The sequence below is a fragment of the Natrinema hispanicum genome (assembly GCF_900111485.1).
Lineage (GTDB): Archaea > Halobacteriota > Halobacteria > Halobacteriales > Natrialbaceae > Natrinema > Natrinema hispanicum_A.
The window spans coordinates 166,953-278,796 of sequence record NZ_FOIC01000003.1; the positions used below are offsets into that span (position 1 = coordinate 166,953).

118 protein-coding genes (2 of these 118 only partly in view) are annotated in these 111,844 nt (G+C 62.6%); 59 read left to right on the top strand and 59 right to left on the bottom strand.

Annotation, left to right across the window (positions count from 1 at the left end):
• From BSG09_RS04290 to BSG09_RS04310, 5 genes are all read left to right on the top strand, one after another.
• A protein-coding gene (locus BSG09_RS04290; RefSeq protein ID WP_092930527.1) for a V-type ATP synthase subunit C crosses the window boundary here: on the top strand, positions 1-150 show its 3' portion. The gene continues 918 nt to the left of window position 1, outside the view; 150 of the gene's 1,068 nt are visible here — the last part of the coding sequence; the start codon falls outside the window, past its left edge; its stop codon occupies positions 148-150.
• A complete protein-coding gene (locus BSG09_RS04295) occupies positions 147-479 on the top strand; it encodes a V-type ATP synthase subunit F (protein WP_092930529.1) in 333 nt (110 codons plus the stop codon). The genes BSG09_RS04290 and BSG09_RS04295 overlap by 4 nt, the downstream gene beginning before the upstream one ends.
• Before the next feature lie 3 nt (positions 480-482).
• Positions 483-2,246, top strand: a complete 1,764-nt coding sequence (locus BSG09_RS04300) for an ATP synthase subunit A (protein ID WP_092930531.1) — start codon at positions 483-485, stop codon at positions 2,244-2,246.
• Positions 2,247-2,248: 2 nt separating this feature from the next.
• Entirely contained in the window at positions 2,249-3,661 is a 1,413-nt protein-coding gene (locus BSG09_RS04305) for an ATP synthase subunit B (RefSeq protein ID WP_092930533.1), read from the top strand.
• 182 nt (positions 3,662-3,843) lie between these two features.
• The gene (locus BSG09_RS04310) at positions 3,844-5,457 is read left to right on the top strand and encodes a long-chain-fatty-acid--CoA ligase (protein ID WP_092930535.1); all 1,614 of its coding nucleotides are present in this window, start codon (positions 3,844-3,846) and stop codon (positions 5,455-5,457) included.
• 39 nt (positions 5,458-5,496) lie between these two features.
• Here BSG09_RS04310 and BSG09_RS04315 read toward each other — a convergent pair whose 3' ends face one another.
• A complete protein-coding gene (locus BSG09_RS04315) occupies positions 5,497-5,703 on the bottom strand; it encodes a hypothetical protein (RefSeq protein WP_092930537.1) in 207 nt (68 codons plus the stop codon).
• A 64-nt stretch (positions 5,704-5,767) separates the two neighbouring features.
• Between BSG09_RS04315 and BSG09_RS04320 the strand changes: the two genes are divergently transcribed.
• From BSG09_RS04320 to BSG09_RS04330, 3 genes are all read left to right on the top strand, one after another.
• Positions 5,768-5,971, top strand: a complete 204-nt coding sequence (locus BSG09_RS04320) for a zinc ribbon domain-containing protein (protein WP_092930539.1) — start codon at positions 5,768-5,770, stop codon at positions 5,969-5,971.
• A gap of 117 nt (positions 5,972-6,088) precedes the next feature.
• A complete protein-coding gene (locus tag BSG09_RS04325) occupies positions 6,089-6,835 on the top strand; it encodes a V-type ATP synthase subunit D (RefSeq protein WP_092930541.1) in 747 nt (248 codons plus the stop codon).
• Between the two features lie 43 nt (positions 6,836-6,878).
• The gene (locus BSG09_RS04330; RefSeq protein WP_092930543.1) at positions 6,879-7,283 is read left to right on the top strand and encodes a DUF6276 family protein; all 405 of its coding nucleotides are present in this window, start codon (positions 6,879-6,881) and stop codon (positions 7,281-7,283) included.
• 1 nt (position 7,284) lies between these two features.
• Here BSG09_RS04330 and BSG09_RS04335 read toward each other — a convergent pair whose 3' ends face one another.
• The 8 genes from BSG09_RS04335 to BSG09_RS04370 form a co-directional block, all read right to left on the bottom strand.
• A complete protein-coding gene (locus tag BSG09_RS04335) occupies positions 7,285-7,683 on the bottom strand; it encodes a DUF5811 family protein (protein ID WP_092930545.1) in 399 nt (132 codons plus the stop codon).
• Between the two features lie 59 nt (positions 7,684-7,742).
• Positions 7,743-8,222: a pyruvoyl-dependent arginine decarboxylase gene (locus BSG09_RS04340; RefSeq protein WP_092930547.1), complete on the bottom strand. Its 480-nt coding sequence runs from the start codon at positions 8,220-8,222 to the stop codon at positions 7,743-7,745.
• 123 nt (positions 8,223-8,345) lie between these two features.
• Entirely contained in the window at positions 8,346-9,578 is a 1,233-nt protein-coding gene (gene pan2, locus BSG09_RS04345; protein ID WP_092930549.1) for a proteasome-activating nucleotidase Pan2, read from the bottom strand.
• 122 nt (positions 9,579-9,700) lie between these two features.
• Complete coding sequence (pepF, locus tag BSG09_RS04350; RefSeq protein ID WP_092930551.1) at positions 9,701-11,494, bottom strand: oligoendopeptidase F; 1,794 nt, start codon at positions 11,492-11,494, stop codon at positions 9,701-9,703.
• Positions 11,495-11,656: 162 nt separating this feature from the next.
• Complete coding sequence (truA, locus tag BSG09_RS04355; RefSeq protein ID WP_092930553.1) at positions 11,657-12,496, bottom strand: tRNA pseudouridine(38-40) synthase TruA; 840 nt, start codon at positions 12,494-12,496, stop codon at positions 11,657-11,659.
• Between the two features lie 138 nt (positions 12,497-12,634).
• Positions 12,635-13,120, bottom strand: coding sequence for a hypothetical protein (locus tag BSG09_RS04360; protein WP_092930555.1), 486 nt, complete (start codon positions 13,118-13,120; stop codon positions 12,635-12,637).
• Positions 13,121-13,177: 57 nt separating this feature from the next.
• The gene (locus BSG09_RS04365) at positions 13,178-13,921 is read right to left on the bottom strand and encodes an SDR family oxidoreductase (RefSeq protein WP_092930557.1); all 744 of its coding nucleotides are present in this window, start codon (positions 13,919-13,921) and stop codon (positions 13,178-13,180) included.
• A 79-nt stretch (positions 13,922-14,000) separates the two neighbouring features.
• The gene (locus tag BSG09_RS04370; protein ID WP_092930559.1) at positions 14,001-15,584 is read right to left on the bottom strand and encodes a carboxypeptidase M32; all 1,584 of its coding nucleotides are present in this window, start codon (positions 15,582-15,584) and stop codon (positions 14,001-14,003) included.
• A 163-nt stretch (positions 15,585-15,747) separates the two neighbouring features.
• Between BSG09_RS04370 and BSG09_RS04375 the strand changes: the two genes are divergently transcribed.
• Positions 15,748-16,116 (top strand): hypothetical protein, encoded by a 369-nt coding sequence (locus BSG09_RS04375; protein ID WP_092930561.1) that lies wholly within the window; start codon positions 15,748-15,750, stop codon positions 16,114-16,116.
• A 28-nt stretch (positions 16,117-16,144) separates the two neighbouring features.
• Here the strand turns inward: BSG09_RS04375 and BSG09_RS04380 are convergent, their stop codons facing one another.
• Positions 16,145-17,230, bottom strand: coding sequence for a M20 family metallopeptidase (locus BSG09_RS04380; protein WP_092930563.1), 1,086 nt, complete (start codon positions 17,228-17,230; stop codon positions 16,145-16,147).
• 92 nt (positions 17,231-17,322) lie between these two features.
• Positions 17,323-18,966: a globin-coupled sensor protein gene (locus BSG09_RS04385; RefSeq protein ID WP_092930565.1), complete on the bottom strand. Its 1,644-nt coding sequence runs from the start codon at positions 18,964-18,966 to the stop codon at positions 17,323-17,325.
• 226 nt (positions 18,967-19,192) lie between these two features.
• Here BSG09_RS04385 and BSG09_RS04390 point away from each other — a divergent pair, with 226 nt between their 5' ends.
• Entirely contained in the window at positions 19,193-21,073 is a 1,881-nt protein-coding gene (locus BSG09_RS04390) for a PINc/VapC family ATPase (RefSeq protein ID WP_092930567.1), read from the top strand.
• Positions 21,074-21,222: 149 nt separating this feature from the next.
• Here BSG09_RS04390 and BSG09_RS04395 read toward each other — a convergent pair whose 3' ends face one another.
• The 4 genes from BSG09_RS04395 to BSG09_RS04410 all read right to left on the bottom strand — a co-directional run bounded on the left by BSG09_RS04395 (position 21,223) and on the right by BSG09_RS04410 (position 25,131).
• Complete coding sequence (locus BSG09_RS04395; protein ID WP_092930569.1) at positions 21,223-22,287, bottom strand: Brp/Blh family beta-carotene 15,15'-dioxygenase; 1,065 nt, start codon at positions 22,285-22,287, stop codon at positions 21,223-21,225.
• Positions 22,277-23,059, bottom strand: coding sequence for a lycopene cyclase domain-containing protein (locus BSG09_RS04400; RefSeq protein WP_092930571.1), 783 nt, complete (start codon positions 23,057-23,059; stop codon positions 22,277-22,279). Before BSG09_RS04400 ends, BSG09_RS04395 begins: the two co-directional genes overlap by 11 nt.
• A 166-nt stretch (positions 23,060-23,225) precedes the next feature.
• A complete protein-coding gene (locus tag BSG09_RS04405; protein WP_092930573.1) occupies positions 23,226-24,101 on the bottom strand; it encodes a bacteriorhodopsin in 876 nt (291 codons plus the stop codon).
• A 289-nt stretch (positions 24,102-24,390) separates the two neighbouring features.
• The gene (locus tag BSG09_RS04410; protein ID WP_394328099.1) at positions 24,391-25,131 is read right to left on the bottom strand and encodes a bacteriorhodopsin; all 741 of its coding nucleotides are present in this window, start codon (positions 25,129-25,131) and stop codon (positions 24,391-24,393) included.
• Positions 25,132-25,281: 150 nt separating this feature from the next.
• Here BSG09_RS04410 and BSG09_RS04415 point away from each other — a divergent pair, with 150 nt between their 5' ends.
• Together BSG09_RS04415 and BSG09_RS04420 are read left to right on the top strand one after the other, a co-directional pair.
• A complete protein-coding gene (locus BSG09_RS04415; RefSeq protein ID WP_092930577.1) occupies positions 25,282-25,890 on the top strand; it encodes a hypothetical protein in 609 nt (202 codons plus the stop codon).
• 187 nt (positions 25,891-26,077) lie between these two features.
• Positions 26,078-26,989 (top strand): NAD+ synthase, encoded by a 912-nt coding sequence (locus BSG09_RS04420; protein ID WP_175542136.1) that lies wholly within the window; start codon positions 26,078-26,080, stop codon positions 26,987-26,989.
• 33 nt (positions 26,990-27,022) lie between these two features.
• Here the strand turns inward: BSG09_RS04420 and BSG09_RS04425 are convergent, their stop codons facing one another.
• Both BSG09_RS04425 and BSG09_RS04430 read right to left on the bottom strand, forming a co-directional pair.
• Complete coding sequence (locus BSG09_RS04425) at positions 27,023-27,436, bottom strand: hypothetical protein (RefSeq protein ID WP_092930579.1); 414 nt, start codon at positions 27,434-27,436, stop codon at positions 27,023-27,025.
• Positions 27,437-27,481: 45 nt separating this feature from the next.
• On the bottom strand, positions 27,482-27,775 hold the full coding sequence (locus tag BSG09_RS04430) for a MarR family transcriptional regulator (RefSeq protein WP_008010686.1): 294 nt from the start codon (positions 27,773-27,775) through the stop codon (positions 27,482-27,484).
• Positions 27,776-28,155: 380 nt separating this feature from the next.
• Here BSG09_RS04430 and BSG09_RS04435 point away from each other — a divergent pair, with 380 nt between their 5' ends.
• Positions 28,156-29,580, top strand: a complete 1,425-nt coding sequence (locus tag BSG09_RS04435; protein ID WP_092930581.1) for an IS4 family transposase — start codon at positions 28,156-28,158, stop codon at positions 29,578-29,580.
• A gap of 205 nt (positions 29,581-29,785) precedes the next feature.
• Here the strand turns inward: BSG09_RS04435 and BSG09_RS04440 are convergent, their stop codons facing one another.
• The 4 genes from BSG09_RS04440 to BSG09_RS04455 form a co-directional block, all read right to left on the bottom strand.
• Positions 29,786-30,970, bottom strand: coding sequence for a DUF5305 domain-containing protein (locus BSG09_RS04440; protein WP_092930583.1), 1,185 nt, complete (start codon positions 30,968-30,970; stop codon positions 29,786-29,788).
• A 151-nt stretch (positions 30,971-31,121) separates the two neighbouring features.
• Positions 31,122-32,300, bottom strand: coding sequence for a signal peptidase I (locus BSG09_RS04445; RefSeq protein ID WP_092930585.1), 1,179 nt, complete (start codon positions 32,298-32,300; stop codon positions 31,122-31,124).
• Between the two features lie 162 nt (positions 32,301-32,462).
• Positions 32,463-33,641, bottom strand: a complete 1,179-nt coding sequence (locus tag BSG09_RS04450; protein ID WP_092930588.1) for a CARDB domain-containing protein — start codon at positions 33,639-33,641, stop codon at positions 32,463-32,465.
• Positions 33,642-33,732: 91 nt separating this feature from the next.
• Positions 33,733-34,299, bottom strand: coding sequence for a hypothetical protein (locus BSG09_RS04455; protein WP_217650116.1), 567 nt, complete (start codon positions 34,297-34,299; stop codon positions 33,733-33,735).
• Positions 34,300-34,756: 457 nt separating this feature from the next.
• Here BSG09_RS04455 and BSG09_RS04460 point away from each other — a divergent pair, with 457 nt between their 5' ends.
• The 6 genes from BSG09_RS04460 to BSG09_RS04485 all read left to right on the top strand — a co-directional run bounded on the left by BSG09_RS04460 (position 34,757) and on the right by BSG09_RS04485 (position 40,321).
• Positions 34,757-35,587: a polymer-forming cytoskeletal protein gene (locus BSG09_RS04460; RefSeq protein WP_175542137.1), complete on the top strand. Its 831-nt coding sequence runs from the start codon at positions 34,757-34,759 to the stop codon at positions 35,585-35,587.
• Positions 35,588-35,717: 130 nt separating this feature from the next.
• Positions 35,718-36,260 (top strand): DUF7344 domain-containing protein, encoded by a 543-nt coding sequence (locus BSG09_RS04465; protein ID WP_092930590.1) that lies wholly within the window; start codon positions 35,718-35,720, stop codon positions 36,258-36,260.
• 3 nt (positions 36,261-36,263) lie between these two features.
• Positions 36,264-36,887 carry a hypothetical protein gene (locus BSG09_RS04470; RefSeq protein WP_092930592.1) on the top strand — a complete coding sequence of 208 codons (624 nt, stop codon included), beginning with the start codon at positions 36,264-36,266 and terminating at the stop codon, positions 36,885-36,887.
• A gap of 49 nt (positions 36,888-36,936) precedes the next feature.
• On the top strand, positions 36,937-37,251 hold the full coding sequence (locus BSG09_RS04475; RefSeq protein WP_092930594.1) for an EMC6-like membrane protein: 315 nt from the start codon (positions 36,937-36,939) through the stop codon (positions 37,249-37,251).
• 1 nt (position 37,252) lies between these two features.
• On the top strand, positions 37,253-39,067 hold the full coding sequence (locus BSG09_RS04480) for a ribosome biogenesis/translation initiation ATPase RLI (RefSeq protein ID WP_092930596.1): 1,815 nt from the start codon (positions 37,253-37,255) through the stop codon (positions 39,065-39,067).
• Between the two features lie 81 nt (positions 39,068-39,148).
• Entirely contained in the window at positions 39,149-40,321 is a 1,173-nt protein-coding gene (locus BSG09_RS04485) for an extracellular catalytic domain type 1 short-chain-length polyhydroxyalkanoate depolymerase (protein ID WP_092930598.1), read from the top strand.
• A gap of 73 nt (positions 40,322-40,394) precedes the next feature.
• Here the strand turns inward: BSG09_RS04485 and BSG09_RS04490 are convergent, their stop codons facing one another.
• A complete protein-coding gene (locus BSG09_RS04490) occupies positions 40,395-40,916 on the bottom strand; it encodes an archaemetzincin family Zn-dependent metalloprotease (RefSeq protein ID WP_008010665.1) in 522 nt (173 codons plus the stop codon).
• A 39-nt stretch (positions 40,917-40,955) separates the two neighbouring features.
• Here BSG09_RS04490 and BSG09_RS04495 point away from each other — a divergent pair, with 39 nt between their 5' ends.
• From BSG09_RS04495 to BSG09_RS04505, 3 genes are all read left to right on the top strand, one after another.
• Positions 40,956-41,357, top strand: coding sequence for a UPF0146 family protein (locus BSG09_RS04495; RefSeq protein WP_092930600.1), 402 nt, complete (start codon positions 40,956-40,958; stop codon positions 41,355-41,357).
• 106 nt (positions 41,358-41,463) lie between these two features.
• Positions 41,464-41,673 (top strand): TOBE domain-containing protein, encoded by a 210-nt coding sequence (locus BSG09_RS04500; RefSeq protein ID WP_092930602.1) that lies wholly within the window; start codon positions 41,464-41,466, stop codon positions 41,671-41,673.
• A 98-nt stretch (positions 41,674-41,771) separates the two neighbouring features.
• On the top strand, positions 41,772-42,653 hold the full coding sequence (locus tag BSG09_RS04505; protein ID WP_092930604.1) for a TIGR01548 family HAD-type hydrolase: 882 nt from the start codon (positions 41,772-41,774) through the stop codon (positions 42,651-42,653).
• A 48-nt stretch (positions 42,654-42,701) separates the two neighbouring features.
• Here BSG09_RS04505 and BSG09_RS04510 read toward each other — a convergent pair whose 3' ends face one another.
• Positions 42,702-43,259: a Rieske (2Fe-2S) protein gene (locus tag BSG09_RS04510; RefSeq protein ID WP_092930606.1), complete on the bottom strand. Its 558-nt coding sequence runs from the start codon at positions 43,257-43,259 to the stop codon at positions 42,702-42,704.
• Positions 43,260-43,382: 123 nt separating this feature from the next.
• Here BSG09_RS04510 and BSG09_RS04515 point away from each other — a divergent pair, with 123 nt between their 5' ends.
• The 5 genes from BSG09_RS04515 to BSG09_RS04535 all read left to right on the top strand — a co-directional run bounded on the left by BSG09_RS04515 (position 43,383) and on the right by BSG09_RS04535 (position 47,478).
• Positions 43,383-43,634 (top strand): hypothetical protein, encoded by a 252-nt coding sequence (locus BSG09_RS04515; RefSeq protein ID WP_092930608.1) that lies wholly within the window; start codon positions 43,383-43,385, stop codon positions 43,632-43,634.
• 102 nt (positions 43,635-43,736) lie between these two features.
• Entirely contained in the window at positions 43,737-45,392 is a 1,656-nt protein-coding gene (locus tag BSG09_RS04520) for an acyl-CoA synthetase (RefSeq protein WP_092930610.1), read from the top strand.
• A 59-nt stretch (positions 45,393-45,451) separates the two neighbouring features.
• Positions 45,452-45,862, top strand: coding sequence for a universal stress protein (locus BSG09_RS04525; protein ID WP_092930612.1), 411 nt, complete (start codon positions 45,452-45,454; stop codon positions 45,860-45,862).
• Positions 45,863-46,087: 225 nt separating this feature from the next.
• The gene (locus tag BSG09_RS04530) at positions 46,088-46,903 is read left to right on the top strand and encodes a GNAT family N-acetyltransferase (protein ID WP_092930614.1); all 816 of its coding nucleotides are present in this window, start codon (positions 46,088-46,090) and stop codon (positions 46,901-46,903) included.
• A 116-nt stretch (positions 46,904-47,019) separates the two neighbouring features.
• Entirely contained in the window at positions 47,020-47,478 is a 459-nt protein-coding gene (locus tag BSG09_RS04535) for a pyridoxamine 5'-phosphate oxidase family protein (protein WP_092930616.1), read from the top strand.
• Positions 47,479-47,494: 16 nt separating this feature from the next.
• On the opposite strand, the gene BSG09_RS04540 is transcribed toward BSG09_RS04535, so the two are convergent.
• The 5 genes from BSG09_RS04540 to BSG09_RS04560 all read right to left on the bottom strand — a co-directional run bounded on the left by BSG09_RS04540 (position 47,495) and on the right by BSG09_RS04560 (position 52,428).
• Positions 47,495-48,754 (bottom strand): MgtC/SapB family protein, encoded by a 1,260-nt coding sequence (locus BSG09_RS04540; RefSeq protein WP_092930618.1) that lies wholly within the window; start codon positions 48,752-48,754, stop codon positions 47,495-47,497.
• Positions 48,755-48,927: 173 nt separating this feature from the next.
• Complete coding sequence (locus BSG09_RS04545; protein ID WP_092930620.1) at positions 48,928-49,371, bottom strand: DUF2391 family protein; 444 nt, start codon at positions 49,369-49,371, stop codon at positions 48,928-48,930.
• Between the two features lie 96 nt (positions 49,372-49,467).
• Positions 49,468-50,205, bottom strand: a complete 738-nt coding sequence (locus tag BSG09_RS04550) for a hypothetical protein (protein ID WP_092930622.1) — start codon at positions 50,203-50,205, stop codon at positions 49,468-49,470.
• A gap of 130 nt (positions 50,206-50,335) precedes the next feature.
• Positions 50,336-51,694, bottom strand: a complete 1,359-nt coding sequence (locus BSG09_RS04555; RefSeq protein WP_092930624.1) for a sodium:calcium antiporter — start codon at positions 51,692-51,694, stop codon at positions 50,336-50,338.
• A 68-nt stretch (positions 51,695-51,762) separates the two neighbouring features.
• A complete protein-coding gene (locus BSG09_RS04560; RefSeq protein ID WP_092930626.1) occupies positions 51,763-52,428 on the bottom strand; it encodes an AIM24 family protein in 666 nt (221 codons plus the stop codon).
• A gap of 235 nt (positions 52,429-52,663) precedes the next feature.
• Here BSG09_RS04560 and BSG09_RS04565 point away from each other — a divergent pair, with 235 nt between their 5' ends.
• Positions 52,664-53,713 (top strand): LEA/WHy family protein, encoded by a 1,050-nt coding sequence (locus BSG09_RS04565; protein ID WP_092930628.1) that lies wholly within the window; start codon positions 52,664-52,666, stop codon positions 53,711-53,713.
• Between the two features lie 72 nt (positions 53,714-53,785).
• Here the strand turns inward: BSG09_RS04565 and BSG09_RS04570 are convergent, their stop codons facing one another.
• The gene (locus tag BSG09_RS04570; RefSeq protein WP_223174678.1) at positions 53,786-55,693 is read right to left on the bottom strand and encodes an MASE3 domain-containing protein; all 1,908 of its coding nucleotides are present in this window, start codon (positions 55,691-55,693) and stop codon (positions 53,786-53,788) included.
• A gap of 199 nt (positions 55,694-55,892) precedes the next feature.
• On the opposite strand from BSG09_RS04570, the gene BSG09_RS21080 reads away from it, so the two are divergent.
• Both BSG09_RS21080 and BSG09_RS04580 read left to right on the top strand, forming a co-directional pair.
• Complete coding sequence (locus BSG09_RS21080) at positions 55,893-57,548, top strand: sensor histidine kinase (RefSeq protein ID WP_217650114.1); 1,656 nt, start codon at positions 55,893-55,895, stop codon at positions 57,546-57,548.
• Between the two features lie 62 nt (positions 57,549-57,610).
• The gene (locus BSG09_RS04580; protein WP_092930764.1) at positions 57,611-58,072 is read left to right on the top strand and encodes a pyridoxamine 5'-phosphate oxidase family protein; all 462 of its coding nucleotides are present in this window, start codon (positions 57,611-57,613) and stop codon (positions 58,070-58,072) included.
• A 78-nt stretch (positions 58,073-58,150) separates the two neighbouring features.
• On the opposite strand, the gene BSG09_RS04585 is transcribed toward BSG09_RS04580, so the two are convergent.
• Positions 58,151-59,545, bottom strand: a complete 1,395-nt coding sequence (locus BSG09_RS04585) for an FAD-dependent oxidoreductase (protein WP_092930630.1) — start codon at positions 59,543-59,545, stop codon at positions 58,151-58,153.
• 326 nt (positions 59,546-59,871) lie between these two features.
• A complete protein-coding gene (locus tag BSG09_RS04590; protein ID WP_092930631.1) occupies positions 59,872-60,708 on the bottom strand; it encodes an ion transporter in 837 nt (278 codons plus the stop codon).
• 242 nt (positions 60,709-60,950) lie between these two features.
• Between BSG09_RS04590 and BSG09_RS04595 the strand changes: the two genes are divergently transcribed.
• Entirely contained in the window at positions 60,951-62,204 is a 1,254-nt protein-coding gene (locus BSG09_RS04595) for a cation:proton antiporter (RefSeq protein WP_092930633.1), read from the top strand.
• Positions 62,205-62,306: 102 nt separating this feature from the next.
• The gene (locus tag BSG09_RS04600; RefSeq protein WP_092930635.1) at positions 62,307-62,930 is read left to right on the top strand and encodes a class I SAM-dependent methyltransferase; all 624 of its coding nucleotides are present in this window, start codon (positions 62,307-62,309) and stop codon (positions 62,928-62,930) included.
• An 84-nt stretch (positions 62,931-63,014) separates the two neighbouring features.
• Here BSG09_RS04600 and BSG09_RS21085 read toward each other — a convergent pair whose 3' ends face one another.
• Both BSG09_RS21085 and BSG09_RS04615 read right to left on the bottom strand, forming a co-directional pair.
• The gene (locus BSG09_RS21085) at positions 63,015-64,379 is read right to left on the bottom strand and encodes an SRPBCC family protein (protein WP_223174677.1); all 1,365 of its coding nucleotides are present in this window, start codon (positions 64,377-64,379) and stop codon (positions 63,015-63,017) included.
• Between the two features lie 158 nt (positions 64,380-64,537).
• Positions 64,538-64,708, bottom strand: a complete 171-nt coding sequence (locus BSG09_RS04615; RefSeq protein ID WP_092930637.1) for a DUF1059 domain-containing protein — start codon at positions 64,706-64,708, stop codon at positions 64,538-64,540.
• Positions 64,709-64,812: 104 nt separating this feature from the next.
• Between BSG09_RS04615 and BSG09_RS04620 the strand changes: the two genes are divergently transcribed.
• Positions 64,813-65,568 (top strand): hypothetical protein, encoded by a 756-nt coding sequence (locus BSG09_RS04620; RefSeq protein ID WP_092930639.1) that lies wholly within the window; start codon positions 64,813-64,815, stop codon positions 65,566-65,568.
• 51 nt (positions 65,569-65,619) lie between these two features.
• Here the strand turns inward: BSG09_RS04620 and BSG09_RS20095 are convergent, their stop codons facing one another.
• Positions 65,620-65,877 carry a hypothetical protein gene (locus BSG09_RS20095; protein ID WP_139246183.1) on the bottom strand — a complete coding sequence of 86 codons (258 nt, stop codon included), beginning with the start codon at positions 65,875-65,877 and terminating at the stop codon, positions 65,620-65,622.
• Positions 65,878-66,365: 488 nt separating this feature from the next.
• Positions 66,366-66,596, bottom strand: coding sequence for a hypothetical protein (locus BSG09_RS04625; RefSeq protein WP_092930641.1), 231 nt, complete (start codon positions 66,594-66,596; stop codon positions 66,366-66,368).
• A 392-nt stretch (positions 66,597-66,988) separates the two neighbouring features.
• Here BSG09_RS04625 and BSG09_RS04630 point away from each other — a divergent pair, with 392 nt between their 5' ends.
• Entirely contained in the window at positions 66,989-67,390 is a 402-nt protein-coding gene (locus BSG09_RS04630; protein ID WP_092930768.1) for a pyridoxamine 5'-phosphate oxidase family protein, read from the top strand.
• 22 nt (positions 67,391-67,412) lie between these two features.
• Here the strand turns inward: BSG09_RS04630 and BSG09_RS04635 are convergent, their stop codons facing one another.
• From BSG09_RS04635 to BSG09_RS04650, 4 genes are all read right to left on the bottom strand, one after another.
• Positions 67,413-68,468, bottom strand: coding sequence for a deoxyhypusine synthase (locus BSG09_RS04635; protein ID WP_092930644.1), 1,056 nt, complete (start codon positions 68,466-68,468; stop codon positions 67,413-67,415).
• 95 nt (positions 68,469-68,563) lie between these two features.
• The gene (locus tag BSG09_RS04640) at positions 68,564-69,331 is read right to left on the bottom strand and encodes a Nif3-like dinuclear metal center hexameric protein (RefSeq protein ID WP_092930646.1); all 768 of its coding nucleotides are present in this window, start codon (positions 69,329-69,331) and stop codon (positions 68,564-68,566) included.
• 114 nt (positions 69,332-69,445) lie between these two features.
• Positions 69,446-71,920, bottom strand: a complete 2,475-nt coding sequence (locus BSG09_RS04645; protein ID WP_092930648.1) for a cbb3-type cytochrome c oxidase subunit I — start codon at positions 71,918-71,920, stop codon at positions 69,446-69,448.
• A 275-nt stretch (positions 71,921-72,195) separates the two neighbouring features.
• Entirely contained in the window at positions 72,196-73,023 is an 828-nt protein-coding gene (locus BSG09_RS04650) for a glycerophosphodiester phosphodiesterase (protein WP_092930650.1), read from the bottom strand.
• Positions 73,024-73,198: 175 nt separating this feature from the next.
• Here BSG09_RS04650 and BSG09_RS04655 point away from each other — a divergent pair, with 175 nt between their 5' ends.
• Both BSG09_RS04655 and npdG read left to right on the top strand, forming a co-directional pair.
• On the top strand, positions 73,199-73,456 hold the full coding sequence (locus BSG09_RS04655; RefSeq protein ID WP_092930652.1) for a hypothetical protein: 258 nt from the start codon (positions 73,199-73,201) through the stop codon (positions 73,454-73,456).
• A gap of 89 nt (positions 73,457-73,545) precedes the next feature.
• The gene (gene npdG / locus BSG09_RS04660; protein WP_092930654.1) at positions 73,546-74,214 is read left to right on the top strand and encodes an NADPH-dependent F420 reductase; all 669 of its coding nucleotides are present in this window, start codon (positions 73,546-73,548) and stop codon (positions 74,212-74,214) included.
• A 101-nt stretch (positions 74,215-74,315) separates the two neighbouring features.
• Here npdG and BSG09_RS04665 read toward each other — a convergent pair whose 3' ends face one another.
• Positions 74,316-74,585: a thioredoxin family protein gene (locus tag BSG09_RS04665; protein WP_008010616.1), complete on the bottom strand. Its 270-nt coding sequence runs from the start codon at positions 74,583-74,585 to the stop codon at positions 74,316-74,318.
• Positions 74,586-74,702: 117 nt separating this feature from the next.
• On the opposite strand from BSG09_RS04665, the gene BSG09_RS04670 reads away from it, so the two are divergent.
• Positions 74,703-74,864 (top strand): preprotein translocase subunit Sec61beta, encoded by a 162-nt coding sequence (locus BSG09_RS04670; protein ID WP_008010615.1) that lies wholly within the window; start codon positions 74,703-74,705, stop codon positions 74,862-74,864.
• A gap of 70 nt (positions 74,865-74,934) precedes the next feature.
• Here BSG09_RS04670 and BSG09_RS04675 read toward each other — a convergent pair whose 3' ends face one another.
• The gene (locus BSG09_RS04675; RefSeq protein ID WP_175542141.1) at positions 74,935-75,915 is read right to left on the bottom strand and encodes a hypothetical protein; all 981 of its coding nucleotides are present in this window, start codon (positions 75,913-75,915) and stop codon (positions 74,935-74,937) included.
• Positions 75,916-75,969: 54 nt separating this feature from the next.
• Positions 75,970-76,185, bottom strand: coding sequence for a DUF4177 domain-containing protein (locus BSG09_RS04680; protein WP_092930658.1), 216 nt, complete (start codon positions 76,183-76,185; stop codon positions 75,970-75,972).
• Between the two features lie 177 nt (positions 76,186-76,362).
• Between BSG09_RS04680 and pdxT the strand changes: the two genes are divergently transcribed.
• Complete coding sequence (gene pdxT, locus BSG09_RS04685; RefSeq protein WP_092930660.1) at positions 76,363-76,980, top strand: pyridoxal 5'-phosphate synthase glutaminase subunit PdxT; 618 nt, start codon at positions 76,363-76,365, stop codon at positions 76,978-76,980.
• Between the two features lie 118 nt (positions 76,981-77,098).
• Here the strand turns inward: pdxT and BSG09_RS04690 are convergent, their stop codons facing one another.
• From BSG09_RS04690 to BSG09_RS04705, 4 genes are all read right to left on the bottom strand, one after another.
• Positions 77,099-77,854, bottom strand: a complete 756-nt coding sequence (locus BSG09_RS04690) for a hypothetical protein (RefSeq protein WP_092930662.1) — start codon at positions 77,852-77,854, stop codon at positions 77,099-77,101.
• Positions 77,855-77,936: 82 nt separating this feature from the next.
• Positions 77,937-79,121 (bottom strand): eCIS core domain-containing protein, encoded by a 1,185-nt coding sequence (locus tag BSG09_RS04695; protein ID WP_092930664.1) that lies wholly within the window; start codon positions 79,119-79,121, stop codon positions 77,937-77,939.
• A gap of 505 nt (positions 79,122-79,626) precedes the next feature.
• Positions 79,627-80,583 (bottom strand): hypothetical protein, encoded by a 957-nt coding sequence (locus tag BSG09_RS04700; protein ID WP_223174676.1) that lies wholly within the window; start codon positions 80,581-80,583, stop codon positions 79,627-79,629.
• A gap of 5 nt (positions 80,584-80,588) precedes the next feature.
• Complete coding sequence (locus BSG09_RS04705; protein ID WP_463508177.1) at positions 80,589-81,815, bottom strand: eCIS core domain-containing protein; 1,227 nt, start codon at positions 81,813-81,815, stop codon at positions 80,589-80,591.
• A gap of 103 nt (positions 81,816-81,918) precedes the next feature.
• Here BSG09_RS04705 and BSG09_RS04710 point away from each other — a divergent pair, with 103 nt between their 5' ends.
• The 4 genes from BSG09_RS04710 to BSG09_RS04725 all read left to right on the top strand — a co-directional run bounded on the left by BSG09_RS04710 (position 81,919) and on the right by BSG09_RS04725 (position 85,720).
• Positions 81,919-84,387 (top strand): ATP-binding protein, encoded by a 2,469-nt coding sequence (locus BSG09_RS04710; protein WP_092930666.1) that lies wholly within the window; start codon positions 81,919-81,921, stop codon positions 84,385-84,387.
• 106 nt (positions 84,388-84,493) lie between these two features.
• Entirely contained in the window at positions 84,494-84,961 is a 468-nt protein-coding gene (locus tag BSG09_RS04715; RefSeq protein ID WP_092930668.1) for a bifunctional nuclease family protein, read from the top strand.
• Entirely contained in the window at positions 84,962-85,246 is a 285-nt protein-coding gene (gene hisE / locus BSG09_RS04720) for a phosphoribosyl-ATP diphosphatase (protein WP_092930670.1), read from the top strand.
• Positions 85,247-85,366: 120 nt separating this feature from the next.
• Positions 85,367-85,720, top strand: a complete 354-nt coding sequence (locus BSG09_RS04725) for a four-helix bundle copper-binding protein (protein ID WP_092930672.1) — start codon at positions 85,367-85,369, stop codon at positions 85,718-85,720.
• A 37-nt stretch (positions 85,721-85,757) separates the two neighbouring features.
• Here the strand turns inward: BSG09_RS04725 and BSG09_RS04730 are convergent, their stop codons facing one another.
• Complete coding sequence (locus BSG09_RS04730; protein ID WP_092930674.1) at positions 85,758-86,129, bottom strand: DUF5518 domain-containing protein; 372 nt, start codon at positions 86,127-86,129, stop codon at positions 85,758-85,760.
• 82 nt (positions 86,130-86,211) lie between these two features.
• On the opposite strand from BSG09_RS04730, the gene BSG09_RS04735 reads away from it, so the two are divergent.
• Positions 86,212-87,195, top strand: a complete 984-nt coding sequence (locus tag BSG09_RS04735) for an NOG1 family protein (protein WP_092930676.1) — start codon at positions 86,212-86,214, stop codon at positions 87,193-87,195.
• 51 nt (positions 87,196-87,246) lie between these two features.
• Here BSG09_RS04735 and BSG09_RS04740 read toward each other — a convergent pair whose 3' ends face one another.
• Positions 87,247-88,539, bottom strand: a complete 1,293-nt coding sequence (locus BSG09_RS04740; protein WP_092930678.1) for a TIGR00341 family protein — start codon at positions 88,537-88,539, stop codon at positions 87,247-87,249.
• Between the two features lie 372 nt (positions 88,540-88,911).
• Between BSG09_RS04740 and engB the strand changes: the two genes are divergently transcribed.
• Entirely contained in the window at positions 88,912-89,535 is a 624-nt protein-coding gene (engB, locus tag BSG09_RS04750; RefSeq protein WP_092930680.1) for a GTP-binding protein EngB, read from the top strand.
• A 327-nt stretch (positions 89,536-89,862) separates the two neighbouring features.
• Here the strand turns inward: engB and ddh are convergent, their stop codons facing one another.
• Complete coding sequence (ddh, locus tag BSG09_RS04755; RefSeq protein ID WP_092930682.1) at positions 89,863-90,792, bottom strand: D-2-hydroxyacid dehydrogenase; 930 nt, start codon at positions 90,790-90,792, stop codon at positions 89,863-89,865.
• Between the two features lie 238 nt (positions 90,793-91,030).
• Here ddh and BSG09_RS04760 point away from each other — a divergent pair, with 238 nt between their 5' ends.
• Entirely contained in the window at positions 91,031-91,219 is a 189-nt protein-coding gene (locus BSG09_RS04760) for a hypothetical protein (protein ID WP_092930684.1), read from the top strand.
• A 152-nt stretch (positions 91,220-91,371) separates the two neighbouring features.
• On the opposite strand, the gene BSG09_RS04765 is transcribed toward BSG09_RS04760, so the two are convergent.
• Positions 91,372-92,763, bottom strand: coding sequence for an eIF2B alpha/beta/delta subunit family protein (locus BSG09_RS04765; RefSeq protein ID WP_092930686.1), 1,392 nt, complete (start codon positions 92,761-92,763; stop codon positions 91,372-91,374).
• 61 nt (positions 92,764-92,824) lie between these two features.
• Here BSG09_RS04765 and BSG09_RS04770 point away from each other — a divergent pair, with 61 nt between their 5' ends.
• Together BSG09_RS04770 and BSG09_RS04775 are read left to right on the top strand one after the other, a co-directional pair.
• Positions 92,825-93,325 carry a metallophosphoesterase family protein gene (locus BSG09_RS04770; protein ID WP_092930688.1) on the top strand — a complete coding sequence of 167 codons (501 nt, stop codon included), beginning with the start codon at positions 92,825-92,827 and terminating at the stop codon, positions 93,323-93,325.
• Between the two features lie 71 nt (positions 93,326-93,396).
• Positions 93,397-93,948 (top strand): ribbon-helix-helix protein, CopG family, encoded by a 552-nt coding sequence (locus tag BSG09_RS04775; protein WP_092930690.1) that lies wholly within the window; start codon positions 93,397-93,399, stop codon positions 93,946-93,948.
• 77 nt (positions 93,949-94,025) lie between these two features.
• Here BSG09_RS04775 and BSG09_RS04780 read toward each other — a convergent pair whose 3' ends face one another.
• Genes BSG09_RS04780 through BSG09_RS04795 form a run of 4 tightly spaced genes read right to left on the bottom strand, consistent with a single transcriptional unit; the run spans position 94,026 to position 96,420 of the window.
• Positions 94,026-94,751 (bottom strand): energy-coupling factor ABC transporter ATP-binding protein, encoded by a 726-nt coding sequence (locus BSG09_RS04780; protein ID WP_092930692.1) that lies wholly within the window; start codon positions 94,749-94,751, stop codon positions 94,026-94,028.
• Positions 94,748-95,476 (bottom strand): cobalt ECF transporter T component CbiQ, encoded by a 729-nt coding sequence (cbiQ, locus tag BSG09_RS04785; RefSeq protein WP_092930694.1) that lies wholly within the window; start codon positions 95,474-95,476, stop codon positions 94,748-94,750. Before cbiQ ends, BSG09_RS04780 begins: the two co-directional genes overlap by 4 nt.
• Before the next feature lie 6 nt (positions 95,477-95,482).
• The gene (locus BSG09_RS04790; RefSeq protein ID WP_008010557.1) at positions 95,483-95,761 is read right to left on the bottom strand and encodes an energy-coupling factor ABC transporter substrate-binding protein; all 279 of its coding nucleotides are present in this window, start codon (positions 95,759-95,761) and stop codon (positions 95,483-95,485) included.
• Positions 95,758-96,420, bottom strand: coding sequence for an energy-coupling factor ABC transporter permease (locus tag BSG09_RS04795; protein ID WP_092930696.1), 663 nt, complete (start codon positions 96,418-96,420; stop codon positions 95,758-95,760). Before BSG09_RS04795 ends, BSG09_RS04790 begins: the two co-directional genes overlap by 4 nt.
• Before the next feature lie 519 nt (positions 96,421-96,939).
• Here BSG09_RS04795 and BSG09_RS04800 point away from each other — a divergent pair.
• The 6 genes from BSG09_RS04800 to BSG09_RS04825 all read left to right on the top strand — a co-directional run bounded on the left by BSG09_RS04800 (position 96,940) and on the right by BSG09_RS04825 (position 104,447).
• Positions 96,940-98,145, top strand: coding sequence for an Nramp family divalent metal transporter (locus tag BSG09_RS04800; protein ID WP_092930698.1), 1,206 nt, complete (start codon positions 96,940-96,942; stop codon positions 98,143-98,145).
• 8 nt (positions 98,146-98,153) lie between these two features.
• Positions 98,154-100,226: a hydantoinase/oxoprolinase family protein gene (locus BSG09_RS04805; protein ID WP_092930700.1), complete on the top strand. Its 2,073-nt coding sequence runs from the start codon at positions 98,154-98,156 to the stop codon at positions 100,224-100,226.
• Entirely contained in the window at positions 100,223-101,812 is a 1,590-nt protein-coding gene (locus BSG09_RS04810) for a hydantoinase B/oxoprolinase family protein (protein ID WP_175542138.1), read from the top strand. The genes BSG09_RS04805 and BSG09_RS04810 overlap by 4 nt, the downstream gene beginning before the upstream one ends.
• Positions 101,805-102,527 carry a maleate cis-trans isomerase family protein gene (locus BSG09_RS04815; RefSeq protein ID WP_092930776.1) on the top strand — a complete coding sequence of 241 codons (723 nt, stop codon included), beginning with the start codon at positions 101,805-101,807 and terminating at the stop codon, positions 102,525-102,527. The genes BSG09_RS04810 and BSG09_RS04815 overlap by 8 nt, the downstream gene beginning before the upstream one ends.
• Before the next feature lie 112 nt (positions 102,528-102,639).
• The gene (locus tag BSG09_RS04820; protein WP_092930702.1) at positions 102,640-103,413 is read left to right on the top strand and encodes a coenzyme F420-0:L-glutamate ligase; all 774 of its coding nucleotides are present in this window, start codon (positions 102,640-102,642) and stop codon (positions 103,411-103,413) included.
• Positions 103,410-104,447, top strand: a complete 1,038-nt coding sequence (locus tag BSG09_RS04825) for a 5,10-methylenetetrahydromethanopterin reductase (protein ID WP_092930704.1) — start codon at positions 103,410-103,412, stop codon at positions 104,445-104,447. The genes BSG09_RS04820 and BSG09_RS04825 overlap by 4 nt, the downstream gene beginning before the upstream one ends.
• Positions 104,448-104,468: 21 nt before the next feature.
• Here BSG09_RS04825 and BSG09_RS04830 read toward each other — a convergent pair whose 3' ends face one another.
• Positions 104,469-104,663 carry a hypothetical protein gene (locus BSG09_RS04830; RefSeq protein ID WP_092930706.1) on the bottom strand — a complete coding sequence of 65 codons (195 nt, stop codon included), beginning with the start codon at positions 104,661-104,663 and terminating at the stop codon, positions 104,469-104,471.
• A gap of 86 nt (positions 104,664-104,749) precedes the next feature.
• On the opposite strand from BSG09_RS04830, the gene BSG09_RS04835 reads away from it, so the two are divergent.
• The 6 genes from BSG09_RS04835 to yciH all read left to right on the top strand — a co-directional run bounded on the left by BSG09_RS04835 (position 104,750) and on the right by yciH (position 110,137).
• Complete coding sequence (locus BSG09_RS04835; protein WP_092930708.1) at positions 104,750-104,959, top strand: DUF7573 domain-containing protein; 210 nt, start codon at positions 104,750-104,752, stop codon at positions 104,957-104,959.
• Between the two features lie 96 nt (positions 104,960-105,055).
• Positions 105,056-105,250 (top strand): cold-shock protein, encoded by a 195-nt coding sequence (locus tag BSG09_RS04840; RefSeq protein WP_008010533.1) that lies wholly within the window; start codon positions 105,056-105,058, stop codon positions 105,248-105,250.
• Positions 105,251-105,447: 197 nt separating this feature from the next.
• Positions 105,448-106,428, top strand: a complete 981-nt coding sequence (locus tag BSG09_RS04845; protein WP_092930710.1) for an AAA family ATPase — start codon at positions 105,448-105,450, stop codon at positions 106,426-106,428.
• A complete protein-coding gene (locus tag BSG09_RS04850) occupies positions 106,425-107,426 on the top strand; it encodes a DUF58 domain-containing protein (RefSeq protein WP_092930712.1) in 1,002 nt (333 codons plus the stop codon). The genes BSG09_RS04845 and BSG09_RS04850 overlap by 4 nt, the downstream gene beginning before the upstream one ends.
• The gene (locus BSG09_RS04855) at positions 107,423-109,717 is read left to right on the top strand and encodes a transglutaminase TgpA family protein (protein ID WP_092930714.1); all 2,295 of its coding nucleotides are present in this window, start codon (positions 107,423-107,425) and stop codon (positions 109,715-109,717) included. Before BSG09_RS04850 ends, BSG09_RS04855 begins: the two co-directional genes overlap by 4 nt.
• Before the next feature lie 126 nt (positions 109,718-109,843).
• On the top strand, positions 109,844-110,137 hold the full coding sequence (gene yciH / locus BSG09_RS04860) for a stress response translation initiation inhibitor YciH (RefSeq protein ID WP_092930716.1): 294 nt from the start codon (positions 109,844-109,846) through the stop codon (positions 110,135-110,137).
• A 125-nt stretch (positions 110,138-110,262) separates the two neighbouring features.
• On the opposite strand, the gene BSG09_RS04865 is transcribed toward yciH, so the two are convergent.
• The 4 genes from BSG09_RS04865 to BSG09_RS04880 form a co-directional block, all read right to left on the bottom strand.
• Positions 110,263-110,628, bottom strand: coding sequence for a rhodanese-like domain-containing protein (locus BSG09_RS04865; RefSeq protein WP_092930718.1), 366 nt, complete (start codon positions 110,626-110,628; stop codon positions 110,263-110,265).
• 94 nt (positions 110,629-110,722) lie between these two features.
• A complete protein-coding gene (locus tag BSG09_RS04870; protein ID WP_092930720.1) occupies positions 110,723-111,310 on the bottom strand; it encodes an NUDIX hydrolase in 588 nt (195 codons plus the stop codon).
• An 86-nt stretch (positions 111,311-111,396) separates the two neighbouring features.
• Positions 111,397-111,807, bottom strand: coding sequence for a DUF5809 family protein (locus BSG09_RS04875; protein ID WP_092930722.1), 411 nt, complete (start codon positions 111,805-111,807; stop codon positions 111,397-111,399).
• Positions 111,808-111,832: 25 nt separating this feature from the next.
• Positions 111,833-111,844 carry the 3' end of a DUF5810 domain-containing protein gene (locus tag BSG09_RS04880; protein ID WP_092930724.1) on the bottom strand. Its footprint extends 375 nt past the window's final position, so the window shows 12 of its 387 coding nt (coding positions 376-387); the start codon falls outside the window, past its right edge — the gene reads right to left on this strand; its stop codon occupies positions 111,833-111,835.

Consider the following 111,844-nt stretch of genomic DNA (forward strand, 5'->3'; position numbering starts at 1 on the left):
CTCTCGAGCATCTACCCGACCTCGGTTTCGGCCGTGTTGTCGTACATCCTCGCGAAAGAGCGCGAGGTCGAGAACATCCGTGCCATCGCACGGGGCCGTGAGGTCGGACTCGATGAAAACGAGATCGAAGAGGAATTGGTGGTGCTATGAGCCAGGAAATCGCAGTCGTCGGCAGCCCGGAGTTTACGACCGGCTTCCGCCTTGCGGGAGTCAGTCGATTCGAGAACGTGCCGGACGACGAGAAAGACGAACAGCTAGACGACGCCGCGACAGCCGCTCTCGAAGACGAGGGCGTTGGGATCGTCGTTATGCACGACGACGACCTCGAGCACCTGTCGCGTAACGTTCGCCAGGAGGTCGAAACGAGCGTCGAGCCAGTTGTCGTCACGATCGGGAGCGGCACCGGTGGCGGCGGCCTGCGCGAGCAGATCAAACGCGCGATCGGTATCGACCTGATGGAAGAGGACGAAGACAGCTAAACTATGAGCCAGGCAGAAGACATCGAATCCGTCGACGAAGACGGTGTAATCGAAAGCGTGAGTGGTCCTGTCGTGACCGCCACGGACCTCGACGCCCGGATGAACGACGTCGTCTACGTCGGCGACGAAGGACTGATGGGTGAGGTCATCGAGATCGAAGGAAACCTGACCACGATTCAGGTCTACGAGGAAACCTCCGGCGTCGGCCCAGGTGAGCCCGTCCAGAACACGGGCGAGCCCCTGAGTGTCGACCTCGGACCCGGTATGCTGGACTCCATCTACGACGGTGTCCAGCGCCCGCTCGACGTCCTCGAGGAGAAGATGGGGACGGCGTTCCTCGACCGCGGGGTCGACGCCCCCGGGATCGACCTCGAGAAGAAGTGGGAGTTCAATCCTGAAGTCACGGAAGGCGACACGGTCGAACCCGGCGACGTCGTCGGGGTTGTCGAAGAGACCATCACCATCGACCACAAGGTCATGGTGCCGCCGGACTACGAGGGTGGCGAAGTCACGAACGTCGAGAGTGGCGAGTACACGGTCGAGGAGACCATCGTCGAACTCGACAACGGCGAAGAGATCCAGATGCACCAGGAGTGGCCGGTTCGTGAAGCCCGGCCCGCCGGTGAGAAGGAGACGCCGACCGAGCCCCTCGTGACCGGACAGCGCATTCAGGACGGGCTGTTCCCGCTTGCGAAGGGTGGGACGGCAGCGATTCCTGGGCCCTTTGGCTCCGGGAAGACCGTCACTCAGCAGCAACTCGCCAAGTGGTCCGACGCGGACATCGTCGTCTACATCGGCTGTGGCGAGCGTGGCAACGAGATGACCGAGGTCATCGAGGACTTCCCGGAACTGCCTGACCCGCAGACCGGGAACCCGCTGATGGCCCGGACCTGCCTCATCGCCAACACGTCGAACATGCCCGTCGCAGCCCGTGAGTCCTGTATCTACACGGGGATCACGATTGCGGAGTACTACCGCGACATGGGCTACGACGTCGCACTGATGGCCGACTCCACCTCGCGGTGGGCAGAGGCCATGCGGGAGATCTCGAGCCGACTCGAGGAGATGCCCGGCGAAGAGGGCTACCCCGCATACCTGGCGGCTGCACTCTCCGAGTTCTACGAGCGCGCGGGCAAGTTCCAGCTGATCAACGGCGGCGAAGGGTCGATTTCGGTCGTCGGTGCAGTCTCGCCGCCTGGCGGCGACTTCTCCGAGCCGGTCACCCAGAACACCCTGCGTATCGTCAAGACGTTCTGGGCGCTGGACGCCGACCTTGCAGAACGGCGACACTTCCCGGCGATTAACTGGAACGAGTCCTACTCGCTGTACAAAGACCAGCTCGACCCGTGGTGGGAATCGAACGTCGAAAGCGACTGGCCCGAGGTTCGCCAGTGGGCCGTCGACGTGCTCGACGAGGAGGACGAACTCCAAGAGATCGTTCAGCTCGTCGGTAAGGACGCGCTGCCGGAAGACCAGCAGCTGACCCTCGAGGTCGCACGCTACCTGCGTGAGGCGTGGCTCCAGCAGAACGCGCTCCACGACGTCGACACCTACTGCGAACCGGATAAGACCTACCGGATGCTCCAGGCGATCAAGACGTTCAGCGACGAGGCCTTCGAGGCACTCGAGGCTGGCGTCCCGGTCGAGGAGATCCAGAGCGTCGATGCTGCGCCGCGGCTCAACCGGATGGGCACGGCCGAAGAGTGGAACGAGTTCATCGACGAGATCGAGAACGACCTCCAAGAACAACTCCGCGCACTGTACTAACAATGAAAGAGTACCAGACAATCACGGAAATCAGCGGTCCGCTGGTGTTCGCCGAGGTCGACGAGCCGGTCGGGTACGACGAAATCGTCGAAATCGAGACCCCACAGGGCGACACCCTTCGCGGACAGGTACTGGAATCGAGCGAGGGTATCGTCTCGATCCAGGTGTTCGAAGGCACGGGCGGAATCGACCGCAACGCCTCCGTTCGCTTCCTGGGCGAGACGATGAAGATGCCCGTCACCGAGGATCTGCTCGGGCGGGTGCTCGACGGCTCCGGGAACCCGATCGACGGCGGCCCGGAGATCGTCCCCGACAAACGACAGGACATCGTCGGCGAAGCGATTAACCCCTTCTCCCGGGAGTATCCCGAGGAGTTTATCCAGACCGGTGTGTCGGCCATCGACGGCATGAACACGCTGGTTCGGGGCCAGAAGCTGCCGATCTTCTCCGCATCGGGGCTGCCCCACAACGAACTCGCACTCCAGATCGCCCGTCAGGCAACGGTGCCTGAAGAAGAGGAAGGCGACGGCGAAGGCTCCGAATTCGCTGTCGTCTTCGGTGCGATGGGGATCACCGCCGAAGAGGCAAACGAGTTCATGGACGACTTCGAGCGCACGGGCGCACTCGAGCGCTCCGTCGTCTTCATGAACCTCGCGGACGACCCCGCAGTCGAGCGGCAGGTCACGCCGCGACTCGCGCTCACCACGGCCGAGTACCTCGCCTTCGAGGAGGACTACCACGTGCTGGTCATCCTGACGGACATGACCAACTACTGTGAGGCACTGCGCGAGATCGGTGCCGCACGTGAGGAGGTTCCGGGTCGACGTGGCTACCCCGGATACATGTACACAGACCTGGCACAGCTCTACGAGCGTGCCGGTCGGATCGAGGGTAAGGAAGGATCGGTCACGCAGATCCCGATCCTGACGATGCCCGGCGACGACGACACCCACCCGATTCCGGACCTGACTGGCTACATTACCGAAGGCCAGATTATGATGGATCGGGACTTAAACAGCCAGGGTATCGAGCCGCCGGTCAACGTCCTGCCAAGCCTCTCGCGGCTGATGGACGACGGGATCGGCGAGGGCCTCACGCGTGAGGACCACGGCGACGTCTCCGACCAGATGTACGCCGCCTACGCAGAGGGTGAAGACCTGCGCGACCTCGTGAACATTGTCGGTCGCGAAGCACTCTCCGAGCGGGACAACAAGTTCCTTGACTTCGCCGACCGCTTCGAGGAAGAGTTCGTCCAGCAGGGGTACGACACCAACCGCTCGATCGACGAAACGCTCGAGCTCGGCTGGGATCTGCTCTCGGACCTGCCGAAGACGGAACTCAACCGGATCGACGAGGAACTCATCGAAGAGCACTACCGCGAAGACGAGACGGCCGAAGCCGTACAGGCTGACTGAGCCGCCGCTCGCTTCGTTCATCGCTTCGATTCTTTCTTTCAGGTGTCGTCACCGCGGCGCGTCGTGGCTCGCGAGATCACCAGTAGTGACAGACGTCTCACCGAGTGGCAGTCACGGCGGTCATCATCAGCAATCTGTCTAATCGAAACTATCGTATATCGTGCTGACAACCTGTGGTATGTATGCACAAACCACTACTCGTGCCGGAGTTCTTAGACCGGACGCGAACGCACTACGGCGACGACGAGGCAGTCGTCGCCACCACGGGGGAACGGTTTACGTACGCCGAACTCGGCGAGCGGGCCGATCGGTTCTCCGCAGCGCTTCAGGAACGGGGTATCGAGAAAGGCGACCGCGTCGCGGTGTTGGACCCGAACACCCACTATCATCTCGAGGCGGCCTACGGAATCATGCAACTTGGGGCGATCCACACACCGCTGAACTACCGGCTCACACCCGACGACTTCGAATATATCCTATCGGATGCAGGCGTCGACGCGATTTACGCCGACTACGACTACGCGGAGAAAATCGAGGCAATCCGCGACGAGGTGCCGACGGAGACATTCATCACGAACGACACCGAGGCAGTCGAGGGTGACTGGGAGTCGTTCGACGACGTGCTCGAGGAGGCTGGTACCGACTACGACCGCCCCGAGATGGCCGAAGACGAGCTCATCACGATCAATTACACTTCGGGGACGACAGGCGATCCACAGGGCGTCTGTCGCACCCATCGCTGTGAGACGATCCACGCGTACCTGACGGTTGGTCATCAAAGCCTGACCGACGACGATGTCTACCTGTGGACGCTGCCGATGTTCCACGCGAACGGCTGGGGACACATCTTCGCGGTGACGGGAATCGGCGCGAAACACATCTGTACGCGCGGGATCGACGCCGGGGAGATTTTCGAGACCGTCCGCTCGGAAGACGTCTCCTACATGTGTGGCGCGCCGACGGTGCTGAATATGTTGATCGATTACTATGAGCAGAACGAACCAGAAACGACCGGCGACGCCGACGTACGGCTCGCAACTGCCGGCAGCGCGCCGCCGGAGGCGACCATCCGAACCGTCGAAGACGAGTTCGGCTGGTACATGAAACACGTCTACGGCGCGACCGAGACCGGACCGCTGATCACCACCTCCGACGCTCGACGGCACTTCTCCGACGACAGTGACGACCGCTTCCGAATCAAGAAACGGCAGGGGCTTGCCTACCTCGGCACCGAAATCCGAGTCGTCGACGAGGACGGCAACGACGTTCCACGCGACGACGAGACACTCGGCGAGGTCGTCGTCCGCGGCAGCCAGATCATGGAGAAATACTGGGGCAAGCCCGAGGCGACCGAGGAGGCGTTTAGCGATCGGATCGAGGGCTACTACCACATGGGCGACCTCGCCACCATCGACGAAAACGGGATGCTCTCGATCCAGGACCGCAAGAAAGACATCATCATCTCCGGCGGCGAGAACATCTCGAGTATCGAACTCGAGGACACGCTGTTCGACCATCCCGAGGTGGCTGACGTGGCGGTGATCCCGGCACCCAGCGACGAATGGGGCGAGACGCCGAAGGCGTTCGTCGTTCCCGCAAGCGGCGATCCGACCGAGCCGGGCGTGACCGAAGCAGAACTCGAGGAGTTTACCCGCGAGAACCTCGCGGGCTACAAGACCGTCCACCGCGTCGCGTTCGTCAAGCAGCTGCCGACGACGGCGACGGGCAAAGTCCAGAAGTACGAACTCCGGCAGGAAGAGTGGGAAGACGAAGACCGAATGGTTGGACAGGGATAATGCGGCCATCCCGGTTCGGTCCACCCAGTGGCCGTCGGCTCAAAACGACCGAGACGAATCTCGGTCGTCGTCATCGTCGGATGTCCTGTCGGTCGATGACTGTCGGCCGCCGCGTTCCTTCGCGATCCGTTCTGCGTCCGCGCGGTCGACAATGGTCGGGTTCGACGTTTCCTGGTCGATCAATAGCCAGAGAAGGAACGGAACGACGAGCGCCATCACGACGACGAGGCCCAAAACGACTGCCATAGCTTGGTGAGTTCTCGGCGGTCTGAGCACAAAGATTTTATGGCGTTGACAGGAAGGGACGTCTATGAGAGACGACGAGCGCGGCTGTCCGAAATGTGGCAACACGGAGACAGAAATCGACGAAATCTCGACGACCGGAGGCGGGTTATCGAAGATGCTCGACATCCAGAATCGACGGTTTCACGTCGTAAGTTGTACGAACTGTGGCTATTCGGAGCTTTACAAGGGACAGTCGTCAGGCGACATGATCGATCTCTTCCTCGGATAGCTGTCCGCTCGAGTGGGTTCGACGACATCGCATCGACATCGATTTCCCTTACACGGGCGCGAGCACGCGCGGAAACTGTAAACAGTTATCCGACTGGGACTGCTATCCCCCCACAAGATGGCCAACGATGTCAAGCCCACCCGCAAGAACTTGATGGCGATCGAGGATCGCATCGAGCTCTCCGAGCGGGGACACGGCACGCTCGAGAAGAAACGCGACGGGCTGATCATGGAGTTCATGGACATTCTGGACAAAGCCCAGGACGTCCGCGGTGACCTCGCCGACGACTACGAGGAGGCCCAGCAAAAGATCAATATGGCTCGCGCGATGGAGGGTGACGTCGCGGTCCGCGGTGCTGCCGCGGCACTGCAGGAAAACCCCGAGATCACGACCGAGTCCAAGAACATCATGGGCGTCGTCGTCCCGCAGATCGAGTCCTCGCGCGTCTCGAAGAGCTTAGACCAGCGTGGCTACGGGATCATGGGCACGTCCGCCCGCATCGACGAGGCTGCTGAGGCCTACGAGGATCTCCTCGAGAGCATCATTCTCGCCGCCGAAGTCGAGACGGCGATGAAGAAGATGCTCCGTGAGATCGAGACGACCAAGCGGCGCGTCAACGCCCTCGAGTTCAAGCTCCTCCCGGAACTCTACGAGAACCAGGAGTACATCGAACAGAAACTCGAAGAGCAAGAACGCGAAGAGACGTTCCGCCTGAAGAAGATCAAGGAGAAAAAGGAGCAAGAAGAGAAGGAGGCCCGCGAGGAAGAAGCCGAGGAAGTCGACGAGGAGACCGAAGAGACGGAAGAAGACCTCGAGGACATCCAGCCGGATACCGCGGCACAATCCCCGGCAGCCAACCAGTAAGGCACGCTGAGTGTCACGGCCGGCATCTACGAATTCGATTCCGATGGCCTGTTCCAACTGCGGTACGGCCACGATTTCGTTTGCCGTTCCGGACGACTACCAGACGGACGCGCCGTCGGAAGCCAGCGTCGTTACGTTTTGTCCCCACTGTCTGAACCTTGAACCAGCGTCGGAGAGAGCGGCGGCCGCGAGCAGCGACCCCGAGTTCGCACGCATCAGCGATTCGTTTCCGACTCAGCCCGAGCGTGCGATTCCGCTTGCGCTCGCAATAGGCCTATGTTCGTCACTCGCGACGAACCGCACCGCGATCGAACTGTTGCTCAGAGAAGTCGAACGAGTCGGCACGGATCCGTTGCTGGTGCTCGATCGGCTGATTGCCGATCAATCGATCGACCCGGCGATCGACCTCGAGCGCCGACGCCACCAACTCGAGCAACTGCTCTACTAGGTTACTTTCCGGTCGGACGGACGCTATCGTTGACGGCCTGTTTCACCTGCAGGGCGGCACTGGCTGCCAGCCCGCGGGCGACCTCGTCACGTTCGTCGGCGGTGATAACCTCCTCGGCAGCAACGGCATCCTCGAGGTCGGGCGTGAAGCCGGCGCTGACGGCGTGACCGACCGGCGGCCGAACGGCGACGGTGACCTGTGGGCCGGTCATCCCGCTCGAGACATCGGCGTCGACGACGTATTCATTCGGCAGGAACTCGCGCGTGCGCGAAGCGATCCGCGAGACGTCGCGGTGAAGCAGTCGTTTCTGCGCACTCGAGAGGTCCGGAACGTCCGCCGCGGCACGCTGCCCAGCCCCAGTCTCGCCCGGTAGCCCTGCATACGGCGTATTTCCGTTCATGAGAAGTGTGTACCCGTAGCAACGAACTGCCGGATGAAAAGGGTTCGCCTTCGAGCAGTCTACAAGATCGGGTCGCTTTCGCCATAGACCGCAAGGACGACTGCGGTCGTGTATCGGCCCGACTCGGCCTGGTGGCTCTCGATGGCGACGCGAGGCTCGGTAAACTCCCAGTCGCGAAGCTCCTGGCCCGCGGCGAGCCCTTCGCGAACCCGGCGTTCGACGTCCTCGCGGTCCATCTCACCGGACGTTTCGTAGAACAGGCCGGGGCCGTCGTCGACGGACTGCGACCATGCAAGCGCGGCACTCGCGCGACCGGGGCCGGCGGTAGTCGCCCGTGCTTCGACGACGGTCAGGCGCTCGCCGGCGGGGCCGAGGTCGGGGGCGGTACCGACGGCCTCGACGTACGTCTCGGCAGGGATCACCGACGAGACTGAAACGAGGTTGTAGTTCTCGACACCGGCGTCGGCAAGCGCGGCGTCGTAGGACGACATCGCCGTGGGACCCGATGCGGTTCCCCAGACGACTCGAATCGTGCTCATATCCGAACTGGGGGCCGAGCGGCGTAAGGCGTTGCGATCCGAGCGGCACTGCTACATGGCGGTGTGCCAAGGTGGTGGCGATTGCGTGTCTCCGAATCGAAAAAGCGGCGAGGAGCGACAGCGCTACTGGTAGAAGTAGCCAGCTGAGGAGACCACGTCGCTCGAGTCGTCCTCTTCGATCTTCTCTAAGGCGTCGACGAAGTCAGCGTGGGTAACTTCGTCACGGTCGTTACGGATGGCGAACATGCCGGCTTCGGTCGCGAGACTTTCGATGTCGGCACCGGAGTAGCCGTCGGTGTTGGCGGCCAGCTCGGCGAAGTCGACGTCGTCGGCGACGTTCATGTCGCGGGTGTGGATCTCGAGGATCTGCTCGCGCCCGGATTCGTCGGGTTCGGGCACTTCGATGAGGCGGTCGAACCGGCCGGGTCGCAAGATAGCCCGGTCAAGCATATCGAAGCGGTTGGTCGCGGCGATGATACGGATCTCGCCGCGGGCCTCGAAGCCGTCCATTTCGCTCAAGAGTTGCATCATCGTCCGCTGGACCTCGGCGTCGCCGGAGGTCTTGGACTCGGTGCGGCGGGTCGCAATCGCGTCGATCTCGTCGATGAAGATGATGGCGGGTTCGCGTTCGCGGGCCATCTCGAAGAGGTCGCGAACGAGTCGCGAGCCCTCGCCGATGAACTTGCGGACGAGTTCCGAGCCGGCCATCTTGATGAAGGTGGCGTCGGTCTCGTGTGCGACGGCTTTCGCGAGCATCGTCTTCCCGGTGCCCGGCGGACCATACAGGAGGACGCCGCTTGGCGGATCGATGCCGACCTCGTCGAACAGTTCGGGTTCGGACAGCGGCTGCTCGACAGCCTCGCGGACCTCGCGGACCTGCTCGTCGATGCCGCCGATGTCGTCGTAGGTAACATCGGGTTTTTCGGTGATCTCCATCGACTGGGCACGCGCGTCGGTCTCGGCGTTCAGGATGGTCTGGATCGCAAAGGAGTCGTTGACTGCAACGCGGTCGCCGGCCTCGACGCGGTCGACCATCCGCGAGGAAACGTCGGTGAGCACCTCTTGGTTGTTGCCATGTTGTTTGACGATGACCTGCTCGTCGTCGAGGACGTCTTCAACGGTGGCGATGTACAGCGACGAGCTCTTGAGCATCTCGTTTTCGCGTTCGATCCGATCGACTTTTCCCTGCAAACGCTCGCGGCGGTCCTCGGCGTCGTCGAGCTGCTCCGATAGCTGCTCGTTGACATCAACGAGGTCCTCGTAGTGCCCGCGAAGCGCCTCGAGCCGCTCGTCGTCGGGAAGATCGGAATCGATATCGCGGTGAGGTCGGTCGGGAATAGACGGGCTTCGAGACATCCTGATATACGCCGATAAGATATGGACAGTAAATGTGCCTTTGGGTCGCGGAGGCAGGGGTGTCGGATATTGTTACTGTCTACCCAGCACTTGCAAGCGACCGGTACTGAAAGGCCCTCGGATTAGTCGAGGAGTGACTCGAACTCGTCTAAGCGCTCGCCGTAGGTCTCGAGTGCGCGGTCGATCGGGGCCGAACTGCTCATGTCGACGCCAGCGATCCGCAGCAGCTCGAGGGGGTACTCACGGGAGCCCCGCTTGAGGAACTCGAGGTAGTCCTCGGCGGCGGGCTGGCCACGTGCCAAGACGTCGTCGACGATCGCGAGCGCGGCGGAGATACCGGTTGCGTACTGGTAGACGTAGAAGGCCCGGTAGAAATGCGGGATACGCATCCACTCGCGGGCGATCCGGTCGTCGATGACGGCGGGCTCGTAGTAGTCGTCTTTGAGTCCGCGATAGAGGTCATCCAGCCGATCGGCGGTCAGCGGTTCGCCCTCTTCCTCGAGGCGGTGGGTCTCGTGTTCGAATTCTGCGAACAACGTCTGGCGATAGAGCGTCGAGCGCACACGCTCGAGGAACTCATTGAGAACGTGTTTCCGGAACTCGGGGTCGTCGACGGTCTCGAGTAAGTGGTTGGTCAGCAGGGCCTCGTTGACCGTGCTGGCGACCTCGGCGACGAAGATCTCGTAACTCGAGTAGACGTAGGGCTGTTCCTCTTTGGTGAGCTCGGAGTGCATCGAGTGACCGAGTTCGTGGGCCAGCGTGTACATCGAGGCGATGTCCTGCTGGTAGTTCAGCAGGATAAACGGCTGAGTGTCGTAGGTGCCACCCGAGTACGCGCCGGACTGTTTGCCCTCGTTCTCGTAGACGTCGACCCACCGGGAGTCGAGCCCCTCGGCGACGCGGGATTGATACTCATCGCCCAGCGGCGCGAGCGCGTCGACGACGTACTCGGTGGCCTGCTCGTACTCGAGATCGGGGCCTTCGTCGCCGGTCAGCGGCATATAGAGGTCCCACATCTGTAGGTCGTCGACGTCGAGTGCCTGCCGCTTGAGTTCGGCGTGGTGGTGGAGCTTGTCGATGTTGTCGTGGACAGTGTCGACGAGCGTGTCGTAGACGTCGACCGGAACGTTCGGGCCGTCGAGGGCGGCTTCGCGTGCCGTGTCGTAGTTGCGCGCCTGTGCAGTCTTGACGTCGGCTTTGACGCTGTTCTTGTAGCTGGCTGCGACCGTGTTCCGGACCGACTCCCACTCGTCGAAGTAGTTCTCGTAGACGCGCTTGCGGAACTCACGGTCGGGCCGCTTGAGCAGATTGGTGAAGTTGCTCTGGGTAATCTCGACGGCCTCGCCCTCGGGATCCTCGACGGTCGGGAACGCCATGTCGGCGTTCGAGAGCATGGTGTAAACCTCGCCGGTCGCGCCGGTCACTTCGCTTAAATCGGCCAGCAGCGCCTCGACTTCCGCCGAGCGCGTATGCGGTTTCATCCGGAGGACGTCGTCGACGTAGTGGTCGTAGGTCTCGAGGTCGGATTCAACCGCCATCATCTCATCGAACTCCGCGCGAGTTATCTCCTGAATTTCAGGGTCGATAAACGACGCGGCGGACTGGGCGTCGGCCGCCAGCGACTGTGCGCGCGCGGTCAGCGCCTGATAGTGCTGGTCGGTCGTGTCCTCGTCGCGGCGCATGCGGGCGTAGGCCGCGACGGTCGACACCTCGCGCATGAGCTCGTCGCGTAACTCGAGGACCGCAAGCAGGGTCTCGGCGTCGTCGGTCGTCTGTCCCTCGTAGGATGCGAGGTCCTCAACGCGCTCGGCGACTGCCTCGTAGGCGGTCTCCCAGTCGTCATCGGTCGCGTAGATGCTCTCGAGGTCCCAGGTATATTCCTCGTCGACCTCGGAGCGGTCGGGAACGGAACTCATAGCCCCGATTTCGGAGCCCCAGCGGTAAAGCGTGTCGGACCCTTTCACGGTATGTCTCAGTGATGAGTCCGCGATGAGAGCACAGAAGTCGTGACTGCGCTCGAGCGAGGGAGCGAAGACACGACGATGGGTCGGCGTCTGATGCGGTCCATCTGCCAGACTCTACCGCATCCCGTCGGCGATCTGGCCGGCGACTCGTGCCCCTGTTCGTCGCTCGAGACGGCGGCGGTCGAACACGGCACGAGCACTCGCAGCGGCATCGGCGTCGATCTCGAACGAGAGGGCGGGATAGTCCACGTCGGTCAAGACGAGCGGCTCCGGCGGTGCCGGCGCGATTCCCTCGGGACCGGGCAGCGGCTCAGGGTCGAATACCCGCTCGAGTTTCGCAAGCGGCGACTCGCCGGTGGCGATCTCACAGGCCAGTGAGACAAGTCGCCGGACGAGCTCTCGAGCGAAGCCACCCGCGCTGGCGGTAACAATGAGGTAGTCGCCGTCTCTGGTCGCTGTAAGCGTCAGGGTGCGCTCGGTGTTGTGGTCGTCCGGCGTCAGGTTGTGCACGTCGTGTGTGCCGGACAGTGCCTCGCAGGCAGTCAGAAAGCGCTCGTCGTCGATAGGCGGCGTGTCGGGAACAGCCGACGTGTCGGTCGGTGCATACAGCTGGTAGGTGTATTTCCGGCGACGCGCGTGATGGGTCGCATGAAAGTCAGCCGGCGCATCGGCGCTCGCCCATGCGCGTACGTCGGCTGGCAGTTCAGCGTTCAGCGCCCGCGGCGTGAGCCAGTCGGGGGCCTCGAGCGCGATCGTCTGGGCGAGCGCGGAGACCCCTGCGTCAGTGCGGCCGGCGGCAGCGTAGCCGTCTGGCTTGTCAGTGTCAGACTCGAGGACCCCGAGTGCCCGGAGCGCATCGAAAATCGAATCCTCGACGGTCGGAACGTCGGGCTGGCGCTGGTAGCCGTAGTAGTCCGTACCGTCGTAGGCGATCCGAAACGCGCGGCGTCCCATTTGGTCTCGAGTCGATCCAGCGGGGCCAGCGAGTTATACTGTTCGCTGTGGCGGCGGACAGACGCAAGCGATGCGGAGACAGCGCGAGAATTAGGTCGTCGGCCTTGAGACCGATCCGATGACGACCTCGATCGATTCTTACAGCCCGTCGCCGGTGTCGAACTCGTCGGCGTCGTCGATCCCGGTATCATCGATGTCGAATTCGTCGGTCTCGAGCGACGAGCCACCGGCAGTGATAGCCCCGTCTTGAATCTCGATGGTGACGCCGTCGTCGTCGGACGATCCCCCCAACAGCTGGCTGGTCGCCGACTCGACTTCCTGGTTGACCGACCAGGCGAATCGGAGCACCGACTCGAGTTCCGTGCCGACCTCGCGGACGCCACGCTGGTCTGTGAGCGTCCCCAGACTCCGTGCGCCCTCCGGATGGAGGTACTGAATCGGATGCTCCGTCGGGACCTCACGCAGGTCGAGGTCGAACGACCAGAGATACGGCAGGAACTGGAGGGCATAGCCCTGCGGTTTCGGTGCTCGACGGCCGGCAGCGGTCAGTGCGACGGTTTTCGCCGTCGACTCGCCGTCGGTGTCGAAGTAGACGCCTGGCATGCCCGGAATGGAGAGTCGCATACTCGAGGGAGAGAGCCACGTACGGGTGAGTCTACACCCGGCACACCCACCCTCGTTTTATTCGAAGGTATCGGCGAACTTGTCCCGCCGGTAGAGGTCGAGTTCGGTCACGCTCGAGCCATTTCGGCTTGCAGCAAAGCGGATCGCCTCGGCGATTTCCCCGGGTTCGGTCGCCTCCCCCTCGTCGAAGCGCTCGACGAAGGGATCGCCACCGGCCGCCCCGAACTGGGATCGGACTTCGGAGGGGTTGACGATCGTGACGCCGACGCCGTCATCGCCGACTTGAGCCGCGACGCTCTTGGCGAAGCCCCGGACCCACCACTTCGAGGCGGCGTAAACGGGGTTGAACGGCCGCGGGTACTGGCCGGCGAAACTGCCGACGAAGATCAGGTGGCCGTCGCGCTCGCGGACGTGGGGGATCGCCGCCCGCGTCGCATAGAAGACGCCGTCGACGTTAGTCTCCTGCATCGTCTCGTATTCGTCGGTGGTCAGCGACTCGACGTCGCTCCCGCGAGCCAGCCCCGCGTTATTGACCAGCACGTCGATCCCGCCAAAGCGGTCGACGGCCGCCTCGATGAGCACGTCGACATCGTCCTCTTCGCGGACGTCCGTCGGGACGACCAGCGTCTCGACATCGTGGTCGGCCTCGAGGTCGTCGGCGACTGCTTCCAGTTGCTCCTCGCTTCGCGCCGCGAGGACAACGTTGGCACCTGCTGCAGCGAGTTCGTGGCAGGTCGCCGCGCCGATCCCGGAACTCGCACCCGTGACGATCACCGTGTCCTGCTCGAGTGACTCGGACATGCTGTCACAAATCGGCCGACACCGACCTAAAGCCGAGGGTCGCGAAGTACGACCCCAAAGAGCGACGGCTCGGCGGCGCTTAGTAGTCCTCGAGGTCGTACAGGTCGCCGTATTTCGCGGTGGCGTACTCGAGGAAGTAATCGGCGGTCAACTCCTCGCCGGTGGCCCGTTCGATCAACTCGGGCGTGACGAAGTGCTTGCCGTGCTGGTGGATGTGCTCGCGGAGCCAGCCGTTGAGGGCGTCAAACTCGCCCTCGCTGATGGCCTCGTCGAACGGGCCTCGCGGCTCATCGCCGCTCGGTGTTTCCGAGGCGTGTGACGCCTCGCTCCCGCGATCGTCCTCGGCGGCGGCGTACAACTGCGCGGCGAGAACGGAGCCCAGCGAGTACGTCGGGAAGTAGCCGAAATCGCCGTGAGACCAGTGGATGTCCTGGAGACAACCCTCCGCATCCGTTTCCGGACGCACACCGAGATACTCCTCGTACTTGTCGTTCCAGACCTGTGGGACCTCCGAGACCTCGAGGTCGCCCCGGATCAGGTCGCGTTCGATCTCGAAACGGATCACGATGTGGAGGTGGTAGGTGAGTTCGTCCGCTTCGACCCGGATGAGATTGTCGTCGTAGACCTGGTTGGCGGCCTCGTAGGCCTCCTCGGGCGTGACGTCCTCGAGGCTCGGGAACCGCTCGCGGGCGACCGGCAGGAAGTGTTCCCAGAAGGGCCGAGAGCGGCCGACGTGGTTCTCCCAGAGACGGGACTGGGACTCGTGGACCGACAGGTCACGGGCTTCGCCAAGCGGGGTGCCGTAGCCCTCGTCGGGAAGCCCGAGCGTATAGTTTGCGTGCCCGAACTCGTGGATCGTCGACGTGATCGAACCCAGAAGGTCCTCCTCGTCGAAGCGAGTCGTCACACGCGCGTCGAACTGCGTCCCCGAGGAGAACGGGTGTGGTGCGGTATCGAGACGGCCGCGGTCCCAGTCGTAGCCGAGCGACTCGAGCACGTCGCGGGCGAGCGCTTCCTGATCGTCGTCGTCGAACTCGCCCGCGAAGGCGTCCGTGGCGAGGTCGGCATCGCTGTCCTGGATCGCGTCGATCAGCGACACGACCTCCTCGCGCAGGCGCTCTAGGACCTGTTCGGCGGTCTCGAGGTCGATGTAGGGCTCGTAGTCCGCAAAGAGCACCGCGTAGGGATCGGCGTCAGGGTCGATGTGGGCGGCGTACTCGCGTCTGAGGTCGACCAGTTTCTCGAGCGTCGGTGCGAACGCCTCGAAATCGTCCTCCTTGCGGGCCTGCTTCCACGTGGGGTGGGCGTTCGACGCCGTCGCTGAGATCTCCTCGACGAGTTCTTGGGGAACGCTCGTCTCGCGGTCGTACTGGCGTCGGATCTCGCGGACGACCGCGGCCTGTTCGTCTCCGAGGGCGGTGTCCTCGAGGTCGTCGAGCAACTGCCCCGTCTCGTCGGCGGTCAGGAGTTCGTGACTGAGCGAGGACAGCGTCGAGAGTTGCTGGGCACGCGCTGGCGTCCCCTCGTCGGGCATCACGACCTCCTGATCCCACCGCAGGATGCCGGCGGCGTTGCCAACGTTCGAGATCCGCCGGACTCGGTTTTCGAACTGCTCGTAGGCGTCACCTTCGCTCGCGTCGCTTCCGGCCTGATCGGTCGCCATAGCCGTACTATTCGCTCGGATACGGTATCAACGTCGTGGTTCCGGGTGTCTCGAGGGACGCACGGACAGTCGCAGTCGAGAGTTGCCTCTCGGTTGGAAATCCGTGAGAGCGGGCAGAACGTGCAAGCAACGGTCTGTTCCGCCGAGGTACGTAGCTATCAGTATGGCAATCGCATCACCACTCGCGTCAGTCATCGTCTTTCTCGTAAGCCTTCTGATCGGTGCACTCGGTATCTACGCTGGCGCACGCGTCATCGTCGGACGGACAAGCTACGATCACGCCATCGTCACTGCGCTGATCGGCGCGATCGTCTGGGCGATCGTCGGCTTTCTGGTCGGGTGGATTCCGCTCGTCGGCCCGCTGCTCGTCTTAGTCGCCTACGTCGCGGTCATCAATTGGCGGTATCCCGGGGACTGGACCGCCGCGGCGATGATCGGCCTCGTCGCCTGGGTGACTGTCCTGATCGTCCTCTACGTGCTCGCGGTCGTCGGCATCACGAGTTTCGGTGCAGTCGGCGTCCCGGGTCTCTGACCGACCGAGGGCAGTGCCGTCGCCTGTGTTATCGCGATGGCGGCCACGTCTCCGCGGCCCGCCGGTAGGTCTCGCGACAGCGCTCGAGGACACCGATCGAGACGCTTTCGTCGTCAGTATGGGCCTCCCCGGGTTCGGAAGGGCCGTAGATCACACACTCCGTGCCGGCGTCTGAGAGCCAGCCCGCGTCGGTCGCGTGGGGCTTCGTCACGTGTTCGGGCTCGGCCGTCTGTGACGCCGTGGCGGCCTCGAGCACTGCGTCAGCAAAGGCCGCGTCCCCACACTGCATCGGCGGCCAGTCCTGATCGACGGTCCACTCGATGCCCGCGCGATCCGCGACGCGCTCGAGGGGCGCGCGCTCGCCGGGCACCGTTCGCTCGTCGACGGTGAACGAACAGCGGGCCGGGACGACGTTCCACGCGGAGCCGCCTTCGATTTCGGTGACGGTGAGGCGTCCCTCGAGCGTCTCGCCCGCGACGTCGACCGACGGGGACTCGAGTTCGCGAACGTGGTCGATGGCGTCCGTCGCGCGGTAGATGGCGTTCTCGCCGGCGTCGGTCTCGCTGGCGTGGGCCGCGGTTCCGTGTGCGGTGATCGTACTTCCGCGTCGGCCCTTGTGTGCGACGGCCACGTCGGTGACGTCCGGCCCCGAGTAGTTGGTCGAGCCCTCGCCGACGATGGCGTACTCTGGGATGAATCCCTGATCGATCGCATGCCGTGCGCCGACGCCGCCGACTTCTTCGCCGACGAAACTCGCGAACACGAGTTCACCGGCAGGGGAAGCATCGCGAAACGCAAGCAAGGCGGCCGCGAGCGCGCCTTTCATATCTGCGGTTCCGCGACCGTAAAGGCGGCCGTCGCGTTCCTCGACGGTGTACTCGTCGCCCGTCTCGGCAACCTGCGAATCGGCCGGCTCGACGACGTCGTGATGGCCAACGAGTGCGAGCGTCTCGTCGCCACTGCCTTTCCGCGCGATCACGTTCCCGGCTTCGTCTCGTCGCACGTCGGCGTCGGTCTCCTGGCGGAGCCATGACTCGAGGAACTCACCGGCAGCAGTCTCGTCGCCGTGGCTTGGAATCGAAACGAGTTCGCGCGTCAACTCGACGAGAGTCATGCGGAGACGATCGCTGGCTGTCGTGTTCAGTACACCGGAAACGAGTGGCGGCTGCTGGCTCGCGGGTGAAAGCGATGAAAACCGTTCGGTGGTCAGTCCAGTTGTTCGTAGACTGGCGGTTCCTGTTCCTGTTCCTCGTCGGTGAGCCGCGCGACCGAGTCGCGTACCTCGCGGAGACTGGCCGTCTGTTCTTGGCTCGCCGCAGCGACCGATTCCGCCGCACTCGCGACCTTGTCGGCCGACTGTGACAGGTCTGCAAGCGTCTCGGCCGTTGCTTCGACACCACGGGCCTGCTGGTCGGCGGCCGCTGTCACGTCTTCCATTCCCGTTGCCGTCTGCTGTGCCGACTCGTGAATCGCTTCGAGCGAGGTGACGGTCTCTCTAACCCGATCGGTACCGGCATCGACGCGGGCAACCGTCTCCTCGGTCGTCGCGACCGTCGCGCTGGCGTCCTCACGGACGGCTTCGACGGCACTTTCGATCTCCGCGAGGTCCGATTTCGTCTGCTCGGCGAACGAGCGCACTTCGTTTGCGATCACACCCATCGTGTCGCCGTCTCCACCACCCCCACGGGACGACTCGATCTTCGCGTTCGCTGCCAGCACCGTCGTTCGCTCGGCGAGATCGTCGAGCCGGTCGACGACTTCGTCGATCTCTTGGGTCCGCTCTGCGAGCGAGTCGACGGCGTCGGCGACGCGGTCGGTCGCGTTCTCGATCGCCTCGAGTTCGTCCAAGGCGTCGTCGGCCGCTTCGACCCCTTCAGCGGCGAGTTGCTCGGTTCGGGCGCTCTCGTCGCTGACTTCGTCGGCGACGCTTGCGACTTCTTCGACCGCGGCACTCACTTCGTCGAGTTCGCGTGCCGCTCGCGTGACGCCGGTAGCCTGCGACTCGGTGTGCTGACTGATCGCCTCGGCGCGCTTCGAGACCACCTCACTCGACTCGTGAAGTTCGGATAGCGGGGCCTGCACGTCGGTTTCGACCTCGTTGGCGAGGCGTTTCCGACGCTCGATCGACTCCTCGAGTCGCTTGGCGTAGGAGTCGACGTAGGTTTCGGTCGCGATCTGCATATCGAGGTTGATGATCCGTAGCAGCGAGAGGATGTCCATCATGCCGTCGTCGATAGCATCCCTGACAGCCGCCTCGAACGACTCCTCGAGGCCGTCGTCGACCTCCTCGTCGCCGCCAAATCCCAGTGCGCCAACGACTCTCCCGAGTCCACCCTCGCCGCTGTCGGCGTCGCGTTCAGCGGCCCACGTTTCGATCGCATCGACGACCTGATCTTGGACCCGCTCGTTCATCCGCGAGAGAAGTAGATTGTAGTAGACGCCATACTGCCCCACGTAGTGTTTCAGGGGCATATCGAGCAGTTCGTGGAGTTTGCCGATCCGGGTCCGGTTTTCGAAATACGACAGATCGTAGTCTCCCGTCGCCAGCGAGACGAGATACGCCTGCTGGGTCTGTTTGAGTCCCTCGACACCCTTCGGCGACCGGTTGATGACCTTCCGCGTGCCCTCGTACTGCAGGATGTTCTCGTAGAAGTCGTCGGAAATCTCCTGGCGATTGTCCCGCAACAGTGGCTCGAGGTCCGAGAGCCGCTCTTCATCGATTTCATCGAATCCGATGAAGTGCTTTCGCCACTCGACTTCGTCTTCGTCGAGTCCGATCCGATCGACGAGTTCGTCGACGTCAAGAAAACCATTGAGACCCCCCTTACCAAACGTCTGCTCCGGTTGCATACGAAACTGCTAGTGAGTGGGTCAGTTAAGGTTCCATTGATGTTCCCGCTGAATAAGAAGACATACCATAACAATTGAAACGATGTTCATACCGATCGCAGGCTGGGGGATCGGGTGTGCAGTGTGTTTCAGTATCTCAATAGACCCCCACGTTACGGCCGGTTCGTCGCATCGGTCCCGTAGTGTTCTGTGAAACCCTTATAGGCGTACGTGAACCAGTTTACGTATGAACGTCGTGCCGGATACGAGCGTGGTCATCGACGGCCGCGTTTCGGCGACAATCGAAGACGGGCAGTTCGAGGGAGCGACGATCTGTGTCCCCGAAGCAGTCGTCGCGGAACTCGAGGCGCAGGCCAACGACGGACTCGATAGCGGCTGGGACGGCTTAGAGGAGCTCCAGCAGCTGGCAGAACTGGCCGACGAGGGCGTCGTTGACCTCGAGTACGTCGGCGAGCGCCCGAGTGCGATCGAACGAGGCCACGCCTCTGAAGGCGAAATCGACGCCCTGATCCGCGATCTCGCGGAGGAACTCGACGCGACGTTCGTCACCAGCGACGTCGTCCAGGCGGAGGTCGCACAGGCGAAGGGACTCGACGTCGAACACGTCTCCCCCGAGGTTCGGCGGGTCGGCACGCTGGCCGTCGAGGAGTATTTCGACGACGAGACGATGAGCGTCCATCTGAAAACCGATGCCATCCCGCGGGCCAAACGCGGCGAACTCGGCGCGATGCACTACGAAGAAATCGCCGACGAGCCACTCGACGAGGCGACGATGGACGAGTACGCCCGCGAGGTCATCGACGGTGCCAAAGAGGCCCACGACGGCTTCATCGAGCTGTCAGAGCCGGGCATGAAGATCGTCCAGTTCCGGGATTACCGGATCGCGATCGGCCGCCCGCCGTTTTCCGACGGCATCGAGATCACCGCCGTCCGCCCGATTGCCCAGACAGACATCGACGACTACGAGCATGCCGACGAACTCAAAGAACGCCTGCTCGAGCGCCAGCGCGGTGTCCTCATCTCGGGTGCACCCGGGGCCGGGAAGTCGACGTTCGCACAAGCGGTCGCCCGCTACATCTCCGATCACGACTACTCCGTCAAGACGATGGAGAAACCACGGGACCTGCAGGTCGGCCCCGACATCACCCAGTACACCGAACTGGGCGGGGAGATGGCAAAGACAGCCGACGCCCTGTTGATGGTCCGACCGGACTACACCATCTACGACGAGGTCCGCAAGACCGACGACTTCGAGGTCTTCGCCGACATGCGGCTTGCGGGTGTGGGCATGATCGGTGTCGTCCACGCAACGCGTCCGATCGACTCGCTGCAGCGACTCGTCGGCCGGGTCGAACTCGGGATGATTCCCCAGGTCGCCGACACGGTCGTCTACATCGAAGCCGGGAAAGTCGAGACGGTCTACGACGTCAAAACGACGGTCAAAGTGCCCGCCGGGCTCACCGAGGAGGACCTCGCCCGGCCGGTCATCCAGGTGACGAACTTCCAGACCGGCGAACCCGAATACGAGATCTATACCTTCAACCGCCAGGTCGTCACCGTCCCGCTGAAAGAAGAGGAGGGCGGCCCCGGTAGCGAATCCGGCGTTGACCGCATCGCCAAACAGGAGATTGAACGTGAGATCCGCTCGGTCGCCCGCGGCTACGTCGACGTCCAACTCAAAAGCCAGGACAGAGCCGTCGTCTACGTCGAAGAGGACGATATCTCGAGTGTCATCGGCAAAGGCGGCGGCCGGATCACCGACATCGAAAACCGGCTGGGGATCGATATCGACGTTCGCACCCACGACGAGAATCCCCACTACGGTGCCGGCGCTGGTGGTGGCGGCGGCGGTGGCGCAAACACGAGTGGTGCTGGCGGGTCACAAGCCGGTCAGATGGTCCAACCCGAGATCACCTCCCGGCACATCGTTATCCCCGTCGACGGCAACCACGGCGAAACCGTCGAGGTCCAGGCCGCCGGCGACTACCTCTTTACGGCGACGGTGAGCCGCGGGGGCGAAATTCAGGTGTCGCGCGGAAGTGCGATCGCGGAGGAGCTCGAGCGAGCGATCGACCGGAAAGCGCCGATCACGGTCGTCCCGTCATAGAGGAGACCGCGAGCGAACGCCGTGAGTGAGTGACTTTTTGCTGCGTTTTTTACCGGACCGCTCCGCGAACGGAGTGACTGAATCTTGAAATCGGTGTGCATGCGAGCGTCCGCGGGCCGGCCGAGTGATCGATCGCTTCGGGCCGGGGCCTACGGCGACCAGAGGCGCTGTTCTCGATCGAGCAGTGTGACGACGACCACGTGCGGGAGCGTCAGGACGGCGATCGTCACCAGATAGAGCGCGAGCACGTCGGGGACGGTCGCAGGCGTGCGCGGGACCAAGAGCCCGATCCCGACGAGGACGAGCAGGCCGCCTGCGGTCAGTGGCGCTGCATCGCGGGCGAAACGACGAGATGCGGCACTGAGTGCCCCGCGTTCGAGCGCCGCGCCGGCGGCGGGATCGACGAGCATCGTTCTGAGAATATGCCGGAGAGAGTGCCAGAAACAGAAGTAGAGCCCGATCGCGAGAATCGGCGGGACGATCGCGAAGTAGGCGACGAGTCCGATCGTCTCCGCGGTGTCGACGATCCACGGGCCGCGATCGCCGCTGCTCGTCCGGACGAAGCCGAAACCCGTCGCGAGCACGATGAGGGAACCGAAGCCGATCGCGACGGCCGCCCGGACCGGCTGGGAGAACGCTGGCTCGAGTGCGGCCGCTGCGTCAGGATCGAACAGTCCGACGAGCGTCTCGGCGACGAACGCGTACTGGGCCGGAAACGCGATCAGCGGAACGAGCATCGGAAGCCCACCCCGGACGATGAGGGCGAGAAGGCGACTGGCTCGCGTCTCGAGGTGGTCGGCGCGGACGAGCGCGAGCAGGGCGTAGACATCGCCTTGCCCCCAGTGGATGAGCGTGACGAGGATGAACAGGACGAACGCGACGGCGGGGGCGAGAAACCAAACGGCGGCGTACGCGGAGCCGACCAGCAGGTAGAGGCCGCCGACGAACGCGAGCGACCGCGGGGTGACGGGATCGCCTCGAGCCCGTGACAACACGAGGTGGTCGACGGCTCCGTGAGGAAGCCCGAGGACGACGACGCTGAGCGCCAGCGGAACGTACTGGTATGCAAGCGGCGGCGAGCCCATGATGATCGTGATCGAGACGACGGCGACGATGAGTACCAGCCCGACGCCGAGGCTCAGGCGGGCCGCCAGTCGACGGGCCGCGGCATCCGTGTGGGGGATACCGCCACTCGAGGCTGTGTCACCGCTCATCGGAGCGTGCGGCGAGTCGGGTCGCCAGCCTGGTGAGAGACGGGAGTTCGTGGATGCGCTCGAGCAGCCAAACGTACATGACGAGTCCCTGAACGAGGAAGACGTTGGTCACGAGAAAGAACAGCGCCTCCTCGACTGGGAGTCCCAGGGGCGCAAAGCCGATCGTGTGGGCGTCCGAGATGACCCAGATGCCGAGTTCGATCGCGACGCGATCGACGATCCAGAGGTAGAGCGTCGGAACAGCGATCGCGGCCACCAGCGGTCGACGGACGGCCCAGAGGTACGTGAGGCCGAACCCCCACTGGATAGCGAGGATCGGCCCAGCCCAGAGCAACACCCATCCGAGATAGTACGTCGGGGTGTTAGCGGTCAACAACAAGCCGATGCCGGCGATCGACAGGCCGCTCCCGACGCCGATCAGCCGGTGTGTGAGGGGGATCGCCAGCGATCGATCGGCGGTTGCCGGCAGCTGGAACAACCAGAACGCGGTCAGCATCGGCTGAAGGATGAAGAAGGTATATTCCTCGATCGGCGTGTGCCAAATCGTCGCGATAACCGCACCCTCACCGTACCACCAGACACCCGCAGGGATCAGGTGATTCGTCAACGGCGTCGTGTAGACGACTGCGAGGCCGATCATGATGGCGAGTCCGGAGAGCGGCCGCACGCCCCACCAGGCCCGATCGCGTCGATGCGCGAGCCAGCCCAGAATCAAAAGCGGCGGGAGGATGAACATCAGGTGAACGCCGAAGTACGTGAGTGGAACGGTCATGAGCGTGGCAGCGTGTATCGCCGGTTCTTCGCAGAGAGCGGGCCCTGTAGCCGTGCTAGGGACGGTACCGACAAAGCCCCAAATCCGAACTGGTTAGGCCAGGTGAGGGCGCGAGACGGCGCGCCGGTGCCGACATGGCTCCCGAACCGACCGAGGACCGGGACAATCAGTCGTCCGACACCCCGGACCCGGGGATGGTAGCACCGTAGTCCGAGCCGCCGGTGATCGACTCCGGTTCGTCGACGATATAGAACAGAGCGAGGAACGTCACAATGTACTTCGTGATGATGTCGAGGATGCTGTAGCCCCACGAGGTGATCGCGACGTCCAAGATCGCGATCCCTTCGACGCCGAGCATCCAGAGGATCGGATAGCCAAACCAGCCGACGACGGTGAGGAGTTTGAGCGTTCGGAACAGCTCCGACGTTCCCGTCCGTTCGGCTTCGGCGGTCCAGTCGACGAGGATAACGTACACGATCACGAGGAAGAAGATCGACCCCAGCACGAACCACCACCAGCGCAGCACCAGCGAGGACGTCGTTAGGGCAGCCGCCAGGCCGGTGACACACATCGCGATCGTAAACGCACAGGTCGTGAGGATCTTCGTCCAGTTCGACCCGGCGATCAGCCCAAGCGCGATCAGAATGAACGGTGTGGAAAAGGTCCACGTGAGGTACCGACCCCACATCACCAGCACGCCGCTCTCGCCTGCTGTCGTCGCACCCGCGGCCGGGTGGCCCGCCGGCATCTCGATGACACTCAGCGTCAGCCCCGACGTGAGGCCGGTGTAACTCGAGATCGAGACGACCGAGATCAGCAACAGCGCGGTCGCGATCGTCTTCGAGCGCGGATCGGTAAGCGACCGTCCGAGATAGACGATTCCGAGGATTGTGAGCCCGGCAAGGGCGATGTTGACGACGAACGACAGCGCGAGCAGGGTGTTGCCGCCACCGAAGACGTACTCGAACAGTTCCGCGTCTGTCGGGCCGGTTTGGAGCGCGTGTGCCCCGACGGCGGGCGCGGACGCAATAAGTGGCTGCATGCCTACACGTTACTGCACCATCATTACCCATAAACGAGTGTCCGTCCCGTTTCGGAACATCATGAGTGTTGAGCGGTCAGCGTGCGGTGAGCGGCCAGTACTGCTCACATCGAGAGCCGAGCAGTACGTGGCCGTCGCACTCGGCTGTCTCGAGCGTTCGTTGCCGACTCGATCACGGGACGCCCATGCCCACTGAACCGGTCGCGCGGGACGGCGATCGGTCGAAGCGGCGTTGGCTCCGTGATCGGCCGTTACGCCAGCGGTCGTCGGGAAGCGTCCTGCTGAGTCGTCACGCGGCCGCAGTGGACGGCGTGACGGCCCGTTCCAGGACGGAGCGGCTCCGGAGCAGGACCACGCCGAAGCCGACCTTCGCCGAGAGGTCAAGCACCATGAACGCGGCCGTCTCCCAGTACAGCGGAAGGATGCCGAGCGTTCCTTCGGTGCCGAGGATCCAGACCACTGGGTAGAGGAGCCACAGCGCGATGACCAGGTTGCGCAGGGTGCCGAACAGCGACGCGACCTCCGAAGACTGGGCGCGTGCGTTCTTCGAGAGTGTCCCGACGAGCACGTACAGGAGCGCGAGCAGGGCACCGGTGCTGATGCCCCACCACGCGATCCGGGTGCCGGGGGTCGCCGCGAACGCCGCGATCGCACCGGTCCCGATCATGAAGATGTCGAGGCCGATCAGCGTCGCGATCGTGTTACGGTTTGCTCCCGCCAGCAGCGAGAGGTCAAGCAACAGGAGCGGCGTCGTGAATAGCCAGTCGGCGTAGCGTGCCCAGTAAATCGTGAGCATCTCGTCGCCGACCATCACTTCGGTGACCCCGAAGCCCGTTGCCATGGCGAAGTACATCGCCGCGGCGATCGTCGTAATGAAGATCGTGATGATGTAGAACTCCTGCATCTTCGGGTCGCGAACACCGCGCCCCCGACCGATGAAGTACAAGGTTCCGAGGGTCATTCCGATCGTTCCGATCCACAGCCACAGGGATTCTGGACCGACTAGTGCGGTCATGGCTAAGGGTAGCATCGCACATAATATACCAATTGGGCCTAACGAAGATAACCCGTAGACAGGACTGTATGTCCAGAATTCTAACGCTGGGCACGAAATCGGAGTGTATATTTTGGCGGCCTGTGTTCGGCCATCTAGCCCGACGGCCGATCACGCCCCAAACCGATGACCTCGACTGATCCGAACGACCCGATTGCGGACGCACTCCTCGGCGAGTCGACGTACGAACGACTTCGAGTGGAGCGATACGCGCTGATCAAGCGGCGGATTCCACAGAAACTCGTCTACCAGAGCGGCCTGCTGCTCGCGCTTGCACTCGTCGTGCCGATCACGGCCACCTACCCGACATCGGTCCAAGCAGCCTTCCCGGGCGGTGAGCCCCTGTGGGCATCGCCGCTCGTCCTCTGGCTCGGCATGTACGCTGGCGGCATCGAGCTTGGAACCGCAGCGTGTCTCGTCGCGGTCGCGATCGTTCGCCAAAGCCGTGAACCGCAGCTCTCGGAGTCACAGGCGCACGTGTTACTGAACATCGAGGACGTCGCGTCGATGTTCGGATTGGCGACCGGCGGATTCGCCATCCTGCTCACAGTCGGCTTCTTCTCACTCGGCCACGCAGGCGGCGAGACGTTCCAGGCTGTCATCGACACCGCGCCCCGAAACCCGTACGGACAGACCGGCGTCCCGGTTCCCGTGATCGCAGTCGGCGTGGCAGCGGCGATCAGTGCCGGTGCCGTCTACGTTGCCAGCCAGTATCTCGCATCGGCGTCGAAGTGAAAACGCTGCCCGGAGCGGCCAGACCTTCTCGAGCATCCACCACGTCGTGAATCTGAACCCCGTCTCAGAGCCCCAATACCACCGAACGTTTCGCCAGAACGCATATGGCCTATAGCTATTTAAGGAGAATACACTTATACGAGACGAATGTTTGGTCAAATCGATTAATGATTGTGATCGAGAATCCATGACAGGCGACGTAGTCACGAACGATCGCCGACCCGCCATCGACGGGGAACAGACCCACACTGGACCGTTCATTACGAGTACGGTCGAACTGGAACACGTTCGACAGTCGATCCGAGCGGAAATCCGCGCCGCCGTTGCCGATGCGAACGCTGAGGGCGTCGTCGTCGCGATGAGCGGCGGGCTCGACTCGACGCTGACGACGGCGCTTGCGGTCGAAGCTGTCGGCAGCGAGACCGTCCTTGGACTGGGGCTGCCCTGTCACATGACCGACGGCGTCCACGTCAGCGATGCCCGCACGATCGCCGACGGCATGGGGATCGATTTCGAGGAGTTCCAGTTGCGGCCGCTACTCGAGTGTTTCGCAGAGACAGTCGGACGTGACCTTGAACCATCGACCGACGACGAGCGGCCCAACGAGCGCAACCACGAACTCGGGAACGCAACGGCGCGCCTGCGGATGCTGACGGCCTACTACGCGGCGAACCGCCAGTCACGGGTCGTCCTCGGGACGGCGAACCGCTCGGAGCGGCTCCTCGGCTACTTCACTAAGTACGGCGACGGTGGGGCCGACGTCCATCCGCTTGGCGACTGCTACAAGACGGAGGTCCGGGCGCTTGCCAAACATGTCGGTCTCCCTCGCCGAATCATCACCAAAGAACCAACGGCGGGGTTCTGGGCGACCCAGACGGACGCCGGCGAACTCGGCGCACGCTACGACGTCATCGATCCCTTACTGTATCGGTTCGTCGAGGAGGGACGCCCGCTCGAGGAGGCCGTTGTCGGACTCAGAATCGACCGCGAGACGGCCGCGGAAATCGTCTCTCGATACGCCGAGACGGAACACAAACGCACCGTTCCGCCGACGCCGGGGATCGCCGGCCGCGACAGGACGGCAACCCAGTTGGACTGACTGCCCGTCGAACGCTCACACGAGAGAACGGCGTTAGCGCTCGAGGTCGACGTCGTAGAGCGTCGGATTGCGCCACCAGAACAGCCCCCATGCCAGAAGGAAACCAGCGGTCATCGCAAGGATGTCCAGCACCGTACTGGGGAGCCCGATACCGACCAGTGCCACGAGTGCGATCGCCGATCCCAGTATCGCTCCCGTCACAACGAACAGGACGTCTCCAACGATTTTCGCCCGCGACTGCGCCCAGTACGGTTGGCGCTCCTCGTCGTACCAGACGCCGACGTAGATCAAGACCGGTGCCATCGCGGCGATGACCGTAATCGATCGGTACGTCTCCGGAAGCACTGCCGGCACCAGCACGAGCAGGTTAAGCAGATTCGAACCCAGCACCGCGAGAAACAGCCCGACCATCAGCCAGACCCACCGCGGAAGCCGCGCTTTGTCCATATCGAAGACGGTCACCGCTTGGGGATAATCCTGACGTTCCGGCCGTTATTCCGCGCAGCAAGCGTCTTTTTTCGGGGATTCTTCGACACCGTTTCCGTCGGCTGCGACCGGTTCCTCGAGCCGATAGAGACTCTGCCGAGCGTCCGCAAAGTAGATATCTTCGTCAACGATTCCGATCCCTTCGAGACGCTCGAGCGCGTATCGCACCGTCCGGGCTGAGAGCATCGATTCCTCGACGATCTGTTTCTGTGTCAAGGGCCCGTCATACTCGAGGACCTTGAAGACGAGTTTCGCGCTTGGTGGCAAGTCTTCGATCTCCTCCCCGTCGGTCTCTGCCATACTACGAAGCGAACGTCCCCAGCAGTATAAAAGTTGAGCCTTACCAAAAATAAGATCATGATACTACCCTGTATTTTTCTGTCCGTAAAGTATGCCGTCAGTCGCTCAGCAGGCATCTTCTCGGATTCCAACAGTGACGCGGACAGTGAAAACGATAGGGAGTCTTTCGGTAAAAGTCGTTTAAACGGATCAGAAACAGCTGTGCGGGCGCATCACCCTCAGCCGTGGCCTAGCCAGTATCGATTTCTGCCTGGCATCGCTCTGTGGCCGTATGAAGACAAAACGGAGCGGTATAGAGGTTCGAGGAGACAGCCCACGATTTCAGTTCTGTCTCTTACCCACAAGTTCTAACCCCGTAGCTGACGAATTGAGACGGGAAAATGGGACGGGGGTCACGGAGTTGGCAGCCTGATTTAGACGATGACGGAGAGTTGTGTGACATGGATGTATCAGGTTGGATTCGAACAGAGTTTCGCTCAGCTAATCTCGGAGACAAGCGCCTCACCGATCGACTGGTGCAACTTGGGGATGAACTCGGCAGTTCACCTGCCGAGTCCATCCCAACTGCCTGCGAAGACTGGGCCTCCACAAAGGCTACGTACCGATTTTGCGATAATGAGAATGTGGAACCGAACGAGATCCTCTCCGCTCACAAGCAAGCACAACGATCACGAGTGAGTCAGTTAGACGAACTCGTGATCGTCTCCGATACCACTGAACTTGTCTTTCCGAGACATCCATCCAAGGACGGACTCGGCGACATTGGTAACTCTGAGATGGACCTTGAGGGCGTCAAAGTCCACTCAACGATCGGCATTCATCCACAAACACATCGAATGACAGGGGTCCTCGATCAGCAGGCGCTGATCGAGGACCAACAGGCTGACAAAAAGTATGAGACAAACGGGAAATCAGAGCCAATTCCGTTGGAGAGTGAACAGGAGAAGTGGGCTCGTGGTGACAGGCAAGCCAGAAACTGGCTTGCCGACGATGTTCGCCCGTTGTTTGTTCATGATCGAGGAGCAGATGCATTCGCGTTCTATACAGACGTTGTCGAAGAGATAGAGAACGCTGGATTCATCGTTCGAGCCAACCAAAACCGACGGATTTGGACAGAAAACGATGAATCTGGGAAACTCTTTGACTGGAGCAGCGACCTTGCCGAGCAAGGTCGCAAAACGATCGAGATTCAACAGGCAAGTGGGCGAGAAGCCAGGACAGCAGAGCTGTCGATTGCAACGGGAACCTGTGAGTTGCGTGCGCCGCGGAATAATCCTGATCAAGACGGTTCAGTGGCAGTAAATGTCGTACGAGTCGATGAGATCGGTGAAACTGACGACCCGATTCAGTGGGTGTTACTCACCACTGAATCGGTCGAAGAGTTTAACGAGACGCTGACTGTCATCGACTATTATGGTCTTCGCTGGCGAATCGAAGACTGGCACAAAGTGCTGAAGAGTGGCTGTAACATCGAAGAACGGCAACTCCAGACTTGGGAACGAATGGAAGTCTTGCTAAGTCTGTACTCGGTGATTGCCTGGAAGGTCCTGGAGTTACGAGAGCTTGCTCGGGGAGAGACCTCGACTGCACCTGATGTCTTGTTGAGCGAAGCAGAGCGCGCAGTTCTGGAAACAAAATTTCCAGAACTGCAAGACCAGAACGGGAAAGCCTACGCTGTGAGTGTAGCGAAGCTTGGCGGGTATCTGGACCGCGGATCAGATCCTCCTCCAGGATGGGAAACGATGTGGAAAGGCCTCCAGAAGCTACGCATGTGGGCAGAAGGGTACGAACTCGGTGCTGAATGAGCGCCAACGGCGACTCATTCAGCGGACCTCAACGTGAATTCAGACTTCGTTCCAATTTTACAGACTGACCACTCCTCAGAAACGGTGAGCCAGTCCAGATAATGAAAACATCCCGACTAATTCTTTGATTTCAGACGCATCTACTTGATTTTTCTCGCTGGTGCTGAGTTATGGGTAAGAGACAGGATTTCAGTTGTGGGAGTAGTCACAGCTGGTTCCAGATCTCCTCGTCGTCCTCGAAGCCATCCGGATCGTCAGCGTCCGCGAACTCGTCGATCCCCTCGAGTTCGGAGGCGTCGCTGGGGGGCAACTCCCCATCAGCGTCCACGACGGTCGACTGGCTCTGGAGGTCCATCTCCGGCCAGGCGGTCTCTTCCCAGAGGCCGCGGTCGGTGTAGTAGTAGATGACGCCGTCACTGAGGACCGCGAACAGGTCCCGTTGTTCGTCGTGGACGACCCGCTCGTTCGTATCGATTGCGACGTCGACGACGTCCTCGAGCGTCTCGAGCGCGACGTGATGATCGCCGATCCACATCGGAATGGACCCCTGTGAGATCCACTCGGCGTAGCGCTGTTCGTGGACCGCCCGGCGAGCGGCATCGATATCCGCGGGCGACCGGCGGGTAACGAATGCGGCACCGGCGAGTGCGAGCGTCCCGAGCACCGACAGTCCACCGATCAGTGCCGGACTCCGAGACTCGGTCGTCCGCGTAATGCCGCTTTGATGACTGTGGGTTGCAGAATCCGATAGCGACCCGCCGAGCCAGTAGGCCTCGTCCGTGATCGACACCGGCGTCGTCGTCGTCATCGATCCCTGATGACGGCCGGTATCGTACTCGGTGTGAAACGCCATCGTTAGCCTGATCGAGCCGACGCCGGTGACCTCACGCTCGAGTTGCCGTTGTCGCTGGCGGAGGGCTTCGATATCGATCGTTGCGTTCGACGTCGCGACGCCGGTGTCGATCGACGGCGACTCGCGCAACACGGGCCGTGTTTCGTTCCAGAACGGCTCGCCGTTGCGAACCGCTTCGAACCGAAGCACCAGCTCGTGACGGACAGCACCGTCCTCGATAGGCGTCCCCCCGCTTGCGTTTTGCACCCGCGTCTCGGGGTGGATCGTCAGCTCCGGCGACTCGTTAAGCATATAGACCGGGCTATCAGTGAGCCGATCGCCTTCCGTCCAGAGTGTGGTGTTCTGGGTGACGACGGCACTCGTCCCGACGTCAGTCGTGACGTGTTCCTCATCGAACTGCGGTGTCGTCGTCGTCACCGGATTCGCGACGGCCCAGCCGGTCGCAGCGATCGACAGGACGCCGACAACAGCCAGCACGATCGCGATCTCCCGTCCGGATCTGGCAAGCACTAACTCGAGTCGTGGACTGTCGATCATCCGTCGTGTTCACCGTCCCTGTCTCCCCCGATTCGGCCTCGTCGGTCGAACCTGCCCGCTGGCCGACCCGTTCGGTTTCGAACTGGTCGGTCATCGGGACAATACATACGTACCCCGAAGCAATCGATCATCATAAGAATAGTGGCCCGAGCTACTCTCGGTCGCGAAGCCACCGTCGAAGCCGCCGCTCGAGTCGGGTCGAGAGCGACACGTGATCGGGGCCGGATCGCAGCCGGAGATCGCCGCTGCCAAAGAGTAGGATGATGATCGCGACGGTAACGCCGACGACAACGCCGTTGACCGCCGCGATCGCGGCGAACGGATGCAGGCCGTGAAGCCAGACCAGCAGCGACGGCGGCAACACGGCGAGATAGCGATACTCACCCAGAGAGCGCGTGTACTCGCCGGGTTCCTTGGGTGCTGACAGTCGCACTGTCGTTTCACTGTGTCCGCGGATGCCGATCGTCTGCCATCCAGGGTCTGCGCTGATCCCGTTGCTTTCGGCCTCGTGGACGACGACCACCGGCAGATAGCCGGCGTTGTTGACCGACCGGGTGAGTTCCGTCGTCGCACCCGGTTCGATGATCTGTGGATCGTCGGTTGGCGACTCGCTACTAATGAGGCCGTACTCATAGGTCCCCGACGGAACGACCATCGCCGCAGTCGCAAGCGTGACAAACACGAGCAGGATAAGCCCCAGCACGGTCCAGAACGCCAGCACGTTTTCGCGCGAGCGCCGTCTGGTCGTCTCGCGCCGCGCGGGGCCGAGTCGATCGAGCAAGGTTCCGAAGCCAAGCAGGGCGACGCCGATCGCGACCAGCATGGAGCCGAGGCCGTTCGACGACGTCGTTGCCATCCCGAAGACCGATGTGACGGCGTTGGCGGCTGCCAGTGCCACACCCTGAATGCCCATCACGAGGGTCCCAAGATACGGGATCGTCACGACCTCGCCGTTTATCTGCAAGGCTCTGGCGACGACCTGCCCGTCGGTGACGGGCGGTTCACCACCATCCTGATCGGTAAACGGGTTGGCGTCGCCTTTCGTGATGTAGCCACCCTCGGTCTCGCCGACCACGCGATGGGTCGTCAGCCCGCCGTCGTGGAGTTCTCTCGCCTGGAAGACGACGACATCGCCCTCCTGAACGTCGCCGGTGACGGCATTCGGGATGGCAACGAAGCCGTCGCCGGCGTCCATCGTCGGCTCCATGCTGCCGGTCGCGACGTAGCCGAGCAGGATCGGCTGGCCGAGCAGTTGGCCGACGAGCAACAGGATGACGAACAGCGCAGCGGCGTACCCGAGCGCCTTCGAGACGATGGTGGACGCAGTCATCGATCGGGAGCGGTGACGATCATACGTGGCTGACTGTTCAGGATAGCGATTGTTCGTGTCCAGCAGTCTTAAAGCCCGCGCGAGTTACCAGACTCGAGAGGTGACACGTCGACGCCCCTCTGCGACGGGACGGACTGGCACCATCGACCTGTGACGGCGTCACTACCCAAAGATCGACCACCGGCGGTTGGCGGCGACTGCCAGGAACAACAGCCCCGCCGTCGCAGGGGGTGCGAGCGCCGCCGTCGTCGCGGGCGAGAGTTCACGGTTCTGCAGTGAGAATCCCCCCGACTCCTCGACTGTTACCTCGCCCGCGGAGACACCGCTGACTGCGATCTCGTAGGTTCCTGGTGTCTCGAGTTCCCGCTCGAAGGTCACCGTCCGCTCGCTGTTTGCTGGAATCGAGACGGCCCGGCTGTCGACGACGATGCCGTCGACAGCCACCTCGAGTGTCCGATCGACCCCCCTGTCGGTCGGATTCGTAACGGTTGCTCGAACGGTGGTCGCGTCCCCTGTGGTGACCGTTGTGCGATCGACGCTGGCGTTGACAACGTCGATCGGCGGCCCCCCGACGGTCACCGACTGGCTGCCTGCTCCCGAAATGCCGATCTCGTGGGTGCCAGACCAGTCCATCGTGCGTTCGAACGTGACCGTTCGTTCCTCGCCCGGCTCGAGGACGATCGTCCGCTGATCGACGACGATACCGTCGACGGTCACCTGCGCCGTCGTCTGGCCCGGCGCATCGCCGACGTTACGGTAAGTCGCGGTCACCGTGACTGTGTCACCTGTGTCGGCCGTCGTTGGCGAGACAGTGAGGTCCGCGCGTTCGATCGCTGGTGAGGGCGATGAGCTCGAGTCGCTTGCACCTCCCGAACCTCCCGCAAACTGGTCCGGCTCGGTTTCGTTGTCGGCGTACTGCACCGTGACTGTGAACGTCTCTGTCGTCGCTTGTGCAATGCGGGTATCGACACTCACACCGACGGTCTTGGTGTCGCCGGCAGCGAGCTCAAGCCGCGAGTCGTTCGTAATCGCCGACCCGTCCGCATAGAAGGTCACACCCTCGAGGTCGTGGTCGATCCACATGGTCTCGACATCGTCGGCGTTTTCACCCACCTCGACCGTGAACACCTCAGCGAACGTCGTCTCTGCGCGGTCGTTCAGCGCCGCGAACTCGAGGACGAGTTCGCTGTCCTCGAGGGTCGCATACTCGGCGCCGACCGGCTTGAGGACGACATCGTCGGTTGTCGTGTCTTCACCTACCGTAATCGCGATCGTTGGAACTGCCAGCATAAGAAGAAAACAAGTAGCCACAGCAGCGAGGAGGATTTTGGAGAGTCTCATTTAATTCGAATGTGATTATCTAAGAGCGTATTTCTAACACCACCCTCGTATATATGTGATTTATATTCTGAGCTTAGATACAAAGGACGATCTATGCTGTGTCCGCTACGATTACGATACTCCCATCATCAGACGGAGAGTCAACGGTAGTGTCGATAGTGATGTCTACATTAAGAGAGGCACCTCCATCATCAGATCCAGTGGCAGCAGCTAACGGATTGGAGCCACTGCCGATGGTAAATGTCACTTCTCCAACCCCAGAGACACCAATGGTTTCTGAACTACTACTGCCCGAGCCTATGCTCTTTGCAAATCCAATAGTAACGCCGTCACTAGATCCTTGATTAGTAATCGTGAGGACGTCATTTAGGACTGTTTTTGCATTTTCATTGAAGCCGCTGCCTTGTTGAGATCCATGTGATCCAAGGTCAATCACAAATTCGTTTGTGGTGTCATTATCTCCATCTGTCACGTATTCACTATTCCCGCTGATGGAAAGGAAAGCACTCCCGTCCCCACTAGTAGAGACACTGACAGTTCTGTCTGCCTCGACAGTAGTAAACGCACCTGTTCCAAGCGCAGCTCCGCCGCCAGCGACAATCGTACCCAATCCAACTAACACACTGCGTCGGTTCATGCTCATATTTGTAGCCTCCATGTGACCGCGCCGTCCCGACGATACCGGGGCAGAACGCGGCTCTTACCTACACCAATGAACGCTACCCACTTTGTATTGAGTACCGAGATACTGTTCAAGGTTGATAATACCCGTTGCAGCGACACCGCTATCAGCTTCAAGCCCGGCCTGAACGTCCGAAATCGGGCGTCTCGAGAATTTGGGGTGTAGACAAGCCACACACTCTCGAGCACCATGACACCTCGAGACACTCGCGATCGTTGACCACTGTCACGCCTGGGCAGTCGCTGGCACACGAGACAGGCAACTGACCGCAATATCACGACACAACGAGTCGCAACCGATGTACGAGATTCCGTGACTGTGCAGCAATCTTATATTTGCTCGCCACGTAGCTATTGTACGGGCACAGGTACACGACACCGGATTTAAAGCCGTCTCGTAACACCCGGCTCCCCATACTATACAATATCACAACATGACACGTCGAATCACGGGTCTCGCGGTCGTGCTCATCTTCCTCGGAGTTGTGACGATGGCCGGGCCGACGTTCGGCTTCGCCACGATCGCCGCTGACCGTGGGGTGAACGTCGCGACGGCCGACGACTCGAGCGCCTATCTCGGCCTCGAAGACCAATCAACGTCAGCGTCGATCGACTCGCCCGGGGAGCAGACGGTCGTCTACACCGTGACCGACAACGTCCGAAGTGGCTCGGCCACCGTCGACGCCTCGATCGTCGGGATTACCGACGATAGCAATGCTCCAATCACGTCGACGGCGCTGTCGGTCAATGTCCAGCCCGGTAGCGACGCCGAGACGTTCGATGTCGTCCTCGCATGTGAGGATGGGGCGTCGATTGATGGGTCCTACCGCGTGCTGCTACAGTTCGTCGCGTCGAGTGACGCCTCGAGCGTGGACGCGACTCGAGAAACGACCGCGCTCGTTCCCGTGGACTGTACTGCCGAGCCGGTCGTAGTCTCGGTCGACGAAGACGGCGACGTCACTTCCGGTGGCGATGTGACAGTCGACAACAACGTCAATGTCGGCGGTGACATCGAAAGCGGCGGTTCGGTGACGATCACCAACAACGCGAACGTCGGCGGAAACATCGCCGCACAGGGCGATATTACAATCTGGAACAACGCCGTCAGCGGTGACCTCATCGCTGGTGGTAACATCGACATTCGGAACAACGCCGAAATCGACGGTGACGTCATGGCTTGTGGGACAGTCACCGTCAGGAACAACGCGGTCGTCACCGGTACAATCTCCGAAAATCAGACCGATCTGCCCGGCGTCCAGTGTTGATGTTGCTACCTGTGGGACGGCGATTCGCAGACGTGGACGCCATGCCGTGCTCGAGCGCGATTCCCACGAATTCGTGATAGTACAGTATGCTTATTGATCGTGAGTTCCGTAGTTCGATACAGGGGCGTCAATGGCGACACAGGCTGAAACACGGTCGGATCCGAGTCAGGGGGAAATTTTCGACCTACTGAGTAATCAGCGCCGCCGCTACGCCATTCACTACTGCAAGCGCGAGGGCGACCCCGTCACGCTCGGTGACCTCGCCGAACACGTTGCCGCCTGGGAGCTCGACAAAGAGGTCGACGAAATCACCTCCGCCGAGCGAAAGCGCGTCTATACGTCGTTACAACAGACCCACTTGCCGACGCTCGAGCGCGCTAACATCATCGAGTTCGACAACCGAACGATCGAGCTGACTGACGAGGCCGCCGAACTCGAGGTCTACCTCGATATCGTGCCTGGTGATTCGATTCCCTGGGGAGTCTACTACTTGGGGCTGACCGTGATCGGTTCGGTTGTGATAGGTGGGCTGTGGCTCGAGGTGATTCCAACTGAGGCTGTTCCAGAACTCGGCTGGGCGACGCTGGTGTTCGCGCTGTTTGCTGTTTCGGCGGTCGTCCACGTGGTTCAGAACCGGCGGATGCGACTCGGCGAAATGGAGAAGCCACCGTAATCAATGAAACGAGCGCTTACAACCGTCGCGGTTGGGTTAATTGTCCTTGGGATGATCGCCATGGCCGGACCCACGTTTGGGTTTTCGTCGGCCGCAGCTGATCGAGAAGTTCAGGTAGCTACTTCAGACGATCCAAACGCATATCTAGGTATTATTGACAATACAGTCTCGAATGATATCAAAGTAAATAAGGGCAATAGTGGCTCGGTGTACGATCTCAATGACAACGCAGGTACACTATCAAGTGCCAACGACATCAGCGCCAATGTGATCGCGTTCAGTGGAGATACCGGAGATATAGGATTTGAAGCAAGCGTAAAGGACGATAGCGGCCAAAATGACTATGAAGTAATAGTAACATGTGGGAGTTCTAATCGGAAAGCGACAGAAACTGTCACGATTGAATTAATCACAGATAGAAACCCTCGAATAGAACTGGGGCGGACGACTGCAGATACGATTAGCGTGAATTGTAAAAACAATGGGGGCGGAAACAATGGAGTCGGGAATGGGGGCGGAAACAATGGAGTCGGGAATGGGGGCGGAAACAATGGAGTCGGGAATGGGGGCGGAAACAATGGAGTCGGGAATGGGGGCGGAAACAATGGAGTCGGGAATGGAGCTTAATTGACGGCGATGCGAACGCCTTTTCAGCCCCGCCCGCAGACATCCACCCATGTCGACCGAATCGATCAGCGACCGGCGCGAACACATCCGCTCGGTGGGCGTGACGGCGTTGTCCGCGCTGCTGGGCGTCGCCGCTGCGCTGGCCTCTGCGGCCTGGGTGGGGGTCTCCGAGGCAGCCGCCCAGGACACGCAGGCGCTCGCGTTCGTCTTCGGCGCGATCTTCGTCCAGTACGTTCTCATCAACGCTGCGGGGATCTACGAGGAAGACGAGTTCGGGACGAAACACTACCTGTTCGTCGCGTTCATGACCTTCGCGCTGTGGTTCGTCACGTGGGGCATCCTGCTGACTGCGGAGGCGTCCTAAGATGGCAGACGACAGCATCGCCGTCGTAGACCTAGACCGGTGTCAGCCCGACCGGTGTAGTTACGAGTGCAAGAACTACTGTCCACCGAATCGCACGGGCAAGGAGTGTATCACCCTCCGCGGCGAGGAGACCGACGAGGGCCAACCCGAGCAGATCCACATCTCCGAAGAGATCTGTCTGGGCGAGACCTGCGGGATCTGCGTCGAGAAGTGTCCATTCGACGCGATCGAGATCATCAACCTCCCGAAGGAACTCCAGGACGATCCCGCCCACCGCTACGGCGAGAACGCCTTCTCGCTGTACGGGCTGCCTGCACCCCAGGACGGACAGGTCACCGGCATTCTTGGCCCCAACGGAATCGGGAAGACAACCGCCGTCCGCATTCTGGCAGGTGAACTCGAGCCCAACCTCGGTCGTCACGACGACCCGCCGGGCTGGGACGATGTCCTCGAGGCCTACCGCGGGACCGAACTCCAGGACTACATCGCGGACGTCCGCGACGGCGATGTCACCATCGCGCGAAAGCCCCAGTACGTTGATCAGATTCCCAACAGCTTCGATGGGAACACTCGCGAACTGTTAGAGCGAACCGACGAACGCGGTGCGCTCGACTCGCTCGTCGAGCGGCTTTCGATCGGTCCGGTCATGGACCAGTCGATCGACGACCTCTCGGGTGGCGAACTCCAGCGGGTTGCGCTGGCGGCGACGCTGGCTCGAGATACGGACTTCTACTTCCTCGACGAAATCACGCCCTACCTCGATATCGGCCAGCGTGTGACGGCAGCGCGGTTGATCCGCGAACTCGCCGAGGAAGAGGACAAGTCGATGCTCGTCATCGAACACGACCTCGCAATCCTGGACTTGCTCGCCGATACGCTTCACGTCGCCTACGGTGAGCCCGGGGCCTACGGTGTCGTCACGTCGCCGAAATCGGTCCGCAACGGGATCAACGAGTATCTCTCGGGGTATCTCGAGAACGAGAACATGCGGATCCGCCCGAACCCGATCGAGTTCGAGGAACACGCCCCTCGGACGGCGAGCCACGCCGACACGCTCGTCGAGTATCCCAATCTCACCAAGAGCTACGGCGACGGCGAGTTCAGCCTCGAGATCGAAGGCGGTGAGATCCGCGAGAACGAAGTGCTTGGCATCGTCGGTCCCAACGGGATCGGGAAGTCGACGTTCGCGAAGCTGCTGACGGGTAATCTCGAGCCCGACGAGGGCGATGCCGATCTCGACCTCGAGATCGCCTACAAGCCCCAGTACGTCACCATCGACCAGCCGATGCGGGTCGACGCGTTCCTCTCGTCGATTACCGATCAGTTCGGCTCCTCGTACTGGAACACCGAGATCGCCCAGCCGCTGCAACTCGAGCGGATCATGGAGCAGAACCTCTCGGATCTCTCCGGTGGGGAGCGCCAGCGGGTCGCGATCGCGGCCTGTCTCTCCGCTTCGGCAGACCTCTACCTGCTCGACGAACCCTCGGCGCACCTGGACGTCGAACAGCGCGTGCAGGCGACCAGCGCGATCCGCCGGTACGCTGAACAGCAAGACGCCACCGTGTTGGTCATCGACCACGACATCTACATGATGGACCTGCTCGCCGACCGGCTGATGGTCTTCGACGGCGAACCCGCCGTCCACGGTCGTGCTGGCCAACCGCAGCCGATGCGCGACGGCATGAACGAGTTCCTCGCGAACCTCGAGGTCACGTTCCGTCGTGACGAGCGCACCTCGCGCCCGCGGATCAACAAGCCCGAGTCACAGCTGGACCGCCAGCAGAAAAGCGAAGGCGAGTACTACTACGCGCCGTAGGGTCGCAGATCGGCCCTTCTCGAGACGGAATCGGTCGCCGAGCCCAGAACTTATACTCGAGTGGATAGTCATGGCTGCAATATGCCCGCCAGTGACGACACGGACGCGACCGACGACGCCGTCGGTCGCCGAACGCTGCTCCGTGCAAAGGAGCTGTGGCAGTCGTCCCCGCTCGGTACCGAACGCGCCGTCCAGGCTGGCGATGAGAGTGCGGTTTCGGAGCCAGGTTCTGCTGCCGGTGCGTTCCTGGGCGGCGACCACGACGGGCGATCGTACCGGCTGTACGTGCCACCCGGCTACGACGCCGACGAGCCGGTGCCGTTGCTCGTGTTCCTTCATGGCTGTCGACAGACGCCAGCGGCGTTTGCAGCCGAAACCGGGATGAACGAGGTTGCAGCGGACGAGACGTTTCTGGTCGCCTACCCGAAACAGTCACGCTTTGGAAACCCGCTCCGGTGTTGGAACTGGTACGACGACACGGCGGCCACACGCGGGGCCGGTGAACTCGCCTGGCTCGCCGACCTCACGCGCAGCGTGATCGACGAGTTTGCCGTCGACGAGGATCGGGTGTACGTCGCCGGTCTCTCGGCCGGCGGGTCGATGGCGGCTCGGGCGATCGTCGAATACACCGACCTGTTCGCTGCAGCGGGCGTTCACAGCGGACCTGCGTACGACGCCGTCGGGAGTGTGTTCGCGGCACTGTCACAGATGTATCGTGGCGACGGGCAGGACGGACACGAGGCAGGAATCGAAGCGTACGAGGCGATGGCCGACCGCGCGCGTGCGATTCCGACGATCGTCTTCCACGGAACCGACGACGACGTGGTCGACGTGACCAACGCCCGGCAGCTCACCGAGGGGACGCTCCGTGCAAGCCACCGTGGCGTCAATGGCGAGGTGGAGACACTCGAGCTCGAGCCAGACCGAGTCGAGACGGACGTGAGTGGCCCATACGAGTATACGAGACGCCAGTATCGCGATGGCACCGGAACCCTCGTCGTCGAGGAATGGCTCGTCGATGGCATGGGCCACGCGTGGTCCGGCGGCAGTCCCAATGGGCGGTTCACCGCACCCGAGGGGCCGGACGCGAGTCGTCTCCTGTGGCGGTTCGTCAGCGAATACGAAAAATCGACACTCGAGGCTGCCGCCGACGCCCGGTGGACGCTTCCGGTCGTCGGCCCGGTCTCGCTCAGCCGACTTTCGCGGGTGCGAGCGCGGGGGCGGGAAGCGATCTCGCGGCTGCTCGAGCGGTGAGCAGTGACCGACGACTCGAGACAATGATCGCTACTGTTTCGATATCGTACCGGCAAACAGTGGCGGAATGGGGTTAACTAATCAGCCGCTGGCAGCTCCCACAGAGGTTCTCTTCTTTGATATCGACCTCGCGGACCGTCGGCGAGAAGTTCATGACACAGCGGTTGTTGTCACAGTGCTCGAGGCCGTAGGTGTGGCCGATTTCGTGGACGATCTCCTTGCGGACCCGATCCTCGAAGATGTCGGCAGCGCTTTGATTCGAGAAGCCGCCGTCGCTCGAGGTCTGGAGCCGGTAGGTAGAGACGACACTGCCGCTGCCGTCGAGATACGCGAGTCCGAACACGTAGTTTCGACGCCGATAGAAGAGATCGTGGGGTGTGATCGCGATATTCTTCGTGCCGCGGCCGACGCGTTCGGCCAGTTGAATGAACGTCTCGGCGGAGTACTGGTTCCGGTCGGAGTCATACGCACCGTTTGGAACCGACTGCGAGTCGTTGATCGACACGTCGCAGTCGTAGACCGATCGCAGTGCAGAAGAGGCCGCCCGCTTGACCTCGGCGGAGACGTTTCCGACCGGCACGATATCGACGAGCATAGCAAGTGCTATGACCGCGGGTGGCATAAACGTCCCGCCATGGCCGACTCTCGCCAGCATCCCGACGCAATAATCGATTACCTCGCTGCGTACGAGCGAGTCGTCGAAATCGGGATCGGCCGCCGGCCCGACCTCGCTCGAGCGCTCGCCGAGCGCGGAGTGACAGTCACCGCAACGGACATCTACGACCGTGACGTGCCGGCGGGTGTGACGTTCGTTCGCGACGATATCGTCGATCCCGAGTCGTCGGTCTACGCGGACGCGGACGCAATCTACGCGCGGAACCTGCCGCCGGAACTTCACCGTCCGGCGCTTGCGGTCGCCCGAAACGCCGGTGCCGACTTCCTGTTTACGACCCTGGGCGGTGACCAGCCCGCGGTGCCGGTCGAGCGCAAGACCGTCGAGAGTGGGACGCTGTACGTCGCTCGAGCGATTCGCTGACCGAACGGCCTGTCGGTCGCAATGTGGCCGCCGTACTAGGCCAGCAATCGTGCCCGTTGAGGCTGCCGGGATGGGTTCTAATACCGCCGTGCTGGTGGTGGTCGGCATGGCATTGAGTGCTCGGAACCGACTCGATGGAACCGTCCAGTCGATCGAGACGGATGGTATCATGGCCGAGGTCACGATCGAAACAACGGGTGGACAGACGGTGACAGCAGTGATCACGACCAGTTCGGTGGAGCGCCTCGGAATCGCGGAGGGAGACGAGGTGAACGCGGTGATCAAGGCGACCGAGGTGATGGTCGAAAACGAGTAACCGAAAACGAGGAGTGCCGTTCGTCTCGATCGGAGAGCCACGCTGTGTCCGCAAGCGAATCCGACCGCCTTTATTCCCAGCGCCTCGTCAGGGCGGGTATGAACGCAGATGCCGTCGTCTTGGACATCGACGGAGTGCTCGTCGACGTCGCCGACTCCTACCGGCGCGCGATTGTCGAGTCCGTCGACGCGGTCTACGGGCGGACGATCCACAAGGACGACATTCAAGAGTTCAAAGACGCGGGCGGGTTCAACAACGACTGGGAGCTCACCTACGCCGCTGCACTCTACGTGCTCGCGACCGAGGAAGGATATAACGAGTCGCTCGAGACGTTTACCGACGAGATCGCCGCGACAGGCGGCGGACTCGAGGCGGCCGACGCCGTCGTCCGCGAGGCGATCGGTGCTCAGGCGACCCAGCGCGTGACCCAGCGGTGGGACCGCGAGCGACTCCGCGACGTCTTCCAGCAGCTGTATCTCGGCGATGAACTCTATCGCGGCCTCGAGGGTGGCGAGCCGGATCTCGAGCGGGAGACGCCCGGATTCATCCACGACGAACCAGTGTTGCTCGAGCGCGAGGCCCGCGACCGGTTGCTCGCGGAATACGACGTGGGTGTGCTGACCGGCCGGCCGGAGGCCGAAGCCGAGATCGCCTTAGAGCGGGTCGGACTCGACGAGGCGATTCCGGTCGACCGTCGCTTCACGATGGACGACTGGGAGGAGGGCAAACCGCATCCGAAAGCGCTGACGACCCTCGCAGAGCGATTCGACGTGACCAGCGTCGCGTTCGTCGGTGACACGTTAGACGACATCCGAACGGCAGTCAACGCAAGCGAGACCGATACCGACCGCGAGTACCACGGGATTGGCGTCCTGACCGGCGGCTTGACCGGCGATGAGGGGCGACGGAAGTACGAGCGCGAAGGTGCGGCGGCGGTGCTGAAGTCAGTCAACGCGGTTCCTGACTGGCTCGAGTCGTAAGGCGACACGCCCGGTCACAATTGTTCGTCGGAGAGAGGACGGCTATCGTCACGCGGTCGGGTCGTCCAGTCGCCGGCACGACTCAAACCGATCGTCGGTCAGGTAAACGCTCTCGTCACGAACGGTCACGGCGATGGCATCGAGCGCGTCGCCACGACACGGACCCGCCGTACAGACGCCGTTGCCACACTCGAAGCGCGCGCCATGTTCGTGACACACCACCTGCTCGTCGCGGATGATCGCGCCGGAGCCGGGGTCGAGCCTAACCTCGGGTTTGTGCGGACACGAGTTTCGCCACGCGGTCACGTCGTCGCCCACTCGGCGGAGGATCAGTTCCGTCCCCCGATTCCCGGAGCGGGCCTCGCACCTGAGCGTCCCGTGGGTCGGGATATCTGCAAGCGGGGCGATACGACGAGGGTCGTTACACTCGGTCGCTTCGGCCGCGAACGAACTGTCGGCATCCTCGTTTTCATCCTCGTCGCATCCACCATCGATGCTGAAGCGAAACGTCGCGTCGTCGGTCGAAACGTCGCCCTCGTCGCCGTAGACGCGAACCGACGTCGATTCGTCGGCTCCCTCGAGCGTCACCCGGACGGAATCGGCCATACTCTATATTTTCGGCCAGCCTAAAAATACGTTCCGGGCTGGATCGCTCACCGACGACGAGGAGGTCGTTCGACAGCCGACGACGCGCGGTACTCCTATAGGATGGCCGAGCGAAGAATCGGTATGGACGACGCTGAAGTCACCGTGGACGTCGAGGTCGAAGTCGAAGTGGATTCCAACGAACTCGAGATCGAGGTCGGAGACGAACGCGAGTTCGAGGCCGAACTCGAGGCCAGCGGGTTGACGATCGAAGTCGAAGCGACGGTCGAAGTCGAAGGTGAAATTGACGAAGAATCGGGTGAGACCGACGAGGAAGCGAAAGAAAGCGAAGACGGGGAAGAAGAAGCGGACGAGGACGACGAGGACGAGGACTGAATCGAGACACCACGTTCGCTTGCGCATGCCCGCGGTCCTCGATCCACCTCGAGGGTCGCGCATGTCGAAAAAGGCTATGTGCTGGCACCGGTAGGGCATCGCATGACTTGGACGGTAATGCCGAGTTACGACGAGTACGAGACGGCTCGCGAGGAGTTTTCGTGGGACCTTCCCGACGAGTACAACCCTGCCGTCGACTTCCTTCGAAAACACGAGGACACGAGTCGAACGGCACTGCGATACGACCATCCCGACGGCGGCCTCGAGACCTACTCCTTCGACGACCTTGACGAGCGATCCGACCGCCTCGCCGCCGCGCTGGCTGACCTCGGCGTCACGGCTGGCGACCGGGTGGGTGTCGTGGTCCCACAGAAACCGCAGAACCCGCTGACCCACCTCGCCAACTGGAAACTCGGCGCGGTGTCGGTGCCACTGACGGTGCTGTTCGGCCGTGATGCACTTCAATACCGACTCGCCGACAGTGAGGCCACAGCCGTCGTCGTCGACCCGAGCGTCCGGGAGACGATCGACGAGATCCGCGAGGAGTGTCCGGCACTCGAGCACGTCATCGAACTCGGCGACGCCGACGCGGTCGCGGGCGAGGCACACGCCTTCGACGAGCTCGTCGCATCCCACGAGCCGGGGATCGACGTCTACGACGCCACCCCCGAGACGCCGACGGCGATCATGTACACCAGCGGCTCGACGGGCCCACCGAAAGGCGTCCGGCACAGCCACGCGCTCTGGCTCGGGCGGGCGAGCGCGGCGTACAACTACTTTGATCAGGGGCTCGCAGAGGGCGAGGCGACGCTGTGGACGCCAGCCGACTGGGCCTGGGGTGCAGCCCTCGGTGGGACCCTCTTCGCGGCGTGGCATCACGGTTGTACGATCGTCGGCTGGCCTCGCGACGGGTTCGACCCCCACGAGGTCTACGACCTGCTCGAGCGCCACGACGTGACCAAGGCATTCATGCCGCCGACTGCGCTCCGGATGCTGATGGGCGTCGACGACCCAGAAGGCCGGTTCGATCTCTCGATCGAGACCTTCGCCTCGGCCGGCGAGCCGCTCACTTCGGAGGTCGTCGAGTGGGTTGAATCGACGTTCGACGACGTCGCGATCAACGAGTTCTACGGCCAGACAGAACTCAACCTCGTCGTCGGCAACTCCGAAACCTGGTTCGACACGCGGCCGGGCAGCATGGGCAAGCCCTTCCCGGGCTACGAGGTCGCGGTGCTCGATCCCGAGACGCACGAGCGCAAAGAGCGTGGCGAGACTGGTGAACTCGCAATCAAACCGGGTGATCGCCGTGTCTTCTTCAACGAGTACCACGGGCTGCCGGAGAAGACGGCGAACAAGCAGACTGCGGATGGGTGGTTCCTGACCGACGACCTCGTTGAACGTGACGAGGATGGGTATCTGTGGTTCGTTTCGCGGGCCGACGACGTCATCCTCACCAGCGGCTACCGCGTTGGGCCGATGGAGGTCGAAGACGCGATTCTGACCCACGACGCTGTCGAACAGGTCGGCGTCGTCGGTGTTCCCGACGAGACCCGTGGCGAGGCGATCAAAGCGTTCGTCAAGCCCGCACGCGACGAGTACGATCCCGACGCCCTTCGCGAGGAGATCCGGACGCTCGTCCGTGATCGGCTGGCTGAATACGAGTATCCCCAACACATCGCGTTCGTCGAAACGCTCCCGACGACGACGACGGGCAAGATCCAACGGCGCTCCCTGCGAGAGCGCGACGACGAGGACTAACCGCGAGGTGACCCTCTGTTGGGACGAGGTTTATAATTAAAGACTGCTAACACGTGCCTATGTATCGCGTCTTGATTCCTGTTGACACCAACGAGCAGCGTGCACTGGCACAGGTCGACTACGTCACGGCGTTGCCGACTGCCGCGGATGCAGTTGAGGCCTACGTTCTGTTCGTCTTCACGGAAGAAAGCGAGGTGGAGGCTGAAGATCACGATTCTGCCTCCGAGATCGATGCCGTCCGCCGCGCAGAGGAAACCCTCGAGGACGCTGGCATCGACGTGACGATCGTCGAGGACAGCGGCGACACCGAAGCGGACATTCTCGAGCACGCCGAGACCCACGATGTCGACACGATCGTCCTCGGCGGCCGGAAGCGCTCGCCCGTCGGGAAAGCACTGTTCGGAAGCATCTCTCAGGGCGTGCTTCTCAATACTGATCGGCCAGTTGTCATCACCGGCAGCAAGGAGTAACTCGCCCCGACTAGTCGGCCTCGAGTCTCACTGTCATCGCAGGCGGTGGTCACACGTGATCTGTGGGCACGGCCAACTGCCAGTCTTCGACTTCCAGGGGCGCTCGAGCCGAGTCGCCACTCTGGGACCGTGTCACCCACCCGCCGGAGAGGGTTCGAATCAGCTGGAGTGGCCGCATGGCTCCGCCGGCAGCCATCTTATCCGCGTCGATGCCGGGCATTCGCTATGGAGATTCGGGAACCGACACCGGCAGCGGCCAACCGGATTCGCGAGGTCGTCGATAGTTCGCTGACGACATCGGTCAGGCTCAGCCCGGCACAGATCGACGGGCTGGTCGACGACCAGTTCGCCGATGAGGCTGTCACCGACAAGCACGAGGACGAGGAAATCCTGCTGCAGGTCGCCGAAACCAGTTCGGAGATCGAGGATACGACCATCACCGGGTTCGTCGAAGGACGACTCGAGGACGGCTGGGGCGAGGTCAGGTGGCTGGTCGTCGATCCAGAACATCGCGGGAAGGGCATCGGGACGGAACTGTACGAGACCGCGACCGAGACGCTCCGCGACCGCGGGGCCGAGCACATCTGTGTCACCGTGCTCGAGGCCAACACGGAGGGACACGACTTCGTCGAACGGCTCGGCCTCGAGCACGACGGCGACCGGCGGGTCGAGATCGCCGACGAGTCGGTCGTCAACTACGTCTACACGGAACCGGACGTCGACGCAACCCTTCCTGGTTCGACAGGGGAGGACGCAACAGACGAGGAGTTTCCCGACACGGAGCGAGTCGACGGCCAGGTGACGACGGCCGACGACGGAACGACGGCGTACATCGCCCGCGACGAGGCAGATTCCGGCACCGCAGCGCCGTTTTTTGCGGCCTACGAGGATGATACCCACACCGAACGGCACGGCTTCTACTGTGCGAACTGCGGCTCGCTCGAGGTCTCGATGGACAACATGGATCGCCTCGAGTGTAACGACTGTGGAAACTCCCACGCAGAGCGATCTACAGAATCGTACGACGACTCGTACCTCTAGTGGACAGGGCCCGCGACCCGCGCTGCGGTCCCACCGGTCACTCGTGACAGCAGACCGTATGAGAGAACAACTATAGCCCACGGCCGTGTACGCATCTTTACTGCCGTCTCCCGCTGATGAAACACATCGACTACGCGTATACGTTCGGCATGGACGAGTCGGCGATCGAAGAGCGGCTTCGGACCGGCGAGACCGGCGTCCTCTCGCTCTCGAAAGACGACGAGAGTTACGCCATCCCGCTGGCACACTACTACGACGGTGACGGGCTCTACGTCCGGCTCGGCGTCACCGAGGGAAGCCGAAAACAGGCGTTCATCGAGGCGACCGAGACGGCGTGTTACGTCTGCTACGGGACGGAAGCGACCGATGATCCACGCGAGATCGACTCCTGGAGTGTGATGGTCACCGGCCACCTGTCCGAAATCCCGGAATCAGACTACGACCGGTTCGATACGGCCGAAATCAACCGGCAGTTCGCCCCGATCCGCGTCTTCGACGAGAACATCGACGAGATCGATATCCGCATTTTCGAACTCGAGATCGACACGATGACCGGCCGGACCACGTCGACGTAGCCGATCGTGTGGTCGGTTATGCGAACAGGACGACGAGGAATCCGACTGCCGACACGGTGCCGAGGCCAGCAGTCACGACGCGACCGAGTTCGCGGGTCCCAATCACCCACGCGAGACCGGCTTTCACGATGGTGTTCGCGATCGCGCCGATGACGATTCCCGTTGCGGCGACGTGGTTCGAGATCGTCCCGTCGGCTGCAAGCCTGCTCAGCGTAAGCGTGATCGCATCGACATCGGCGAGTCCGGAGACGAACGCGGTCGCATAGACCCCTGATTCACCGAGCAGAGAGTGGGCGGATTCAGATACTAACAGGACCACTGCGAAGACAGCACCGAAAAACAGTGCCGGTCGTAACTGAAACGGGTTCGTGAGTTGGGTCTCAGTCTGCTCGTCCAGTGTCGCAGTCGCCTGCCAGTAGATGATGGCGGCGATACTCGCACCGATGACCGTCATTACGGACAGCGGAACGGCGACGTGTGGCAGCAGAGATCTGTTGACGACGGCGACTTCGATGAGTGCCCGCGGGAACATGACGATCGACGCAACGATCGTCGAGAACGCACAGATCTGATAGAGGGAGCCTTCTACTTTCGTCCGTTCGGCCATCGACACCGTCGTCGCGGTTGAGGAGACGAACCCACCAAGGATGCCGGTCAGTGCGATCCCCCGTTCCGTCCCGATCGTCCGACTCAAAATGTAGGCGGCGAAGCTCAGTCCGGTGACGAACACAACCATGAGCCAGATGAACCGTGGATTGAGCCCGAGCGCGACGTCGAGTTTCCGATCGGGGAGGATCGGAAAGACGACTAACACGACGAGGATGAACTTGATCGACGCACGGCGTTCGGCCTCGTCAATCCGGTCGACAAAATCATGAATGGGTCCCTTTGCAGAGAGCAGGACTGTGACGACACCGCCGACGATGACGGCCAGGATCGCCCCGAGTTCCGAATGAGTCGTCAGTGCTCCCAAGATGACGGTCAGTAGCACGGCCATCACCGTCGTGAGCCCGATATCGCCTTCGAACCAGATCTTGCCGAGATACGCCACCGTCAGCGGCACCACGAGCGTCCCGACTGCGATCGGAAGCAGCATCGGGAAGAACGCCTGGACGAGCGCTCCATAGAGTGCAAACAGCGGAAACGTGCGACTCCCAGCGAACGTGCCGCCCGACTCGCTTTGTTCGCGCTCGAGTCCGATGAGCGCGCCGATCCCGAAGGCGATCGCCACCCGAAACACCAACAGTTGAAGCGGGGCAGCGACAGGATCGGCCATGTTGCTGTGCTTCGTGGGTACGTTCCGTCAAGCTTCGGGACTCTTTGGTGTGTGAATACCAGCGGCCGCAACCGTGTGTCACAACGCTGACCGAGCCGCTCGAGCCAGTCGGCTACATCGGAAACATGAACGTCGTCCCGACAGGAGCCGTGTATCAACGAGCGAAGCCAGCACTACTTCGCAAAGATGGTGTCGGCTGTCGCCGCGCCGACGACGCTGAAAACCGAGCCGACACTGACGGCCTTGAACGTGGTCTCGGCGAGTTCGCCGGTCGATTCCGTCTCGAGGAAGGTCGAGGGAGCACCAAATAACAGCGCGAGAATAGTTACCGAGCCGAACGTCACCGTCATCAGCGAAATAAAGCGAAGCGGGATCCCAACGACCTCCTGTTCGTCGTCGGCATCGCGGGTCGTGTCCGCCTTATAGAGCGCCGCATAGCCGATCCCGAAGACGATGGCCACGATTACGAGCGCCTGCAGGATATGCATGTTTTCCGCGAGCGTCCAAACCTCCTCGGTGACGACGAACGGGCCCGCCAGCAGAAACCCGCCGACGGTTTGCTGTGCCGAGTCCGCGAGCCGGAACTGCTGTGGACGGCGCGGTCGTCGGAGTCGCATAGCAGGTGATTGCGGTGGACCGACAAAACGCTCCCGCTCGAGCAGCACCGATCACTCGCGTCGACCGGGGACGGGCACGGGCTGGCCGGCTACTCATTAGACGAACAGCAACAGCGTAGCGTAGCCCGCCGCACCGAGGGCAAACGCCCAGAATCGACTGTCACGATCGGCTGGCAACTCCTCTTTGATCACGTTGAGGATGACCCCACCGGCGAGAAACGGGACGAACACCGCAATGAGGAGGTCGACGTTCTCGAGGGCAAAGCCAGCGACGGCCCCACCGATCACCGCCGCCGCAAGTAGCCACCGGCCACGGCGGTGGTACGTCATGCCGTGGTGTGTGCGGAGGCCGTCGTCGGTGACGACGAAATGCAGCGCCATCGCGACCGAAAAGAGGAGCAGACTCCCGAGTTCGCGATCCCACAGCAGATAGCCAATGATCGCGTTGTAGGCGGCAAAGGAGGTGACGTGAATCCAGAAGATGCCGACGCTGGCTGGCACGGGTTCGTTCGGATCGGCGTTCGATCGACGGGCGAGCTGCTCGAGGCCGTAGAAGGTAGCGAAGCCGAACAGCGCGATCAGATAGCCGTGGTGTTCGGCAAAGGCGGTCAAGTACCTGTGCTCCGCAAGCGTCGCCGCGGCTTCCCCGACGTCCGGCAAGAGATGGACGAAGACGTACGCGACCGAGACGCCGCCGGCGATCGACAGCCACCGGCTCCGGGGGACCCGACCGCTGACGCCGAGTCGACCGGCGAAGAGATGGGTCAGCGAGAGGGCGACCGCAGCCACGGCGACGACTGCGGCGTCGGAGCGTGGCGATCCGATCAAGAGCATCGGTGACGACGGTACCACCGCCGCGACCGTAGACCTGTGGCCGGCGATGGATGTGAGCTGTGACTGTCAGTTCCGATCGAGCCGTCCCCGGCCGCAGTTAGGCCAAGAAACAGGTCCAATCAGCAGTCTATCAGTCGTCAACGCCGTGCGGGCGCTCCTCGCCGATCGGCATCGCGTCGCTGACCGTTCCAACGGTTCGTCGGACGAGGCGACCGAACGACCGACGGCGGCTGATGAACAGTGCCGTCCCGAGCACGACGTAGAGCACGCTGTAGCCGAGCAACAGGTCGGTACTCGAGACCGGGAGCGCGATGGCCTCGCGGATAAGGAGAAACTCGAGGACGACCTGCGAGAGGAACAATCCGAGCAAGACGAGCGCTTCCCGGACGGAGATTTCGAACCGAAGGAGGAGGCCAATCGCGAAAAACGACTGGGCTGCGGTCAGCCAGATCTCCGCGGACTGCTTGAAGTCGAAGCTGAGAACGCCGTAGCTGCCAAGTGCAAGGGAGTGGACGACGACGAGCGTCCCGATGAGCAGCGTCCACTGGTTGAGTTTCGACGAAATGAGCGCGTTAAAGCCCGCCGTCGACCGCGCCTTGTTCACCAGATAGACGACGACGATGAGTTCCGGTGACTCGGAAGCCAGCGGTGCGATCCACTGGATCATGAAAAAGGAGGGGATACCGACGTGCTGGCCGAGTTCCTCGAGACCGTGCGCGAATGGTTCGACGGCCGTGAAGATCATCGTCCCCGAATAGGCAAACAACAAAAGGACAGTCGCGATGCGCCACGGCCGTGAAAACCGCTGTAAGTACGCCGGAACGCCGACGTGTTGTGTCTCGGGTTCGGTCTCGCCGCGGAGAATCACCGCGATATAGCAGACGTACAGACCGACCAGAAACAGCATGTCGAAGATGTCGATCCCGCCGTTGAACGGAACGAGAAACGCCCAGAGTGTCGCGGCGAGCAGGAACACGATCTCGAGACCGATATCCCGATCGAGGGTGACGACATCGGCCAGCAAGCCGGGTCGTTTCTCGACGGCGGGATCGGTCGATGCGCCCCGGCGGAAGATCGTAAAGAGAGCGATGCCGGCCCAGCCGATGCCGATGAGGATGCGATTCGCACCGGTCATGTTGGCGACAGCCAGATTGCCGGCCTCGATCCCGCGTTCGGTGCCCGCGAACTGGCCTGCATTCCACGCATACAGGGCGTCGACAGCGTACTCGGGGGCGACTGCGAGCACAGCCAGTACCGCGATCGCGAACGCTCGCGGGACATCTTTCTCGGCGGTTTCGGCCGCCCACGCGAGCAGAAACGACGATCCAAGGACGGCAAGCCCGGTCACGACCACGGTCCAGAGCGTCGACAGCGTTCGAAGCGCAGCCGGCGCAAACTGAGGGAAGAGATCGGTCGCACTCCAGACGGCGACCCAGGGAAGAGTCAGTGCGAGCGCAGCCGAAATCGCACCGAAGGCTTGTCGTCTCATAGAAGTATCCTGAACTGCGTATTGGTCAAAGTCCTATAAATCGTCCGTGGCAGTGGCAGTAGTGCCTGCTACTGCTGCGGCCCGCGTTCCTCGAAGGGCTGGACAACCACGAACCCCTCCGAGCCCGAAAAATCGAGCTGGTAGGTCTCATCAGAGGACTGGCCAATCATGTTCGAAAGCGCACTGTCGACGTGGCTACCAGGCGTCGTCTCACTCCAGGCAACGGTCGCACTGGGGTCAGTGCGAACCGGCGGCTGCAAGACCAGTGGCTCGCCGTGGGTCGTAATCGCGACGCTACCGGGTCCCTCGAGGAAGACGTTGCTCAGGCCGCCGGCCGAAAAGCCCGCGATACTCTTGATCGTCCGGATTTCGTAATTGATGCTCGACTCGAACGCGAGGACGTCGTTGCCGTTGACCGAAATCGACTGTCCGGCATCGAGCTCGAGGAGCTGAATCTTCTTTTCCTGATCCGCGAGATAGAGATGGCCGGACCCGGTCGCTTCCATCACCGGCGTTCCCTCACCCGTGGCCTGTTCCTTGAGGAATCCCGTAATACCGCCTTCGGCGGACGATTTCCCCGTGAACGAGATGTCTCCGTCGTAGGCGATCATCGAGCCGGCTTTCGCCATGACGGTTCCGTCGAGGTCGATATCGAGCAGCGTCGAGTTCTCGAGTTGAAACGTCTCGCCGCCAGCTTTCGGTTCGTTTGCAGTAACAAATTCGTCGACGTTCATGATGAGCGAGCCGGATGGCTCTACCGAGCGTTGGGTGGCACCCGTGAAAATAGTTACCCACATCTCAATTTCAGGTCGGCATGAAAGACGGTCGATCGAGACGCACCCAGAAGTCAACAGAAAACTGGGACGATGACGACGCATCTTGCCAGGATCGATCGAATGGGTGTTGGATTTCAACGGCCTGAATGTGTAACGCGATGTCGGAATTACGGTGGCACCGAACTTGCGGTAGATGGTTCGTCGCAGAACGGGAGCAGTAGTTCTCCTCGTCGTCTTCCTGATCGTCGCAACTGTAGCCTACGGTGTCCTCACAGTAGGTCGACCGCAGGTCGAATCGGTCGACAACGACTGGGGGACCGTTACGGCCGACCGGACCGAAGTCGAGACGCAGCTCACCGTCGATAATCCGCTGTTGCTCCGCGTCGGCGGCCCCGCAGCGGACATCTCGTATACGGTTTCGATGAACGACATCGAAGTCGCGACGGGAGAGAAAAACGGCATCAATCTCGACGATGATGAAAAGACTGTCGCCGTCAGCACGTGGCTCGACAACGACGAGATCCCCGAGTGGTGGGCCTCTCACGTCAACAGAAACGAGACGACGACGGTTCGAGTCGAACCCGACGTCGTCGTCAACTACGCTGGGATCCGGCTCCCGGCGACGGAGTGGACTCGAGTCCAAACGGTTCACACGAATCTGCTCGAGCCGCTCGAAGCGAACGAGAGTCAGCGATTGCAGGTAGCCGGCCAAACGCTGCTGGTCGTCGATGAGACGAACGCACGGTGGGGCACCGCTACCGCCACCCGAACGCCGATCAGCGCATCGGCGACGGTAACTAATCCAACGCCGGTTCCGGTGCCGATCACGGAACTTCGATACACGGTCCGACTCAACGGGATCGTCGTCGGGGAAGGCATCGCCGGCCAACAGACCGTTTTACGGCCCAACAACACTCGAACGCTCGAGGCCAGTGCAGCAATCAACAACTCCAAACTCGACGAGTGGTGGGTGACACACCTTCGAAACGACGAACGGTCGACCCTGACGGTCGAGTTCACTGCGACGCTTGCCTACGGCGGGGTCCAGCGGACGGTTCCGCTCGAGTTTCTCTCGTACGAGCAGCCGTTCGAAACGGATCTGATCGGACAGAAAAACGAGAGCACGAACGAGTCTGTAAGCGACGAGACCGGACAAGAACAGGAACAGCAGTCGAGTCAGCGCCAATCGCAACGTATGAGAGACGCGATAGCGGCCCGCTCGAGCGACGAGAATCGGCGATGAATCGGAGCGACGTCACTCGAGTGATACCCATAGCTTGGCCAGGAAAACGACATGGCAGAGACGAGAGAGGAGTCACTGGGTGGTGGCAATCGGGGTGGAAGAATCGCGCCCGTCGCTCAGCGTCCCGTTTCGTGGGAGCCTCAGCGTGACGATAGTTCCACGGGACTGTGCGTCCTCGAATCGAATCGTGCCGCCAGCTTCCGTGACGATATGATCGACGAGCCACAGCCCCATGCCGTTGCTGTGTAAGAGCGCGTCGATCTCCGCGTCCCCCGCGATTACCTGCCGTTCCGCGGCTGGAATCCCCGGGCCGTTGTCTTCGACCCGGATTTCGACCGCCCGGTCCCGGGAGCGGGCGCTGATCGTCACCGCAGGCGTTCCGTGCTCGGTGTGAACGATGGCGTTCTCGACGACTTCCACGATCGCCTGCTCGAGTTCCGGCAGCGTACGGAGCACGAGGTCGGCCGTGATGTCGATCGTGATATCGGCCCGAGGATACTGCTGCTCGAGTTGGCTCACGATATCGTCGACGACGGCCGACAGCTCGAGTATCGTTGTCGTCGACGGCGCAGACAGGAACTGGACGATCTCACGTTGCTTGTCGGCCTGGGCAAGCAAGTGATCGCTCGCGTCGACGATCCGGCCAGCCATCGGCGCGATGTCGTTGGTGTCGTCGGACAGCTCTTGGATCATCTCGGCGTTGCCCGCGATCACGTTCACTTCGTTGCGGATGTTGTGTCGGAGCACGCGGGCGAGCACCTGAAGCTGCGTGACGCTCTGGTGGAGGTCGCTCTCTAACTGTCGTTGATAGACTTTCTGATCAGTGATGTCGCCGTGGATCGCGACGAAGTTCTGGATCGTCTCGTCCTCGCCGAAGATCGGCGCGATCGTTTGGTGGATCACGTATCGGTCGCCGTCTTGACGCTCGTTGACGATCTCTCCCTCCCAGACGTCCCCCGCGAGAATCGTCGACCACAGCTCGTCGTAAAACGCCTCGTCGTGCTCGCCGGAGTTGAGGAGTCGGGGATTCCGCCCGCGGGCTTTGGCTGCCGAGTAGCCCGTGATCGCCTCCCACGCGCTGTTGACATACTGAATGGTGCCGTCTCGGTCCGTGATCAACACGGCATGGCCCGAGTAGTCGGCCGCCTTTTTGAATTTGCGAGCCTCGGCTTCGCGCTTTGCCAGTGCTCGATAGAGCGTCTTCTGTGGCTCTTTGATCCCCATCTTCACGACAGACAGGTAGATCAGATAGAACGAGGCGAGCTTGAGGAAGTGCCCAACGGCGTTGGAAATCCCGTAGACATCGACATAGAACGTAAACGCGAGTTCCGCGCCCATCGTCAGCAGTATCGAGCCGGCGAGAAACTGGAAAAGACGCCGGTTGAACGTCTCCCGTTGGCCATAGAGGAGACCGAGGCTGGCCGAGAAGAGGGCGATAACGACGTATTCGCTAGCGACCTTGACTCGTGTCAGGCCACTCCCCTCGACGTACATCTGTGGGAACCAGTCGACGACGAAGATCGACCCGAGTCCGAGGGCGACGACGGCAGCATAGCCCATCACCAGCGCACACAGCGTGTTCCCGGTCCACTCGAGGGCGTCTCGATCGCCACGGACGAGGCCGACGGTCCCCGCAGCCAAAAGCGAGCCTGCCTCGAGATACCGCCCCAGGACCCAGAGCTGAGTCGGCAGATTCGGACCAGTGCCGGGGAAGACTCCCATGCCTTTGTACGTGAGAACGTGAAGCAGATCCACGCCGCCGACGAACAGATAGCTGACGCCGAGAATTACCAGAAACGACCGATCGAGTTCTTCGCGTGCGTTCCAGGTAATGAGGAACACGACAGCGGCGATGAGAATGCTGACCAGTTCGACGAGGCTGTGAAAGAGCAGGAAGTTCTGTAACTGGATGACAGACAGCACACCGACGCCACCGGCCACCCCAACGAGAGCGCCCGCGTGCGTTCGCCACCAGGACACTATGCTACTGACAGCCACCTGTACTCTCTCCCGTCCCAGCGTGTCGCTATAAGAACATCGACTGGCGTCCGCAGCGGCTCAGATCGCGGTGTCGCGTCTTCGGGGTCGGGTGAGACAGTCGGCTGCTGGGAGCCAGCAGAAGACGCGGCTGTCGGGCGAAATCAGTACTTTCACTGTCCAAACGACGAATACACACCCGATGAAGACCAAGCGCCTGTTTCTTCTCCTCATCGCGCTTATCGCAGTGGTCCTCTCTGCCTCCGTCGTCGTCGGCTTTCAACACCACAAGGACGCCCTCTACACCCACGAGCGAGAGGAACTCGACCATGCGACGATGCACGTCCAGTCCCAACTCGACGGACAACTCGGCGCGCTCCAGCGCACCACCGAGATCGGAGCGACGAACCCAGAATTGACACGCCACGGGAGCACGTCCCAGCGCCGGACCCTCGAGACGTTCGTCGAGCAGTCGTCGTTTGCCGGTGCGTCCGTCATCGCCGCCAACGGAACGATGACGACCATCGTCGCCGACTCCGGCAGACCAAGCGCCGCCGTCGGCGACGACTTCAGCAACCGCACCTACTTTCGGCGTGCGATGGACGGCGAGACCTACGTGAGCGAGCCGATCGAAGCCAAATCCGGAAACATTATTCTGACGATCAGTACGCCGCTGTCCGAGAACGGCACACGCGTTGGCACGCTCAACGCGGCGTTTCACTTAGAACACGGAGACTTCTTCCCACAGTTTGCGTCGACGCTCGAGGACGAACAGGGGTTGACGATCGAGTCACAGTCCGGCGAGCGAATTTATACGGCCGCGCCATCGCCGAACGCCGACCTGATGGAACGCCAGACCACGCTCTCGGAGACCGGCTGGACGATCACCGTCAGTGAGAGCCGCGTTCCGATACAGGAGCGGAGCCAAGAGCTCTCCATGCTCCAGGGCAGCGCACTCGTGTTCGTGCTCGGCACGCTCGCCCTGTTCGGGTGGTGGGTCTACCGGCGGAACCTCGCGCAACTCGAGGCGTTGCTGGCTGGCTTCGAAGCGGTCGAAAACCAGGAGTATCAGACACGCATCACGCTCGAGGGTGCCGACGAGTGGCAACGCATCGAGTGCGGGTTCAACCAGTTGTGTCGGACGCTCGACGGCCATATGCGCGACCGACAGGCGTACGAACGGCGACTCGAGAAACAGCGTGACGACCTCGAGACACTGAACCAGGTGTTGCGCCACGACATCCGCAACGACCTCCAGATCGTACTCGCCTATGCAGATCTGCTGGCCGACCACGTCGAGGCGGGCAGCGACGACGAGGACTATCTCGAGACGCTCCAAGACAGCGCGTCGCAAGCCGTCGAGTTGACGACGACGGCACGGGAGATGGCCGACGTGATGCTCGCGAACGCTGACGGGCAGCGCCAGATACGCCTCCGCCCCCTCATCAGGGACGTTGTTGCAGACGTCCAGTCACAGTACGCTGACGCGGATATCGCCGTCGCGGAGCCACTCCCTGAGACGGCCGTGCTGGCAAACGACATGCTCGAGTCCGTCTTCCGAAACCTGGTGAAAAACGCCGTCCAGCACAACGACAAGGCGGTTCCCGAGGTGACTGTCTCGGTGCGCGACGACGCGAGCGGCGTCACCGTTCGCGTCGCGGACAACGGTCCCGGCGTCCCCGACAATCAAAAAGACGAGATCTTCGGCAAAGGCAAGCGCGGACTCGATAGTGCCGGCACTGGACTCGGCTTGTACTTGGCCCAGACCCTGGTCGACGCCTACGGCGGCGACATCTGGGTCGAAGACAACGATCCCGAGGGAGCCGTCTTCGTGGTCACGCTCCCCGAAGCCGAGTAGCGCGCTCATCACCTTCGTGGTCGAGCTTTTTGCAACTGTGACGTGTCGTTTCGAGTATGCCCGTGTCTGACTTCCGCGGAGCCTGGTCCGAACCCGAGGTCGAGACCTTCTTCCAGGAGACGACAGTCCCGATCCGGCTTGCGACCCAGCGACCCGACGGCTCGCTGTGGATCGTCGCGCTGTGGTATCGCTACCACGAGGGCACCCTCGAGTGTGCGACCGGTGCCAACGCAGCGCTCGTTCGCTTCCTCCGGGACGATCCGGCGGTCGCCTTCGAGGTCTCGACTAACAACGTCCCCTACCGCGGAGTGAGGGGGAACGGAACCGCTTCCCTCGCGCCCGATACCGACAAGACGGTCCTGCGGGCGCTCCTCGAGCGGTATCTCGGCGGGACCGACTCGGCGCTCGCCGCGTGGTTGCTCGACGACGACCGAGAGGAACTCCGGATTCGGATCGATCCCCACGAGATCTATAGCTGGGATTACAGCGAGCGCATGGCTGACTCGAGCGAGGACATGGCCTAGCGGTGGGAGAGAAAATCGGAGTATGGGACGGTCGAGTCCCGCGAACGAAACTGAAACGGACGGGACCGCGCTGGCCGATCAGTCGTCGTCAGCGCTCGGTGCGACCACTTTCGGGTCGTCGGAGTCGTCAGCACGCGGGAAGTGACCGATCGTTTCCTCGCGGAACGCTTCCTCGTCGAACTCGTAGTCGTCACCGAGGAAGTCGAGCAGCGTGTGCGTGTCCCGCATGGCGTTTTTGAGACACGTCGAGGCACCCGGCGACGGCGTGATGTTGAAGATGATGTCGTCGCCGACGATCTTGGCCTCGCCCATGTCGAGCGATTTGTTCTTCGTGTCGACGATCTGTGGGCGGACGCCACCGTAGCCTTTCGCGCGTTCGATGTCCTCGAGTTCGACGGTCGGGACGACCTTCTGGACGTGGGGCAGGAACTGCTTCCGGCCAACCTCGGGGATGTCATAGAGGAGGTTCCGGAGCACGTACGGCAGCAGGATGCGGTCCGAGAGGATGTTGGCGTAACTGAGGAACGCCGACGCGTTCAAGCCGAACACGTCGAGGAAGTCTTTGACCGTCGAGATGCGGCCGCGCTCGAGCGTCGGGACGAGCTTTGCGGTCGGCCCGAATCGGGTGACACTGCCGTCGTGGACGTCCGCGTCGCCGTGGACGGCCGCGAAGGGCAGTTTCTTCATCTGGAGCGTGTAGACCTTCCCGTTCAGGAGGCCGTCGTCGGTGTCGGCCAGGAAGAAGCTCCCGGCGATGGGGAGCAGGACCTTGTCCTGCCCGTAGCCGAGTTCCTTCGCCATCTGCAGGCTGTGCGAGCCGGCAGCGACGACGGTGGCGTCACAATCGAAGCGCCCGCGGCCGGTCTCGATCGTGTAGCCGTCAAGCGTTGGCGTGATGTCTGTGACTTCCGTGCCGGTGTAGACGTCGACGTTTGCCTCCTCGCGGGCTTCGTCGACGAACGACTTCGACGTCTCGCCGTAGTCGACGACGTACCCGTCGGGCGTCTGCAGGGCGAGCATCTCCTTGTTGGGGTCGCGGCCCTCGACGACCTTCGGCTCGAGTTCGGCGATCTCCTCGCGGTCGATCGGCCGGAGTTTCGGGAAGAGGTCGCCGAAGCCTTCGTCCTCGTATCGTTCCTCGAGTTCGGCGACCTCATCGTCACCGACACCGAGGACCATCTTGCTGCGCTTGGAGTGCATCTCACGGTCGGGATCGTGGTTCTCGAGATACCCCGCGAGGAGCTCTGCAGCCTCTTTGACCTCTTCGGCCTTTTCGAGCGTGTAGTTGGTCTCGATATCTCCGAAGTGGAGGGTCTGGGAGTTGTTGGTGTGGTGGGAGTTGATCGCTGCGATCTCCGATTCCTTCTCGATCAGTGCGATCGAGTCGATATCAGTGAACTTCGCGGTCGTGTACAGAAGGGATGCGCCACTGATACCGCCGCCGACGATAACTAGGTCGTATTTACCAGACATTATTGGGTTGTGTGGGTCGGTACTGCATACGCTCGACTCCAGACCTATAACTCATATTTTTTCGTCCTCGTTTTCGACAACTGTCTATATTGGAATCGACGACTGTAAGCTTAGCGCCGAAATCGTACAGAGAGCGGCGCTGTCGGCCGATGTGTTGGTCAGTTCGACTTACAATCACCGCAGCCGACAACTTCAGCAGTGGATAGTCGTGCGTCCACTGCCGTTTCTCACCCAGTGTCTCGGTACGTATCTCAACACGATATCGACAGTCGACGTACCACGACGTGACTCCCCACCGCGTGTGCGTCGTTTGTCTCCGTGATGGGTCACTCGCTCGAGTCGTCGTGCTGGTAGATGACGTGGCCACAGGACTTGCAGTGGGAGGCGTCCCGGTCGTGAGACGACAGCCCACAGTTCGGACACGTGACGTCGACTTTGTCCCTGCGGCTCCACTCACGGACGATCTTGCTCGCCTGCCACGGAAGGACGATGATCCCGAGCAGAATCGCCGCCACCGTAATCCACCGACCGGCGGCCGTGACCGGGGTAATATCTCCGAATCCGACCGTCGACAGCGCGACCACGATGTAATAGAACGCATCGCCGAACGTAGCAATCGCCGGGTTGGCGGCTCGTTCGGCGCTGTAGAACAGCCCGGCGGAGACGAAAAACAGGACCAAGACCGTCAACAGCAACTTCAGCGCGCGCAAGGCATTGTCCGAGATCGTCCCGAAGAAGAACTCCGCGTCCTGCGTGAACCGATAGAAGCGAAGCGCACGCAACACCCGAAGCACGCGAAGGAAGCCGATGTTGACGATCGTCGCCCCCGGGATGAGCAACACGAAAAACGTCGGAAGGATCGCGATCAGGTCGATCAGGGTGTAGGGGTTGAGAACCTCCTCAAAGCGATTCGCAGCGCCGTACAGTCGCAGCAGGTACTCCACCAGAAACACGACGGCGATCCCAACCTCGAGTTGCCAGAGCGTCGCCCGAAGTGCGGCCGGAAGCGCGTAGGTCTCCGCGACGAAGAGGGCGACGAACACGACGTTCAAGACTAACAGCGCGATGTCGATCGCTTTTCCAAGCGGCGTCCGGTGGTCGATCAGGTAGAAGCGGACGATCTCCCGACGGTCGCGACTCCCAAGCGACGGTTCGGCCGGCATTCGATGGAAGTCTCCGGGGGCGAGCCATGTAGGCCCTCGGATCCGCGAACGGAACGCGACGCGAGTCTCCTGCGGCGTTCGATGTCGTCTTGACTGCTGTCCGGCAGGATGAATTCACCGACAGGCATCACTCGCCAGTCACATGATCACGCCGCTGCTGACAACGAAACACTCAGTTACAACGGACTACCACGGCTGTGTATCCACCGGGTATTATCCCGTCCGCGTGGAGGAGTGCAGTGATGAGTGCGGCGCTCGAGTTCTTGTATCGCGTCCTTGGACTACTCGCTCTCGCGCTGGCGATCAGAGTCGTCGTCGACGTCTGGCTCGAGATTCCGTACTCGATTCTGCTGATTCTGGTCGGGGTGGGGATTTCGATCCACCCCATCGAGATCGGGCTTCGGCTGTCTCACGACGTGATCATGTCCCTCGTGCTCCCGCTCATCCTATTCAACGGGGCGATCGAGCTGAATCGAAGGCTGTTACACGATAACATCGTCGTGCCGCTCGTCTTAGTCGTGGTCGGGATTCCGCTGGCGGTTGCACTGCTTGGCGCGGCGACGGCCGCCGTGTTCGGACTGCCGGTGCTGATTGCGCTGTTGCTGGCCGGGATCGTGGTGCCGACGGACCCGATCGCCGTTCTCTCGCTGTTCGAGGAGATCGACGCACCGGAGCGATTGTCAGTTATCATCGACAGCGAGAGCCTGTTCAACGATGGCGTCGCGGTCGTTATCGTGAACGTCCTACTCGTGCTCATCGCCGAGCGTCCAACGCTGACGGGCAGCTCCGAGATCGCCACCACAGTCGTGCTCGATCTCTTCGTCGTCGGCGTTGGCGGCTTCCTCATCGGGGCCGTCCTCGGATACACCGCTACGCAGTTCATGCGTCGCGTTCCCGAACGCATGGCGATCCTCCTCAGTACCGTGCTTGTTGCATACGGGAGCTACGTCCTCGCGACGAGCGTGGTCGGCGTCAGCGGTATCCTCGCGACGGTGGGCGCGGGCCTGTTCGTGGAGACGACCCCAAGCGAGGGGATCAAGATCGATCCCGACATCCTCGAGTTCGTCCGCGACACCTGGGAGGGCGGCGCGTTTCTCCTGTCGACGCTGGTCTACGTCCTCATTGGCGCACAGGTCCCGATCGACAGTCTGGTCAGACGGCTGGAGTACATCCTCGTTGCCGCCGTGCTCGTCTTGCTCGTGCGGGCGGTGGTCGTCTACAGCCTGGTTGGCATCATGAACGTGATTGCCACGCCGAAGACGCCACCGAGCTATCAACACATGCTCGTCTGGGGAGGGTTACACACCGTCGTCCCTATCGCACTGGCACTCGGGCTGCCCGCGGGGCTGCCGCGCCGCGACTTCATTCAAGCGGTGGTCTTCGGTGTCGCGGTAACCGGTGCGCTCGTACAGGGGTTGCTGATGCCGACCGTCCTCCGCGTGACGGGGATCCGAGAGCGGGCGTCGCGGGTCGGCACTCTCGACAGGACGGAATGACGATCCCGACCGCGAACAGGCCGGCGACGAATCCGACATTGACGCGTGAAAGTGAACGAGAGAGACCACCTAGACTTTACGTGTTCGTCGGCAGTAGTACACGTGAATTCTACCGAGGTCCGTCGCCAGTGGGCAGACCGGTCCGGCGAATACTCACCGGAATATTACGCCTACTACGGGCCTGACGAGACGAGTGAGACGATCCGTCGTATTCTCGATCGGCTCGTCGGCCGAGACGCATCTGTTCTCGAGGTCGGCTGTAGTTCGGGCCGTCACCTCGCGCATCTCCACGACCATGGCTTCGAAACCCTGTCGGGAATCGACGTCAACGACGACGCGTTCGACGTCATGGCAGAGGCCTATCCCGAACTTGCCGCCGACGGAACGTTCTATCACGACTCGATCGAAGCCGCCGTCGGCGAGTTCGACGACAACCAGTTCGACGTCGTCTACTCAGTCGAGACGCTGCAACACCTCCACCCGGACGTCGAGTGGGTGCTCGAGGACCTGACTCGAATCAGTGGCGACCTCCTCATTACGATCGAAAACGAAGGCGAGGGAGATCGGTCACCGGAATCGGACCCCGACGTGAGCTACGTCAACGACGAGTTCCCGTTGTACCACCGCGACTGGAACCGTGTGTTTACCGCGTTGGGCTGCGTCGAGGTCGAGGCCACGTCCGGCAAGCGAGATACGGTTCGAACGTTTCGCACGCCACAGGCGTAGCCCAGCTGGCGTACGATGCGAGCAGTTTGGCGAGTGAACAGCAGTCAGCTGGCCGCACCGAACCGTGGATAATCATCCGCTCGTTCACGCTGTCGAGAACGAATCGATCTGTTTCGCCTGTTCGGCACGCCGCTTGATCCCCGTGAGCATCTTCCGTTCCATGACGAAGTGCGCTGGCTCCCAGAAGAGGTAGTTGGTGATCGTGCGAAGCGGCGACCCCTCCGTGAACGGGCCGATCGACGACTGTCGCGGCTTCGATCGCATGCGTGCGAACAGCCGCGTCGTGTCCTCGTCGATCGACTCGAGGACGAACGCCCATGTCCACGCCGGCGATTCGCCGGGCGGCCTGAGAACGAGCGCTCGCTCGGGGTCGAGATGCGCCACCGTCGGTGCCGATTCGGGTGAGGAGCCGGGATAGTCTTCAGGTGCCAGCCTGATGGTGTCACCCTCCTCGAGGTCCTGGAGTTCCGGCACGATTCGATCGACGGTGTGAATGTCGGCACCAACGGCGTTCTCGAGCCAGTCGTAGCTGTAGAAGCCGCCGCGACCCTGACCGAGCTGGACGAGCCACGGCCAGACCGCTTCAGTTGGGGCATCGATCTCGATCGCGTGGGTGACCAGGTCCGTCGCGTCCGGGAGCAGATCGTCACCGGGCAGGGGTGCCTCGACGTCGCTTGCAGGGACTCCCCAGCGACGGTGCCAGGGCCGAACCCCGAAGTGGTACGTGGCCACGAGGACAAGCATGGCCGTTGCGATGCGTCGGCTGCTCGGCCCGTTCGAATGAGCACGATTGTCCACATCGGCACTGGGCTCCGTCGCGTCCCGACTCGCCTGTCTCTCCGCATCAGCTTTGATGCGCTCGAGTACGCGTGACATCAGGTAGCCTGCGAACGGCCTGATGACCCGCCAGTACCATCGGAAGTTGCGGCGGGCGCGTTCGTCGGTCGTCGCCGTCCGCGCCTCGTAGGACAGCAGCGTCCGCCCCTCGCCGACCGATCGGACGGAGAGACTGATCGCGAGTTTCGCATAGCCCGGCTCGTCGAACGCCGCAAACGCGTCCGGCTCGAGCTGTCGCCACTCGATTGCCGGCTGCCAGAATTTTCCGACCGCACCGAAGACGAACTCCTCGCCGGGCGCGTCCTCAAGATGCAGCCACTCATCGGTCTTTGACACGTCGATGAACCGAAGCTGCTCGGGTTCCGGTTCCCCGGAGACACCCCGAAGACGCTGTGACACCACCATCGGGGCGGTTCGCAAGCGCTCGAGGGCGCGGACGATCGGCCCGGTGTCCAGCAGATCAGCGGTGAGCATTGCGTCGTAGGTCGTCTCGGGATCGGCGTCCACGACGGCGTGTCGGACCACCGTGACGTCGAACTCGGGCAGGTGCCGATCGATCAGCATCGAGGTATCGGCCTCGGTCGACGCACTGCTTCCGAACGCGGGTCCCATCATTGCTCCGTGTTCATGTCCAACGGCAACCGTAATAGAAGGTGACCTGAGACCGGCCGTGGTGTGCTGGCAGGATCATACGGACTGCTGTCAGTGGGTTTCTGCGCACTCGCGGCCCACCATGCGAGTGCGCCGGGAACTCGGGGCAACAACCCGTATCAGAGCGTTTCGATATACGGTTCGATGTCTTCGTCGGAGACGTCACGGCCGTGGACATCCTTCAGATGAGACCGTGCAGCCTCGTATATCGACTCCTCGAACTCGCTGTAGACGACCACGTCGCAATCCGCAACGTCACGACACTCGAATCGATACCGTTCCGTGACCATGTGTGAGAGACCAGCGCAAGCGCCATGTAGCTGCTGCCCGCACGAGCGTGGGACGCCTACGACCGCCCACGCAGCATTTGTGCACTGCTCACGAGTGACAGCACATGGTGGAGACGGAGGCTGTGATCTCGATTCTCGCTGGTGGCGTCACCGCGCTATTCGCCGTCTTCCTCACGTTCTACCTGCGGAATCAGTGGCAGGAAATTCAGTCGCTGCGGGCGATCCAGACCGAACTCGAGCAAAACACCGAACGAATGCGGGATCTCGCCACGCTCCTCACGGGCGACTTGCAGCGCCAGCAGGTTGACCTGCCGATTGAGGTTCCTCCGGGAACGAGACTGGAGATCAGATACGTCGTCTCGTTTCCGAGTTCCCTCTCGACGACGGCGTTTGACCAAGTAAAGCACACTGGCATGTTCCTTCGCCTCTCGCCCGACGTTCGCCGTTCGCTGCTCGGGGTCTACGATACGATCGACCGGATCAACCGGCTGCGACAGCACAGAGAACGCCTTCACTTCGACGATATCGGGAACGTCCACATCGTCATCGACCCCTCCGAACTGGACATCGAACCGGACACGTCCGTCTCCGAAACGGATCTCCCGGCGGAGACCCGACAACGGCTCTCGGATCTTCGTCAGCTGCGCCGCGCCATGAAAGAGGTGAATCGATCGATTCTGCGCCTCATCGCGTCGATCGCCTCGCCAGCGATGATCGACGAGCTCGACCTCGAGCCGTTCGTCGAGCGCGGGCGCGACTCGAGGGTCGAATCACCGCCTTCCGACGGCGTGGATCTCGAGGAACTGCGCTCGATCCTCAACGACGTCGAGCAGCACTCGGTTTGGTCCCGATTTATGTAGGATGATTATCCGTCACATCAGAGATGTTGTGCCCCTAGTGGAGGCTATGATTTACTCGCCGTGCTCCGACAGAGTCACATCACAGCACTGGGAGCAGAAGGTTAGCCCGCTCCCGTTCGCTGCTTCAGGAACAAACACAGTTGCAAGGGCACCAAACGGAACGTCGCTCCCACTATGGATTTGTGGACACGTCGGGTCTTCATGATATATTCTATCTTGATCGCCTTGCAGTTCGTAGGTACAGATGAAGTATCGCTTGTGGTTTATTTGAGGAGCACCCATGTCAAGATCGGCATCATTGAAGTCCATTCTAAGAACATTTTCAGTAAATTAGAATAAATACCTAATGGCGCTAACTGGAATTGTCAGATCTTTCCTCTCCTAATGTTTAAAATTCTCCACAGCCAATCTGTATTGTGTGAGATCAACCGGAATCACTACATCGCTCATTATTTGGACCGCAGCATTCGTCGGTATCTATGTGCTCTCCGCGATCCCCGGTTCGGCTAAGTACAAGGCCACGATCGGCGGCCTCATCGTTGTTGCCGCCGTCCTATTCACCACCGTATTGAGTCTTGGCAGCCCCCAGCGCTAACCGAGATCATTACTTTCGAATGATATCCGCAGACAGATTTGTCGGAGTGGGGAATATAGTGTCAGAGATTGGGCCTCGGCACTCATAGGGCTCGTCACGACCGGATGCCGAGTCCGGCTCGGAGCGGGTGCATCGTCATCGGCCATGCGAACGTAACGCCGTCGCTCCAAAGACGGTTTGGATTCGACAGAACAGGATTCCCTTATGCCGCTTCGTCGGTTGTTCCGGGCGCAAACGCCGCGTTCCACTCGTCGACCAGGTTCTCGAGTCGCGCCCGGTTCTGATAGGAGAACATCCGGGGGGCGCGGTCGGTCGCCGTTCGCGGGTCCTCGAGCGGGGTCGTGGTCGTGCTCGCGGGTGTCGCTCGCGTTCGGTCGGTCGTCGGTTCGGGCTCGGGGTCGGGCTCGGATCGGGTCAGGTATTCTGTGTGCATGTCGGTCGGGTGGAAATGTCGTCGAAATCGGTACTGGTCGGCAATGAACTCAGGCTGCTACGTGTACGACCGACATCTGTACACCCTCATACCGCCCCCATGGTTATAAAAGTTCATGATAAACCTCATCTCGAGCAAATGGTGTCAGAAATCAACTACCATGGTAGAAGATGTCACTGTCGGGATAGCAGTCGAGCCGCGTTCGGGACTGGGAGGTGGCCGACTGGAATCGATGCGATGGCCGTGACGAGCGAGTCGCTGCCGCCGTAACGGACGTCGGTTTCGTGGGGCTGGCGCGAAACGAGGCCGACTATTTTCCAGGGCGTCTCGCGAGCCGAGGTTCCGGGCAGGCAGGGCTGACGCTTTTCTCGGTCGCCGTCGACGATCCCACTGTGTCGACCGTTCCACCGGAGGCAGAACGATTGCTCGAGCGCGAGCCGCTGATGGCCCATCTGGGAACCTGCGTCGAGGGGCGACCCCACGTCGCGCCGGTCTGGTATCGATACGCCGACGGGGTCGTCGAGATCGTGACGACGGGCCGAAAGCTGGCGAACATCAGGCAGAATCCGCGGGTTTCTCTCTCGATTCAGAAAGACATGGCAGGACAGGCACGCTGGATGGTGTCGCTACTCGGAACCGCGACGGTGATCGACGACGAGGACGAAACCGCTGCTGCTCGCCGCCGGATCAACGAGAAGTACGGTGCGGGACCTGATGCCTACGCCGAAAACACGCTAGTTCGAGTCGAGGTTGGCTCGGCGACCTACCGGACCTACGACGACGAGATCGAGTAACGCTCGTCCGACTGCGCTCGCTTCAGTTCTCGAGTCGTTCGCGTGCGGCCGCGACGACGAGCGGAAGCGTGATCGTCGCATCGGCGTAGACCGAGACGTTCTCGGCGTCTTTCTCGAGTTTGCCCCACGAGCGGGCCTCGTCTAAGGTTGCACCAGAGAGCCCGCCGGTCTGTTGGGGGTCCATCGTCAGTTGGACGGCGTAGTCGTAGGCATCGGGCGAGACGAGCATCGTCTGGAGGGTGAAGTTCTTCGGGACGCCGCCGCCGACGACGAACGCGGCGGCCTCGTCGGCGTGGTAGGCGATGTCCGTCAGCGGCGTCATGTCGGCCAGCGCGTCCAGCGAGAAGTCCGATGTTTGGGAGTACATCCACGCCTGCAGGCCCAGCACGGAGTCCTGGACGGCGGGACAGTAGATCGGCACGTCGTTTTCGTAGGCTGCGGCGGCGATGCCGGGATCTTCGTGGACGTCGTCGCGTTCGTTCACCTCGGCGTTGGCCCGACCGAGCTCCTCGGTGAGCCGCTGGATCGAGACGACGCCCTCCGCCTCGAGGGTGGGGAAGACCTCCTCGCGCAGGTGCGATTCGAACGTCGCGAAAAACTCCTGTGGGAGATAGACGTTGTAGATGCGGTCGACACCCTCGTCGCGCAGTTGTTCGTCGTGTTCGCGTTCGGTTTTGTCTTCGGCCGTCACCTCGCCGTGGTGGTGTTTGCCGCCGATGGCCTCGATGGCGTCGTGGGTGAGGTTCGCCCCCGTCGTGACCAACACGTCGATGTAGCCGTCGCGGATGAGATCGGCGACGATCGCTCGCATGCCGGTCGGCACCATCGCGCCCGCGAGGCTGAAGAAGACGGTCACGTCGTCGTCGAACATCGCTTCGGTGATGTCGACGGCCTCGTGGAGGTTCGCCGCGCCGACGCCAGCATTACCATACTCGTCGGCGAGGTCGCCGACCGTCATCCCGGCTCGGACTTCGGCGTGGCCGATCGGATCGTGCGAGAAGGTCTCACGCTCAGGCTCGTGGTGGCCGTCCGCGTCGCCGTCGGCGGCGTCACTGTCGTGATCGTGCTCGTCGCTCATGTTCTCGCATGCGCGAGCCACCGGTTTGAACGTCGCGGTCTCGCACGCGAGCGGGTCAGGCACAGGTGTTGCCCCACTGGTCCAGTGGGCGGCGCTTACAGTCCCGTCGGTACGTCGAGGAACGTCGTCTCGAGCCCCCACTCCTCGATAACCTCCTGCAGCGACCAGACGCCGAACGTCTCGGTCGCGTAGTGGCCTGCAAGGAAGACGTGAATGCCCGCTTCCTTGGCTTCGTGGTAGACTTTCCCTTTCCCTTCGCCGGTCACCAGCGCGTCCGCGCCGGCCGCGACAGCCTCGTCGAGCCAGTCGACCCCGCTGCCGGTGACGATCGCCACGTCCTCGATCTCGTCGGGGCCGAAATCGAGCACTGGAACGGGCCGGCCGCCCGTGTCGAGGTCAGCCTCGAGGCGCTCGCGCAACTCGTCGGGGCTGTAGGGGTCGGGTGCCGCCCCGAGCTGACCGATATACTCGGGACCGAGTTCGCCAAACGGCGTGCGATCCTCGAGCTCGAGCACGTCGGCGACACCGGCAGCGTTGCCCAGTTCTTGGTGGCCATCGAGCGGCAGGTGTGAGACGTACAGCGCGAGGTCGTGCTCGAGCAGCGGCGCGAGTCGGTCGTAGGTCTGGCCGGTGATGCGGTCGATCCCGCCCCACGAGAGGCCGTGGTGGACGACCAGCAGGTCCGCGTCGGCTGCAATCGCCTTCTCGAACGTCTCGCGGACGCCATCGACGGCGAACGCCACGTGCTCGATGTCGGCTTCGTCCGGGCCGACCTGCAGGCCGTTCGCGCTCGCATCGAGGTCGGCGTAGTCTGCAGTTCGGAGCTCTTCGTCGAGTCGGTCGACGACGCGCGAGAGTTGCATGGTCGGCTCTTGTGCGACGGTTGCCTTGTAACCGAGTGCTTCATCCCGTCGGCCGAATGTATCAGTGCCGGCGACTCGAGCGTGCGTCGGTTCGAACCAAAAAACGGGCTTGGGCTACATGAGGTAGAACAGCGGGAACAGAATCACCCAGACGATGTCGACGAAGTGCCAGTAGAGCCCGAAGTACTCGACCGGTCGGTCGTCCTCGAGATAGGCGTTGACGGTCAGGACTCGGTAGACCATGAACCCGGCGATGAGCAAGCCGAGAATGACGTGGAAGGCGTGCAGGCCCGTGGTCACGAAGTACATCGAGTACTCGAGGTCGGTAAACCAGTAGATGTCGTGGGCGAACTCCTGGCTCCACTCATAGCCCTTGACCGCGAGGAACGTGAGTCCGAGTGCCAGCGTCGCGCCCAGCGACGCCAGCAGGCCGCGTTTGTTTCCGCGTTCGGCCATGGTCAACGCGAGGACGACCGTGAAACTCGAGGTCAACAGCACGTAGGTGTTGACCAGTCCAACGATCGCAGATGGTGGAACGGGTTCGATCTGGCCCCACCCCGTGCTGAGTCGCATGAAGACGTAGCCGCCGATGACGGCTCCGAAGACGACAACGTCCGACGCGAGGAAGAACCAGACACCCATCTTGGTCGTGTCGACGCCCTCGAACGGCCAGCGTTCGGCGATCTCCATCTCCGGTGCGTGGAACTGCTCACGGCCGTACTCGAAGAGCGTGTATCCGAGGATGCCGACGCCGACGACCGAAAGCACGGGATAGAGAATATTCGGCCCACTCGGTGGCGGGAACCCGGCGAACTCCGCCCCGCGTGCGGTTGCGAACTCGGCGACGAAGGGAGTTAGCCCCGACAGTCCGAGGAAGGTAACGAACATCCCGATCCCGATCCCGAATGGCCAGATACTCGCGTGATCCTCGTGTTCGGTCTCGAGCGATTCGGCCTGTCCCGTCCGGCCGTGGGCAACCGCACCGCCATCGGTCGCGGTCGTGTCGTCGACGAACTCGAGGCTTCCGCTGGCGTAGCTGGGCCGATTGGGCCAGTTTTCCAGCGGCGGGGGCGAAGTCGTTGCCCACTCGGCAGTGCGTGCGAACTGCCACGGATTGTCGGGTGCGTCCGGTCCCGAGCGGATGCTCTGTGCCAGCGTGATGAAGACCAGCAGGATCGACAGGGCGAGGACGAACGCGCCGACGGTCGCGAGCTGCTGGTAGAGCTGTGCGCCTTCGTTGTAGTGGAAGACCCGGCGGGGCGTCTCCCAGGCCAGAAACATCGGGAAGTACAGCAGGTTGAAGCCGACGAAGTAGACGGCGAAGCTGAGCTTCCCCAATCGTTCGTCGTACATCTTCCCGGTGATCTTCGGCCACCAGTAGTAGAGGCCACCGATCAGCGCGGTGACACCGGAGACCATCACGTAGTGGAAGTGGGCGACGACCCAGTAGGTGCCCCGAAGTTCGTAGTCGAGGACGACCGCGCCGAGGAAGACGCCGGTGATCCCGCCGAGGATGAACAACAGGAGCGCGCCGAGGACAAACAGGAACGGCGTCGTAAACCGCACTCGACCTTTGACCATCGTATAGATCATCGAAAAGACCATCAGGTCGAAAGGCAACGAGATCCCGATCGTCGTCGCCATAAACAGCGTCTTGATCGGGAGGTTGATCGTCGTCAGGAACATGTGGTGCATCCAGACCAAAAACGACTGAATCGCGACCAGCACCATCGCGATGATGACCCACTTGCGCCCGACCAGCCGGCGACCAGTAAAGGTCTGGACGACTTCGAGCATGATCCCCAGCGCGGGGAAGAAGACGATGTACACCTCCGGATGGCCGAAAAACCAGAAGATATGCGCCCACAGCAGGCTCGAGCCATCAGCCGTCGAGGAGAGATACTGGGTGAGAAAGAGCCGGTCGGAGAGCATGAGAATCAGCGCGGCAAGCAGCGCTGCGAAGGCAAACAGCATCATCCAGACGGTCAGCAGCGTCCCCCACGTAAACAGCGGCATGTTCCAGAGTCCCATCCCCTCAGCGCGACAGCAGTGGATCGTCGTCAAGAAGTTTACCGAGCCAAGGGTAACGGACATGACAAACAGCGTCAGCGCGAGGATCGTCGTGTTCCCGCCCATCGTCAGCGTGTAGCCGGGGTTGTAGATCGGGACGTTCAGCGGCGCGTACATGTACCAGCCGTTGGCCCACGTCGTCCCCTGGAAAAAGGACAGTAAGATGAGAATGCCGGAAAAGAGATAAAACCAGTAGCTCAGCGCGTTTAGCCGGGGAAAAGCGAGGTCTTTCGCCCCGATCTGTAAGGGAACGACATAGTTCGCGAAGGCAAAGCCAAACGGCGAGATAAACCAGAACACCATCAAGAGCCCGTGGACTGACACCGCCTGATTGTACTGCGTGTTCGTCAGGAAGCCAATCCCGCCCGCTTCCCACAGGTGGATCCGGAACAGCAACGCGAGGACGCCACCGGCGACCAGCAGGAACAGCGCAGTAAACAAGTAGAGAATCCCAACGTCCTTGTGATTCGTTGTCACCAGCCAGCGCTTGATCGTCGTTCGCGGCGGGAACTCACTCATCGGTCACCACCCCCACTCCGGGGAGCGCCCCACACAGCCATCGTCACGTCGGAGACGCTGTGACGAAGCGGTTCGAAACACCGGCCGAGACAGCACCTCGGTACGCGACAGAGATTCATACTCGCCGTCTTACCACGATAGTAGGTATCAAGGTACACGACGCATCTGCAGGCACTACTTATCGACCGAACCACGCAGTGGCAATCCGACTGGAAGACAAGTGTAATCGTGACTCAAGCAACGGGAATGCAAGCCGCGGTCCCAAACAGATCGATCTAGTCACTCGAGTCCCGAGCCAGCCCAGGGTAGTCGGCGACGATGCCGTCGACACCGACCGCCGCGAGCGCGTCGAACTGCACCCAGTTCGTCGCTGTCCAGACGTTGACCGCACGCCCTTCCGCGTGGGCGACCTCGAGGACATCGATCTCCGGTTCACCGGCCGACACGCCAGCAGAGGCCGTTTCGGTCAGGTGCGTCCCGGCGATCGCGTTCCGCGGCGGGTGGATCGCCTCACAATCGTAGCGCCGTGCGATCTCGAGGCCGGCCTCGAGATCGTCCAACACGAGCGGTGCGACAGCATAGTCAGCGACCGCCCGCAGCGCTGCGATCGCGCCCTCACAGAACGATGAGAACAGTAGGTCGCCACCAAAGGTCGCACAGTCGGCGACGACGCGCTCGACGAACGGCTGCCACAGTTCGCGGCGCTGGTCGCGCTCGGCCGGCGAGAGCGACTCACCGACGCGCAGTTCCGTCGTCCCGGGATTCTTCAGTTCGACGTTGACGCCGACCGTTTCGGGGACGGCCGCGAGAAACTCGGCCAGCGTCGGCACCGTCGCGTTGGTCCCCAGCACGTGGGTCTCCTGCAGGTCCTCGAGCGGTGTCTCCCAGACGAGTCCGGTAGCGTCCGTCAACGGCCGGCCGTCGCGGCTCCCATCGAGGCGCTCGTCGTGGATCACCACCGGGGTTTCGCAAGCGGCCGGCTGAACGTCGATCTCGAGCATCGCGGTCTCCTCGTGGGCGGCCGCTCGTGTGGCCGCTTCGACGGTGTTTTCGGGTGCGATGCCGGCGTAGCCACGGTGTGCGATGACGGCTGGGTGGGCCATAGGTGACCGTCGGCGGGCCGGGTATAGTAGCCACTGAAAGTCAATGCACACCCGCTCGCGCGGCGGCTGTGCGCTCGGTGTGTGAATCGTTTCAGTTGTTACTATAATGGAACTCCCGCTCGGACGTGGCGTGTTCCGGCCCGCCGTTGATCCCGGTTCCCCATGAACCGCCGCTATGACCGACCCCACGCTCGCGACCGTCGAACGTGCACTCGATCGCGCTGCCGATCTCGAGACCGAGGATGCCGTCGCCGTGTTGCAAGCGGCTCGCGACGACGTGCGCACGCTCGCCGACGATTCCGAGGTCGACGAGGATCGCCGGCAGGAACTCGCAACGCGCCTCGACCAGCGGCTTCGGGAGGTGACCGAGCGCGACGCCTACGACAGCGGGCTCGGGGCAGCGATGAACCCTACCGAAGACGACGCGCCATAGGGGTGGTCGAGCGCAGCTGCCGCTCGAGAATCCGGCGAGATCGGCCGCCCTCCCGCCCTTTTATTCGCGTTCCGTCCCGAGAGATGGGTATGCGAATTGCACTACTTGGCGGCACTGGTGATATCGGCGAAGGGCTCGCGTTGCGGTTCACGCGGGATACGAGCCACGAAATCCTCATCGGCTCGCGGGATCCCGAGAAGGCCCGCGACGCGGTCGCAGACTACGAGGCGGCACTCGAGGACCACACCGACTCGGTCGACATCAAGGGCTTCGTCAACGAGATGGCCGCCGACCGCGCGGATGTCGTCGTGTGCAGCGTCCCGCCGTACCACGTCGGCGACACCGTCGATGCGGTCGCCGACAGCCTCGATTCTGACACCGTCCTCGTAACCCCCGCCGTCGGGATGAAAGGCGACGAAGACGGCCTCCACTACCACCCACCATCGGCCGGCAGCGTGACCGAACTCGTCGCCGAGCGGGCCCCCGACGAGGTGCCCGTCGTCGGCGCGTTCCACAACCTCGCGGCCGGCGCACTCGCAGACCTCGAGACAGAGCTTGATCTCGATACGCTCGTCGTCGCCGACGACGAGGCGGCCCGCGACACCGTCCTGAATCTCGCAGGGGAACTCGAGGGGCTACGCGCGCTCGCAGCCGGCCCGCTGGCCAACGCAGCAGAGGTCGAGAGCGTCACGCCGCTGGTCATCAACATCGCGAAGTACAACGACGACATGCACGACGTCGGCGTGAAGTGGGTCTAGACGGCGGCTCTCGGCCGGTCGTCCCCCTCTGTGCAACGAACAACCCGTGACAGCGCGGCCGCTCGTCGGTCAATGAAACGAGAATAATCGCTGCTGGTCGTCTACGCGCCGGCGGATTCGAGGGCGTCCTCGAGGTCGTCACGCTGGGTGACACCGACGAAGCGCTCGACGATACCGTCGTCGTTTTCGATGACGAGCGTCGGGAGCGATCGGACCTGGTACTCGTTGGCGACGTCTTGTTGTTCGTCGACGTTTACTTTCTCGACTTCGAACTGGCCCTCCCAGTCTTCCTCGAGCTCCTCGAGGATCGGGTCCTGGGTCTTGCAGGGGCCACACCAGTCAGCGTAGAAGTCCTTGAGTGTGACGGTCATGCGGTCAGCTCTAGTTCCCACGCGCTGCGCATAAGGGTTTCCCACTGCCATCGCAGCCCATTCTCTCGACGGACGGTCGGTCGAAAGGTTTAGTTCCGGGGGCCCATAGGAACGGATATGGACAAAGGACAGAACACCGGTGGGCTGATGTCCAGTGCCGGACTCGTCCGGTACTTCGACTCCGAGGACTCGAACGCTATCCGTATCGACCCCAAGACGGTCATCGCGTTCGGCGTCATGCTGGGCGTGCTCGTCCAGCTGCTGACGTTCATCTCGTAACTCACCCTTTCTCGACTCGTTCTCTTCCAGCAGTCCCTCCCAGAGCGTGCTTTATCATCCGAACCGCTGTTTATCGCTGTGAGTCACGGAGAATGAGCGGCTCGATTGCGAGCGTGCGCTTTGCGACCGTGACGATTCGGAGCACATAGGCCGTAAACAGCAGAAACGGGACGAGTGTGATCGTAAACGCCAGTCCGATCGCCAACGTCATGTTGGCGACGCCGAGTGTCTGTCCGGGGAACGTGCCCGCATCGACGACGGTGAGCATGATGCCGGCGATGACCAGCGCCGGCACCGCCGCATAGAGGATCATCTGCGAGAGCGAGACGAGCGCCCACTCGAAGTACAGGGTCTTGACGTGTTCCCGCGCCGGGCCGAACAGGCTCAACGCCGTCTTCAGCTCGTCTAACAGCGCCAGTTCGTCCTCAGAGAGGTCGTCCTCGTGCTCGTTTGCGATCCGTTCGACCTGAAAGATCTTCCAGCCGTAGTTGTAGTTGAGCGCGGCGAATAGGACGTCGAAGGTCCCGAACGACGCACCATCGAGCTGGTCGCGGACGGTTTCGGAGTTCCCGACGAGACTATCGGTGAACTCGTCGACGTCTTCTTGGAGCCCGTCTGCGTCGTTTTCGGAGACCTGCTCGCGAAGGTCTTCGGCTCGCTGCTGCGCTACGCCGACGATTTCCCGAAGAAACGTCGATGGATCGGCCGGACTGGGCGATCCAATCAGCTCCTCGGTGAAGTCTCGGAAATCCATCGAGTTCTCCATTCGGTCGCGCTGATCGCCAAGCGGCCCGTTCTCCTGGGACAGGACCAGCTGACCGATCGTGACAACGAGCGTGGTTCCGGTGATGATAGCCGAGAGCATCGTCGAGAACATCGTTTCGATCGTGTCGCCGGTCTGCAACTGTGGCGTCAGCGGCTTCGGGAGCAGGGTAACGGCCGCGACGAAGCCGACGAAGACGACCAGCGTTAGGACGGCGGTTACGTGAAGGCGGTTCGCGCCGAGGAGCAGCCAGATCTTGAGGTGGCTCTCGCCGGCACGCTCGCGCATCGTGTTTGCCGTCCCGATGTCAGAGGAGGTATCGCTGCGATCACTCACGTCAGGTCACTCCTCGGTGGCACTGCCGGTGACCCCGGCCGGGCGCTTGAAGACGAGGAACTTGGTCCCGCCATTCGTGTAATCGATCGTCTCGACGAGTTCCCAGCCGTCATCACCGTACGCGTTCAGTTCATCCTGCGGGTCTTCGGCTTCTTTTTTCGTTTCGTCACGGGGTGGTCTAAGCGTCTTGTACTCCCATCGGCGCATGTCGGAGTGACTCATCACTGCTTTCCCAGACGTGGTCAACGCCAGTAAGACTGGGGCAAGACATATCCCGACCGAGCTGTTCACAGCACTGTACTGACACCAGCCAGCGCCGCCGGACATCGACTTCAGTCATCGTTCGCCACGGGAGCCCGTGACGCGACCTTTTTGAACACGCCATCCATACCCGCGGCCATGTCCCTAACTGCTGGCGTCGTCGCGGTCCAGGGCGACGTCGAAGAACACGCCGCCGCCATCGAACGCGCCGCCACAGCCCACGGCCGCGAGGTTACCGTCCACGAGATCCGCGACGCGGGGATCGTCCCCGACTGCGACCTGCTAGCGATGCCCGGCGGGGAATCGACGACCATCTCCCGGTTGCTCCACAGCGATGGCATCGCCCCCGAAATCGAAGCGCACGTCGCTGCCGGCAAACCACTGCTCGCGACCTGTGCCGGCCTCATCGTCGCCTCGAGCGACGCCGCCGATAACCGAGTCGACGAACTGGGACTACTCGACGTCACAGTCGAGCGCAACGCCTTCGGCCGCCAGAAAGACAGCTTCGAAGCGCCACTTGAGGTTGCGGGCCTCGACGAGCCGTATCCGGCAGTGTTCATCCGCGCGCCGGCAATCGACTCGGTTGGCGACGCCGAGGTACTCGCGACGTGGGACGATCGGCCGGTCGCAGTCCGAGACGGCCCCGTCGTCGGCACCGCGTTCCATCCCGAACTGACGCCTGATAGCCGGATTCACGGACTGGCCTTTTTCGAAAACGAGGCCGCAGCGGTGCCGGGTCTCGAGGAGTCCGCATAGGACGACTGATCGCACGAAATCGTTCCCGAGCGGTGCGCTCTTCGTGGCCCGACACAGCTGCGTGTGGGATACTCGTTCTGTGTGGTACCCCTATATCGCGTGCATCGCAACTGATCGCTCAGAGGAGGTTCAGCAATGGCGCGAACAGCCCTGCATTGAACGTATCCTCAGCACGGTACCCGCTGATGTTGGCGTTGTAATCGTGATATGAGGGAACAGCGTCACGGTTCATACACCGAACCATCATGTGGTCCGTCCCGGGACCCAGAACGCGATACTCGTCCGGTGGGGTCACACCACGAGCGAGGTAGCTATCCCGGATCTGACAACGGAGGTGATAAACCAGGAATTCTCGGAACTGATCCCTGTCAATGTCGATGACGACGTGCTCGAGGCGCGTATCTGGTTTTCGGTCTGGATAGGGGTCATCGCCACGGACGAGGCGATCGTCGTTGACAGCAGCGTAGTACATCACGTGGACGTCGGACGTGGCGTCGATGTCGCTCCCGTCGTCAGTAAGGTAGACATCGAGTTTGTGCTCACGGTACTCGTTCATCGCCGCACCGGGCGGGACGGGATCTGGACGTGGCTGCGCAATAGTCGCATCGTACGCGCCAGCCAGTTGCCGATAGTAGTGATCGAAATAGCGATTCAGGTCGTCCTCGGAAAGATCCGTGACGGCATCTTTGACCCGCTCGATCCGGTCACTTCGGAGGTACCAGGGGGCCGTGTCGTACTCGGTGTTTTGAGCGACGTACCACTTGGCGTAATCCCGCGCTTGATCGACCATCTCGTTGCCATCGCTCGTTCGCTTGTCCGGGTCGTCTGGGTAGCCGTCCTGTTCATGATATTTGATTTCACCATTGAACACCATTTCGATTAGGTGTTCAGCATCATTATTGTCAATTATGCTGAGTCCGATTCTCGTAGATTCACCAGTTATGATTGCGTCCATACTAATCACGCCTGCTCTTGGCATCTCCAGTCGAATCGCCCAATCCAGTTTCCTGTACCTTATCAAGAGAGGATTCGGACTTGAGTCCGAGAGCCTCGAGCACTTGCTTTCGATTGTTGTAAATTGCCTGCAGGGCAGCACCCGAGAGCGATCCCATGATTTGACCGAAGGGCAGCCCCGACTTCTTCCCGGCTTCGGTCATCCCGATCTTGAGTGCTTCCCCGGTTCCGGCGTCGCTCATCTTCTGGAAAATGTTCCCCTCGAGTGTGGCTGACAGTTCGTCGACTTTGGCCTGCAGTTGCTTTTGATTCTCCGCCAGCGCGGAGAGACGCTCGTCGACGCCGGACTGCTCGTCGATATCGTTGAGCGACAGACTGGCTTCGTCAGTTTTTCCGAACAATCGATCTTTCAGTGATGATGCCCGATTCTTGATCGAGCGCTGGATGTGAACATCCGTTTTACCGAGACGCTGAATGCCCAACTCACCGCCTCGAATCACTTGCTGAGCAGTTTCCTCGGCTTCCCGCTCTAACTGTGGATCAGGATCGATCTCGAGGCCTAAGTCCTCTTGCGGCAGCATCGAGACCGCACCACCGGTCTGCTGGCGAACGTGGGCCAACTCGTGTGCAAGCACGTGCTGACCCTCCGGTGATTCGGGGTCGTACTCGCCGCTGTTGAACGCGACGTGATTCCCGACCGTGAACGCCCGCGCGTTGATCTGCTCGCAAGCCTGTGCCGCCTTCGGCCCGGTGTGAATCCGGACATCACCGAGCGAGTCACCCATCTGACCCTCCATTGCACGCTGGATCGACGGGTCCAACGACCGGCCGGGCGAGGAAATCACGTCCCGAACCGAGTCGGGAACCTGTGTCTCACCGGCTGGGCCCGTGTCCCGTGTCGCCGCGGTTCGCTGGAGCGACGTTGGCGCACCACGATGCCAGTGCTTGTCGGAAGACGGATCATTCGGTGTCCGCTCGGTGGCTGATTCGGTCCGCGCTCTCACCCGCTCGAGGCGTTCGGCGGCACCGAGTCCGCCGATCGAGTGGGGCATTTCTCCACCGGTTGCTGATGTGTCGCTCGTCCGCTGGACTGTGGCGTCTGCGGGATGCGACTGTCTGATCGAAAGCGGCGTCGACGACGTCGACTCGTCGGACGACCGCTGCGATCGCTGAGCATATCGTCCCATCGCTGTGATATCCCCTCATTTTAGTTCCAAAGTATTAGTATTTACTGTTATTCTATATCTAAATTTTAATCCTCGAGTGTTGTGTTGGTTACGTATCGATCGAATGGCGAGACCACACGAGCGCATAGGTGCTGATTCGTGGGATCACAGGCAACTACGATAGCAGTGTCTCCGCTTCGGGTTTGTGATATTCCATTTACATATCGGGGATTTTGTATGCAGCGATGGATTCGAGGCGGCCGTTGCCGAGGACACACTTGAGGTCGTGATCAAGATATTCGCAGAAGGCCTCGCGCGAACGCGGATCAATCTTTCCCGGCTTGGGTCATCCCCATCTTGAGGGCTTCCCCGGTTCCGGCGTCGCTCATCTTCTGGAAAACGTTCCCCTCGAGGTTTGATCGACAGTTCATTGACCTTGGCTTGCAGTTAGTCCTGATTCGCTACCAGCGTGTGAGAACACCACAGTGATGAATCAACGATTCCGGCAGATATCCACACAAGACCGTTACTTCAGCAGTGCCTCGTTCTTTGGATCGTGGTATTTCGGATAGAACTCGACCTTGTTGTACCGTTCAGTGGCTTCGTAGCGTCCGTATCCGAGGACCTGAAACGCTCCGGGTGGCTGGACGCCCATTCGGACGAAGCAATCGCGGATCTGGCACTTGAGATTAAATGCGAGATATTCTTGGAAGTCTTCAGGCGATTGTAGATCGATTGGCACGAGTTCGAAGCGCGCGTCTGGCTCACGGTCCAGTGGCTGTGTTGCCTCAGTCACATGCTCGCGGCCGCGACTGTCGAGATACGCCATGTGCAACGTTGAAACCGAGTCGATGTACGCTGCTTCGGAGACGTCAGCGTCGTTTTCGGCAACGAGATCGCCAAGTGCGTCACCGAACTCTTCCCAGGCAGTCCGCTCGTTAGTATCGAGGTCCGTAACTGACTGTTCGTGGGCGTCCGGTTCGTCAAGATCGATCCCATACTCACTCGCAAGAGAGATAGCCTCCTCAGCGACCTCGGTTTCAGTCGGGTCAACGCCGAGATATATGTCTTTCCGGTAAAGAACAGACTCCTCGCCAACTCCAGATGGAATATCCACGATGCGCTCGGTGTCGATGTGGTGACTCGCCATCTGCTGGTAGAGATCTCCGAACAGGTCCATGCACTTCTCGGTGGACATCGACTCGATGGCCTGCCGGACGAGGTTCAGCCGTTCCGGATGGATCAACGGTGGAACCGTGTCGTAACCCCTCTCTGCGAAGACGTAGTATTGGGCAAACTTCCGTGTCTGACTAACGTGTTCGTTACCTTCCGGCGTCCGCTTGGCTGCCTTATCGGGATAGCCATCTTGTTCGTGATACTTGATATCTCCGGATTCATCCATCTCAATTAGGTGCTCAACGTCATTGTTATCGAAGACGCTGAGGCCGATTCTCTCGGATTCTCCAGTGATGATTGCATCCATACGTATCACCTCCTACTCTTCGCATCTCCAGTCGAGTCGCCAGGTACAGTATCCTCTCCGGTGTACCGTTCCATAGCATCTTTGACACGCTGGTCAATGACGGTGAGCAAATCGCTGGCCGACTCGGCAGCGTTGGTCATCGCCTGCGTGCCATCATCGAAGAGACGTTCGTAGATGCCACCCACTGCGCCACCGGCGAATCCGCCAACAAGTGTGCCAACCCCTGGGCCCATCAGTGCCGTCCCGACAAGTCCGCCAGTCGCCGCCAGCGTTCCTTTGCCAGTTTCGACGCCGACCTTCTCGGCGGTAGACTGGCCAGTGTTTTTGACCTCGGCGAACAGTTTCTGTTGGTTCTCAGCCAGCGCTTCGACCTTGGCAGCGATCTGACCTTTCCCCTGAACGTCGGTCATCTCCGGTGCAGGGTCGTTACCAAGCACGTCCTTGCCCTTCTGGACGAATGATTTGCCTGGGTATCGCTGCAGATGTACCTCGGTCTTGGCCATCCGCTGAATGCCGAACTCACCCCCTTCCATCACCCGCTGAGCTGTCTCTTCAGCTTCCCGCTCTAACTGTGGATCGGGATCGATCTCGAGACCGAGATCCTCCTGTGGCAACATCGAAATCGCTCCGCCGGTTTGCTGTCGAACGTGTGCTAACTCATGGGCTAAGACGTGCTGGCCTTCCGGCGAGTCGGGATCGTACTCACCTGAATTAAACGCGACGTGATTGCCGACCGTAAACGCCCGCGCGTTAATCTGCTCGCAGGCCTGCGCCGCCTTCGGCCCGATATGAATCCGGACGTCACCGAGCGAGTCGCCCATCCGATCTTCCATCGCGCGCTGAATGGACGGATCCAGCGACCGGCCGGGCGAGGAAATCACGTCCCGAACCGAGTCGGGAACCTGCGTCTCACCTGCTGGACTCGTATCTCGTGCCGCCGCCGTGGTTCGCTGGAGCGACATCGGAGCACTGCGTCCGGCGTTCCAGTGAGCACTGGGGTACGAACCGCTCGGTACCCGTTCGGTGGCCGATCCGGCCTGACCTTTCGCTCGCTGCAGCCGTTCGGCAGCACCGAATCCGCCGATCGATTTGGGCATCTCTGCATCGGTTGCTGTCGTGTCGTTCGGCCGTTGGATCGAGCTATCTGAGTCCAATGATTGTCGGATCGAAAGCGGCGTCGACGACGTCGACTCGTCGGACGATCGCTGCGATCGCTGAGCATATCGTCCCATCGCTGTGATAGTCACTCATTTTATCCCCGAAGTATTAGTATTTACTACTTCACCACGGCTAAATTTTATCAGCGGGTACTGTATTGGTCTACATATCGATCGAATGGCCTACGAGACCACACGAGCGCATCTGTTGGACGAACTCGAGCGAATCGGAGCCCTCCTCGAGGCGTGCGTGGAAACCACGGACACGATTCCAACGGGAGAGACGTCGGCGACCGTGACCGAGGTCGAATCGGCAGACGAGCCTGTGGCTCTGTCATACGGACTGCCGGCCGAGACGGTTCATCATCTCACCGACCGCGCAGCGCAGATCGACGAGCGCTGTCAGCAGTCGTCCCCAGACGTTGCACTTCGGCTACAGCGGCTGGCCGATCGCTTCGGACTGTCTCGAGCGCACCTCGACGTGTTCATGCTGGCACTCGCACCCGAACTCGACGCCGACTACCAGCGGTTCTTCCGTGACCTACACGGCAACGCGATAACGCACCCGACAGTCGGCCTGATCGGCGAGTTGTTCTCCCAAACCGAGACGCAGCGGCTTGCTGCAACCGCCCTGGTGGGGCAGCAATCGCCGCTTCGCCAGCACGATCTGGTGGCGCTTTCAGCGCCAGTCGAACCGAGTCACTCGAGACAGCATCAGCTCGTAACCGTCGATCCTCGACTCGTCTCGTATCTCGAGGGACACGTCGATCTCGATCCTGCGCTAGAAGAGGTCGCAACCCTCATACCGCCCGATCAATCCCTCGAGGAGCTTCGCCTCGAACCACACGTCCGCGACCGACTCACGTCGCTGGCAGCGACAGATGCGGCCGGCGGCCGCTACTACTTCCACGGACCTGGTGGTAGCGAACGCAACGGCGCGATCGAGGCGCTGGCAGACGATCGACTGCTCCGTGCGTCACTGCCGGCGATCCTCGAGACGAACGAGGGCGGTGAGGGGGATGGGAACGTACTCGAGCGCCTCCATCGAGAGGCACTGCTCCAGGATTGTCCGGTCCACCTCACGAACGCCGACGCGCTCCGCGAGCGGGAGACCGCGCACACGCTCGAGACGATTTTCGACCGATTTGCCGACCTCGCGGCACCGCTGTTCGTGACTGGGACTGCGGCGTGGCGACCGACGGGAACAACCGTCGATATTGACGCCATCCTCGAGTTCCCACGGCCCTCGATCGACCTGCGTCTAGCGTTTTGGGAGGACCACGCCAACGCCTTGCCCGACGACGTCGAGCCGGCGGCACTGGCTGGCACGTTCGATCTTACGCAGGGCCAACTCGAGGGGGCGCTGACAACGGCCCGGTCGCTGGCCGACGGTGACGACCTCACCGCTGCAGATATCTACGACGGCTGTCGCGCCCAGTCTGACGACGGCCTCGACGACCTCGCCCAGCGGATCGAGCCCGCAAGCGACTGGGACGATATCCAGCTTCGCGAGGAAACCGACCGCAAACTACGGCTGGTACGTGACCACATTACAGAGCAGGCGCGCATCTACGGTGAGTGGGGCTTCGATGCGGGCGGATCGCGAGCTACCGGCGTGGTCGCGCTCTTCAAAGGGCCGTCGGGGACGGGAAAGACGATGGCCGCAGAGGTGCTCGCTGCCGACGTTGGGATGGCGCTGTACAAGATCGACCTCTCGACGGTCGTCTCGAAGTATATCGGCGAGACCGAGGAGAACTTAGAACGGATCTTTCAGGCTGCCGCCCAGTCGAACGCGATCCTGCTGTTCGACGAGGCGGATTCGGTCTTCGGCGACCGTGCGGACGTAACCGACGCGACCGACCGCTACGCCAATGCCGAGGTCAACTACCTGCTCCAGCGCATCGAACGCTACGACGGCGTCGTCGTGCTAACGACGAACAATGCAGCCAACATCGACGACGCGTTCGAGCGCCGGATCGACCACACTGTGTGGTTCCCAACGCCCGAGCCGCCGGTTCGTGAAGCGATCTGGCGGACCGCCTTCCCCGACGACGCACCGACCGGCGACCTCGAGTACGACCTCCTCGCAGCCATCGAGCTAACAGGCGGCCAGATCGCGAAGATTAGCCGGATGGCGGCGATCATGGCCGCCCGCGACGAATGCATCGAGATGCGACACGTCGTTCGTGCGATCGAGGCCGATATCAGCACGCGACAGCTCTATCCGCTCGAGACAAGCGAGTACAGCCACCTTCTCCGAAGCGTCGACGTCGCGACCGAATCGGACGACGACGATCGGATAGTCGACGAGCAGGCAGGCGAGCGCTCGCCCGAGGACGTCGTCCGGCTGTTTGTCGACTTGCTTGCCGACGGCGAGGGCGACCGGGCTCACGAACTGTACCACTCCCGGGCGCTCGCCGACGAGTTCTCGCACAAAGAGCAGCTGATCCTCTCACACGGCGAGTTGTCGATCGCCGGGGAGATCGAGCGCGTTCGAGATGACGACGATCGAGTCGTGCTGAAGCTGACCCGAGAGTGCAACGGGGATCAGGCGACGCAATCGTACGAGCTGCGACCCGAAGACGGTGTCTGGCGAATTTTCAATCTCGAGCGTGAACGCGAGACACCCGTCGTGCTCGATCGATGAGCAGGGATCGGATGCCCCCGCATGCTGGGCCGAGACAGCGAGCGGAGCCATCGTGCATGCATTCGCGACCGGACGTGTTTTGCCCCTACCACCCCACAGTAGGGGTATGCAGGCATCCATCGACGCGGTGCGCGTCGCGGGGACTCCACAGGGGCCGGTCCCGGTTGTCGTCCTCGCCGTCGAGGGCGAAGACGACGTCGTGCCGATCTTCATCGGATTTAATGAGGCGACGAGTATCGCCCGTGGACTCGAGGCTGAGGACATTGGTCGGCCGCTGACCCATGATCTGTTACTGGACGTGATGGAGGAACTGGGCAGCCGAATCGACCGTGTCGTCGTCAACGAGATCGAGGCCCGCGAAGACGGGCAGGGCGGCACGTACATCGCCGATCTCCACCTCAAAACGCCCCGTGGCGAGACGGTTATTGACGCCCGGCCGAGCGATTCGCTCGCGCTGGCGGCCCGAACGAACGCGCCGATCGAGGTTACCGACGAGGTCTTTGCGGATGGCCGAGACGACAGCGAGAAGTTCGCCGACCTCGAAGACCTCCGCAACGTGTCTGGTGAGCTGTAAATGGACGAAATACTCGAAGAACTGTTCGCCGTCATCGAAGACCGGAAGGAAACGTTGCCCGAAGACTCCTACACTGCCTCGCTGTTTACCCACGAGAAAGGCGAGAACGCGGTGTTAGAGAAACTCGGCGAGGAGTCCACCGAACTCGTCCTCGCGGCCAAAGACGACGACCGCGAGGAAATCGCCCACGAGGGGGCCGACATCATCTATCATCTGCTCGTGTTGCTCTCGATGAAAGACATGGACTTAGCGGATCTCGAGGCAGAACTCGAGGCTCGGCGCTGAGTCGGACGAGGCCACTTGAAGCCGGCTCGAGCGCTACGAGTTCGTATTCCGTCGGAGCCGCCACCGTGCTTGCAGTGTCCACGACGGCGTTGAATCGACTGGGGCAGTAACGCATCGGTGATGGCGATCAAACAACTCGAAACCGCGCATTCGGACGAACAGATGCAGACGTGTATCGACCACTGCCTTGAGGCCGCTCAGGTCTGTGAGTGGTGTGCCGACGCCTGTGCGGACGACGGCGAGGAGATGGCCCGCTGTATTCGGCTCTGTCGCGACGTGGCCGACATTGCGTCGCTGCACGCGCGATTCATGGCCCGCAACTCGGGGTATCACGACGAGCTGGGCGAGCTCTGTGCGGACCTCTGTGAGGAGTGTGCCGAAGAGTGTGAGCAACACGACCACGACCACTGCCAGGCCTGCGCGGAGATCCTGCCGGAGTGTGCCGAAAGCTGTCGGGAGATGGCATCGGCCTGAGAACGCACACTCGAGGCGACCTCGTTTTAGTCGGTGATCAGGCACTGAGCGCCGCACCGACGGCACCGGCGATCGCGCTCTCGAGTGCCATGATCAGCGAGATCGTGACGGCGAACATGAAGATACCGAGCCCGGCAGCGCCGGAGATCGCGCCGCCGAGAGGACCCAGCGCGAGACCCGCGAGGCCGACGGCGACACCGACGAGCAACCCGCCGATGATGCCGCCGAGCGCGCCCGCGAGCAGCCCGTGCCAGAAGCCGCTGCCGAGCCCACCGCCAGCGATGTAGCCGGCGACGAAGCCGCCGAACAATCCCGCAGCGAGTTGGCCGATGCCCGGCACGACGAGCCCGAAGATCCCAACAACAGTCATGACAACGAACCCGATGAAGACGGCACGCCAGTCAGTCATAGTGAACGCTAGCACACCAGCAGGCATAAGCTGACGGCGGCCAACGGACGCCCTTTTATGGTCGCGGCATCTACAACGGAGCATGATTTTCGAAGACCTTCCGACGACGCCCACGTCGGAAGAGTTGATCGACAAGGCGTTTTCGCGGGCAGCGCGGGCCGGCAAGGCCAAAGGCGGCCTCGAGGCCCAGCAGTCGATGCTCCAGACGGCGGCAAACATCATTTCCGACAACTTAGAGAACGTGGTGACGGCGTGGCCGGACTTCGAGTACGACGCCCACCCGTTTTACTACGAGCTGGCGGACGCGATCGTCGACGTCGACAAGCTTCGCCAGAGCCTCTCGGAAGTGATGTGGGCCAGCCGCAAAGCCCGCGAGATCCACGAGGAGTACCAGCCGCGACTGCGCAAGACCGACGTCGACACCGCGCGCAAACACCGCAAGCAGGCCTTTGCCCGGCTCGCGGACATCGTCGAGCAGATCGACGACCACCTGCTGTATATCAACGAGTCGCGCAACGACCTGCGGGACCTGCCCGAGATCAACCCCGACGAGCCGACGATCGTCGTCGCCGGCTACCCCAACGTTGGCAAGTCCTCGTTCGTCAACGACGTCACCAGCGCCCGCGGCGAAACCGCGTCGTATCCCTTTACGACCAAAGGAATCGGGCTCGGTCACTTCGAGCACGATCACATCCGCTACCAGATCGTCGACACGCCCGGCCTGCTCGACCGCCCGCCACAGGATCGCAACGCGATCGAATCGCAGGCGGTCAGCGCCATCGAGCATCTCGCCGACTGCATGCTCGTCATGGTCGATCCGACCGGCGAATGCGGCTACCCGATCGACTCACAGCTCGAGCTTCGGGATTCGATCGCCGCCCAGTTCGAGGACGTGCCGGTGTTGACGGTCGCGAACAAGGCAGACCGGTTCGAGACGGACGAGCTCGACGAGGCGGTCGCCGCTGACTACACCATGAGCGTCACGACCGATTCGAACGTCGAAACGGTGCTCGAGGCCGCCGTCGAGGCGATCGGCTACGAACCCGAACTGCCGTTCGACGGCTAACCGGCACGGTCGAGCACGCCGCTTTTATAATCGACGAGACGGGCAGCGAGATCATCGCTCGAGGATTTCGACGTATCTGACCTGGACCCTGACCGACCCGTCGGCGTGGGCGTTGATCCGCTCATCGAGGGTGTCGGCCAGTTCGGGTACCGACGCATCCGGTGGGCCGCCGATCGTCACGATCACCCGCTGTGGGTTGCGGAACGGATAATCGGTATCCAAGACGACGTCGACCTCGAGCAGTTCGTAGGCCTCGTATCGCTCCTGTGAGAGCACCTGCTGAACTTCGTCGTTGACGTCCTGTTCGAAGGTTGCGGTCTCGTAGGAGGCATACGAGATTCCGCCGAGAAACACCGCAAAGAGGAGGACGACGAGCGCGAGCCCGATGATCCGCTTTCGCACGCGCTGTTCCGTTTCACCGAGCGAGAACAGGTTTTCCGGCCGGTAGCCGGCGTACCACAGCGTCAGTAGGCCGGCGAGGTTCACGGAGAGCAGGTTGACGAGGACGAGCACCGTCGCGCCGATCGCAGCCGTCGGTTGACCCCACGCGAGCGAGATCCCCGCGACGCCGGCAGGCGGGATCAACGCCGCTGCGATCATGACGCCGACGAGCGCGACGGACGTGCCCGTTGCAATGCTGACGACGCCCGCGACGCCCGCGCCGAGTGCGATCACGAGTGACAGCAGGTCCGGCGCGAGCCGCTCGGATATCTCCCCGACATTTGACAGGACGAGCCCCGGCGGAATGATGTTCGTCGTGCGGGCGGTCAGCGCGAAGATCGCGGCCGCTCCGATGGCGAGCACGACGCCGATAATCTGGTAGGAAACACTCTCGGTGAACAGCTCCTCATCGTCGACGACGGTCCCGACACTGGCCCCCAGCGCCGGGCCGATCAGCGGCGCGATCACCATCGAGCCGACGACGACCGCCGGCGAGTCCAATAACAGCCCCGCGGTCGCAACGATGGCGCTGATGACCGTCATCACGACGTAAACGGGCAAACTCGGCGTCAGATCGTCAGCTTCCGCCTGTAGCTCCTGGCGCGAGATTCGGTCCGAGCCGACGTCGCCGTCCTCGTACTCCTCGCGCAGCGCTTGGAACCGCCGGGAGACGACCGTCTCTGCGTCGACGACGACCGTGTATGCGTCCTCGTCGATTCCCGTCTCCTGGATCTCGTCTAAGACCGGTTCGACGGCTGCATCCGGCAGCGGAAAGTAGACGACCGCCGTATACTCCCGACTGCTCTTCTCGTCGGTCACGACGTAGTCGATCTTCCGCTCGTCGAGCGTCTCGAGGATCGCCTGACGCTTGCCCGTCGGGACCGTCAGCTGTACGAGCCGCACGTCGAGGGGTGACGGACCCCGGGGGTATAACTTCGGGGCATTCTGTCACGGATCGTCTGTCGGATCGTCGCTCGAGAACCCGTTCGTCGCTCGCAAAACCCACTTGTGTCAAATTAGTTAGGTTTAGGCATGAAACGACGGATCGCTCCGCTTTTGGCGTCGTCACGCTCTCTGCGATCCGATCCGCACTCGTCGACGGTGGGACGGCGGCGTGGCTCGTCGCCGCAGCGATGCTTGCCGGAGGATCGCCACTGGCCTGGGTCGGTGTCCAGACCGCCCGCGACAGCCGCCACGTCGACCTCGAGACGACGCCCTCGAGCGGTCGGCTCCAGTTACAACGCCTATAAAGGTCACACCGGCCTACGGACCCGTATGATCGAGTTCGATACCCGCCCCAATCGGGAGGCCGAAGTCGCCCTCGTCGGTCGCTCGAACGTGGGCAAATCCACACTCATGCGCGAGTTGACCGGCCACAGCTTCGACACCGGGGGCAAACCCGGCGTCACCCGCGAGCCAAACCACTACGACTGGGCACCCGAAGACTTCGTCATCACCGACCTCCCCGGCTTTGGCTTCATGAGCGGCGTCGACGAGGACCTCCGCGAGGAAATCAAGACCGAGATCGTCCACTATCTCGAGGCATACGCCGATAACATCCTCGTCGCCGTCCTCGTCGTCGACGGCAAGAGCGTCATCGACATCATCGACCGCCACTCCGGTCCCGACGAGATCCCCTACGACGTCGAGATGTTCCACTTCCTGCGAGAGTTGGACATCCCCACCGTCGTCGCCGTCAACAAGATGGACAAAGTCGACGACGAAGACGAGCGGCTGAACGAACTCTGTGACCGCCTCGGCCTGTATCCACCGTGGAAACAGTGGCAAGAAGTCATCGCGCCGATCAGTGCGAAGAAGGGCCAACTCGAGCCGCTGCACGAGGCCGTTCGAGAGCATTTGCACGAGCAGAACCGTGACGACCTGTTCAAATTCTTCTAAACCAACCTTTTGCTCTGCGGGCGCGGCAAAACCGCGCCCTAGGCAAAATCTCGAGAGAGCGAAGCTCTCTCGGACCTCGCGGGATCGAAGATCCCGCTTAGCGTTGATGAAAAGCACTCCTCCCTCCGTTTCGGGACGTGAAACGTCCCTACACATCGGTCGTCGGCCCGCTCACTCCCTACGGTCGCTCGCGGTTGATTACTGTAAAAAGCCTGCCCTTCCCCGGGTTACACGGCTCTCGTAATACTCGAGCCGTGTGCTCGGCCACAGAATCCGAAATCGTCACTGCGGTGGTGCTCCCTCCCAGTCATCGGACAACCAGTGCCGTCAAACGACGCGGTTGTGGAACTCCGCTCCTGTCTCGAGCCGCTCGACGTTCTCACGGACGATCTCGCCGACGTCCCGGAAGTAGTCCCGCGTGTAGGCCGCAGCGTGTGGCGAAACGATGAGCTCGTCCATCCCCCATAGCGGAGAGTCCTCGGGTAATGGTTCCTCCTCGAAGACGTCCAGCGCTGCCCCCGCGAGCTCGCCGGCCTCGAGCGCGTCGATTAAGGCCGGTTCGTCGACGACCGAGCCACGGGCGACGTTCACGAAGTAGGCGTCGTCGCGCATCGCATCGAATGCATCCGCGTCGAACAGATGATGAGTCTCGTCGGTCAACGGAACGGTGACGATCACGAAGTCGGCGTCGCCGATCGCCTCGAGCAGCCGGTCGTTCGCGTATGCCTCGTCGAAGCCGGGAACGGGGTCGCCGGAGCGCCGAACCCCTGTCATGTGAACCCCGAGCGCGCCCAGCGTCTCCGCGACGCCGCTCCCGAGGGTTCCGGTTCCGACGACACAGGCCGTCGACCCCGGGAGGGTAAAGGCGTCGTCCCACTCGGGACGCTCCCAGCGACGCTGTTGCTGGTTCGCGACGTAGTCGTGGAGTCGCCGGGAGAACATGAGGAGGTAGCCCGCGACCGTCTCACCGATGGTCCGGTCGTGGATGCCCGCGCTGTTCGTGAGGATCACATCGTGGTCCTCGAGGACGTCACGCGGAAATCGATCGAATCCCGCCTGAATCGAGTGAATCCAGTCCAACTCGAGGAACGCCTCGCGGTAGGCGAGGGTGACGACCGCGTCACAGTCGTCAATGCCGTCGTCGTCAACCACCGCGACGTCGATCGGAAGGTCGGCGAGAAGGTCCGTGAGTTCCGCCGGCGGGAACACAGCGTCGACTGACTCGTGGACGCCAAGTCGCTCGAGTTCGAATGTCATGGGCATCGCTACGCACGAATCCGGGTTGAAGCTTTGTGTCCACGAACAACAGCCCATTATCAGCGGCCGTGCAAGCAGTGTGGACCCAGACAGTCAGTGACACTGAGAGCAGCCATCGTCGTGATTCGCTCCGACCGGAGCCCGTGTTACACAGGCAGGTCCCCGACGAATTATGACTGCCATCAATATCACACACATCTGACATAGATATTTACAGTCGATCGTGATACAGTGGTGCATGGAACCGAACGTAGCGCGACGGTGTCACGTTCTGTTCGGCGTCTCGTTGCTGTTGCTGACAATCGGGATCGGCTACTGCGTCATCGTCGGAACGTGTCTGGCGGACTTCGCGGTGGTGGTCGCGGGACTTTTCGTCGGCTGGATCGCGTTGTTCTACTGCGTCGGGAACGCCACGATCTGGGGGTAAACCGCCCTGTTCCGGGCGGGATAGCGGACGCTACGTACTGAATTCTGTGTTTACTTTGGACTCCGCGGGTCAGTAGAATGGCGGCTCGGGGAAAATCCCTCGTCACAAGGGGCTCAGTGGGGGTAACACTTCGTCACGGCCGCCACCCGACGCTACTCCCTCGAGGGGTTTCGATCTGTCGCTTCCGGATCCGTCGGGCCCCCGTCGTCACGCCAGGTCTCGAGTTCGCGCAACTCCGCGGCGACATCCCCAACGGCACCGGGTTCGAACGCCCCACGCTCGGTAATGACTTCGGTCACGCAGTCGGCGGGTGTCACGTCGAAGGTCGGATTCGACACGTCGACGGCTGCGTCGCCGTCATAAACCGCGGATCGATCGCCGGACTCGAGGTTGACGTCGTCGCGGGTCGAGATCTTGTCCGTGGCCGCGACGACCGAGACTGGAATTCCCTCGTGTGCAGCAGCAAGGGCCAGCGTACGTGTCCCGGTCTTGTTCACGACGCCACCGTCGGGGAGGACGGTATCCGCACCGACGACCACTTGATCGATGTCGTTGCGTGCGAGCACGTGCGCGACCGCCGCGTCGGTATGCACCGTGACCGTGCTGTCGGTCGTCTCGGCAAGGTCCGCTGCGACAGCGATCCCTTCGCGGGCCGGCCGCGATTCCGCGACGAACACCCGGGCAGGCGCACCCTGCTGGAGCGTCTTAAGGACGGTCCCCGACCGCGAGAGCGTCGCGACGCTGCCATCGAGACGCTCGGCGGCGGTTGCCGCAGCGTCCGTATCGGCTGCGAGCGCGCGGTCGATCCCCGACAGCGCCGCTTCGAGGACGGCCGGTGCGTCCCTGTCTTCACCATCCGCGTCGGCCATCGCCCGGTTTACCCGATTGCGGAGGACGGCCATCGACGGCCGGGCTTCGAGCAGCCGCCCGGCCAGTTCGGCGAGTTCGTCCCACTCGCCGTCGGGATCAGCGCCGACCGCGCGTCGCTCGGCAACGAGCAGCCCCGCTCGATCGCGCAGCACCTCGAGCGTGCGCACCGACAGGTATGCAGCGCCGTGGTCGTCGTCGGCCGCGATCGACCGAACGGTGGGGGCGACGCGCTCGTAGGCGGCCCACAGCTTCGGCACCGTCTCGCGGTCGTCGCCGACTCCCGCGAGCATGGTCGTCGGGGAGACCCACTCGGCGGTGTCGTGTTCCTCGCTGAGTTCGATCTCGCGGGTCGCACAGTCGAACAGATAGGGGTGGACGACCCACGCACGCTCGAGATCCGGATCCTCGAATTCGACCGGCCGCCCGGAGCGGACCAACGAGACGGCATCGGGCTCGAGGCCGGTTTCCTCGCGGAGCTCGACGCGAACCTGCTCGTCGGGCTGGCCCTCCGCGAAGCCGGAGACGCCACCCCACTGGCCGGTGTAGGTGCCGACTGCCTCGCTCCGGCACAACAGCAGAATCTCGCCGCGGTGTCGGAGAAACGCGGTGACGACGTGACTTCCGTCCGATCCGTCGCCATCGGCATCGCTCCCTCCGTCCGATGTGTCGTTCATACGCGGGGACAGGAGCGCGCGGGGGGAATCGCTTTCGGGACTGGCCGTCGTCGGACCGCATATGCCACGAGTCGCGATCGTCTCCGACACGCACGTTCCCTCCCGCGAACACGCCGTGCCCGATTGGGTCGGCGACGAACTCGAGCGAGCCGACCACGCGATTCATGCGGGTGATTTCGACTCACAGCGGGCCTACGACCGGATCGCAGCGCTCGCGAACGGTGAGCTAACTGCCGTCCGAGGGAACACTGATCCGCCGACGCTCGGTCTCCCGCACACGGATACGTTCGAGATCGGCGGCGTGACGTTCGCGGTGACCCACGGGGCCGGCTCGCCGGCGGGCTGGCAGCGACGGGTCGTCGAGACCGCCAGAGCCGAATCGGTCACCGCCGAGCCGGTCGCCGTCGCGGGCCACACCCACGAGGTCGTCGACACGACCATCGACGGTCTGCGGGTACTCAACCCCGGCAGCGCGACCGGCGCGGCACCTGCCGACCGCGCGACGATGTACGTCGTGACCGTCACAGACGGCACGCTGACAGTCGAGTTACGGACCGAGTGAGTCCGTCATCGGCCCGACAGCGATCGCTCGAGTGCGTGAACGATATCCGTCTCGGGTCCGCCTGTGTGACTATGACACAGCGCGTAACGGTATCGCTCGACGACGATTCGACGACGGCTCTCGAGACGCTGGTCGCAGAGACGGGGAACGGACAGAGCGAGGTCGTCCGCCGTGCCTTGACCTTCTATGCGGCGAACTTCGAGGCAGCCGATGGAGGCCCAAGCGATAACTTAGAACAGTACTATCAAATGCTCTCCTCGGGCGAACACGTCCTGCTTGACATCGACTTTCTCCATGCCTTCCTTGGCTACTGCTACAACGGCGGCGATCCCGATCCAGCGTTCGTCGAAGCTGCCGATCGTGTCTCCGACTACCATGCCCACGAGTACGCGACTCGGTTCGAGGAAGTCGGGGACCTCCTCGAGTGGCTGTCGTTCTGTGGCTTTCTCGACGTTCGCCAGGAAGGTGAGGGAGTCTACCACCTCGTCTTTCCCGCCGAGGCGGTTCGGTGGTTCATGACGCGATTTATCGAACGCAGCACGGTCGAGTTACCGACGGAGATCAGACTCGAGCAAGGCGTCTCGAAGGTGATCGTGACCGAAGGGGAAGGGAACGCGGACTAACGATGGCTTCGGCGGCGCAGCAGAATCGAACGAGCGGCCGTCGATCCTCGCTCTCGATCGATAGCGCGACGGCGGCGTCACTCAGCAGGCGACGTCCACGTCTCGAAGACGTAGTTTCGAAGGCCGTACCGTTCGGCGAGCGGTTGTGAGAGGGTCTCTCCCCGGTAGTCGATAACGCCGTCTTCCAGCACCGTCACCGTATCGGCGACGGTGAGCCCAAAGCCGACGTCGTGGGTTGCGATGATCGGCGTGATACCGGCGTCAGTAAGCGACTCGACGAATCGGACGATCGTCCGACAGCCGTCGCCGTCTAATCCGGCGGTCGGTTCGTCGAGCAGCACGTACTCCGGTTCCATCGCGAGGACGCCGGCCAGCGAGACGCGTTTCTTCTCGCCACCGCTTAACGTGTTACATAGTCGGTCAGTCCGTTCGTCGAGGTCGAACTCCGAGAGGACGCGCTCGATCCGGTCTGGGTTGTCGATGCCCGCGTTCCGCGGGCCGAACTCGACGTCCTGTTCGACCGTCGGCGCGACGATCTGGTCGTCGGGATTCTGAAAGACGAGTCCGACGCGCATCCGCAGGTCGGCGAGTGAGGCATCGTCGTATTCGACCGGCTCGTCGCCGACGAACACGGTCCCCGAATCGGGTTCGAACAGGCCGTTGAAGTGGCGCAACAGCGTCGACTTTCCGGCACCGTTGCGACCGAAGATGACCGTCACGTCGCCCGTCCGTGCCTCGAAGTTCACGCCCTCGAGGACGGGGTCGTCGCCGTGTCGGAAGTGCAGGTCGTCGGTTTCGATCATACGGCCCACCCGGCGATGGCGATCAATGTGAGGACGGCAGCCGCGTAGCCGTGGCCCCGACTCGTCGTCTGTGCCATCGGCATCTCGCCGGTGTAGTTCCGCGCCAGCATCGCGTCGTTGAGGGTTTCGGCCCGTGACATCGACTTCAAGAACACTGAAAACGCCAGCAACTTAGCTGTTCGAAACCTCGTCCGGCGTGTCCGGAAACCGAGACGCCCGCGCGCCGCGAGCTCAAGACGGCGGAGTTCGTCGAGCAGGATCTGGATGACGCGGTAGGTAAGCAACGAGATCTCGATGACGAACTGTGGACACCGCAGCGATCGCAACGCGGCAAACAGTTGTGGGACCGTCGTCGTCACGACCAGATAGCTCAAGATCGTCATCGATCCGAACGATCGTAGCCCCGTCGTTATCGACCGGTCGATTCCAGTCCAGGAAATCGAGAGCGGCCCCATCGAGACGGCGGTCGGCCCGCTGGTAAACAGCGTGATAAGAACTAGACTTGGGAGCAAGAAGTACACCGGAAGCCGGACCACCTGCAGATAGTCGCGGCCTGTTGCATCGATACCGAGTGCCACGAAGCAGGCGAGTGCACAGACGTACGCGAGCCGACTGGGAGCGACGAGGATCAACACCAGTGCGGCAAAGACGAAGTACGCGTTCAAGCGTCCGTCGATTCGGGAATCCGCGGTGATCTGAATCTGTTCTAAGCTCGTGTGGTGCATGACTCACTACGGCGTCTCAGACGCGGATTGCAGCGGAGATCCTCGTCCGAGGTAGTAACCGATGATGAGGCCACCGATCGCTGCCTGGAGACTGAACAGCAAGCTCTCGATTTCGCCGCTCGGGGGCGTCCAGAGGCTCTCGAACCACGGGTCGTAATCCGGTGCAACGGAATCGACTTTCTCGCCTGCAGCACCGTCGGCCCCACCCCATGCACCCGCAGTGGTAAATGAAAAGAGGATGAGCCCGACCATCAGGAGGCCACCTGCGGCGAGCCACCGGTTCATGCTGTCACCCCCAGCCGGGTTCGAACCGACTCACTCGACATGGAGATGTAGCCGATCAAGCCAGCCGCGAGTGCGCCTTCGACAATTCCGATCGGGAGCTGCGTCACCGCGAAGACGCCCAAAAACGTGATCGCGGAATCGATCACGCCACTGAGCCCCGGTTCCGCCGGGAACGCAAGGGCAAGCTGGGTGGACGTGACGACGTACGTCGTCCAGTCGGCGACGAGGGCTGCAGCGAACGTCGCCTTCTGAAGGTCCGTGTGGGGCTTGACCGAGCGGTAGACGGCCCAGCCGAAGAGCGGGCCGATGATCCCCATCGAGGTGACGTTCGCACCGAGGGTCGTCAGGCCGCCGTGACCGAGCAACAACGACTGATACAGCAGAACGATCGTCGACAGAAACGCGGTGACGGCTGGCCCGAAGAGGACGACCGCAATGCCAGTGCCCGTCGGATGCGACGTACTCCCAGTAACGGACGGCAGTTTCAGCGCCGACAGGACGAAGATGAACGCCGCAGCGACAGCAATATGAGACTTATTAACATCCCTGTCCTTCACCAGACGCGCAGTCTTCAGCATTCCGTAACCGACGACTGGGGCCGCAATCGCGTACCACGCGAGCGCCCAGATGCCGGGCAGGAATCCTTCCATGATGTGCATATGTAATCGCCGTACTCGCAGTTATCTGCCTTCCCCATTAAAACAATTTTGGTTGATCTAATACAAGCAGGTTTTCTCTCGAGGGCCCGCCCGATCGCCCGAAATTCTGTGGCGTCACCCGGGTAGCGAAGGGATGGTGCGAGCAATGACACCTCGAGCAGAATCAGATCGGTCGCTGGCACGTGGTCGCCGGGCTCCGGCCAGACTGGACAGCAATGAGCGCACGGCCGAGCGGTCCCATCACTATCGGAACAACTGAAACGGTTTACACACTGATCGCACAGCCCTCGTGCGATCAGATGTGCACTGACTGTCAGTGGCGACGATCCCGTCGACTGGAGTCACCGAATCGAGTACTGGTCGGACCGTCCATCGGATCTGGAACAAAGTAGAACAATCATACGAGTTCATACAGATTCATACGACGATCACGGGCGCTCTCCAAGCTGTGTACCCGTATGTTCGACTCTTAACAACCCTTTTGAGCGATACAGTTCGTGGTGTATGTGAATACGCATCATGGGTATTATTGACCGGCTGAAAGCGATCGGCCCGGGGGCGCTCGTCGCGGCGGCGTTCGTCGGTCCAGGGACGGTAACGACTGCAAGCGTGATCGGCGCGGAGTACGCGTACGTGCTCGTGTGGACGATTGCGTTTTCGATTCTGGCGACGATCGTCCTTCAGGAGATGAGCGCGCGACTGGGACTGATCACGCAGGAAGGTCTGGGGGAGGCGTTCCGAAACGAGTTCGACAATCCGCTTCCACGGACGATCTCGGTCGCGCTCGTCGTGAGCGCAATCGGGATCGGGACGGCGGCGTTCCAGACGGGCAACATCGTCGGCGGCGCTGCTGGCCTGTCGACGATCACCGGCGTCAGCGAAAACGTTTGGGGCCCGATTATGGGCATCATCGCCGCCGGACTGCTGTGGACGGGGAACTACAAGCTGATCGAACGGGTCTTCATCGGCCTCGTCGGCGTCATGGGCGCGGCGTTCCTGCTCAACGCCGTCATGGTTCGGCCGGACATCGACGCACTGGCTGGCGGACTCGTCCCGACGGTTCCCGACGGCTCGGCGTATCTCATCGCCGGTCTCATCGGAACCACCGTCGTCGGCTACAACCTGTTCCTGCACGCGAGTACCGTCCAGGAACGGTGGGACGGCGCGAGCGACCTCACGGAGTGTCGCACGGACACGATCGGGATGGTCATCGTCGGCGGCCTCATCACGACGGCGATCGTCGTCACGGCCGCCGCAGTGTTCCCGAAGGGGACCTCGATCAGTAACGTCGGCGAGATGGGCGACCAACTTGAGCCCGTCTTCGGCGGCTACGCGCTCACGTTCTTCTCGATCGGCCTGTTCGCGGCCGGCTTTACCAGCGCGATGAGCGCGCCGCTTGCGGGTGCCTACGCCACTGCCGGCGCGCTCGGCTGGGAGCGTGACCTGACCTCGACGCGGTTCCGGGCGATCTGGATGACTATCCTCAGCGTCGGCATCGTCTTTTCGGCGCTCGACTACAATCCCATCCAGGTGATCGTCTTCGCACAGGTGGCCAACGGACTCCTGCTGCCGATTCTGGCCGTCTTCCTCATCTACGCGATGAACAACCGCGACCTGCTGGGCGACTATACGAACACCACCCTCCAGAACGTTCTCGGTGGACTCGTGACGCTCGTCGTCGTCGGCATCGGCCTGCGAACGCTCTACGACGTCCTCCTCGTCTAACGATCTCAATGACAGACGCACCAAACCACGATACGAATTCAGACGCAATGACGCACAACGACTCGAGCCACGACGAGACGACCCGCATCGGCGTCGACGTCGGTGGCACGTTCACCGACGTGGCGCTGTCGGTCGACGACCGGCTCGTCACCGCGAAGGTGCCATCAACCGAGCCCCAGCACGTCGGCGTGCTCGAGGGCATCGAAAAGGCGTGTGACGACGCTGGCATCGAACCCGGCGAGATCGACGGCTTCGCTCACGCGATGACCGTCTCGGTCAACGCCTTGCTCGAGCGCGGCGGCGCACGGATGGCGCTGGTGACGACCGAGGGATTCCGAGATGTCCTCGAGATCGGCCGCCAGGATCGGCCCGATCTGTACGATCTCGAGGCCGAAAAGCCAGCGCCGCTGGTGCCTCGCGAACGACGATTTGAGGTCGACGAACGAACGACCGAAAACGGCGTCGAGCAGCCGGTCGATGTCACGGAGGTCCGCGAACTGGCGGCGACGTTGCGCGAGCGCGACGTCGAGGCGGTCGCAGTCTCCCTGCTGCACGCCTACGCCGATCCCGAAAACGAGCGGGTCGTCGCCGAGACGCTCCGCGAAGAACTGGATGTGCCTGTCTCTGCGTCCCACGAGGTGCTCGCGGAGTTCCGCGAGTTCGAGCGCACGTCGACGACGGCCGTCGACGCCTACGTCCGGCCGGCGATCGATACCTACGTCGGCCAACTGGTCGACGAAGCCAGCGAGGCGGGAATTCCGGCACCACGGATCATGCAGGCCAACGGCGGCATCGCCGATCCCGAAACCGTGCGCGAACACGCCGTGACGACGACGCTGTCGGGACCTGCCGCCGGCGTCGTGGGGGCCGCAGCGACCGTCGATGACGACGATGTCGAGGGGCTCGTGACCTTCGACATGGGCGGCACCTCGAGCGACGTGAGCCTCGTCCGGGACGGACAGGCCGAACGGACGACCGACGCCGAAATCGACGGGCTGCCGATCCGAACGCCGATGGTCGACGTCAATACCGTCGGCGCGGGTGGCGGCTCGATCGCCTGGGTCGACGCCGGCGGCGCGCTCCGGGTTGGCCCGGAGTCCTCGGGCTCCCAGCCCGGCCCCGCCTGCTACGGCCGCGGCGGGACCAAGCCGACCGTCACCGACGCCAACGTCGTGCTGGGCTACATCGGTCCCGAGACTGCACTCGGCGGGGAGATGACCCTCGACATCGAGGCTGCCCGTGACGCGCTCGGTCGACTGGCCGACGAAGCCGGTCTTGAGGGGCCGCTCGAGGCGGCCCGCGGTGTCTACCGCGTGGCGAACGCGACGATGACGCGGACGATCCGGTCGGTAACCGTCGAGCGAGGCCACGATCCCCGCGAGTTCGCGCTCGTGGCCTTCGGTGGGGCGGGACCGATGCACGCCGCGGCACTGGCCGACTCGTTGTCGGTCGATCGTGTCGTCGTTCCGCGACCGGGTGGAGTTCTCTCGGCGTTTGGCCTGCTCGCAGCCGACGAGAGCTACGACGCCGTGCGAACGGTCGGAGTCGACCTCGACGGCGCAGATCGGACGACGATCGAGAGCGTCTACGACGACCTCGTGGCCGACGTGCTCGCGGATGCGTCTGATCAGGACGCAGCACAGGTCGAACGGGCAGCCGACTGCCGGTATGCAGGGCAGAGCTTCGAACTAACCGTGCCCGTCGACGAGGAGTTCGACGCAGCAGCGGTCGCAGACCGCTTCCACGACGCCCACGAGCGGACTTACGGCTACGCGATGGACGAATCGATCGAAGTTGTCAACCTCCGCGCGACGGCGACGGTGCCGGGCACGGAACCGGGGATCAGCCACGACGGTGGCGGCGATGCCGTGGTCGGCAGCCGGGAGGCCCACTTCCCCGAGGCCGGCGCGCGAGAGACGACAGTCTACGACTGGGATCGACTCGAGACAGGCTCGTCGGTCGCGGGACCGGCGGTGCTCGAACAGGCAGAGAGTACGACGGTCGTCCCGCCGGCCTGGACCGGTGAGATCCTCGCCGATGGGACACTCGTCATGACGCGAACGGAGGAAGAAGGACAATGACAGGGGATTCGACGGCCGAGATGACTGACAGCATCGATCCAGTGACCCTCGAGGTCCTGCGCAACCAGTTAGAGAGCGTCGCCGAGGAGATGGGACAGACCCTGATCCGCGGAGCCTACTCGCCGAACATCAAGGAACGGCGGGACTGTTCGACGGCGCTGTTCGACGCCGAGGGGCGGATGATCGCCCAGGCCGAACACATTCCGGTCCACCTCGGCGCGATGCCCGCCGCGGTCGAGGCCGTCCGCGAGCACGACCCACAGCCGGGAGACGTGTTCGTGCTTAACGACCCCTTCACCGGCGGGACGCACCTGCCGGACGTGACGATGGTCTCGCCGATCGCTCCCGGTGGCGAGATCGTCGGCTACGCGGTCTCTCGGGCCCACCATGCCGACGTCGGCGGGATGACCCCCGGCAGTATGCCCGCGGGCGCACAGGAGATTTACCAGGAAGGGCTCCGCCTGCCGCCGACCCGCCTCGTCGAGGCTGGCGAGACTCGTGAGGACATCCGCGCGCTCGTGCTCGCGAACGTCCGCAATGCCCGCGAGCGCCGGGCCGACCTCCGCGCACAGCAGGCAGCCAACGAACGCGCCGAGGAACGACTCGCCGCGCTCTTCGACGAACACGACCGCGAGACCGTCCTCGACGGCTTCGACGCCGTGATCGACTACTCGCGCGAGCGGATCACCGACGAGATCGCGGCGCTGCCCGACGGCACCTACGAGGCCACCGACGTCCTCGAGGGCGACGGCGTCACCGACGAGGACATCCCGATCAGCGTCACGGTGACGGTCAATGGCGAGGCGATCGACGTCGATTTCTCGGGGACTGCCGACCAGCTCAAGGGCAACCTCAACGCCCCGCTGGCGGTCGCGACGAGCGCCGTCTACTTCGTCGTGCGCTCGATCACCGATCCCGAGATCCCGCCGAACCACGGCTGCTACGAGCCTGTGAGCGTCAACGCGCCCGAAGGAACGCTCCTGAATCCGGAGTCCCCGGCCGCTGTGGTCGGCGGCAACGTCGAGACCAGCCAGCGCGTCACCGACGTCGTCTTCACCGCACTTGCGCAGGCCGCCCCCGATCGCGTCCCCGCACAAGGCCAGGGGACGATGAACAACCTCACCATCGGCGCGCGGGACGGCTCCTTTACCTACTACGAGACGATCGCTGGCGGCTTCGGTGCCCGGGCCGAGCGCGACGGCATGGACGGCGTCCAGGTCGGGATGACCAACACGCTCAACACGCCGATCGAATCGCTCGAGACCGAGTACCCGCTGCGAGTCGAGCGGTACGCGCTCCGCGAGGGCAGTGGCGGTCGCGGCCGCCATCGCGGCGGAATGGGTCTCGAGCGCTCTGTCACCATCGAGAAAGCGTCGACGGTGTCGCTTTTGACCGAGCGCCGTCGCCACGCGCCGAAAGGCGTCGCCGGCGGTGAGGACGGCGCGACCGGCGAGAACCTGATCGACGGTGAGCCGGCACCCGCGAAAACGACCGTCGACGTCGACGCCGGCACGACGGTCACCGTCAAAACACCCGGCGGCGGCGGCCACGGCGAGCCGGCAGACGACGGTGGCGACGATGTCTGAGCCGGGCGAACGCGCCGAACGGATAGGCTTGGTCGTCCCCTCGTCGAACACGACGGCCGAACGGGAGTTCCGGGCACACCTCCCGGATTCGGTCACCGTCCACGGCGCGCGGATGGCCCTCGAATCGGTCACCGTCGACGAACTCGACGCGATGAGCGACGACGCAGCGCGTGCAGCCGAACTGCTCGGCCACGCCGACATCGACGCGGTCGCCTACGCCTGCACCACCGGCAGCTTACTCCACGGGCCGGGATTCGACGCCGAACTCGAGGAGCGACTTGCCGAAGCGGCCGGCGTCCCAGCGGTCGCGACGGCCCGCTCGGTCGTCCGCGCACTCGAAGCGCTCGACGCCGAGCGAATCACGGTCGTGACGCCCTACACCGCTGATCTCGACGCGAAAGAGCAGGACTTCCTCGAAGCAGCGGGGTTCGAGGTCGCATCGATCGACGGCCGAGGACTCGAAGCGAACACGGCCATCGGCGTGCTGACGCCTGATGACGCGTTCCAACAGGTCCGCGAGCACGTCGATCCCGCCGCCCTCGACGCCGTCTTCGTCTCCTGTACGAACTACCGCTCGCTGGCTGCGGTCGACGACCTCGAGTCGAAACTTGGGGTGCCGGTGATCACGAGCAATGGCGCGACGCTGTGGGACCTCTGTGGAGCGGCGGATATCGCAGTCGATGGCCCGGGAACGCTGTTCAATCACGACCGCTAACGCCGCGTCCAGTGTGGGCCGTGTCACCACGGTAGCGTCGTCGACCGTTGGCATCGGTGGCCGAAGTCTCCGGTGACGGTGCGCTTTTGACGGCGCTGCCCTACGCTTCGGTATGAAGCTCACCGGCGTGGCGGACCTGCCCGAGATCCGCCCCGGCGACGACATCGCCGCGCTCGTCGCAGAGCGGACCGCCCTCGAGCCCGGCGACGTACTCACCGTTGCGAGTACGATCGTCTCGAAAGCCGAGGGCCGGACGGCCGATCTCGCCGACTACCCCGTCAGCGGCCGCGCCCAGGAGATCGCCGACCGCATCGAAGCCGTGGCCGGCGAGGAGAAGGATCCGCGGTTCGCACAGGCGGTGCTCGAGGAGAGCACGGAACTGCTGATTGACTGTCCGTTCCTGCTGGCCGAAACCCGCTTTGGGCATATCGCGCCGAACGCGGGGATCGACCGCTCGAACGTGCCCGACCACGACCTGTTGTTGCTGCCGAAGCGACCGCGCGAGAGCGCCGAGCGGATCCGTGCGGGCCTCGAAGCGCGCGGCATCGAGGACGTCGCGGTGATCGTCACCGACACCTGCGGGCGGTCGTTTCGCCACGGTCAACAGGGCGTCGCGATCGGCTGGGCCGGCATGCCCGCGAGCCGGGACTGGCGCGGCGAACGCGACCGCGACGGCCACGAACTCGGCGTCACCGTCCAGTCCGTGGTCGACGAACTGGCGGCCGCCGCGAACCTCGTGACTGGCGAAGGTGCCGGCGGGACACCCGCTGTGGTCGTTCGTGACTGGGACTTTGGCGATCACGACGGGAGTGACGAACTGTTTCGCGCCGTCGAGGACGACCTCGTCCGACAGGCGCTGCGAGAATGGAGCTTTGACGACGCATGACAGGAAACACCGACTCGAGTGACGACGTACCGACCGCGAACGACGACCCGACGTGGGCCATCGAACTCACGCCAGAACATCCGCCAGAGCGGATCGCCGACCTCGCGGCGCTGGCCGAGGACGAGGGGTTCGACATCGCCTTTGCGAGCAGCCACTACTTCAACCGCGACCCGTTCGTGGTGTGCTCGCGGATGGCCGACGCCACCGACGAGCTCCGGCTCGGTCCGGGCGTGGTCAACCCCTACGAGACCCATCCGGTAAAGCTCGCAGCACAGGTAGCGACGATCGACGAGGTCAGCGACGGCCGCGCAGTCTTCGGCGTCGGTGCCGGTGACCGCTCCTCGCTGTCGAATCTCGGGATCGACCGCGACCGGCCATTGCGGCGCGTCCTCGAGACGTTCGATCTCGCGCGCGATCTGTGGGTCGGCGAGACGGTCACCCACGACGGAACTTTCAGCGCGACCGACGCCTCGCTGAATCTCGAGCCCCCATCCGGACAGATCCCGACCTACGTCGGCGCACAGGGGCCGCACATGCTCCGGATGAGCGCGAAACACGCCGACGGCGCGCTGGTCAACGCCTCGCATCCGAAAGACCTCGAGTGGGCCGCGGGCCAACTCGAAAAAGGGCTGGCAGAGCGGCCGGACGACTACGGCGACTTCGAGGCACTCGCGTTCGCGAGCGTCAGCGTCGCCGGCAGCGAGGACGAGGCGCGCGAGGCGGCGCGCCCACCCGTCGCCTTTATTGTCGGCGGGGCGGCGGAACCGGTCCTCGAGCGCCACGACATCGACCGTGAGGCTGCCACAGCGGTGAGCGACGCGCTCGAGCAAGGAGAGCTTACCGAGGCGTTCGGTCACGTCACCCCGGCGATGATCGACGCCTTCTGTATCGCGGGGACGACGGAAACGGTCGCCGACCAGTTCGCGGCGGCGCTCGAGCACGTCGATGGGATCGTCGTGGGCTCGCCGCTGGGGCCGGATCTCGAAGATGCAGTCGAACGTGCAAGCGAGGCGCTCACACGCGCGACGCAATAAAAACGAACCTGCGGAATCTCCTTAGCTCGCAGTAAAGAGGTTGCCGACGGCACCGAGCGTCAGCAGCCCGAAGACGGCCATCGAGAACGCGACGAGGAGCCCACCGACCAGGACGAGCAGGGGCGCGAGTCCGTCGCCCATCGCCACGTCGCTGAAGAGGGTGATCATTTCGCTAATGTTGTCCACGATAATGTTCATCGGTGTGATAGTGACCATATTCGGGGGTTGTTATCGATGCTACTTGGCGGTGCCGGTCCCGCGCCGACGGAGCGATTATACCGGTTGCAGACCTAATCCGGCGCGTGACCGACGACGCGACGCTTTCAGATTTCGCAGCCGCTGACGAGGAGTCGCCGACGGACGCGAGTACCGACGCAGACGGGTCGACGGGGGAAGCCAGCCTGTCGACGTACGCCTGGGGCGAGTACATGTGTCCCCAGTGTGAGCAGTCGACCAACCGCGCCTGGCGTGATGACGGCGGCCTCGTCTGTCCTGACTGCAAATCGTGGTAAGGGACGGGAGAGACCGGCAATAGAGCCCGTCTCGAGGCGGGCTTGCGAGTGCGCTCCCGAAGTTTTATGTTTTCGTCGCGGTTGTATTCACTTGCAATGGCGAAAGGTACGGTCGCATTCTTCAACGACACTGGCGGCTACGGATTCATCGAGACTGACGACGCGGACGAGGACGTGTTCTTCCACATGGAGGACATCGGCGGTCCTGACCTCGAGGAGGGGCAGGAGCTGGAATTCGACATCGAGGAGGCCGAGAAGGGGCCACGCGCGACCAACGTCGAGCGGCTCTAGGCAGGTCCGACAGGAGGTATCGTTTTCTGATTGCTACGTCCATAGCGGCAGCGCTCGCGTGAGCGCTGAGGGCTCGAGCGACTGCTATCGGCGGCCACGTCTTCTGCTATAGGTGTCATTCACGTATCACAAAACATATGTTCCGAAGTGTTGGATGGCGTCGTACTGGCCGAGTCCCCGCCAAAAGCCACCAGCATATGACTGATACGAATTCGACAGGAGATGCAAGCACCGAGCCAACGGCCGCTGGCGATCACCTCGAGATCCCGACGGTCGAACGGCTCTGTGCCGACATCGAAGCAAACGTCTCACGCGTCATCGTCGGCCACGAAGACGTTATCGAACACGTCGTCATCGCCCTCCTCGGCCGTGGCCACGTCTTACTCGATGACGTTCCCGGCGTCGGCAAGACCATGCTCGCGCGATCAGTCGCCACATCGGTCGACTGTTCGTTCAGCCGCATCCAGTTTACGCCCGATCTCCTCCCGACCGACGTCACCGGCGTGAACGTCTTCAACCAGCAAACCCGCGAGTTCGAGTTCCAGCCCGGCCCCGTCTTCGGCAACATCGTGCTGGGCGACGAGATCAACCGCGCGCCGCCGAAGACCCAGGCCGCGTTGCTCGAGGCCATGGAAGAAGAGCAAGTCACTACCGACGGTCAGACGCGCACGCTGCCGACGCCGTTTACCGTGATCGCGACTCAGAACGCCGTTGAACCGAATCGGACCTACGACCTGCCCTTCGCCGAGGTCGACCGTTTCATGAAGAAACTCCACCTGGGCTACCCCGAGCCTGACGAGGAAGCTGACTTACTCGGCCGGACCGTCGGTGACCACCCCATCGAGTCGCTCGAGCCGGTGACCGACCGCGAGACGCTCGTTGCCGCCCGTGAAACCGTCTCGAGAGTGCAGGTCGCACAGCCGGTTCGAGAGTACGTGACCCGACTCGCGGCCGACACCCGCGAACACGCTAACATCGGCGTCAGCCCCCGCGGGACGATCTCGCTGTTGCGCGCGGCACAGGCGCGTGCCGCCGCGAACGGCCGGGAGTACGTCCTCCCCGACGACATCCAGACCGAAGCCCCCGTCGTCATGAGCCATCGGATCAAAACGGCCGACCGTGATCGTGACGGGGACGCGATCGTCGCCGACGCGCTCGAGCGTGTCCCCATCGAATGAGACTCACACGCCGAGGCTGGGCCGTCGTCGCAACCGCGGGCGGAGCCGTCGCGCTGAGCTGGCGATTCGGTCCCCGAGCGCTGAACGCGGTTGTCGTCCCACTGGTCGTCGTCCTGCTTGCCGGCCTCGTCACGGTCGGCCGCACAGATCGGCCGCGTGTCACCCGCCAGCCCGTCGCCGAGGGCTTCGTCGGCGAGCACCGGACGGTCGCACTCACGATCGAAACCGATGGCCCGCTCGCCGCAACCGTCAGCGACGCCGTTGGTGAGGGCCTCTCGGCAGCCACCAGACCCGTTGCCGCGATCACGCTCGAGGACGAACAGACGGTCACCTACGACGTCGAACTCGCACACCGAGGCCGCCACCGAGTCGGACCACTCGAGATCGTCGTCAGCGACGTCGTCGGCCTCGTCGAACGTCGCTTCGAGTACCACGAACGAACGTCCGTGCTTACCTATCCGCGAGTCCACGAGGTCGGTCAGGGAGCCGCCGACGAGCTGCAGGCGCTGGCTGGCATCACCGAGCGCCGCGAGCACGAGACGTTCGACCACCTCCGGGAATACCACCGTGGAGACCCGCTTCGCGACGTTCACTGGAAGAGCGCAGCCAAACGCCCCGACGGTGACCTGCTCGTCAGGGAGTACGCTGAAAGGGAGGGCAGCACTGCCGTCAGCGTCGCCGCCGAATGTGTCGCCGGCCGCGACGACGAGGTGGCGGCGGCCGCCGCGACTGTCGTGACCGTCCTCCTCGAGCGAGAGCTCTCGGTCGGGCTCGTCGTTCCCGACGGGAACGTGCCACCAGACGCGGGCCGGGAGCACCACCGGACGCTCCTCGGCCTGCTTGCCGTCGTCGGTGCCGGCGAACTCGACGAACGAACACGACGGGCCGCCGATGTGGTGGTTCGGACCGACGCACACGGAACGACGATCGTCGCCGACGATCGCGAACTGCCCTTCGATGAGCTTGCTATTGGCGACCACCCGGAGGTGACGACATGAGCACGGACGCGTCTGGGCGAGCCGACGAGCGACCGATCTCGCTCGAGACGAACCAGGTCGGCGGCGCTGGGACTGCCCGCTCGGTCGCACTGTTCTGTGTGCTGGTCTTGACGGTGTCGTACGTGAGCGTCCTCTATGGGATCACGCAGGTCGTTGGCGGCAGTCTGTCGCTGCTTGCACTCGTCGCGGCGATGCTCGTCGGGGCGACGGTACTTGCACGACTGATTCGGCCGTGGACCGCAGCGGCCCTTGCGCTGGCAGCCGCTGGGATCGGCTTCGGCTACTATCTCACGTCGGCCGGTGGCGATCCGAGCGTCGTCATTACGGCAGCCGACACGATCGTCTCGGATACCGTCGCGCTCGCGACCGGGCTGCCTATCCTTCAGATGGTACAAGCGGGCATCTGGACGCTGGGGTTTGCACCTGGACCCGTCTTCCTCTCGTGGTATCTCGCCATGCGAGGCCAGTACGGACTCAGTGTCGTCCCCGGCGGAGCCGCGCTTGGGTTTCTCGTGTTGACCGGCGACGCGGGCATGCTCGTCACCGTGACCGGCACCCTTGCCGCCATGGGAGCCATCGCGGCCGGCGAACTCGAGCGTCACGGTGGCTCGATCCAGCAGGCGGACCTGCTCGCGGCGCTGTTCGCACTCGCCATTGTCCTCTCGCTTTCGGTCACAGTCGTCCCCGGTCAGCCGACGGCACCGACCCACCTCGCTCAGGGCGAGCCTGGGTCGCTCGAGGCAACGCTCGACACCGCTCCTCGGCAGTCAGGAATCGCCGGCCCAGTCAACCTCTCGCCTGCGGTCCGATTTACCGTCGAGTCGGACCAGCGATCGTACTGGCGGACCGGCGTCTACGACCGATTCACCGGCGACGGGTGGGTCCGGACCGGTCGGAGCAGCCAGTACGACGAGCCACTTACATCGCCGCCCAACGGCGGCGAAACGGTCGAACAGACCATCACCGCCGAGACGAAACTGGGCGTCATGCCCGTCGCGCCACAGCCGATCACCCTCGACGGCGACGTGACACGACGGACAACTGTCTCGAGACACGGCCAGCCGCGGCCGGAAACGCCGCTGTCGGCAGGCGAACGCTACACCGTCGTGAGTAGCGTCGTCGATCCCGACCCAGCGGCGCTTCGGACTGCCGGAACGGACTATCCCGACAGCGTCACGGGCCGAAATCTCCAGCTGCCCGAAAGTACCTCGAGCGAGTTCCGAGCGCAGACCGCCGAGATCACGGCTGATGCCGAGAATCCATACGAGACCGCAGTCGCGATCGAACGTCACCTCGAGTCATCGAAGGACTACTCGCTGTCGGTCACCAAACCCGACGGCAACGTCGCCGAGGCGTTCACGACAGAGATGGAGGCAGGCTACTGTGTCTACTTCGCGACGGCGATGACCCAGATGCTCCGCGCCGAAGGGGTCCCAGCCCGCTACGTCACCGGCTACACGAGCGGCCAGCAGATCGACGACGAGACCTACGTCGTCCGTGGGCTCGACGCCCACGCCTGGGTCGAGGTCTACTTCCCCGAGCACGGGTGGGTCCGGTTCGATCCGACACCGGGCGACAGCCGCGAGGATGTCCACACCGACCGGCTCGAGCAAGCCCGCGACGCCGGCAGCGAGAACGTAGACACGGAAGAAAGCGACGACGTCCCGGTTCCCGACGAATCGTCTGCCCCCACTGGTACCGAGCCCGGCGAACAACCGGAGCCCGACCCCAACGAAACCACCGAGACGGACGACCCGAACGAATCGACACCGGCGACGCAGGGCAACGAGACGAACGAGACGCCGTCTAACCCAGCGACCGGCACGAGCGGCGGCGACTCGATAACCGATGGCTCGCTCGTCACGATCACGCGCGAAACGGCAGCGCTCGGACTCGTAGCGCTCGTCGGCCTCGCCGCGGGCGCGCGCCGAACCGACGCGGCGACGCGTCTCCGGCGCAAGCTTGGTATCTACTGGCACGGTCGCCGACATGATCCCGATCGAGACGCCGAACGCGCATTCGCCCGCCTCGAGCGCCTGCTCGCCCGGCAGTACCGTCCGCGGCGGCGGTCGGAGTCGGCCCGTGCGTACCTGCACGCACTGTCGACGGCAGCCAACGCGGCCGACGCGGCCGACACGACGCCGATCGACGCGCGGGCTGAACGCGTCGTCGACTACTACGAACGAGCGACCTATGGGACCGGCGTCAGTCGGACGGAAGCCGACGAGGCGATCGCGATCGTCGACGAACTCGCTCGAGACCGGCTCCCGGTGGTCGGCCGGCTGCACTGAGACGGCTAACAGCCGACACTTCTGCAGTCAGTGACCGTGCGAGTCCCAGCGTACTCAAAAAGAACCACGCGAGCGCATGCGGGTCCCGATAGTGTTTAATATGCCCGTTTCATAGCAACGAACGTAATGTCGGAAGTCTGCTCGACGTGCGGGCTGCCCGAGGAACTCTGCGTCTGCGAGGACGTGGCCAAGGGCCAACAGCAACTCAACATCCGCATTGACGAGCGCAGATACGGGAAAGAGGTAACGATCGTCGAAGGATTCGATCCGAAGGACGTCGATCTGGACAGTCTCTCGTCGGATCTCAAATCGAAGTTCGCCTGTGGCGGCACCGTCGAGGACGACCAGATCGAACTGCAGGGGAACCACACCGGCCGCATCGAGGATTTCCTTCGGGACCGCGGCTTCAACGTCGCCTAATGCCCGCGATGCTCTGAGACGACTTCCGAACCCACGACCGCGTCACAGTTCTCCTCTCGTTTTTTACGTCGCTCTCGAATAGCTGCGTCACTGTCGTTCGATACGACATCCTGGTAGATAGACGGTTAGAACGGCGACTCACGCGTTGCCGACTCCCCGTCGTCCCCATCCTCGCGGACGAGGCCGAACTTCATGCCGTACTTATCGAGGCCACCAGCCATACTCTCGACGCGCGCGTCGGCAGCCCCCTCGTACGAGCCGATGAGCCGTGCAGCCTGCACGCTCGATTTGCCATGCGGGCAGACAGTGACGATGTGGTCTGCGTCCTCGAGTTCGTCGACCCGGCTCGTGAGTTCGTAAAACGGGATGTTCTCGCTACCGGGAATATGACTGTGCTCGAACGCTTGCTCGTCGCGAATGTCGACGATACAAACGTCGGCATCGTCCTCGAGCAGGTCGTGGACCTCGTCAGTGGAGATTTCGCCGTCCATTATCAGCGTGTTAGACGCGCGAGCCTAAGTCAGTAAAGGTTTCAGCAGCCGACCGGCCTCGTAATCGAACGACGAGCGAGAAACCCAACAGCGCCTACAGCATCCCATCTTCTTTCGCGAGCAACACCCCCTCCAACGTCGCGTCGTTCGTCGGCTGCTCGCGGGCACGCTCGAGTGCCTCGTCAACCGGCACAGTCGTCACCTCGAGAAACTCGTTGTTGTCAAGCTCCCGCTCGCCCGGCTCGAGCCCCTCGGCATAGACGATCGCACGATCGTGGCGCAAGACACCGGTCGCAACCGCATACTCCTGAAGGAGCGCAGTACTCGTGGGCCGAAAGCCGGTCTCTTCCTCGAGTTCGCGCGTCGCCGCCTGTGTGTAAGACTCGCCGTCCTCGACGATCCCCGCCGGGAGCTCGAGATGTGTTTCGCGGATCGTCGGACGGTACTGTTCGACGAACAGGATGCGATCGCCGGTGTCACGCCCATCACTACCGTCGTCCGTGTCCGCGAGGACACTACCATCGACCCGCGCGACAACGACCACTGCAGGCGGCAGGTCTGCCCAGTAGTATCGTTTCTCGCTCCCATCGGGCTGTTCGAAGCGGTCATAGCCGCCGTCGTACCAGCCCGTCTCGTACTCGGTTCGCTCCTCGAGTAAGTCCCAGTCGTCGGGTACGGTCATCGTCAACACGTGGGTCCGCAAGCAGATAATAGATGCTGGTCGCTGGCTTGCGGCCGATCCGTTCCCTGTACCCCCGAACGGGCCGTCTAGACGAGTTCGCGATACAAGCGCCCAAACGCCTGCCGCCGAAGCGTCGCAACTGCCGCCGCCTCCTCGTTCTGGAACGTCGCTGCGACGGCCTCATCGCCCGGTCCCACGTGCCAGACAACGTGGTCGACGGCCTCGTGACCGACCGTCGTCACCTCGCCGTCGTACGTTTCGTGCCAGTCCTCGAACTCCGCGCGGCTCCCGACGTGGACCTCGAGTAAACTCGCAAAAAGCGCGTCGCGTGCAGTTTCGACGACGTCGCCGGTGACGCGTTCGTCGTACTCGTCGCGGTCGAACGCCATCGCCTTCGCGACCTCACGGACGACCGTCTGGGCTGCAGGACCGACGGCGTCGTACGTCGCTCGCGCGTCCTCGACCGACTCGAAGGCAAACGTCCCCTCGGTGTGCATATCAGTCCAGTCGGACGAGTGGTAGTTACGCGTTTTC

Coding starts and splice junctions, on each gene's coding strand:
- BSG09_RS04545 (WP_092930620.1), bottom strand. CDS start 49,371: ATGCGACTCCGACGACCGCGCCGTCCACAGCAGTTCCGGCTCGCGGAC.
- BSG09_RS04365 (WP_092930557.1), bottom strand. CDS start 13,921: ATGTCCGAGTCACTCGAGCAGGACACGGTGATCGTCACGGGTGCGAGT.
- BSG09_RS04765 (WP_092930686.1), bottom strand. CDS start 92,763: ATGAACGACACATCGGACGGAGGGAGCGATGCCGATGGCGACGGATCG.
- BSG09_RS04460 (WP_175542137.1), top strand. CDS start 34,757: ATGACACGTCGAATCACGGGTCTCGCGGTCGTGCTCATCTTCCTCGGA.
- BSG09_RS04340 (WP_092930547.1), bottom strand. CDS start 8,222: ATGAGCACGATTCGAGTCGTCTGGGGAACCGCATCGGGTCCCACGGCG.
- BSG09_RS04295 (WP_092930529.1), top strand. CDS start 147: ATGAGCCAGGAAATCGCAGTCGTCGGCAGCCCGGAGTTTACGACCGGC.
- cbiQ (WP_092930694.1), bottom strand. CDS start 95,476: ATGCACCACACGAGCTTAGAACAGATTCAGATCACCGCGGATTCCCGA.
- BSG09_RS04415 (WP_092930577.1), top strand. CDS start 25,282: ATGACCTCGACTGATCCGAACGACCCGATTGCGGACGCACTCCTCGGC.
- BSG09_RS04490 (WP_008010665.1), bottom strand. CDS start 40,916: ATGCTCGTCGATATCGTGCCGGTCGGAAACGTCTCCGCCGAGGTCAAG.
- BSG09_RS04730 (WP_092930674.1), bottom strand. CDS start 86,129: ATGACTGACTGGCGTGCCGTCTTCATCGGGTTCGTTGTCATGACTGTT.
- BSG09_RS04840 (WP_008010533.1), top strand. CDS start 105,056: ATGGCGAAAGGTACGGTCGCATTCTTCAACGACACTGGCGGCTACGGA.
- BSG09_RS04675 (WP_175542141.1), bottom strand. CDS start 75,915: ATGCGCGAGCGTGCCGGCGAGAGCCACCTCAAGATCTGGCTGCTCCTC.
- BSG09_RS04435 (WP_092930581.1), top strand. CDS start 28,156: ATGGGACGGGGGTCACGGAGTTGGCAGCCTGATTTAGACGATGACGGA.
- BSG09_RS04550 (WP_092930622.1), bottom strand. CDS start 50,205: ATGCTCTTGATCGGATCGCCACGCTCCGACGCCGCAGTCGTCGCCGTG.
- BSG09_RS04665 (WP_008010616.1), bottom strand. CDS start 74,585: ATGACCGTCACACTCAAGGACTTCTACGCTGACTGGTGTGGCCCCTGC.
- BSG09_RS04725 (WP_092930672.1), top strand. CDS start 85,367: ATGGCGATCAAACAACTCGAAACCGCGCATTCGGACGAACAGATGCAG.
- BSG09_RS04735 (WP_092930676.1), top strand. CDS start 86,212: ATGATTTTCGAAGACCTTCCGACGACGCCCACGTCGGAAGAGTTGATC.
- BSG09_RS04635 (WP_092930644.1), bottom strand. CDS start 68,468: ATGAGCGACGAGCACGATCACGACAGTGACGCCGCCGACGGCGACGCG.
- BSG09_RS04445 (WP_092930585.1), bottom strand. CDS start 32,300: ATGACTGCGTCCACCATCGTCTCGAAGGCGCTCGGGTACGCCGCTGCG.
- BSG09_RS21085 (WP_223174677.1), bottom strand. CDS start 64,379: ATGGGACCCGCGTTCGGAAGCAGTGCGTCGACCGAGGCCGATACCTCG.
- BSG09_RS04555 (WP_092930624.1), bottom strand. CDS start 51,694: ATGAGACGACAAGCCTTCGGTGCGATTTCGGCTGCGCTCGCACTGACT.
- BSG09_RS04680 (WP_092930658.1), bottom strand. CDS start 76,185: ATGAGTCACTCCGACATGCGCCGATGGGAGTACAAGACGCTTAGACCA.
- BSG09_RS04655 (WP_092930652.1), top strand. CDS start 73,199: ATGACCGACCCCACGCTCGCGACCGTCGAACGTGCACTCGATCGCGCT.
- BSG09_RS04310 (WP_092930535.1), top strand. CDS start 3,844: ATGCACAAACCACTACTCGTGCCGGAGTTCTTAGACCGGACGCGAACG.
- BSG09_RS04815 (WP_092930776.1), top strand. CDS start 101,805: ATGTCTGAGCCGGGCGAACGCGCCGAACGGATAGGCTTGGTCGTCCCC.
- BSG09_RS04715 (WP_092930668.1), top strand. CDS start 84,494: ATGCAGGCATCCATCGACGCGGTGCGCGTCGCGGGGACTCCACAGGGG.
- BSG09_RS04480 (WP_092930596.1), top strand. CDS start 37,253: ATGGCAGACGACAGCATCGCCGTCGTAGACCTAGACCGGTGTCAGCCC.
- BSG09_RS04670 (WP_008010615.1), top strand. CDS start 74,703: ATGGACAAAGGACAGAACACCGGTGGGCTGATGTCCAGTGCCGGACTC.
- BSG09_RS04690 (WP_092930662.1), bottom strand. CDS start 77,854: ATGGTGTTCAATGGTGAAATCAAATATCATGAACAGGACGGCTACCCA.
- truA (WP_092930553.1), bottom strand. CDS start 12,496: ATGGGACGCCGCGCGTTTCGGATCGCCTACGACGGTACGGACTACTAC.
- BSG09_RS04370 (WP_092930559.1), bottom strand. CDS start 15,584: ATGGCGACCGATCAGGCCGGAAGCGACGCGAGCGAAGGTGACGCCTAC.
- BSG09_RS04710 (WP_092930666.1), top strand. CDS start 81,919: ATGGCCTACGAGACCACACGAGCGCATCTGTTGGACGAACTCGAGCGA.
- BSG09_RS04395 (WP_092930569.1), bottom strand. CDS start 22,287: ATGAGCGGTGACACAGCCTCGAGTGGCGGTATCCCCCACACGGATGCC.
- BSG09_RS04455 (WP_217650116.1), bottom strand. CDS start 34,299: ATGGAGGCTACAAATATGAGCATGAACCGACGCAGTGTGTTAGTTGGA.
- BSG09_RS04595 (WP_092930633.1), top strand. CDS start 60,951: ATGAGTGCGGCGCTCGAGTTCTTGTATCGCGTCCTTGGACTACTCGCT.
- BSG09_RS04770 (WP_092930688.1), top strand. CDS start 92,825: ATGCCACGAGTCGCGATCGTCTCCGACACGCACGTTCCCTCCCGCGAA.
- BSG09_RS04870 (WP_092930720.1), bottom strand. CDS start 111,310: ATGACCGTACCCGACGACTGGGACTTACTCGAGGAGCGAACCGAGTAC.
- BSG09_RS04845 (WP_092930710.1), top strand. CDS start 105,448: ATGACTGATACGAATTCGACAGGAGATGCAAGCACCGAGCCAACGGCC.
- BSG09_RS04780 (WP_092930692.1), bottom strand. CDS start 94,751: ATGATCGAAACCGACGACCTGCACTTCCGACACGGCGACGACCCCGTC.
- BSG09_RS04705 (WP_463508177.1), bottom strand. CDS start 81,815: ATGGGACGATATGCTCAGCGATCGCAGCGATCGTCCGACGAGTCGACG.
- BSG09_RS04560 (WP_092930626.1), bottom strand. CDS start 52,428: ATGAACGTCGACGAATTTGTTACTGCAAACGAACCGAAAGCTGGCGGC.
- BSG09_RS04315 (WP_092930537.1), bottom strand. CDS start 5,703: ATGGCAGTCGTTTTGGGCCTCGTCGTCGTGATGGCGCTCGTCGTTCCG.
- BSG09_RS04640 (WP_092930646.1), bottom strand. CDS start 69,331: ATGCAACTCTCGCGCGTCGTCGACCGACTCGACGAAGAGCTCCGAACT.
- BSG09_RS04410 (WP_394328099.1), bottom strand. CDS start 25,131: ATGCTACCCTTAGCCATGACCGCACTAGTCGGTCCAGAATCCCTGTGG.
- BSG09_RS04405 (WP_092930573.1), bottom strand. CDS start 24,101: ATGCAGCCACTTATTGCGTCCGCGCCCGCCGTCGGGGCACACGCGCTC.
- BSG09_RS04525 (WP_092930612.1), top strand. CDS start 45,452: ATGTATCGCGTCTTGATTCCTGTTGACACCAACGAGCAGCGTGCACTG.
- BSG09_RS04400 (WP_092930571.1), bottom strand. CDS start 23,059: ATGACCGTTCCACTCACGTACTTCGGCGTTCACCTGATGTTCATCCTC.
- BSG09_RS04320 (WP_092930539.1), top strand. CDS start 5,768: ATGAGAGACGACGAGCGCGGCTGTCCGAAATGTGGCAACACGGAGACA.
- BSG09_RS04565 (WP_092930628.1), top strand. CDS start 52,664: ATGGTTCGTCGCAGAACGGGAGCAGTAGTTCTCCTCGTCGTCTTCCTG.
- BSG09_RS04855 (WP_092930714.1), top strand. CDS start 107,423: ATGAGCACGGACGCGTCTGGGCGAGCCGACGAGCGACCGATCTCGCTC.
- BSG09_RS04540 (WP_092930618.1), bottom strand. CDS start 48,754: ATGGCCGATCCTGTCGCTGCCCCGCTTCAACTGTTGGTGTTTCGGGTG.
- BSG09_RS04585 (WP_092930630.1), bottom strand. CDS start 59,545: ATGTCTGGTAAATACGACCTAGTTATCGTCGGCGGCGGTATCAGTGGC.
- BSG09_RS04420 (WP_175542136.1), top strand. CDS start 26,078: ATGACAGGCGACGTAGTCACGAACGATCGCCGACCCGCCATCGACGGG.
- BSG09_RS04485 (WP_092930598.1), top strand. CDS start 39,149: ATGCCCGCCAGTGACGACACGGACGCGACCGACGACGCCGTCGGTCGC.
- BSG09_RS04700 (WP_223174676.1), bottom strand. CDS start 80,583: ATGGATGCAATCATCACTGGAGAATCCGAGAGAATCGGCCTCAGCGTC.
- BSG09_RS04810 (WP_175542138.1), top strand. CDS start 100,223: ATGACAGGGGATTCGACGGCCGAGATGACTGACAGCATCGATCCAGTG.
- BSG09_RS04510 (WP_092930606.1), bottom strand. CDS start 43,259: ATGGCCGATTCCGTCCGGGTGACGCTCGAGGGAGCCGACGAATCGACG.
- BSG09_RS04430 (WP_008010686.1), bottom strand. CDS start 27,775: ATGGCAGAGACCGACGGGGAGGAGATCGAAGACTTGCCACCAAGCGCG.
- BSG09_RS04470 (WP_092930592.1), top strand. CDS start 36,264: ATGAAACGAGCGCTTACAACCGTCGCGGTTGGGTTAATTGTCCTTGGG.
- BSG09_RS04390 (WP_092930567.1), top strand. CDS start 19,193: ATGAACGTCGTGCCGGATACGAGCGTGGTCATCGACGGCCGCGTTTCG.
- yciH (WP_092930716.1), top strand. CDS start 109,844: ATGTCGGAAGTCTGCTCGACGTGCGGGCTGCCCGAGGAACTCTGCGTC.
- pdxT (WP_092930660.1), top strand. CDS start 76,363: ATGTCCCTAACTGCTGGCGTCGTCGCGGTCCAGGGCGACGTCGAAGAA.
- engB (WP_092930680.1), top strand. CDS start 88,912: ATGATCGAGTTCGATACCCGCCCCAATCGGGAGGCCGAAGTCGCCCTC.
- BSG09_RS04790 (WP_008010557.1), bottom strand. CDS start 95,761: ATGAACCGGTGGCTCGCCGCAGGTGGCCTCCTGATGGTCGGGCTCATC.
- BSG09_RS04325 (WP_092930541.1), top strand. CDS start 6,089: ATGGCCAACGATGTCAAGCCCACCCGCAAGAACTTGATGGCGATCGAG.
- BSG09_RS04530 (WP_092930614.1), top strand. CDS start 46,088: ATGGAGATTCGGGAACCGACACCGGCAGCGGCCAACCGGATTCGCGAG.
- BSG09_RS04500 (WP_092930602.1), top strand. CDS start 41,464: ATGGCATTGAGTGCTCGGAACCGACTCGATGGAACCGTCCAGTCGATC.
- BSG09_RS04795 (WP_092930696.1), bottom strand. CDS start 96,420: ATGCACATCATGGAAGGATTCCTGCCCGGCATCTGGGCGCTCGCGTGG.
- pan2 (WP_092930549.1), bottom strand. CDS start 9,578: ATGTCTCGAAGCCCGTCTATTCCCGACCGACCTCACCGCGATATCGAT.
- BSG09_RS04450 (WP_092930588.1), bottom strand. CDS start 33,641: ATGAGACTCTCCAAAATCCTCCTCGCTGCTGTGGCTACTTGTTTTCTT.
- BSG09_RS04865 (WP_092930718.1), bottom strand. CDS start 110,628: ATGGACGGCGAAATCTCCACTGACGAGGTCCACGACCTGCTCGAGGAC.
- BSG09_RS04625 (WP_092930641.1), bottom strand. CDS start 66,596: ATGCACACAGAATACCTGACCCGATCCGAGCCCGACCCCGAGCCCGAA.
- BSG09_RS04695 (WP_092930664.1), bottom strand. CDS start 79,121: ATGGGACGATATGCTCAGCGATCGCAGCGGTCGTCCGACGAGTCGACG.
- BSG09_RS04800 (WP_092930698.1), top strand. CDS start 96,940: ATGGGTATTATTGACCGGCTGAAAGCGATCGGCCCGGGGGCGCTCGTC.
- BSG09_RS04830 (WP_092930706.1), bottom strand. CDS start 104,663: ATGGTCACTATCACACCGATGAACATTATCGTGGACAACATTAGCGAA.
- BSG09_RS04535 (WP_092930616.1), top strand. CDS start 47,020: ATGAAACACATCGACTACGCGTATACGTTCGGCATGGACGAGTCGGCG.
- BSG09_RS04300 (WP_092930531.1), top strand. CDS start 483: ATGAGCCAGGCAGAAGACATCGAATCCGTCGACGAAGACGGTGTAATC.
- BSG09_RS04330 (WP_092930543.1), top strand. CDS start 6,879: ATGGCCTGTTCCAACTGCGGTACGGCCACGATTTCGTTTGCCGTTCCG.
- BSG09_RS04505 (WP_092930604.1), top strand. CDS start 41,772: ATGAACGCAGATGCCGTCGTCTTGGACATCGACGGAGTGCTCGTCGAC.
- BSG09_RS04305 (WP_092930533.1), top strand. CDS start 2,249: ATGAAAGAGTACCAGACAATCACGGAAATCAGCGGTCCGCTGGTGTTC.
- BSG09_RS04520 (WP_092930610.1), top strand. CDS start 43,737: ATGACTTGGACGGTAATGCCGAGTTACGACGAGTACGAGACGGCTCGC.
- BSG09_RS04820 (WP_092930702.1), top strand. CDS start 102,640: ATGAAGCTCACCGGCGTGGCGGACCTGCCCGAGATCCGCCCCGGCGAC.
- BSG09_RS04775 (WP_092930690.1), top strand. CDS start 93,397: ATGACACAGCGCGTAACGGTATCGCTCGACGACGATTCGACGACGGCT.
- BSG09_RS04850 (WP_092930712.1), top strand. CDS start 106,425: ATGAGACTCACACGCCGAGGCTGGGCCGTCGTCGCAACCGCGGGCGGA.
- BSG09_RS21080 (WP_217650114.1), top strand. CDS start 55,893: ATGAAGACCAAGCGCCTGTTTCTTCTCCTCATCGCGCTTATCGCAGTG.
- BSG09_RS04475 (WP_092930594.1), top strand. CDS start 36,937: ATGTCGACCGAATCGATCAGCGACCGGCGCGAACACATCCGCTCGGTG.
- BSG09_RS04425 (WP_092930579.1), bottom strand. CDS start 27,436: ATGGACAAAGCGCGGCTTCCGCGGTGGGTCTGGCTGATGGTCGGGCTG.
- BSG09_RS04615 (WP_092930637.1), bottom strand. CDS start 64,708: ATGGTCACGGAACGGTATCGATTCGAGTGTCGTGACGTTGCGGATTGC.
- BSG09_RS04375 (WP_092930561.1), top strand. CDS start 15,748: ATGGCAATCGCATCACCACTCGCGTCAGTCATCGTCTTTCTCGTAAGC.
- BSG09_RS04645 (WP_092930648.1), bottom strand. CDS start 71,920: ATGAGTGAGTTCCCGCCGCGAACGACGATCAAGCGCTGGCTGGTGACA.
- ddh (WP_092930682.1), bottom strand. CDS start 90,792: ATGACATTCGAACTCGAGCGACTTGGCGTCCACGAGTCAGTCGACGCT.
- BSG09_RS04515 (WP_092930608.1), top strand. CDS start 43,383: ATGGACGACGCTGAAGTCACCGTGGACGTCGAGGTCGAAGTCGAAGTG.
- hisE (WP_092930670.1), top strand. CDS start 84,962: ATGGACGAAATACTCGAAGAACTGTTCGCCGTCATCGAAGACCGGAAG.
- BSG09_RS04650 (WP_092930650.1), bottom strand. CDS start 73,023: ATGGCCCACCCAGCCGTCATCGCACACCGTGGCTACGCCGGCATCGCA.
- BSG09_RS04590 (WP_092930631.1), bottom strand. CDS start 60,708: ATGCCGGCCGAACCGTCGCTTGGGAGTCGCGACCGTCGGGAGATCGTC.
- BSG09_RS04805 (WP_092930700.1), top strand. CDS start 98,154: ATGACAGACGCACCAAACCACGATACGAATTCAGACGCAATGACGCAC.
- BSG09_RS04440 (WP_092930583.1), bottom strand. CDS start 30,970: ATGATCGACAGTCCACGACTCGAGTTAGTGCTTGCCAGATCCGGACGG.
- BSG09_RS04825 (WP_092930704.1), top strand. CDS start 103,410: ATGACAGGAAACACCGACTCGAGTGACGACGTACCGACCGCGAACGAC.
- BSG09_RS04380 (WP_092930563.1), bottom strand. CDS start 17,230: ATGACTCTCGTCGAGTTGACGCGCGAACTCGTTTCGATTCCAAGCCAC.
- BSG09_RS04620 (WP_092930639.1), top strand. CDS start 64,813: ATGGTGGAGACGGAGGCTGTGATCTCGATTCTCGCTGGTGGCGTCACC.
- pepF (WP_092930551.1), bottom strand. CDS start 11,494: ATGAGTTCCGTTCCCGACCGCTCCGAGGTCGACGAGGAATATACCTGG.
- BSG09_RS04760 (WP_092930684.1), top strand. CDS start 91,031: ATGGAACCGAACGTAGCGCGACGGTGTCACGTTCTGTTCGGCGTCTCG.
- BSG09_RS04465 (WP_092930590.1), top strand. CDS start 35,718: ATGGCGACACAGGCTGAAACACGGTCGGATCCGAGTCAGGGGGAAATT.
- BSG09_RS04385 (WP_092930565.1), bottom strand. CDS start 18,966: ATGCAACCGGAGCAGACGTTTGGTAAGGGGGGTCTCAATGGTTTTCTT.
- BSG09_RS04495 (WP_092930600.1), top strand. CDS start 40,956: ATGGCCGACTCTCGCCAGCATCCCGACGCAATAATCGATTACCTCGCT.
- BSG09_RS04360 (WP_092930555.1), bottom strand. CDS start 13,120: ATGCGACTCTCCATTCCGGGCATGCCAGGCGTCTACTTCGACACCGAC.
- BSG09_RS04875 (WP_092930722.1), bottom strand. CDS start 111,807: ATGCACACCGAGGGGACGTTTGCCTTCGAGTCGGTCGAGGACGCGCGA.
- BSG09_RS20095 (WP_139246183.1), bottom strand. CDS start 65,877: ATGGACTTCAATGATGCCGATCTTGACATGGGTGCTCCTCAAATAAAC.
- npdG (WP_092930654.1), top strand. CDS start 73,546: ATGCGAATTGCACTACTTGGCGGCACTGGTGATATCGGCGAAGGGCTC.
- BSG09_RS04335 (WP_092930545.1), bottom strand. CDS start 7,683: ATGAACGGAAATACGCCGTATGCAGGGCTACCGGGCGAGACTGGGGCT.